This is a genomic window from Streptomyces sp. NPDC002004, assembly GCF_053593975.1.
In genome coordinates this window covers 194,049-306,306 of record NZ_JBSFDP010000001.1, presented here as the reverse complement: position 1 = coordinate 306,306, position 112,258 = coordinate 194,049, and the positions used below count along the sequence as shown (strand labels likewise).

Here is a 112,258-nt window from a genome sequence, read left to right as displayed (position 1 = left end):
GGGACAGTGCCCAGGTCACTCACCCGCTCCTGACGACCGGTGCGGCAGGATGGGGCCATGAGCGTAGTCAAGATCAACGTACTGACTGTCCCCGCCGAGCAGCGGGAGGTCCTGGAGAAGCGGTTCGCCTCCCGTGCGCACACGGTGGAGAGCTCGGACGGCTTCGAGTGGTTCGAACTTCTCCGTCCGGTCGAAGGCACCGACCAGTACCTCGTGTACACCCGGTGGCGCGACGAGGCCTCCTTCCAGGCCTGGATGGAGGGCCCCATGAAGGCGGCCCACCAGGGCGGCGCCGCAGCGGAGGGCGGCGAGCGCCCCAAGCCGGCGGCGAGCGGGTCCACGCTGTGGTCCTTCGAGGTCGTGCAGCAGGCGGCGCCCAAGAGCAACGGTTAGGGCCAGGCCGCAGGGTCGGTTGTTCCTGACGTCTCTGCTCCGTACCCGTCAGTGCCCCGCGCCTCGCCCGATCCGGGCCGCGGGGCACTGTCGCGTTCAGGATGTCCGAGGTTGTTGATGCTCCGGTCGACCGTGCCGTAACGCCGGTAGTGGCCCTCTTGACGGCCGGTGACCGTCCGGTCCAGCTCGCTGGACGTGCACCGACCGTGTTTCGAGCTCATCGTCGGACTCTGCTCAGAAGATCCACTTGGTGGTTAAGGTGGGGGTCACGGCGGGACACGAGTTCAGCCATGACATCCCGAGCCGCAAGTACGGCAACGTGCCGTACGGTTCCTTCGGTTACAAAGGTGACGTGGACCAAGTGGGCAACCGGCGCCAATCGTTGCGGCAAAGCGAAGCTGGGGTCGGGTACCGCGAAACTCCCGACCGAATCAACCGGTTGGCGCTACTGGTCGACAAGCTCGTGACCGGCCGACCCTGCCATCTGAAGCGGCGGCTCGTCCTGTGCGGTGCCGTCCTGTCCATCGGGCTCGTCGCCGGCTGTACCGGGGGTGCAGGCGCGACGCACGAGCCAACGGACAAGCCCGGCAGAAGTCGCTCGGCGACGCCGACGCCGACACTCGATGAAAAGCGGCTCGGCAGGCAGGCCGAAGAGGCGCTGGGGACTGAAACGGTCGACGACAGCGACCCCCTGTTCGTCGAATCAGGGCTGGAGCGAGTCAGCGACGGAATCCATACGGAGTCGACCACGACGCGAGGAAAGTCTTACGAGCTGGCGGTCGTCTGCACGGGGAGAGGGAAGATCAGTCTTTCGGTGGCTTTGAAGACGCCTGTGCACCGGGTCATGCCCTGCGACGGCGTTCCTGTCTCTCAGCGCATGTCCAACGCACCCGGTGGAGTCAGAATCGACACCGGGGCTACGCCCGGTACAGCCGGAATGATCGCCTGGCGCATCACCAGGGTCACGAAGTAAGGCCTCCTGACTCAAGCACTCCACCATGCGCGGTGGCCGCGGCCTTGGCTGCGCCCGCAAGTGCGCGGCCGACGTTTGCACCGTCCTGCTTCGGCGCCCGCGTCATGGGGGGCCGAAGCAGCGAATAGGTGGCGACACTCAGCGCGCCGAAGTGGCCGGCCAAAGTCGTGGAGCCGACCGAGCCTCGAAGATCACGGCCCCGACGTCGTGCTTTACCGGGCAGCTCAACATGCTCCCGACGCGCCGGAAGCCTACGGGCCGTGATCACTAGCGCCAAAGCAGCTCCCGGCCGAAGTGGCTTCGCCGACCTCGCTCCTTCGCCTGCGGCCATACGGACTGGCGACCGGGTGGACCGGTCGGAGGCTGGATTGCAGGGCCTGTCCGCGGCGCTTAGCGTGATGTCGGGGACTCCCAGGGGCTCTCGGGTGCGGTGCGTGCGGCGGACTTCGCAGGGCATGCGCCCGGGGTCCAGTCCATCGAGGTGATCAATGATGACTGACAGCACACAGACGCTCGTCAAGAATCTCGCCGACACCTTCGGGCATCCGATCCGTCCGCCGACGAGGATGCCGCCACCGGCATTGTTCCTGTCCAGAAGGCCCGCCGAGTTCGTCGGGCGCTGAGAGACGAGGTCACTCATGCCGCAATCCATGCGCGCGCTCGTAGCCGGAATGGTTGGCGAGCCGGCCGATGTCCTGCGGCTGGAATCCCGGCCTGTTCCCACGCCGGAGGCCGGTCAGGCGTTGATCCACGTGAAGGCGACTCCGATTCACGCCAGTGATCTGCACGTGCTGCGTGGCCGCTACGGTTTCTCCCCCGAGTTCCCCACTGTCGGGGGTCACATGGAATGCGTGGGCCGTATTGAGGCCCTGGGCCCGGATACCGAGGGACTGAAGATCGGCGAGCGCGTGGTGGCCGTTGCTGTCCCGGCGGTACCCGGGCCGCATGTGGCCGGTACGTGGCAGGAATACCTTGTTGCCGATGCACGAAGGCTCCTGCCGGTCCCCGACCATCTGAGCGACTCCAGCGCCTGTCAGCTCGCCGTCAACCCGTTGACCGCGCTGCTCCTGGTGACTCGCGAACTCGACGTACAGCCGGGTGAATGGTTGTTGCAGACGGCCGCGGGCTCCACCGTCGGCCGGCTCGTCATTCAGCTGGCCAGGCATCTGGGTATGCGCACGATCAATGTCGTACGGCGGCGCGCTGCCGTCGAGGAGATCAAAGCGCTTGGTGGTGACGAGGTCATTTGCACCGAGGACGAGGACCTGATGCAGCGTGTGGCCGAGATTGCAGGACCGGCCGGCGTGCGCAAGGCCACCGACTGTGTCGCGGGCGACGTGGGTGCCCAGGTGTCCCAGGCATTGGCTCCGGGAGGAGAGGTCGTGGTCTACGGCGCGCTCTCCACCCATCGGCAGACCGACCCGGCAGCGCTGACGATCCCCCTGCAGGCACGCTCGGTCATCTACGAGACCAAAACAGTCCGTGGCTTCTGGCTGAACCGCTGGTTCGGCACTGCCTCAGCTGCGGATGCGCTGCGCGCGCTGACCGAGGTGCGCAGTCTCGTCGCTGATGAAGTGCTGAGCATCCCCCAAGGCCGGCCTTTCCCGCTCGAACGCTTCACTGAAGCCATCTCGTTCGCCGAAGCACCCGCGCACGGCGCCAAACCGCTCTTCGTCTTCGAAGACGGCCGGGACGAAGGCGACAGGTAGGACGCGGCCCGGCCGGTGCCGGCGCGGACAGAGCCCGTAGGGTTGCGTTCATGGTGACTGCGACCGTCCGCGAGTGGAGCGACGAGGAGGGGTGGGGTGTGCTCGACTCCCCCGAGACCCCCGGCGGTTGCTTCGGCCACTTCTCCGACATCCGGGCGACCGGCTTCCGCACACTGTCGCCCGGACAGCAGGTCGACCTCACATGGGAGGCCCCCGGCTTCCAACAGGACGGGTACGACTACCGGGCGGTGGCCATCGTGCCCCGGCGTGCCTGACATCCACGCCTGACGTCAACGACGACGCACGCCCACGGTCCCCGCGGCTCGTGTGCCCTCGCACGCCTCGGTGCTCTCTGCTCGGCTCAGGGCGATGGAGTGAAGCCGTGTCAGTGCCATGGCTCCTCCTCGGCTCCGGAGATGCCGGCGAGCCCCGCTCCGCCATCCGTCCGGGTTTCCGTCCCCTCCATCTGCGTACGCGGCGTTCGACCGTGCGTTGGGCTGCAGCCGGCAGGCCCGAGGGAAAGGCCTCGCCGGGGAACGGGGCGGGTGTGCGGACAGGCGGACGGCCCGGGTGTGTTGCCCGGGCCGTCCGAGGGGTGGCTCTCAGGGGGGAGGATCCTGATTGCCGCAGTGTGGGTCAGCCGCGGTGGCTCGCCCGGGCGACGGCGGGCACGAAGCGGAGGGCGTCCAGGGTGCCCACGCCCGTGGCCATGTCGTAGCCGTCGACGGCCTTGTAGCCCTTGACGCCGGCGTAGCTGTTGTCGGTGCCGTCGTTGACGTCGACGAGGCCGGTCTTCCGGTCGTGGTGGGCGGAGCGCTCGGAGAGCTGGTAGAGCGCCTCGTTGATGTTGCCCACCCGGTGGCCGGCCGCCTGGTCGGCGAGCGCGACGATGCCCGAGAAGAGCGGGGCGGCCTCACTGGTGCCGCCGGTGACGTCCCAGCCGGTGGCGGTCGGGTCGTAGCTGGAGTAGATCCACGCACCGCCGTTGACCGCGGCGGCCATCGATATGTCCGGGGTGCCGCGGCGTGCGCCGACGGTCTTCTTCACGCCGTCCTGGAAGGCCGGGCGGGAGAAGACGTGGGACTTGCCGCCGCCGCCCGCGCCGTTGTCGTTGTAGACGCTCTCCGGCTTCAGACGCTCGCCCTTGTCGTTCAGGTGGAGCTGGGTGCCGCCGATGGACGTGACCAGCGGGTCGGAGGAGGGCCAGGAGTTGACGCGCTTCTTGTAGTAGTGCCGGCCGTCCGCCATGTTGTCGGTGGCGCCGCCGTCACCCGAGGAGGCGAGGACGGTCACGTGCTTCCGCTTCGCGGCCTGGAAGGCGTACCGCAGCTTCTTGATGCTGGAGAAGTCGCCCTGGTCGAAGCCGGGGAAGGTGTTCTCGGTCGCGCCGAAACTCTGGCTGATGACGTCGCCGACCCCGTGGTCGATCAGGTGCTTCTCGGCGTCCATCATCTCCGGGAGGCCGGTGGTGCCCTCGGTCTCGGAGACGGCCGTCTCCACCAGGACGATCTTGGCGTCGGGTGCCACGGCGTGCGCCATCTCGACGTCCAGGGTCGTCTCGCCGGCCCAGCCGGTCATGTCCTCGTTCTTGGGGTCGAAGACGGGCACGTTGCCCCACTTGACCACGTTGACCTTGGTGCTGGGCAGGCCGAACTGCTTGCTGTACACGTCGAGGTCGTGCTGGACCGTGGGGGAGCCGAACGAGTCGACGATGACGATGGTGCGCCCCTTGCCCGTGATGCCCTTCCGGTACAGCGCGTTGAGGTTGTACGCGGTGCGGTACTGGAGCGGGTTGTAGCAGGCGATCTTCCACTTGGCCTGGCACTGCTCGATGGAGAGCGGGCTCGCCACGCCGTGGACCAGGGTGTGCCCGGCGACGGCCGGCACCGCCTTGGTGTGCGGGACGGCGGCGTGTGCGGCGGTGGTGAAGCCGGTCAGTGGAGCGGCGGCCAGCGCGGCGACGACGAGGGCGGCGGTGGCGGCCATGGACGTCGCGACGCCCTGCCCGGTACGGGCTATGCGCATGAATATCCCCCTGAGTGGTTCGGAGTCGCATGAAGTGGTCTCCGGCATCCCATCGAGTGAGTCATGCGCAGAACAAGGTCGTTGAACTGTCGATATCGAACTCTTTACCGAAACCGCACCTCGCGGCCCGAACGGTCCCCCTGGGGCGGCGCATTCACGGTGCGAGGGCGGAGGCCCGCGCGGGACGGGTCCGATGGGCGAGGAGACCCCATCGGCGACCGTGATTCCCCGCGGGACGGCCGCGCGGCGAGCGGCCCGGCGCCGAGGCCGCGTGGGATTCTGGACGTCGGCCACCGACGAGGTCGGCCGAGCCCCCGCGCACCTCAGGGCGGACGACTCATGGACACGCTGCATCTGCTGCTCAACGCGGTCACCGTGATCTTCATCGTGGCCACGATGTTCGCCGCCGGACTCGGAGCGACCCTGTCGTCGCTGCGCGCGGTCTTCACCAACCTCCCGCTGCTCCTGCTGGCCCTCGTGGCCAACCTCGTGGTCATCCCCCTGCTCGGCTGGGGCATCGCCGCGCTGCTCGGCCTGCCGACCGCGTCCTTCGTCGCCCTGGTGCTGGTCGCGGCATCGCCGGGCGGGCCGTTCGGAGCCAAGCTGGCCATGGTGCAGAAGGGCGACGTGGTCGCGGGGGCGGCGATGCAGGTGCTGCTCGCCGCCATCGGCAGCCTCACCTTCGGCCCGACCGCCAACGGCATCTTCACGGCGGCCCGGATCGGCGGAGGCGTCTCCCTGGACGTGGCCACGCTGGTGCGTACGGTCGCCGTCCTTCAGCTCGTGCCGTTCGCCGTCGGCTTCGTACTGCGCCGGTGGGCACCGGCGACGGCGCGGTCGTGGCACCCCGGGGCGACCAAGGTCTCGAACGTGACGTTCCTGATCGTGCTGGCGGGCATGCTGCTGGGCAACTGGCGTGACGTCGTGGCGCTGTTCGGCTCGCTCTCCCTCCTCGCCGGGTTCCTCTTCTCGGCCGCGGCATTCGGCGTGGGCACGCTGCTGGCAACGGGGTCCCGGGTGCGCCGCACCACGATGGGCGGCGTCGCGGCGGTCCGCAACGCAGGGCCCGCGCTGGCCGCGATCGGCATCGCCTTCAGTGACCAGCCCGCCGTCCTCGGCGCGCTGGCCGCCCTCCTCATGAGCGGCCTGGCAGCGGCCCTGCCGATCGCCGCTGTGCTGGGCGGCCGGCGGGCCACCGCCCCGGACGGCGACGGGACCCACTGACCGGGCGCACCCGTGCGGCACCGTCCGGCGGGACGGCCCGCCGCCCGCGTCACCCGCCGTCGCCGCGGGGCGGCCGGGCGAGGGCGTCAGGGTGTGGCGCGGCGGATGCCGGTGAGGGACCAGACCCTCGCGATGCGGCCCTCGGCGTCGACCGCGAAGAAGTCGATGCCGCTCTTCTCCACGGTGCGGCCCCCGTCGTCCGGGTCCGGAAAGGTCACGTACCAGCGTGACGCCACCTGGCCGCTCGTCGGGTCGGTGAGCGGGGTGCCGTCGACGAAGTAGCGCACACCGGGGAGCTTCGCCCGGTGGGCGGTGATGAAGTCGACGATGGCGGCCGGGCCGTGGATCGCGTCGGTGACGGCGGGGTCGGTGCTGCCGTTCCCGAACCAGATGGAGAAGTCCGGGGCCAGGAACGCCTCCGGTGCCGTCAAGTCGCCGTTCCACAGCTCCGTCCAGCGTTCGAAGAGTGCGCCGCCGGTCGGCGGGGTGGCAGGAAGCGGCGGGGTGGATGCGGTGGGCGTGGTGGATGTCATGACGGGTGCCTTTCGTCGTCGGAGGCACCACCGTGCCCGGCGCCGGCGACAACGTCCTGTCGGTGTTTACGGATTCCGTGTCCGGCGCGGTCGGTCCTTCGAGGCCGACACGGACCCCGCGGTGCGGCTGCGGACGGACCGGTCCTCGAATCCGACGCGGACCGGTCCACGATGCCGACGTGGACCGGTCGACGATGCCCGATGCGGCCCGGTCTACGACGCCGACGCGATCCCGGTGAGCGGTACCGCGTACCGGCCGAAGGACTCCGTGTCGAGCCGGCCGAGGTCCAACGGCCGTTCCGGGGCGCGCTCGTCGAGCACGGCGGCGTCGCGGATCCTGTCGAGCCGGAAGCACCGCTCGGCCGCGCGCAGCCGGCACCAGGCCACCAGGTACCAGTGCGTGTCGCCGCCGAGGAACCCGAGCGGCTCGACGTCCCGTCCGGTGACGTCCCCGGACACGTCGGCGTACTCCAGGCGGAGCACCCTGCGCGCGGCGAGTGCCTCGCGCACGGGATCCGGAACCGCGGGGACGGGCCGCCGGGGCGGTCCCGCGACCGGCACCAGCAGCCGGACCCGGCCCGCCAGTTCGGCCGCGGCCGCGCGCTCGCGCCCCGGCATGACGGACAGCACCTTGCGCAGGGCGCTGTGCGCATCGGCCGCGAACGGGGTGTCCCCGAGGGCGCTCAGCCCCGCGGCCAGCGCGGTCGCCTCGGCCGGGGTGAGGGTCAGCGGCGGCAGGGTCTGCTCCTTGTCCAGGACGTAGCCGCCGGTCCGGCCGGGTTCCGCGTAGATGGGGACGCCGGACTGCTGCAACGCGGCCAGGTCGCGTTCGACGGTGCGGGTGCTCACCTCGAACCGCTCGGCCAGGCGTCGGACGCTGCGGGGGCGCGGGGAGGCCGCACGGAGCTCCTCCACGAGGGCGTACAGCCGGTCGGTGCGGTTCATGCCTCATAGTGTCCGGGAACTCCCCCGCCCCAGGGGCCGCTCGGTGGGCACCCTGAAATCCGTTTGCGTGCAGGGTGCTTCGTGCGCCGACAATGACCGGCATGACCCGCACCCCGACGGGGACGTCGCACGCCGCCTCCTGGACCGTCGCCCCCGAGCCGTTCGACTCACCGGCCGCCACGACGCTGTGGCGGGAGTACTACACGGAGGTCAGCGACCGCTGGTACCAGCTGTACGAGGGGCACGCGACGGACCCGGAGGAGCTGGAGCGGGAGATCGCCGCCGACCCGGGGACGTATCTCGCGCCGCCCACGGGTGTGCTGCTCGTCGCCCGGTACGGCGACGAGCCCGCCGGGATGGCGGGGGTGCGGCTCGTCGACGCGACGACGGGTGAGCTCAAGCGCGTCTTCGTCCGGGAGGGATGGCGCGGCAAGGGCTGTGGTTCGGTGCTGCTGGCGGCGGTCGAGGACGCGGCCCGTGCGCTGGGCGCCGGGCGGCTCGTCCTGGACACCCGCAGCGACCTGGTGGAGGCCCGTGCGCTGTATGCGCGGCACGGGTACGAGGAGACGCGGGCGCACAACGACCAGCCGTACGCCGAGCACTGGTTCACGAAGCGGCTCACGACGTGACGCCGGGCCCGGCGGCCACGGGTCCGGTACCGCCCCGCCGGTCACCGCGTGGCACCCAGCCCTCCGGTCGCGGCGTGACACCCGGCCGCCCGCCGGTCACTGCGTGACGCCCACCGCGCAGGTCACGGCCTGACGTCGGGCCCGTGGGCGATCGGGCCGTGCAGGCCCGCGGTCGTGGGGACGAAGGAGCCGTCGCCCGGCCGCTCCGCATCGGACCCGCACAGCTCCCCGCTCAGCTCCTCGACGAGCTGGGTCAGATCGGTGGGGCGGTCGGGTCCCCACCAGTCGCCGAGCATCTCGGCCAGGGACTCCTCACGGGCCTTGGCCAGCCGCGCGGCGACCGCGCGCCCCGCCTCCGTGAGCACCAGCGGCAGTCCGTCGCGCACCGCGAGCCGCCGCTCCTCGAGCTGGCGGGCGGCCGCCGAGACGACGTGCAGCGGCACGGTGCTGCGCTCGGCGAGCAGGGCGGGCTCGACGGATCCGTAGCGGTTGATGCGCAGCAGCAGCCAGGCCGACGCGGGCAGCAGATCGACGCCCGCCCGTTCGATGATCTTCTCGTGCACGGCCTTGCGGCCCTCACGGGTGCCGAGCACGGACAGGGCGCGCGCGCATTCGTCGTACGAGGACCGCTGGACCGGGTTGCTGGCCAGGGTCTCGGTGGTGTCGGGTGCGGTCACCGAGCCGCGCAGCGGGTCCTCGCGCAGGAACCAGGCGAGGACGAAGCCGACGAACGCGACCGGTGCCGCGTACAGGAACACGTCCGTGATGGAGGACGAGAACGCGTGCAGGGCAGCGGGCCGCAGCCCCGGCGGCAGCTGGGCGATGCCACGGGGGTCCGCCTTGAGCGCGTCGGGGCCGGCTCCGGGCGGCAGTGCGACACCGTGGAACGCCGCCGTGAGCTTCTCGCCGAGCCGGCTGGCGAAGATCGTGCCGAAGATGGCGACGCCGAAGGACGCGCCGATGGAGCGGAAGAAGGTGGCGCCGGAGGTGGCGACGCCCAGGTCGTCGTACGAGACGGCGTTCTGCACGATCAGCACGAGCACCTGCATGACCAGGCCGAGGCCGAGGCCGAAGACGAAGAAGTAGACGCTCATCCGGGCGGTGCTGCTGGTCTCGTCCAGCTGGTGGAGGAGGAGCAGCCCGACGACGGTGACGGCCGTGCCCGCGATGGGGAACACCTTCCAGCGGCCCGTGCGGCTGACGATCTGGCCGGACCCGGTGGACGAGAGCAGCATGCCGAAGACCATCGGCAGCATGTGCACCCCGGACATCGTCGGCGACACCCCGTGGACGACCTGGAGGAACGTCGGCAGATAGGTCAGCGCCCCGAACATCGCGAAGCCGACGATGAAGCTGATGACGGCGCTCAGCGTGAAGGTGGGGATGCGGAACAGCTTCAGCGGCAGCACCGGCTCCGCGGCCCGCCGCTCGGCGGCCACGAACGCCACGAGCAGGATCGCGCCGAGCACGGCCAGGCCGATGATCTGCGGGGAGTTCCAGGCCCAGGTGGTGCCGCCGAGCGAGGCGATGAGGACCAGACACGTCGCCAGGCACGCGACGAGGAAGGTGCCCAGGTAGTCGATGGTGTGCCGCTCCGCACGCCGCGGGATGCGCAGCGCGACCGCGATGACGGCGAGCGCGACGATGCCGATGGGCAGATTGACGTAGAACACCCAGCGCCAGCTCAGATGCTCCGTGAACAGCCCGCCGAGCAGCGGCCCGAGCACGCTCGTCGCACCGAACACCGCGCCGAACAGCCCCTGGTACCTGCCGCGCTCCCGGGGTGTGACGAGGTCGCCGACGATCGCCATCGACAGCACGATCAGCCCGCCGCCGCCGAGGCCCTGGAGGGCTCGGAAGGCGATGAGCTGCGGCATGTCCTGCGCCATGCCGCACAGCGCCGAGCCGACCAGGAAGATCACGATGGCGGTCTGGAACAGCCTCTTGCGGCCGTACTGGTCGCCGAGCTTGCCCCACAGCGGGGTCGCGGCGGTCGACGCCAGCAGATAGGCGGTGACGACCCAGGACAGGTGCTCCAGGCCGCCGAGGTCGCTGACGATGGTGGGCAGCGCGGTGGACACGATCGTCTGGTCGAGCGCGGCGAGCAGCAGCCCGAGCAGCAGCGCGCCCATCGGGACGAGCACGCCGCGGCGCGTCCGCTCCGGGCCGGCGGCACCCGTCCCGGCCCCGTCGGGCGGCAGGCCGGGGGCCCGCGTGCCGTGCGTGTCCCCCTTGTCCTGCGTGCCCCTCGTCCCGTGCGTGCCCTGTGTGCCCGTCGCGTCGTGCGCGTCGTGCGCGTCCTGCGTCATGGACACCTCCTGCGGAGCCCGGGGTCCGTCCCGCCCGGGGTCATTCTCTATCGTGTCGGGTGTGACCCGTTATGGCCTGTCGGGGTCGGGGGTGGCCGGGGTCCGAACCGGAGCGCCGGAGTCCGGCACGGGGCGGCTCTGCATAATCGCTTGCGCTGGAGTTCTCAGGGGAGGGGCCGGAAAGTGAGTACACAACGGTGTCCCGCATGCGGTGCGGAGCGGGGTCCGGACGGTGAGCCCGTGTGCGACTGCGGGCGGCGCACCGCGGACGCGCCGCGGTACGAGCGGTCGGCCCGGAGCGCCGCGGCGGATTTCGATCCGCTGCGGATACGCCCGTACGTCACGCTGCGGGACGTCGGCGGTCCGGGGACGGACGGTTCCGTGGCGGGGGGCTCGGAGGCGGGGCACGGCTCCGTGGCGGGCGGCTCCGGTGCGGAGCGGGGTCGCGTGCCGGGAAGCCCCGGCGCGGCCCACGGCACCCGACCGGGAACCTCCCCTTCGGCGTACGGTCCCGGCGCCCTGCCCGGGAACGCCCCGCGACCGGGCGACCCGATGCCCGGCGGACATCCGACAGGCGGCCCCCTGGCGGGCGCACATCCGGCGGGCGGTTCCACGGCGGACACCGCCCCGCTGCCGAGACCCGTCGTGGAGAACCCCGCGCCCGCGGAGCCCGCACCGGAGATCGGCGTCCTGTTCCCGGAGGCACCGGGGGCCGGAGACCACGTCGGCACCGGCGCCGACGTCGCCCCGCCGCGCCGGCGCCGACGTGCTCTGCCGGCCGCCGCGGCCGCGACGCTCACGGCCGCCGTCATCGGAGGCGTCGCCCTCGCCACGGACCTGTTCTCCCCCGACAGGCCGACCCATGACACGGCGCTCCCCGACACGGTCACGACGACCCCGGTGACCCCGTTCCCGGCCCCGCCGGCGTCCCCCTCGGCCCGTGGCCAAAGTTCCGCTCCGGCCGTGGCGACGGCCTCGTCGAGTGCAGGCCCGTCCGCGTCGGCGACCGGGCCGACCCCGGCGTCCTCCGGTCCCTCCGCATCGGCCGCCCCGGCCGCAGGCGCCTCGGCCCCGGCGACGACGCCCCCTCCCGCCGGGTCGCTTTCCGCCGCGACCGTCCTGCGCCCCGGCGACCACGGCCCGCAGGTGCGTGAACTCCAGCAGCGGCTCGCCCGGCTGAACCTGTACACCGGCCCGCCGAACGGCAAGTACTCCTCATCGGTCGAGGCGGCCGTCCTCCGCTACCAGCAGGCCAGGGGCATCGACGACGAGCCGGGAGCGTACGGGGCGCCCACACGGCAGGCCCTGGAGGCGGAGACCGGCGGGGCGTAGGCGGCGGTCCTGCCGACCGGTCCCGCCGGTCACCCCGGGCTCGCGGCCGATCGGCAGCACTGATCGGCACCGCTCGCAGGCAGGACTGATCTGCAGGACTGATCGGCAGCGCTGACCGCGCCACTTACCCGCATGGACCGCCCGAGGCCGGTCAGTCCCGCTGCCGCCGGCTGTGCCAGGTCTCGGCGACCGCCTCGGGGTCGTACGGGCGAAGGCGCAGCGGCGGCCCCGGCGGAGGGCGGTGGAGCGCTTCCTCGATACGGGAGTTGATGTCGGCGATGATGCGGCGGGCCGCGTCCTCCGAGGGCGCGGCGTAGGCAGCGGCCAGCGCGTCCTCCGCCTGTTTGCGCAGCGCGAGCGAGGGCGGCAGGTGGGACAGGCCCTCGCGGGCCATCTTCCGCTTGACCCACCACAGCTCGTCGTACGAGGTGTCGGGACCGCCCGGCAGGGGCTTGCCCACACCGGGAAGTCCGGCGAAGTCGCCGCGCTCCTCGGCCTCCCGGATCTGCCGGTCCACCCAGGACTCGAAGCTGACGTCCGGTGGCTTCCGCTCGGTCATGTCCCTATTGTCGCAGAGCCGCCACGGCGTGTTCCGTCCTGTGACATGCTCCGGGCGGGGCCTCGCCCGCTCTGCCCAGGATGCGGCGGCGGCGCGTCAACCACCGCCGGGAGCCGTCGCATTGGCCCCGGCAGCGACAGGGGAATCGGAGGAGCACCCGTGCTCGAACTCACCATGGCCTCGGTGTCCGGGGCGGACGCCGGCGCGACGGCAGGCATGCTCATGGCGGACGCGCCGAGCGACCCGGGTGCCGTGCTGCGCGTGGGCCGGGACCCGGGCGTGTGCCGGCTCGTGACGCCGGACGACTGGCTGTTCGTGTCCCGCTCGCACCTGGAGTTCGTGTGCGGGGCCGACGGGACGTGGAGCGTCACCTGGCTGCGCGGCTCGCACGCCGACCCCTCTTCCGAGGTACGGCTGATCGTCGAAGGGGTCGGGCGGCCGGTCGCCTACGGCGGCACGACGCCGCTGCCGCGCGGCGGCTCCGGTGAGCTCGTCATCCAGGACCGCACCGGGCCGCGCAGCGTGAACGTCGGCTTCTACCACGAGATGTGACGGCGCGTCGGAGTCACGGCGGGGTTCTCGACCGTCCCCGCCGCCACCGCAACAGTCACCGCCACCGCAGCCACCGTCACCGACTCCGCCGTCCCCGTCGTCAGCCCAGGACGCGGGCCAGGGCGAAGCCGTCGTATCCCTTGGCCCCGACCGTCTGCACCGCCGTCCCGTCCAGCTTCGGGTGTTCGGCGATCAGCTCGATCGCCCGGCGGGTGCCGACGACGCTCGGGTCCGTGCTGCCGGCGTCGGTGACCGCGCCGCTGCGTACGACGTTGTCGACGATGATCACACTGCCCGGGCGGGTCAGTTTGACGGACCACTCCAGGTAGTGCGGGTTGTTGGCCTTGTCCGCGTCGATGAAAACCAGGTCGAACGGCTCCGCGCCCTCGGCGACCAGCTTCGCCAGCGTGTCCAGGGCAGGGCCCGTGCGCACCTCGGTGATCTTGTCGAGGCCGGCGCGTGCGATGTTGCGACGCGCCACCTCGGCATGCTTCTCGCTGTATTCCAGCGTCACCAGGCGGCCGTCGGCGGGCAGGGCGCGGCCCAGCCAGATGGTGCTGTAGCCGCCGAGCGTGCCGATCTCCAGGATGCGGCGCGCGCCCTGGATCCGGGCGAGCAGCTGGAGCAGCTTGCCCTGGGCCGGGGCGACGTTGATGTGTGGCAGACCGGCGGCGTCGCTGTCCCGCAGGGCCCCCTCCAGTGCCTCGTCGGCCGGGGCCAGCGAGGAGGTGAAGTAGTCGTCGACGCTCTTCCAGAGCTGCTCGTCGTGCTGGTCGGTCATGCGTGGTGCTGCCTTTCCCCTGCCTATTTAGACCCGCTAAATAGTTTTGCTAAGGAATATAGCCGGGGAAGCGGGGGATCGGCAGGCGATTTCCGGTCCCGGGCGGGTGTCGCCGTGGTGTTCAGCCGAGCGGCGGCGGGGGCTGCACCGGGGCGGGCGGGACCACCGGGCGGCGGGCATGGGCGCGCAGCGCCAGGGCGGTGGCCGCGAGGGCGACGGCCACGACGCCGCCGACCGTCAGCAGCCAGGCCGGAACACCGCCCACGGTCAGCAGCTCGTATTCGTAGACGACCTGGCGGTAGGCCGTGTCGGCGGCCGTGCGTGTGAGGTGGTCGTCGGCGTCGATCCGGGCCGGCTCGGGGAAGTCCTGCGTGAAAGCGGTCAGGAAGTCCGTGCCGGAGGTCAGGCCGGCCAGCGGGCTGTGCGCGCCGGTGACCCGGCCCGCGTACGTGATCCTCGGCGGCGTACCGCCGATCGTGGAACGCGGCTCCATACGGTGCCGGGCCAGCACGTACAGGGACAGGTGCTGTGGGGTGGCGGCCAGTCGGGACAGCCGCATCGGGTAGACGAGGTCGTCGCTGGCGAACTCGATGCGGAGCGGGTCGAGGGTGCCGCCCAGGACGGGTCCGTAAGTGGAGCTGGGCGTGGCGCTGGGTGTGGGCTCGGCTGTCGACCCCGGCGTGGCACCGGAAGTGGATCCCGGCACGGCGCTGGACGTGGGTGCGGGCGTGGCTCCGGGCGTGGCGCTCGACGTGGGCGTGGCTCCGGGCGTGGCGCTCGACGTGGGTGCGGGTGTGGCGCCGGTGGTGGACCCCGTGCCGCTGTGGTCCGCCGGGGCCAGGCGGATCGCCACGTACTCCCAGTGCTCGGCGACGTACGGGCGGAGCGCCTGGTTCAGGGTGTCGGGGAGCTGGAAGCCGTTGGCGTGCAGCCAGCCGCTCAGGGCGTCGGGGTCGGTGGCGGTCAGCCGGGCCACGTCGAACGGCCCGAGGCGCTCACGGCCGACCACGCCCACGGGTGAGCCCGCGCCGTCCATGCCGGGGCGGTCCGCGGCGGAGGAGTCGGACTCCCCGTCGAACGGCCAGTCGCCGTTCTTGGGCCAGAAGTAGTGCCGTGTGCGCTGCTCCGGGGCCGTGGCCTTGTCGAGCTCGTCGAAGAGCGCGGAGTCGCCGAGCTTCACGGTCGCGCGGTGGGGGACCGGCATGACCCACGCGGCCTCGCGAGCGGTGCCGCCCACCGTGAGGCTCATGACGATCTGCTCGCGACGGCCGTCCCAGCGGACCACGGAGGTCTCCCCGGAGACGGACATCCGGGTGCCCTGGCCCGGCACCATGGCGCCGCATCCGCAGGCGTAGGCGGGCGCCATGAGCGCGCCGATCTGAAGAGCGAGCAGTGCCAGGACGACCGTCAGCGCCCTCGTCGTGGCCCACCGTCCGAGCCGTGTCCCCCGCATTGCCCCAACCCCCCGTTGCCGTCGGACAGGGTGACAGACGGCGCGGCGGAAGATTCGGTTCCCCGCCGCGGGGCGGCGAGGTGCGCCGCGGGGTATCCCGTGTCCCTCGCGGGCCGGGGTTCGCGCGCCCGGCCCGTGCCCCGCACGCGCCGTGATGGCGCCGCCCGTCCCGCAGCGGGTCGGGGCCGCTGCGGGCGACCGGGGACGAGCCGGGGAGACACGGCGGCGGGCGGCGCGTGTCCGGCGCCGCCCGCTCCTGCCCGAGGGCGTGTCACTCCGCTTACTCGGCCTCTTGCTCGGCCTCCACCGCCGGAGCGGACCCCGGCAGCGGCCGGCCGGCCGACTCCTTCATGTACCAGACGGCCACCCCGCCGATGACGGCCGCGGCCATCATGTAGTACGCGGGCATCATCAGGTTCCCGGTCGCGCCGATCAGCGCCGTGACCACCAGCGGCGTCGTGCCGCCGAACAGCGACACGGAGACGTTGAAGCCGATGGACAGGGAGCCGTAGCGGACGCGGGTGGGGAACAGGGCCGGGAGGGCCGCCGGCATCGCCGCGGTGAAGCACACCAGCAGCATGCCGAGCGCGCCCATGCCGAGGCCGACCGCGAGCAGGCTGCCCTGGCGGATCAGCAGGATCGCGGGGATGGACAGGGCCAGGAATCCCACGCAGCCCGCGCCGATCACCGGGCGGCGGCCGACGCGGTCGGTCAGCGCGCCGGCGAACGGCTGCACGATCATCATCAGCACCATCACGCCGATCACCACGAGCAGGCCGTGGGTCTCGTCGTACTTCAGCTCGCTGGTGAGATAGCTCGGCATGTAGGACAGCAGCATGTAGTCGGTGACGTTGTAGACCAGCACCAGAGCCATGCAGAGCAGCAGGGTTTTCCACTGGCCCGTCACCATCTCGCGCACCTTCACCTTGGGGCGCGCACGCTCGGCCTTCTCGACCTCGGCGGCGAACGCCGGGGTCTCCTCAAGACGCATCCGCAGATACAGGCCGATGATGCCCATCGGGCCGGCGATCAGGAACGGCACACGCCAGCCCCAGGACAGCAGGTCCTCGGTGGACAGCAGGGCGGTCATCAGCGTGACCAGGCCCGCACCGCCGATGTAGCCGGCGAGGGTGCCGAACTCCAGCCAGCTGCCGAGGAAGCCGCGCCTCCTGTCGGGCGCGTACTCGGCGATGAAGGTCGTCGCACCGGCGTACTCGCCGCCGGTCGAGAAGCCCTGCACCAGCCGGGCCGCGAGCAGCAGGACCGGGGCGCCGATGCCGATCGAGGCGTACGACGGGATCAGACCGATCGCGAAGGTGCCCGCCGCCATCATGATCATGGTGAGGGCGAGGATCTTCTGCCGGCCGATCCGGTCGCCGAGCGGGCCGAAGACCATGCCGCCGAGCGGGCGGACCAGGAACGCGGCCGCGAAGGCGCCGAACGTCGAGAGCAGTTGGGCGGTGGGGCTGCCCGACGGGAAGAAGACCTTGCCGAGCGTGACGGCGATGTAGCTGTAGACACCGAAGTCGAACCACTCCATCGCGTTGCCGAGGGCCGCCGCCCTGACCGCACGCCTGACCAGCGCCGGGTCGACGACGGTGACATCGGTTGAAGTGGCCCGGGACGGGGTCCGGGCCGGGGACGGGGCCGAAGCTGCGACGGATGTAGCGGTCGCCAAGATCTTCTCGCCTGCCTTCGATCGACTACAGGGACACGGTCCGCCCATGCCGGACGGACGAAGGCCGCCCCAGGAGGACGGCCCGAAATCGACCATAGGGGCAGGTAAGGGAAGTGCGGACAGTGCAGGGGTGGGCGCACAGCGTCATGAAACCTGCCATGATCAGGCGAGACGCCCGGGCGGGCGGGCCGTCCCGGCCGGCCCGCCTGTGATCCTTGTCGCGGCGCGCTGTGATCCATGTCGCGCCCCATGGAGGGAACCGCTCCGCCCTCGCTCTCCCCCGATCGAATGACGGGTCACGGCGGCGAGGACGTCAGGTGAAGCGGTGATTGCCTGCGTCTTGTCCCAGGGGCGGTGTGTGCCTCGTAGGGTCCATAGAGTGCGGAGAAACAACGGGACAAGCCGGTCACGAGTGACGTATGGGGTGGGAGGGGCGACGGCACGTGGCGAATGCGGAGCACGGTGGTCCGGGCAGGGGCTTCGGGGCGGGGGCGACCGGCGCGGCGGGCACACGGATCGGAGCGGCCAGAGCGGGTCTGTGGCTGATCGCCGCCGTCCTGGCGGTGCGGCAGGTCGCCGCCGTCCTGCGGCAGCCGCCCCATGAGCGGCTGACCGACCTGGAGACCTGGATCGGGCCCTCGGGCGTGCTCCATGTGAGCGGTTCCCTGTACGACGCCGATCCCGGCACCGGTACGTCCTTCACCGGCACGCCGTTCAGCGGGCTCGTCCTGAAACCGCTTGCCCGGTCCGCCGAGCAGGCACTCGGCTGGGCCTGGACCTTCGGCACGCTGCTGCTCGTCGTCCTGCTCGGCCTGGTCGCCGCGCGGGCCCTGCCCAAGCCCGTCTCGCGCCGGTCGTCGCTGCTCGCGGCACCGGTCGCGATCTGTCTGCTGATGCTGTCGTTGCCCGTGCGCAACACGCTCCACCTGGGCCAGACCAGCATCATCCCGGTCCTGCTCGTCCTGCTCGGCTGCTTCGCCGTGCGCGGGGAACGCGCGAGCGGCGCCCTGGTCGGCGCCGGCGCGGCCCTGCAGCCCGCCGTCCTGCTGTTCGTGCCGCTGCTGTGGTTCACCGGACGCCGGCGCGCCGCCCTGTCCACCGGGGCCACCTTCGCCGCCTGCACCGCGCTCGCCTGGGCGGCGATGCCACGGGACTCCTGGACGTACTGGGTCCACCACCTCGCGGGAGCGGGCCTCGGCGAGCCCGCGGACAGCCTGGCCAACCAGTCGCTGCACGGCGCGCTGCTGCGCCTCGGTCTCACCGGCCCCGTCGAGACAGGGCTCTTCCTCCTGCTGGGCGCCGGCGTCGCGGTGGCCGGACTGCGCCGCGCCGTCCGCTACGCGGGCGACGGGCAACTGCTCCTCGCGGTCGCCGTCACCGGCTGCGTCGCGGTCGTCGTGTCGCCGACGACCTGGCAGCACCAGCTGCTCTGGGTGCTGCTCGCGGTGGTGGGCCGGGCCGGCGTGAAGGCGCGCGACCGGTACGTATGGCCGCTGGCCGTCGTCCTCGTCATGACGCTGCCCGCGAAGATGCTGCTGCCGAACATGCCGGTGGTCTTCCCCGTCCGTGACAACGTCGTCCTGCTCGCGGCGCTCGCCGCTGCCTGCGCCGTGCCGTTCCTCGAGCGCACGTCGCCCTACTACCGCAGACCGGTCCCCACGACGTACGCCGACCCGTCGCCGACCCGCTTCGGCCGGGTCCCGCTCATCCCGTTCTGGCGCCGCGCCCTCAGCAGGTCGAACCTGCTGCTCGAACTCCTGCTGATCCGTGTCTGCTACTCCGCCTACTCCGCCGTGCGGCTCGCCGCCACCGGCGGCCGGGCCACGGCGGAGCGGCACGGGCACCAGGTCCACGCCGTGGAGAGGACGCTCTCCCTCGACATCGAGCACGGCATCAACCACGCGGTGGCGGGGATCGGGTGGCTGAGGGGCTTCTTCGACTTCTACTACGAGTCCTTCCACTTCCTGGTCCCGCTCGCCGTCCTCGGCGTCCTCTACGCCCGCCGTCCCGCCGACTACCGCTGGGCGCGCACCGCCCTCGGGTTCGCGACCATGCTCGGCCTGATCGGCTTCTGGCTCTACCCGCTGGCGCCCCCGCGCCTCATGCCGGACCTCGGGTTCATCGACACCGTGCACGGCGTGCAGGACTTCTCCAAGCCGGACTACGGCGTGATGACGGCCCTGACCAACCAGTACGCGGCCATGCCGTCCCTGCACTTCGGCTGGTCGCTGTGGTGCGGCGTCGTCATCGCCGTCCTCGCCCCGAAGTGGTGGATGAAGGCCCTCGGGCTGCTCCACCCCCTGTTCACGGTCTCCGCGATCATCGCCACCGGCAACCACTGGGTCCTCGACGCGGTGGGCGGGGCGGCCGTGGTGGGGGCTGGCTTCGCGCTGACGTATCTGCTCTGCGGACCACGGGGGGTGGTGGTGGCCACGGCCGAGCGGATCCCCGAGCAGGTCAGCAAGGCCCCGGCCACCTCGGTCGGTACGACGAGCTGATGCGGTAGTCGCCCGCCCTCGGCGCGGCGAGCCGGGTCCATGCGCCCGCGCGTTCCACGCAGGCCCCGCCGGCCCGCAGCCACGGGGAGTAGGCGATGCGCACGGTCACCCGCCCGCGGCGCGGGACGTGCACCACGACGTCTGCGGCGCCGGAGCGCACCACCCTGGCGGGCGCGGTGACCAGCGGTACCGCGTTCTCGACCCGGAACACGCTCCAGTGGGCGTCGTGCCAGGCCGGCTTCAGCCACGCGGGCCCGCGGCGGACGAGGGCCGCCTCCTCCTCGGCGGCCCAGTCCGGTGCGGCGTGCGGCAGTACCACGAGACCGACGCCCCAGTGGTCGAGCCAGTCGCGGTAGGCCTCCGCGGAGAAGGAGCCGTCGTAGAAGAGCGGGCCGCGCTCGACGTCGAGCTGTCGGTTCCACCCGCGGGCCAGGTCGACGTGGGGGGCGAGCGCCGTCGTCTCGCGGTGATTGCGGGCGGGCACCGCCTCGACGCGGGTGCGGCCGGCCCCGAGGCGGTCCAGGGCCGCCACCACCCCGCGGGTGTCGACGGCCCACGCCGGTACGGGAGTCGACATGCGCAGCACGTCGACGGCATGCTGCGACACCCAGTTCAGGGACAGCACCAGGGCGGTCGCGAACGCCGCGCGGCGCACCGGGTGCAGTCCGGACACCAGGCAGACGGCGAGCAGGACCGCCGGTGCGAAGAGCTCGGCCAGCCGCACGACGTTCGAGCCGACCGGCGACTCCACGAGCGCGGTCAGCACGACCCCGGCCGCGTAGACCGCCGCTCCGCCGCGCAGGGCCCGCCACGACCGGGGCGCGAACAGCGCCGTGAGCACGCCGAACAGCAGCGGCTTCCAGATGTCGCCCGTCGCCATCGGCTGGACGCCGCCGAAGGGGAACAGCAGGGTGGCCGCCCCGACGACCAGCACCGGGGGCAGCCCGGCGGCGGCCGCCTTCCCGCGGTCGCCGGCGAGCAGCCACCCGGCCCCCGCGACCAGCAGGAACAGCCCGGCCACGGGACTGGCCAGGGCCGCAAGCGCACTGAGCGCCGCCCCCGCCGGCACCGGCCGGCGGGCCGTCCCGGTCAGCACCGAGCACGCGGCGAGCCCCAGTGCGACACCGAGCGCGAAGGTGGAGCGCCCGGAGGCCACGTCGCACCACAGGCCGAACGCCGCGAGGAGCGCCGGCCAGAGGGGCCTGCGCACCCCGCTGCGGACGAACAGGCCGGCGGCGAGCCAGGTCGCCGCGAGCCCGGCGGCCACCGTCACCGTGCGCACCCCGCACACCGCCATCAGCGCAGGCGCGAGGACGCTGTAGTCGGCGACGTGCACGCCGCCGTACCAGGACAGGTTGTAGGGGGTGCCCGGATGGTGCGCGACGAAGCCGGTCCAGGCCACCTGGGCCGCGAGGTCCCCGCCGCCGGTGGCGAGGAAGACCGCCCACAACGCGTACGCGGGTGCGGCGAGTGCGGTCGCCAGGAGCGGGACGCGGTGGTGCGAACGGAGCGTCCGGCGGAGTGATCGGCGCTCGCCCCGGCGTGTTCGGTCCGCGGACGGTTCGGCTGCGGCGACGGTGGGCGGCACGGGTCCCCGTTTCGTTACGACTGGTCACGCACGTGGTCGTGGCGACGCTAGCCGAGCCCGCGCCCGAGCCACAGGGTTCCGAGGGGCTCGTGCGCGGTGCCGGGGCGGGAGGCGGGGGCGGGGCGTAGGGTGCCGCCCCCGCCTCCCGGGTCATCGAAGGCGCCGTCAGACGGTGCTCACCCGGAGCTCCTTGACGCCGTTCAGCCAGGCGGAGCGCAGACGCCGGGGCGCACCGGTGAGGCGGAGGGTGGGCATCGCGTCGGCGATGGCGTTGAAGATCAGGTTGATCTCCAGGACGGCCAGGGACTTGCCGAGGCAGAAGTGGGGGCCGCCGCCCCCGAAGCCGAGGTGCGGGTTCGGGTCGCGGGTGATGTCGAAGGAGCCGGGGGCGTCGAAGACGTCGGGGTCGTTGTTGGCCGACGAGTAGAAGATGCCCACGCGGTCGCCCTTGCGGACGGTCCTGCCGCCCAGTTCGGTGTCCTGGGTGGCGGTGCGCTGGAAGGCGACCACCGGAGTGGCCCAGCGCACGATCTCCTCGGCGGCCGTCTCCGGGCGTTCCCGCTTGTACAGCTCCCACTGCTCGGGGTGCGTGAGGAAGGCGTGCATGCCGTGCGTGATGGCGTTCCGCGTGGTCTCGTTGCCCGCCACCGACAGGAGGATCACGAAGAAGCCGAACTCGTCGGAGCCGAGACTGCCCTCGTCCTCGGCCGCCACCAGCTGGGAGACGATGTCCTTGGCGGGGCACTCCTTGCGCTGCGCGGCGAGGTTCATCGCGTAGGCGATGAGCTCGGAGGCCGCCTCCACGCCGACCTCCTCGGTGATCGCGTACTCCGGATCGTCGTACGCCGCCATCTTGTTGGACCAGTCGAAGATCTTCGCCCGGTCCTGCTGGGGTATGCCGATGAGCTCGGCGATGGCCTGGAGCGGCAGTTCGACGGCGACGTTCGTGACGAAGTCGAACCCGCCGTCCGGACCGGCGTTGGCCAGTGCCGTCTCGACGATCGCCCGGGCCCGGGCGTGCAGGGCGTCCTCCAGCGAACGGATCGCGCGGGGCGTGAAACCGCGTTGCACGATCTGCCGGACCCGGGTGTGCTCGGGCGGGTCCATGTTCAGCATGATCAGCTTCTGGACCTCGATCTGGTCCCGTTCGATGGTCTCGTTGAAGCGGATGATCGCGGTGTTGAGGTTCGAGGAGAAGAGTTCGGGGTGCGTCGAGACGTACTTGACGTCCGCGTGCCGGGTCACGGCCCAGTAGCCCTCGTCCGGGAAGCCCGAGATGCCGGGCGTCTGGGGTATCCAGCGGACCGGTTCGGTGCGGCGCAGCTCCGCGAACTCGGGGAGCGGTACGCGGTGGTGCAGCAGATCGGGGTCGGTGAAGTCGAACCCCTCGGGCAGTGCTGGGCAGGGCATCGGCAACTCCAGGAGTTCCGGTCCGACGGGACGGGCTGACGGGTGCGGCGGTCCGGCAGGCTGTTGGTCTGACGGGTCATCAGAAGTTGCCGGAAAGGTAGTAACCGGTTCTACAAGTGGCAAGGGCCGTGGCGGGTTCTGTTGCGTGCGGATGGCGTGCGGGGTGCGTGCACGACCCTTGCGCGGTGGGTACGGCACTCAGCAGACTGCTCGCAGAACTAGAACGCGTACTAGTTCTGTCGTGGGTGACCCTCCCCCAGGCTCTCGGCTCGGCCCGAGCAGGGGGACCCCCATCCCCGCGGATGTGGAGGAAGGACGAGTCATGGCCGCTGAACCCGTCATCGTCGAAGCCGTTCGGACGCCCATCGGCAAGCGCGGCGGCGCGCTCGCCAATCTCCACCCCGCCTATCTGCTGGGCGAGACCTACCGCGAGATCCTGGGGCGTACCGGCATCCACGCCGACTGCGTCGAGCAGATCGTCGGCGGTACGGTGACGCACGCGGGCGAGCAGTCCATGAACCCGGCGCGTACGGCCTGGCTCACCATGGGGCTGCCCTACGAGACGGCCGCGACGACCGTGGACTGCCAGTGCGGCTCCTCGCAGCAGGCCTCGCACATGGTGGCCAACATGGTCGCGGCCGGGGTCATCGACGTCGGGATCAGCTGCGGCGTGGAGGCGATGTCGCGCGTACCGCTGGGCTCGGGTTCCAAGCACGGTCCGGGAAAGCCCTGGCCGGACGAGTGGAACGTCGACCTGCCCAACCAGTTCGAGGCCGCCGAGCGCATCGCCCGGCATCGCGGGCTGACCCGCGAGAACGTCGACTCGCTGGGGCTGATCTCGCAGGAGCGGGCCACGGTCGCCTGGGCCGAGGAGCGGTTCAAGCGGGAGACCTTCGCCGTACAGGTGCCGACGACCGAGGAGGAGCAGGCGGCGGGCCAGGGCATGTGGCGGCTCGTCGACCGCGACGAAGGGCTGCGCGACACGTCGATGGAGGCGCTGGCGCGGCTCAAGCCGGTCATGCCGACCGCCGTCCACACCGCGGGCAACTCCTCGCAGATATCCGACGGCGCCGCCGCGATCATGTGGGCGTCCAAGCGGATGGCACGCGCCCTGAAGCTGAAGCCGCGAGCCCGGATCGTCGCCCAGGCCCTCGTCGGCGCCGACCCGCACTACCACCTCGACGGGCCCATCGACGCGACCCGCGCGGTGCTCGGCAAGGCCGGTATGACGCTGAAGGACATCGACATCGTCGAGGTCAACGAGGCCTTCGCCTCGGTGGTGCTGAGCTGGGCCCAGGTCTTCGAGCAGGACCTCGAGAAGGTCAACGTCAACGGCGGCGCCATCGCCCTCGGCCACCCCGTCGGCGCCACGGGTGCCCGGCTGATCACGACCGCCCTGCACGAACTGGAGCGACGCGACAAGGAGTTCGCTCTCATCACCATGTGCGCGGGCGGCGCCCTGGCCACGGGCACGATCATTCAGCGGCTCTAGGGGGCGTCCTGCCGATCACGCCGGGCTCGCGGGGCTTGGCACCCGCATCTGCGGCGTTGTCGTCGGTCGCGGGCGGGACTTCGCGGACACGGCACAGGCCGGACCCCCCCGGGGACGGGGCCTACGGGACGGGTCGGTGCGCCTCGGTCCGTCCCGACGCCACCGGGACCAGCACGGCCGAGGTCAGCGCCGCGAGCAGGAGCGGCAGCCCCAGACCGTGGTGGAGGACCAGCCAGGCCCCGAGGGCTGCGCCCCCGAGCATGGCGAGCGCGGCGGCGGCGCGGCGCGGCGCCCGGGCGCCGTCGCCCCCGGCCGCACGGGAGTCGGCCGCGAGGCCGGTGAGGGTCATCGTGAGCACGGTCGTCGTCAGCTCGGGCACGCCCAGTCTGCGCACCGCCGCGTTGCGCACCCCCATGGCGAAGGCCGTCACGGCGATCAGGGCGTAGACGGTCCCGGCCGCGGCGGGCGACGCGTAGGCCACGAGGGCGCAGGTGCCGACGAGTACGGCCTCGACGGTCAGGACGGTACGCGTCCAGCGGCGCCGCGAGCCCGAGCCGAACCGGCGCCAGGCGCAACCGCCGGCGAACGCCCCGGCCAGGAAGCCGCCGAGCGAGACCAGCGAGTGCGTGGCCTTGAAGCCCGGCGCGCCGGCGGCGGCGAAGCCGAGGACGACCACGTTCCCGGTCATGTTGGCCGTGAACACATGGCCGAGCCCGAGATAGCTCACGGCGTCGATGACCCCGCTGACCACGGTGAGCGCGAGCAGCACCACGGGCAGCGCGAGGCCGCGCGCCTCGGGATCGTCGTGCGGGTCCGTCTCGTCCTGGTGCGGGGCCACGGGACCTCCGGTGCGGATGCGCGAGGGGGACGCCCCATGGTGCTACGGAGCGGTGCGGACCGCGACGGCACCACGCCCGTCGGCCGGCGGGCCCCTCCCGGAACGCCGAAGGCGGCGGCCCCTGTTCGGGGACCGCCGCCTCGGTGTCGCGCCGGAAGGTGTGGGCCGGTCAGTACCAGCCGTTGGCCTGCCAGAAGTTCCACGCCTTGACCGGGCTGCCGTAGCGCGAGTTCATGTAGTCGAGACCCCACTTGATCTGGGTCTTCGGGTTGGTCTTCCAGTCGGCGCCGGCCGAGGCCATCTTCGAGCCGGGCAGGGCCTGGACCAGGCCGTAGGCGCCGGAGGCGGTGTTCGTCGCGGAGGGGTTCCAGCCGCTCTCACGCTCGACGATCTTGCTGAACGCCTGGTACTGCGCGGGGTCCGGAATCATCTCGTGCGCCATCGCCTGGGCCGAAGCGGGGGCCGCGGCCGGGGCCGCGGCGTGAGCCGGGGCGGCGGCGAGGACCATGCCGGTCGTGGCAACGGCCACGGCGGCGGTGGTGAGGGCCTTCTTCGGGTTGGCGATGCGGCGGATGAGGATGGCGGACACAGGCGGACCTTCCGGTCGGGGACAGGAGCGCCGCGGGCACGCCGTGGTCACGGGTGAACCGTGGGGGGCATGCGTCGGCGCCGCGTCCCCGGGGGGCACGTCGGCGCCGTGCGACGTCATCCAGAGAAGCAGGACGGAGGGGTGTCCGCAATGACCCCTTTTACTAGTGGAAGTCGCACGTATCGGACATGTTATTGATGTGAGCTGGCTCTCACTGTGCAGGTCGGAGGGGGTTTTGCCGCGAGCATGCCAGGAGAGTCGATCTACTAGCGGACCTAGGACGGGCCCCCGGGGTGTGGGGCTCCTCACGGGGTCCCGCAGGTTTTCGTCACGGACGGCGCACGGGGCCGCACGACGCGGTCACTGGCGATGTGACGGGCGCCGCACGACCGGTGTGACCCACGCCCCACGCAGGTGCGCCGCGGTGTGACCCACGCCCCACGCAAGGCGGTTGCCGGTGTGACCTACGCCCCACCGGGCCGGGCCGACCGGGTCCCGCCCCGTCGTCAGGCCTCCGTACGCCCCGCGACCGGCGCCGGCCGCGACGGGACCTCGGTGCCGTGCGCCTCCTCGAAGGCGACCGGCGCCTCGAACGCGGCCCGCCGCGTCGCGCGCCGCAGCGCCTTCAGGACGCTGCCGCCGAGGGTCAGCGTCAGCACGACCGTGAGCACGGCCCGCCCCAGGTCCCAGCCCAGCGACGTGGCGAGGCAGTACGCGGCGAACCGCACGAGGTTGTCGTGCAGCGAACCGTGCGGATCGAACGCCACGCTCGACGCCAGCGTGTTCATGAAGGGCCAGCCCGCCAGATTCATCACCGTGCCGTAAGCGAGGGCGGCGACACCCCCGTACCCGGCGAGCATCAGCAGCTCAGCACGGCCGCGCGGCCGGGCTCTCGGCCCCTCCGCGCCGGGCAGCAGACCCGCGCCCAGCGTGAACCAGCCCATCGCCAGCATCTGGAACGGCAGCCAGGGCCCGACACCGCCGGTCAGCAGCGCGGACGCGAACATGGTGACGGACCCCAGGACGAAGCCGAACCCCGGGCCCAGCACCCGCCCGCTCAGCACCATCAGGAAGAACATCGGCTCCAGCCCGGCCGTGCCCGCGCCCAGTGGCCGCAGTGCGGCGCCCGACGCGGCCAGCACCCCCAGCATCGCCACGGCCTTCGGCCCGAGCCCCGCCTCGGAGATGGTCGCCGAGACGACGCCCACGAGCAGGACGAGCAGCGCGGCGAACAGCCATGGGGCGTCCTGGGCGTGTGCGGCGAAGGCCGACGCGGGCGGTGCGAGGAGCGGCCAGCCGAATCCCACGACGCCGACCGCGCTCACCAGGCCGAGGGCGACGACGGAGCGCGGGCCGAGCCGGACGGGCCGAACCCGCGGCGCACGCGAGCCGGGGCGGCTCATGCGTCCGCCCCCGCCAGCGCGGCCCGCACCTGGGCGACGGTCAGCCAGGGCCGCGGCGCCAGCACCTTGGTGACCTGCGGAGCGAAGGACGGGGACGCCACCACGATCCCGGCCGTCGGGCCGTCCGCGACGATCTCCCCGTCGGCCAGGATCACCACACGGTGGGCGAGTTCTGCGGCCAGCTCGACATCGTGCGTGGCCAGCAGGATCGTGTGGCCCGCGGCGGCCAGGTCCCGCAGCACCGTCACCAGGCGGGCCTTGGCCGCGTAGTCGAGGCCCCGGGTCGGCTCGTCGAGCAGCAGCAGCGGCGGACGCGCCGCGAGGACGACGGCCAGCGCCAGGGCGAGCCGCTGGCCCTCCGACAGGTCCCGCGGATGCGTGTCGTCCGGGACGCCCGGCAGCAGCGCGGTCACCAGCTCCCGGCAGGAACCGGGCTCCGCGGCCGCGTCCTCGTCGGCCGCCGTGCACTCCGCGGCGACGGTGTCCGCGTACAGCAGATCGCGCGGCTCCTGCGGTACGAGACCCACCCGGCGTACGAGGTCCCGCGGGCCGGTGCGGTGGGGCACGGCCCCGCCGACGCGCACGCCGCCGGAGGCGGGTTCCACCAGCCCCACGAGTGCGGAGAGCAGCGTGGACTTGCCGGCGCCGTTACGGCCCATCAGCGCGACGATCTCGCCGCCGCCGAGGGTCAGGTCCACATGGCGCAGCGCCTCGACCCGGCCGCGGCGCACCGCGAGACCGTCGACGACGGCGACCGGGGACCCGTCCGAGGCGAGCGCGGCGCCCGGGCGGCGCAGCAGCCGGGACCAGAGACCGGGGGTGCGGGGCGCGTTCCCGGCGTCGGGGGACCGTGTCCCCTTCTCCGGCCGGGGCGCCGCCGTCGCCGCGGGCGGCTCGACCGCCGAGAGACGTTCGCGCAGCGGCTCCGCGCGCCGCCGGGCGTCACGGACCGTCAGGGGGAGCGGGGACCAGCCGGCGAGCCGGCCCAGACCGACGACCGGGGGGTACACCGGCGAGACGGCCATGATGTCGGACGGGGTGCCCAGCACCGGGCGGGCGCCGCGCTCCGGCAGGAGCAGCACCTGGTCCGCGTACTGCACCACGCGCTCCAGCCGGTGCTCGGCCATGAGCACCGTGGTGCCCAGGTCGTGCACCAGGCGCTGGAGCACGGCCAGGACCTCCTCGGCCGCGGCCGGGTCGAGCGCGGACGTCGGCTCGTCCAGGACCAGCACCCGGGGGTGCGGCGTGAGCACCGAGCCGATCGCGACGCGCTGCTGCTGGCCTCCGGACAGCGTCGCGATGGGGCGGTCCCGCAGGTCGGCGAGGCCGAGCAGATCGAGGGTTTCCTCGACGCGCCGGCGCATCACGGCGGGGGCGAGGCCCAGCGACTCCATGCCGTAGGCGAGTTCGTCCTCGACGGTGTCCGTGACGAAGTGCGACAGCGGGTCCTGGCCCACGGTGCCGACGACGTCGGCCAGCTCACGCGGCTTGTGCGTCCGTGTGTCGCGGCCCGCGACGGTGACCCGGCCGCGCAGCGTGCCCCCGGTGAAGTGCGGCACCAGCCCGCTCACCGCCCCGAGCAGCGTGGACTTCCCGGCCCCGGACGGCCCGACGAGCAGCACGAGTTCGCCTTCGGGCACCGCGAAGTCGACCCCCTGGACGGTGGGCTGCACCGCCCCGTCGTAGGTGACGGAGACATCCTCGAAGCGGATCATGAGGACTCCTCGGGGGAGGGAGAGGGCGGTGTACGGCCCCGCACGCGGCGTGCACCGGAGGACGAAGGGGTGGGCGTGGCGGCCGGAGCGGGGCCGGGCGCCGGCCCGGGGGCGGCCGCGGACGTGCGTGCCGGGGGCGGCGCGGGCCGAGCGCGCGACGGCGTCCGGGTGCCGCCGGGGCGGCGCGCGTCCGGGGACGGGGACGTCCGGCCGGACGCCGGTGCCGGGGCCGCCAGCGCCGGGACCAGGCCCAGGGCGATCCCCAGGGCGGGCCACACCGGCAGCGTCGGCGCCGTCAGCGGGACCACACCCGGTTGCAGCGCCCCCGGGTCGTCCGTGCTCGCCCAGATCAGCAGGCCCGCCACCGCGATCCCCGAGCCCGCGACGAGCCAGGCGCGGGCGTCCCACACATCGGGCCGGTAACGGGTGCGCACCGTGCGGCGGCCACCGAGCCAGAGCCCGCCGAGCGCGGCGGCGAGTCCGGCGAGCAGCACCACGGTGCCGTAGCTCGCGCCCTCCGCGGTCAACAGGCCGTACGTGCCGATGCACACGCCGATCAGCCCGCCCAGCGTGAGCACGCCGGTGGCCCGGCGGACCGCCGCCGGGACCGGGGCGGTCCGCCCGTAGCCGCGTGCGTCCATCGCGGCGGCCAGCGCGACCGAGCGCTCCAACGCGCCCTCGAGGACCGGGAGTCCCACCTGGGCCAGCCCGCGCAGCCCCCGGTCCGGCCGCCCGCGCAGCCGCCGCGCCGCGCGCAGCCGCCGCACGTCCTCGATCAGGTGCGGCGCGAAGGTCATGGCGACGACGACCGCGACGCCCGCCTCGTAGAGGGCGCCCGGCAGGGACTTGAGCAGCCGGGCGGGGTGCGCGAGGGCGTTGGCCGCGCCCACGCAGACGAGCAGCGTGGCGAGCTTCAGCCCGTCGTACCACGCGAAGACGAGCCCCTCGGCGGTGACCCGGCCCCCGATCCGTATCCCCTGGGCCCAGTCGGGGAGCGGCACTTCGGGCAGGGTGACGAGGACGTGCGTGCCGGGGATCGGCGAGCCGAGGAGCACGGCGAAGACCAGCCGGATCCCGATCACGGCGAACGCCAGTTTCAGGAAGGCCCCGTAGGACCGTGCCCACGGCGCCGCCGGACGCCGCGCCGCCACCACATATCCGGCGACCCCGATCAGCAGCGCCAGCAGCAGCGGATTGGTGGTCCGCGACGCGGCCGTCCCCAGCCCCAGCGCCCAGACCCACCAGGCGCCCGGGTGCAGGCCGCTGCCGCGGTGTGCGCGGGAGGCCGGACGGCGTATGCGCCCGGAAGCCGTGCGCGGGGACTCGGGGTTCACGGCCGGACCTCAGCCGCGGCGGCGGCGGGACTGCCAGATCGCGGCGCCGCCGAGCAGCGCCACGGCGACCACACCGGCGATCACGCCGAGGGACGGGCCGTGGTGCCCGGACCCCGGCGCCTCGGCTGCCGGAGCGGCGGACGCGGCCGGCTTGCCGTCGCCGGCCGGCTTCGAGCCGGCGATCGCCACCCGCTCGCCGCAGCCGGCCCTCGGGTAGCCCGCGATGGCGCACAGCAGCGCATTGCTGTCGTAGCGCAGGGGCTTGGCCACGGCGGCGAGCGCATCGGCGGTCGTCGCGTCCTCGGCGACCCGGGCGCAGGCCGTACGCGGCTTCGGCGGCGTCTCGCCGTCCGGCGCGTCGCCCGCGGTGCCGAAGTCGAGGACGAGCGCGACCCGCTTGCTGCCGTCCTTGGCGGGGGTGTGGGCGCAGACGGTGGCGAAGTCCGCGGCGCCGCGCGGCTTGGACGCGTCCTTGGAGTCCTCGCTGACCGCGAACCGGAAGCCCTGCACATCGCCGTCGGACGGCCGCTCGGTGGACGGGCCCTGCGTGGCGTACGACCAGGCCGTGCCCTGACGGTCCCAGAAGGACCAGTACCGGTAGCCGGTGGCCCGGGCCTGGCCCGCCGTGCCGAGCACGGCGAGGAGCACGCCGAGGAGCAGTGCGGTCGTGCGGCGGCGCGCGGTCACGACTGACGCTTCCTGGTGCGGCCGCTCAGCAGGAACCCGATGCCGGCACCGGCGACGAGACCGACGCCGACGATCCACCAGATGCCGAGCCCGCCGCCGTTGTCGTCCTTCTTGTCGGCGGCCTTCGTCGCGCTCTCGGCAGCCTGGGGGGCCGGGCCCGTCGCGTTCAGCTGCTTCACCAGGTCGGCGCCGCCGAAGTCGCGCGGGTCGGTGCCGGTCGCGTGCGCGGCGAGGACCAGCTGGGCGTAGGCGGCGGGGCCGCTCTGCTTCGCCCAGGCCGCGGAGTTCTTCTCCAGCCAGGCGAGGGGCTTGTGTGCGGCATCGGTGCGGCCCGCGGCGGCGAGCGCGACGACCGCGTCCGCGGTGTTGCCGTAGTCCGGCTGGTCCTTGGCGCCCGGCATCACGGACATGAGGTGGCCGTTCTTGGCGAGCGTGGCGGCGAGGTAGGCGGCACCGTTGTGCGCGGCCTGCCCGGCGTCCTTCGCCTTGGCGCACTTCGCGGCGGCGGACTTCGTACCGGCACCCGTCGCGAGCCCCTTGCCGAGCGCGCCGACGACGCCGGCCGCGGTCGCGTCGGCGTTGGCGGCCAGCTTGCCCTTCTTGTCCGGCTGGTAGGCGAAGGCGCCGCCGCCGTCCTCGGAGCACGGGATGGAGAGCTTCACGAGCGCGTCGTACGCGGACGGCTCCGGCTTCCCGCCCGCCGCGACGAGCGCGCCGATCACGACGCCCGTGGAGTTGGCGTCCGCGGCGCCGCCCGGCATGTAGCCCCAGCCGCCGTCCTTGACCGCCACGGACTTCAGCCAGGCGACGGCCTTGCCGACCTCGGCGTCGTGCCCGCCCAGCGCCGCGAGGGCCTGGACGGCGGCGGCCGTGGAGTTGGTGTCGACCTGGGTCTTGGCGTCGCAGGGCTTGCCTGTGTCGGCGCGGAACGCGGCGAACGCACCGTTCGCGCACTGCTGTCCGGCCAGCCAGTCGACGGCCTTGGCGGCGGGCCGCACACCGACGGTGTGCTGCGCGAGCAGCGCGAGCGACTGCCGCCACACGCCGTCGAACTTCGGGTCGGAGGTGCCGTACAGGCCGGAGGGGAGGGCCACCGACGGGGATGCGGACGGGGCCTTGCCGTCCGCGAGTGCGGCCGGTGCGGTGGCCGCGCCGATCACGGTGACGGCGGCCAGGACCGCTGCGCTGCGACGAACGTTCATGATCGGCGGGTGCCTCTCCCTGCGGGGAGCCGGGCTGCACGGGCACGGGAGCGCACCGGGCGGCTCCGGCTCCGTATACCTCGACGGTGCCGGCCACCGGCGGTCCCGGTGGCGCGAGCCGGTCACTTCCCGTCCGGGGCATTCCGACTGCGCCGCCCCAAGGGGAGACGGCTAACGGCTGCGGGTCAGTGCCGGATTTCCACCGGCTTCCCCCCGTACGGGCTTGACGACGACGGGCTCACTTTACCGGGGCCATACGCGGGCCCCCGGCCCCCGACCGGAGAGGTGGCTCACACCGCTCGCCGACGTCCGCCGCGCCGAAGGGTGGCTCACACGGCCACGTACGCCACCGGCTCGCTGCCCGCCACCGCCTCCGCGCGGCCCAGCTTCACCAGCCGGCGCAGATGGGACTCGGCCTCCGAGACGGCGATGGTGCGGGAGGGGGGCGGGATGCGCTCCCAGGGGCGGTTCCACTCCATGCGCTCGGCGAGCTGCCACGGGGTGAGCGGTTCGGCGAGCAGCGCCAGCAGACCGGTGAGGCGCCGCTCGTGGTGGGCGAGCAGCGTCCGCACCCGGGCCGCGGCGTCGGTGAACGCGTGCTGGTGGGCCGGCAGCACCTCGGCGGTGCCCAGCCTGCCGACCCGCTCCAGCGAGTCGAGGTAGTCGCCGAGCGGATCGGTGACCTCCTCGGGGCTCGACGGGTCCTCGTAGAGGCCGATGTGCGGAGTGATGCCGGGCAGCAGATGGTCGCCGGAGAAGAGGCGGCCGTGTCCCGGCAGGCCCGCGGGGTGGGCCTCCTCCAGGTGGAGGCAGATGTGACCGGGGGTGTGGCCCGGTGTCCAGATCGCGCGCAGCCTGCGGCCCGGCAGGCCGATGAGCTCACCGGGGACGATCTCGCGGTCGGGCAGCGAGGGGCGCAGGCCCGGGATCGTACGGGGGCGGCCGGATGAGGCGGCGGCGCGCAGCGGCGCGATGTGCTCGTCGGGCGCACCGGAGGCGGCGAGTTTGGCGGCCATGTAGGAGAACCAGCGGCCCGGCGGGTTCTCGCGGGTGCGGTGCACGACGGCGGCGTCGGCCGCGTGCATCGCGATCCAGGCGCCGGAGGCCTCGCGGACCTTGCCGGACAGGCCGTGGTGGTCGGGGTGGTGATGGGTGATCAGCACCCCGTGGATCTCGCCCGGCGATGTGCCGCACGCGGCGAGTCCGTCGGCGAGGGCGTCCCAGGACTCGGGGTCGTCCCAGCCGGTGTCCACGAGGACGGGGCCGGCATCGGTGTCGAGGAGGTGGACCAGGGTGTGGCCCAGGGGGTTGTCGGGGATGGGGACCCGGAGCGAGTGGACGCCTCCGCCGTGGTCGGTCACCTGCGTCATGGGCTCCCCAAGTCGTCGTGGACGTAAGCCGTTTCCGCGCGGCCACCATAGTAGAACTCGTTTCAAAGGTAGCCCGAGTCGACCGTTCGGGATCCGTGGACTCCTGTAACTGGAACTGGTATCAGTTCTGAGACATCGTCAGACGGTTCCCCCGGCTCTTCGGCTTCCCTCCCGAGCCCTCGGCTTCCCTCCGGGCGGCATGGAGGACCGCAGGAACGGGGGGACCTCCATGTGGGAGGCGGTCGGCCATGACCGAGCGGGTGGAACACGGGCAGCTGTTCATCGGCGGGGAGTTGACCGACCCCCTCGGCCGGGATGTCATCGAGGTGGTCTCACCGCACACCGAAGAGGTCATCGGCACCGTGCCGCACGCCGCACCGGGCGACGTCGACCGGGCCGTCGCGGCCGCCCGCCGCGCCTTCGACGAGGGGCCCTGGCCCCGGATGACGCTCGACGAGCGGATCGAGGTCGTCACCCGCATCAAGGACGCGATCGCGGTGCGCCACGAGGAGATCGCCCGGGTCATCTCCTCCGAGAACGGCTCCCCGTACTCCTGGAGCGTCCTCGCGCAGGCGCTCGGCGCGATGATGGTCTGGGACGCGGCGATCACGGTCGCGCGCACCTACCCCTACGAGGAGCGGCGCGACGGCGTCCTCGGCAAACTGCTCGTCCGGCGCGAGCCGGTCGGCGTCGTGGCGGCCGTGGTCCCCTGGAACGTGCCGCAGTTCGTGGCCGCCGCGAAACTCGCGCCCGCGCTGCTCACCGGCTGCACCGTGATCCTCAAGCCGTCCCCCGAGTCGCCGCTGGACGCCTACATCCTGGGCGGGATCGCCCGCGAGGCAGGGCTGCCGGAGGGCGTGCTGTCGATCCTCCCGGCGGACCGCGAGGTCAGCGAGTACCTGGTCGGGCACCCCGGCGTCGACAAGGTCTCCTTCACCGGCTCGGTGGCCGCGGGCAAGCGTGTCATGGAGGTGGCGGCCCGCAACCTCACGCGCGTCACCCTGGAACTGGGCGGCAAGTCGGCCGCGGTGATCCTGCCGGACGCCGACACCGAGGCCGCCGTGCAGGGCATCGTCCCGGCGGCCTGGATGAACAACGGCCAGGCGTGCGTGGCGCAGACCCGCATCCTCGTGCCGCGCTCCCGCTACGACGAGTTCGCCGACGCGTTCGCGGCGGCGGCCTCCGCGCTCGTCGTGGGCGACCCGCTCGACCCGGCGACCCAGGTCGGCCCGCTGGTGGCCGAGCGTCAGCAGAAGCGGTCCCTCGACTACATCCGCATCGGGCAGGAGGAGGGCGCCAAGGTCCTCACCGGCGGTGGCCGCCCCGCCGCGCCGGAGAAGGGCTGGTACGTCGAGCCCACACTCTTCGGGGACGTGGACAACTCCATGCGGATCGCCCGCGAGGAGATCTTCGGCCCGGTCATCTGCCTCCTCCCGTACGGCGACGAGTCCGAGGCCGTCAAGATCGCGAACGACTCCGACTACGGCCTCAGCGGCAGCGTCTGGACCGCCGACGTCGAGCGCGGCATCGACATCGCCCGCCGGGTGCGGACCGGGACGTACTCCGTGAACACCTTCAGTCTCGACATGCTCGGCCCGTTCGGCGGCTACAAGAACTCCGGGCTGGGGCGCGAGTTCGGGCCCGAGGGGTACGGCGAGTACCTGGAGCACAAGATGATCCACCTGCCCGCCGGCCATGAGGGGGCGTGAACATGGGTGACCGCTGGCACGTGGAGGTCGACCGGTCCGTGTGCATCGGCTCCGGTATGTGCGTCAACCACGCACCGAACGGCTTCCGGCTCGACTCCGCCCGCCAGTCGCATCCGGTGGAGCCCGACACGGACGCAGGCGAAGGGGTGCTGGCGGCGGCCGAGGGGTGCCCGGTCGAGGCGATCGTGATCACGCTCCTCGGGTCGGGGGAACCCGTCTTCCCGCCCGAGGAGTAGGCGCGCTCCCGAATCCGCCCGAAGTCGGACACTCGGAGCCGGACAGCCGGACAGCCGGAGACTGACAGCCGGAGCCGGACGCCCGAAGCCGTACACCCGGAGCGGACCCATTGCCGGAGCGGTCGCCGTCACCGGAGCCGACCTCGTCGACGAAGCGGACGCCTTCACCGGAGCGGAAGCCGTCCGCGCCCCGGCGGCGTCCCCGCGGCACACGGGCCGTCGCCCGGGGCCGGGCCCGGCGTCGCTTTCAGGTCGTGTTGGGGTCCGTCAGGTCGATCAGCCGGCACACCGTCTCGATGTCGATCTTCACCTGGGCGATCGAAGCGCGCCCGGACAGCCAGGTGATCAGGGCGGAGTGCCAGGTGTGCTCGATGACCCGGACCGCGGACAGCTGTTCAGGGGTCGGGTCGTCGAGCCCCATGGCGTCCAGGATGATCGCCGTGGTCTGCCGCGAGACCTGGTCGACCTCGGGGCTCACCGACCGGTCGGCGAAGGTCAGCGCGCGCACCATCGCGTCGGCGAGGTGCGGCTCGCGCTGGAGCGCGCGGAAGGCCCGCATCAGTGTCTCGGCGACCCGCTCGGCGGGCCGGTCGCCGGCCGGCGGGCGCTTGCGCAGCGTCGTGTGCATGTGCTGGAGCTGGTCCTGCATCGTGGCCACGAGCAGATGCACCTTGGAGGGGAAGTAGCGGTACAGCGTGCCGAGCGCGACCTGCGAGGACTCCGCGACCTCGCGCATCTGCACGGCGTCGAAACCGCCCCGGCTGGCGAGTTGGGCGCTCGCGTGCAGGATGCGGCGGCGGCGTGCCTCCTGGCGTTCCGTCAGGGGTTGCGCCGCCGGACCGGGGGAGGCGGTTCTCGCCGCCTTGACTTCCGCTGTCATGTGTCCCGTTCCGTGGCAATTGTTCCTATGCGTACGAACGGGGCGTCCGCCCCCGGCGCCCAGCATGCCAGGGCCCCTGTCGTGGCGCGAATCACCTGGTCCGCCCGCTCACAGTGCGACTACCTGCCGGTAGATTCAATGCTCCTCGACGGATCAAGTCTGAAACTTGTTCTAGATTACCGCCCACGCGTAGGCTCGCGTGATCGCCGTGAGAGACCGTGAGAAGGGGGCCCCGGAGTGACCGCTGAGGCCATGGAGGCAGGCCCTCGGACGTCCCGGGGGCCGGGGCACGCTCCCCGGCCGGGCACTCCCGCCGCAGCCGACGGCGATCGTCCGCTGAACATCGCCCTGCTCACGTACAAGGGGAACCCCTTCTGCGGTGGCCAGGGCGTGTACGTACGCCATCTCTCGCGCGAGCTCGCGCGGCTCGGCCACCGCGTCGAGGTCATCGGCTCGCAGCCCTATCCGGTGCTCGACGACGGGCTCGACGGGCTGACGCTCACCGAACTGCCCAGCCTCGACCTGTACCGCCATCCGGACCCCTTCCGCACCCCCAAGCGCGACGAGTACCGCGACTGGGTCGACGCGCTCGAGGTCGGCACGATGTGGACCGGGGGCTTCCCCGAGCCGCTGACCTTCAGCCTGCGGGCCCGGCGCCATCTGCTCGGCCGACGCGGCGAGTTCGACGTCGTGCACGACAACCAGACCCTCGGCTACGGCCTCCTGGGCGACCTCGGGGCGCCGCTGGTCACCACGATCCACCACCCCATCACCGTCGACCGGCAGCTGGAACTGGACGCCGCCCCGAACTGGAAGCGGCGCCTGTCCGTGCGCCGCTGGTACGCCTTCACGCGCATGCAGAAGCGCGTGGCGCGCCGCCTCCCGTCGGTCCTCACCGTCTCCGGTACGTCCCGTCAGGAGATCGTCGACCACCTCGGCGTGCGCGACGACCGCATCCACGTCGTGCACATCGGCGCCGACACCGACCTCTTCTCGCCCGATCCCTCGGTGCCGGAGGTGCCGGGTCGGATCGTGACCACGTCCAGCGCGGACGTGCCGCTCAAGGGGCTCGTCTTCCTCGTCGAGGCACTCGCCAAGGTGCGTACCGAGCACCCCGGCGCCCATCTCGTCGTCGTCGGCAAGCGCGCCGAGGACGGGCCGGTGGCCCAGGCCATCGAGCGCCACGGGCTCGGCCACGCCGTCGAGTTCGTCAAGGGCATCTCCGACGCCGAACTCGTCGACCTGGTGCGCTCCGCCCAGGTCGCCTGTGTGCCGTCGCTGTACGAGGGCTTCTCGCTGCCCGCCGCCGAGGCGATGGCCACCGGGACCCCCCTCGTCGCCACGACGGGCGGCGCCATCCCGGAGGTCGCGGGAGCCGACGGCGAGACCTGCCTCGCGGTGCCGCCCGGCGACGCGGGCGCGCTGGCCGACCGGCTCGGCCGGCTGCTCGGCGACCCGGAGCTGCGCGCGCGGCTCGGCCGGGCCGGCCGTGAGCGGGTGCTGACGAAATTCACCTGGGCGCAGGCCGCGAAGGGCACGGCGGAGCTGTACCGCCGGGCGATGGCCCCCTCCGCGGGTACGCATCTCGGCCGCTCCGCGGCCACGGGTTCTTTGGTTGGGAGCAATCGCTGATGCTGACGGTCGACTTCACCCGATTCCCGCTCGCCCCGGGCGACCGCGTACTCGACCTCGGCTGCGGCGCGGGACGCCACGCCTTCGAGTGCTACCGGCGCGGCGCCCAGGTCGTCGCGCTGGACCAGAACGGCGAGGAGATCCGCGAGGTCGCCAAGTGGTTCGCCGCGATGAAGGAGGCCGGTGAGGCCCCGGCAGGCGCCACCGCCACCGCCATGGAGGGCGACGCCCTCGCCCTGCCCTTCCCCGACGAGTCCTTCGACGTCGTCATCATCTCCGAGGTGATGGAGCACATCCCCGACGACAAGGGTGTGCTCGCCGAGATGGTCCGCGTCCTCAAGCCGGGCGGCCGGATCGCCGTCACCGTCCCGCGCTACGGCCCCGAGAAGGTCTGCTGGGCGCTCAGCGACGCCTACCACGAGGTCGAGGGCGGCCACATCCGCATCTACAAGGCCGACGAACTCCTCGGCAAGATGCGGGAAGCCGGCCTGAAGCCGTACGGCACGCACCACGCCCACGCGCTGCACTCCCCGTACTGGTGGCTCAAGTGCGCGTTCGGCGTCGACAACGACAAGGCGCTGCCGGTCCGCGCGTACCACAAGCTGCTGGTCTGGGACATCATGAAGAAGCCCCTGGCCACGCGGGTCGCCGAGCAGGCGCTGAACCCGCTCATCGGCAAGAGCTTCGTGGCGTACGCGACCAAGCCGCACCTGCCCCCGGTCGACGCATCGGTGGCCGCTTCGTGACGACCCCCCGCACGGAACACCTGGTCCTGCCCGGTGTCCTCACCGCCGCGCAGGCCGCCGCGACCGTCGAAGGCATCCTCGCGGTGCAGCGGCAGGACGGGGCGATCCCGTGGTTCCGCGGACACCATCTCGACCCCTGGGACCACACCGAGGCCGCGATGGCGCTGGACGCCGCCGGGCAGCACGAGGCTGCCGAGCGTGCCTACGACTGGCTGGCCCGGCACCAGAACCCCGACGGGTCCTGGTACGCGGCCTACGTCGACGGCGACCCGGACGACGTCTCCGACGACGGCCGCGAGACCAACTTCTGCGCGTACATCGCCGTCGGTGTGTGGCACCACTACCTCGCCACCGGCGACGAGCACTTCCTCGACCGGATGTGGCCCGCCGTGTACGCGGCCGTCGAGTTCGTGCTCGCGCTGCAGCAGCCCGGAGGCCAGATCGGCTGGAAGCGGGAGGCCGACGGCACGCCCGTCGAGGACGCGCTGCTCACCGGCTCCTCGTCCGTCCACCACGCCCTGCGCTGCGCGCTCGCCATCGCCGAGCAGCGCGAGGAGCCGCAGCCGGACTGGGAGCTGGCGGTGGGCGCGCTGCGGCATGCGATACGCCGTCACCCCGAGCGGTTCCTGGACAAGGACCGCTACTCGATGGACTGGTACTACCCGGTGCTGGGCGGTGCGCTGACCGGGACCGAGGCGCAGGACCGTATCGCTCGGGACTGGGACCGCTTCGTCGTTCCCGGGCTCGGCGTGCGCTGCGTGGTGCCCAACCCCTGGGTGACCGGCGGCGAGTCGGCGGAACTCGCCCTCGCGCTCTGGGCGGTGGGGGAGTCCGACCGCTCCGTGGAGGTGCTCCGGTCCATCCAGCACCTGCGCGACCCGGAGTCCGGCCTGTACTGGACGGGCTACGTCTTCGAGGACAAGGCCATCTGGCCCGAGGAGCTCACCGCGTGGACCGCGGGTTCGGTCCTCCTGGCCGTCGCGGCACTGGGCGGCCACGAGGCCACCTGCGCGGTCTTCGGCGGGGAGCGGCTGCCGTTGGGGCTCGACCCCGAGACCTGCTGCGCCTAGGAAACGCCGCTTCCGTCGTCCGGCCGCAGGGCGGACCGGAGTTCGGCGGCACGGCGCGGCGGACACCGCCTGCGCCTCCCCCGGCGGGGGTGTCGGCGAGGTAGCACGTGTCACGCCAACTCGCCTGGTGCGCGGGCGAGTTGGCCGACGACGCGGCGGCGGAAGTGCGTCGGTGGTTCGCGGCTCGTTCAGCTGGAGTCGGCCCTTCCGCACCCGGCTGTTCTCCCTCGTGCCCGACGATCCTCCCCTCGGGAGAGGCAGGAGGGGCGGCCGGTGTCCGACGCCAGACCATCAGCCATCGAAGAACCGCGTCTGACGACCCGCGCTCCCCGGCGCCGCGGCCACCCGCGCCACGTACTCCTCGCCCTGCCCCTCGCCCTGGTGGGCCTGGCCGCCCTCCTCTCCACGGGCAACGCGCTGCGGCCGTTCCAGCGGATCACGGTCGTCGAGGCCAAGATGGGCTCCAAATCCGACTACTTCAAGGATCCCGAGGTCCAGCGGCTGCTGCTGAAGCACGGCCTTCGGGTGAACATCCACCGGCTCGGCTCCCGCGGGATCGCCGTCCAGTCCCTCACGGGCATGGACGCGGTCTTCCCCTCCGGACAGCCCGCCGCGAAGCTGATCCTGGACCGGCAGAACCGCTCGGTGCGCACGGCCCGGCCCTTTGTCACTCCGCTGGCCCTGGGCACCTTCCGCGACTACGCCGACACCCTCGTGCGCGCGGGGGTGGCCGTTCCGCAGCGGGCCGGAAACGGTGGCGAGACGCTCTACTACGACCTCAGGATGAACGAGTTCCTCAAGCTCATCGAGGCGAGGCGGACCTGGAACCAGATCGGCTACGACCGGACCGGCCACAGCAACGGCGGGCGGGTCATGGTGCGCACGTCGAGCGTCTGCGAGTCCAACTCGGCCGGCACCTACCTCAGCATGCTCGCCTATGTGGATAACGGCTCCGAGGCGCCGGGGACCGAGGGCGGCACGTCGAAGGGGCCGACCGCCGCGGGTGATCCGGTGCTCGACCTCGCGGCGAAGATCAAGCCCCTCATCAATCTGCAGGGCATGGCGGCCGACGAACAGGCCGACAGCTACTTCTCCGGCGAGGGCGAGAGCATCGCACCCGTGTCGCTCATCTACGAGCACCAGTATCTGGCGCACCAGATCGAGTACCGGAAGAAGTACCACAAGCAGGACACACAGCGCGTGCTGCTCTATCCCACGCCCCAGGCACTCACCGAGCCGGAGCTCATCTCCCTCGACGACAGGGGCGACCTGCTCACCGACATCGTCGAGAGCGATCCCGAACTGCGCACGCGCGCCGTCGAGCTGGGGTTCCGGGTCCGGTTCTCCGGCGAGGACGGGACCAGCGAGCAGCTGAACGCCTATCTGCGCGAGCACGGCATCCAGACACCGACACCGAACCCCGACCGGACCAAGGTGGAAGCACCCGAGCTGCCCGCCCTGGAGAAGATCATCGACTACGTCGGCAACTGCCCGCCCGCCCGCAAGGAGACCCCGTGAGGCCACCCCGGCTGCGGGCCCTCACGGTCTGCCTGCTGCTCCTGGCCGCCCTCACGTCCTGCACGGACGGCGGCGGCGACGACATCACCCTGAGGGTGATCGCCAGCCCCGAACTCGCCGATCTGCAACCCCTCCTGGGCGAGCTGAAGGACGACACGGGCGTCGAGCTGAAGGTCGACTACACGGCGACACCCGACCTGCCCGCCCGGCCGGCCGCCTCCGGGCGCCCCGCCTACGACCTGGCCTGGCTCGCCTCGGACCGCTCCTTCCTGCTGCGGCTTCAGGAGGCGGGGAACCGGGCCCAGCGCCCCGAGTCGACCGCCGTCATGCGCTCGCCCGTCGTCGTGGGCCTCACACCGGGCGTCGCGGCCCGGCTGCGGGCCCGTGTGCCGGGCGGGCACCTGTCATGGGCGGACATCGCCGACGCGGCCGCCGACGGAACCGTACGGTTCGGCATGGCGGACCCGCGGCGCAGCGACACCGGACGCGCTGCGCTCGTCGGGGTCGCCACCGCCGCGGCGGGAACCGGCAGTGCGCTGCGCGAACGGGATGTGTCCTGCGACCGGTTGCGGGGCTTCCGCTCCGGCCAGACGCTCACCGCGGACAGTTCGCCCGAGCTGATCGACCGGTATGTGCAGCACCGGAAGGAGGCCGACGGGCTCATCGCCCACGAGTCCGAGCTGCTGTCCCTGAACGCGAGCGGCAGACTCCGCACACCGCTGGAGATCGTCTACCCCGAGGACGGCATGGTGCTGTCCGACTTCCCGCTGATGCTGCTCAACCCGGCACGCCACGACGCGTACCGCACCGTGGCGGACTGGCTGCTGCGCGACGACGTCCAGAGGAAGATCATGGAGCGCACCTGGCGGCGCCCCGTCAGCCCGGACGTCCCCCGGTCCGGTCCGCTCCGGGCCCCGATCGGCAACGCCCTGTCGTATCCCGACCGGCTCTCCATCGTCGAGAAACTGATCGACGACTACGGGGACCCGCGACGGCGGACCGCCGACCGGGTGGTGTTCCTGCTCGACTTCTCCGGGTCGATGCGCGGACGGCGGATCGCGGAGTTGCGGGCCGCGTTCTCGGATCTCAGCGGAGCCGATCCAACCTCCACCGGCAAGTTCGTCCGCTTCTACCGGGGAGAGCGGCTGACGGTGGTGCGGTTCGGCGGCCGGGTGCTCGCCGAGCGCACCCTGACCGTGCGCGACGACGGTGATCTGCGCGCCCTGAACACGTTCGTGGCCCGGGGCGGCTTCGACGGCTCCACCGCCGTGTGGTCGGCGCTCGACCACGGCTACCGCCTGGTGTCGGACGCCGTGCGCGCGGATCGCGGCCGGCCCGTGTCCATCGTGCTGATGACGGACGGCGAGAGCAACGCGGGCATCGGGTACGGCGAGTTCACCCGGCGCCGCCGCGCCCTCGGCCCCGCAGCCCGGTCCGTGCCCACCTTCACAGTCCATTTCGGGGAGGCCGATCCGGTCGCGCTGCGCCGCGCCGCGACCGACACGGGCGGCCGGACGGTCGACGCGAACGCCTCCTCGCTCTCCGACGCGTTCAAGGAGATCCGTGGGTGTCATTGACCGCACATGGTGGGGCCTGTGGTGGCCGTGGATGGCCGTATGGCTGCTGACGGCGGGCAGCGTGGGCGTTCTCGTCCGGTACGCCGCCGTGCGCTCGGGCCGGCGCCGGCGCACCGGCACCCGGCGCACCATCCCGGGTCTCTGCTTCTACCTGCACGCGCAGCGCGTGATGAACCTCTACAAGTCCGGTGGCTTCGTGGCCGCCGTGGAGCAGGAGGTCTCCGACCGGACGACCGTCAGCCGCGGCGGCGGGGTGACCGGCAGGAGCCCGGTCGCCGAGGGCCGGCTGGACGGGAGCGTGGTCAACGAGACGCTCACCACCTATCTGCGGGTGATCACACCCATCACCGTGATCCGGCTGCTCATGGACACGATGCGCAAGGAGGACGTCGTCGTGGAGGCCGATCTGACCACCGGTCGGCTCGTTCCCAACCGCAGTCTCGCCGACAGCATGCGCGAGGAGGGCACCGACCAGGTGGCGCTGTCCACCATCACATCGGAGTTCGTCTCGGTCACCGGCCGTTTCACTGCCCGCGCCACCAGCAGTGGGGATGTCGTGCTGACCGCCCCCTACGGGGAGGGGATGTCGGCCGCCCGGGTCAGGATCACCTGCCTCCAGGCCGGTATCGAGGAGGAGCTCCAGAACGAGGAGTACTACGAAGGGGAGTTCGAGGCCCGCTGTCTGGGCAAGGTGCGCACCTGGAACCCGGAGGCCGGAGAGCTGACCCTGGATGCCGTGGCCATCTTCCGCTAGGACACACTCTGGGCCCTGTCGTCAGACCCCCCCGTCGGCCGTCCCTGGGGCGGGTGGGGGTCTGACGACAGGGCCCAGCGGCCGTCAGTGACGATGGAGACGGTTGGCGACGGCATGCCCGATGAAGAGGTAGACCACCGCTGCGAGGCCGTAGCCCGCGACGACGCGCGCCCAGTTCTCGTCGAAGGTGAACAGGTCGTGCGACCACCCCGCCAGCCAGTTGGCCGCATTGTGTATGAACCTCACCAGGTCGTTGGCGCGGTTCGCCTCCAGCAGGTACATCAGGATCCACAGGCCCAGGATGAAGGCCATGACGTCCGCGACGACGGCGACTATGGTCCCCGCCTGATTCACACCACGTGCGTGTCTCGTAGCCATGCACGTCGGGTAACCGCTGGTAGCGCTTTGAAACCTGGGCGGTACCGAGGGACACCTCCCCCGAATGGCGCAACGACCGGTGCCGGGTGACCCTGCGAAGAGAGAGCCATGGTCTCTTCAGGAAGAGGTGTGCCCATGCTCCCCCCGACTTCCTTGCCCTCCCGCCCGCTGCGGCGGCTCCTGGTGGCCGTCCTGCTCTGCGGGGCGCTGCTCGGCGGTACCACGGCCTGCGGCGGCACGCGCGCCGACAACGGCAACGCCGCGCTGGCGGCCGCCACGACCAGCCCCACCGCCAGTCCGACCGCGGAGAAGCAGAAGTTCGCCAAGACCCGCTTCGTCGCCAACGCCGCGCTCGCCGCCGGGGCGACGTACCAGTGGATCGTGAAGCCCTACCGCGCGGGCAAGTTCAAGAAGGGCGCGCAGGGGCGCAGGTTCGCGCTGGTGAAGGCGGCCCTCGCCGGAGGCTTCGCCTACAACCGGCTGAAGGCCGCGATCCGCAACGCACAGGGCGACCCCACCCTCGCCAGGGCCGTCGCCCCGCTCTCCGCGGGCATCGACGCCCTCAAGGACCTGCCCTCCAAGCTCCGCAGGGGCGACGGCACGGACTCCGTGGTCGGCTCCTACAACGACATCATCAACAAGGTGAAGGACGCGGGCAGCAGTGCGGGAGCCCCGGTCAAGGATCAGGTGCCGTCGCTCTCCCAGCTGTCCTCCGGCTGACCCGTCCGTCGTCGTTCACCTGGAACACCCGCCGCCTACTGGCCGTTCAACTCGGCCAGCACCCGCAGGGTTTCCGGGTCCGGAGCGAGCAGCAGCAGGTCCGTGACGGGACCCTTGCGCCACAACTCCAGGCGTTCGGCGATCCGTTCGCGGGGCCCGACCAGCGAGATCTCGTCCGCGAAGGCGTCGGGAACGGCGAGCACGGCCTCCTCGCGGCGGCCCGCGAGGAACAGCTCCTGGATGCGCCGGGCCTCCTCCTCGTATCCCATGCGCGCCATCAGATCGGCGTGGAAGTTGCGGGCCGCGTGGCCCATGCCGCCGATGTAGAAGCCGAGCATCGCCTTCACCGGCAGCAGCCCTTCGGCCACGTCGTCGCACACCCGGGCCCGCGCCATCGGCGCGACGAGGAACCCGTCGGGCGCATCCACGAGCGAGGCCTCGTACACGCCGGTCCGCAGCGGCGACCAGTACAGCGGAAGCCAGCCGTCGGCGATACGCGTCGTCTGCGCAACGTTCTTGGGGCCCTCCGCGCCGAGGAGGACGGGGAGTTCGGCGCGGAGGGGATGCGTGATCGGCTTCAGCGGCTTGCCGAGCCCCGTCCCGTCCGGCCCCCGGTAGGGGTGGGAGTGGAAGCGGCCGTCCAGCTCGACGGGGGCCTCGCGCCGCAGCACCTGGCGGATCACGTCGACGTACTCCCGGGTCGCGGTGAGCGGCGACTTCGGGAACGGCCGCCCGTACCAGCCCTCCACGACCTGGGGCCCGGACAGCCCGAGCCCCAGCATCATGCGCCCGCCCGACAGATGGTCCAGGGTGAGCGCGTGCATCGCCGTCGTGGTGGGGGAGCGGGCCGCCATCTGCGCCACGGCGGTGCCCAGTTTGATCCGGGAGGTGTGCGCCGCGATCCAGGTCAGCGGCGTGAACGCGTCCGAGCCCCAGGACTCGGCGGTCCACACGGAGTCGTACCCGAGCCGCTCCGCGTCCCTGACCAGGTCGAGCAGGCGCGCGTCCGGCCCGCGCCCCCAGTAGCCGAGTGCGATGCCCAGCCGCATGCCGATCCCTCCAGCCCCGGGGATTTCTGACGTTCCGTCAGGTGACGGGTGCCGGTCGACTGTACGACAACGGCCCCCCGCCCGGAAGGGCGAGGGGCCGTCGTACGCGGTCGTTCGGCGCGGGGCGCGTCAGCCGCGCTGGATGCCCGTGGTGTCCTGGAGCACGCCGCGGCGGCCGTCCTGGGTCTGGGCGACCAGACCGGGACCGCGCTGCTCGACGGCCAGGTACCAGGTGCCCGGAGCCAGTTCGGCGATCGGCGTCGGCGAACCGTCCTCCGCGTACAGCGGACGCGGCACCGGCACGGCGAACCAGAACGGAGAGAAGTCGCCCGACGGGGCACCGCCGGACTGCGGCTGCGCGGGGGCCTGCGGCTGCGCCTGCTGTCCGCCGAAGGCCGGCTGCGGCTGCTGGGCCTGCTGCGGCTGGCCGCCGTACGGCTGCTGCTGCGCGCCCGGGTAACCGTAACCGCCCTGCGGCTGCATGCCGTAGGGCTGCGGGGCCTGCGGCTTCGGGGCGCCGACGAGGGCGACCTTCAGGGCCGGGACCAGCGGCGTCGCCACGGCGGCGGCGGCCAGGACCAGGGCGGCGATCAGGCCGAGGATGGCGCCGGCACCGGCGTCGGGGCCCGAGGAGGAACCGTCGCCGATGTTGTTCAGGCCGCCCGACGGGTCGAAGACGTTGCCGAGGGCGCTCCACGCGGCGAACACGGCCAGCGCGATGCCGAACTGGCCCAGGTCGAGCCCGGCGACCTTGGGCACCTGCGGCAGGCCGCGGGCGACGACGATGAGCGCGGCGGCGAAGATGCCCGCCAGGAACACACTCATCAGGAGCGGAGCGCTCGACCAGGCACTGGGCATGTCCTCACTGCCGAAGACCCCGCTGGCCGAGTAGATGCTGAGAAACGAGGCGATGAACAGCAACACCGCTGCTCCGATCACCACGCCGTCGCCTCGAGTGAGGGAGCGGATGTTCACTTCAGGTCCTTCGTCTGTCGTCTCGTCGTGGGTCGCTGGCGGGCGTCGCTGTCGCGGTTCTGTGCGGGCGGTGACCGGCACCCTGTCGCAGTGGTGTCGCGGGGTGCCGCAGTGCGTGCGCGCGTGCGAAAGCGCGGGGGTGGCCCCCCATCGTACGGGTGACACTATCGTCAGCACGGCACGGGTGTCTGCCGGGATCCGCAGGCCGGGACCTACCCGTGCAGGAAACTCACGATTCCCTCAGAGATCCCTTGCGCCGCCTTCTGCCGCCATGCGCCGCTCGTGAGGAGATCGGCGTCCTTGGGGTCGCGCATGTTGCCGCACTCGATGAACACCTTGGGAACGGTCGACAGGTTCAGGCCGCCGAGGTCCTTGCGCACATCGAGTCCGGTGCCGTTGCCGACGTAGTTGGAGGGCGCCATGCCGGTGGCCGAGACGAAGCGTCCGGCGATGCGCTCGCCCAGGTCGCGCGAGGGGCCGACGATCGGCGCGGTGTCGGCGGCGCCGCCCTTGACCAGGGCGGGCAGGATCACATGGAAGCCGCGGTTGCCGACCGCCGAGCCGTCGGCGTGCACGGAGACGACCGCGTCGGCGTGCGCGTTGTTGCCGATCCGGGCCCGCTCGTCGACGCACGGACCCCAGGGCCGGTCGCCGTCCTGCGTCAGCTTCACGGTCGCGCCCTGCTGTTCGAGGAGCGTACGCAGCCGGTGCGCGACGTCGAGGCTGAACTTGGCTTCGGTGTAACCCCCGTTGGTGGAGGTCCCCGTGGTGTCGCACTCCTTCTTGTTCGTCCCGATGTCGACGGGACGGTTGATCTCGGAGGTGTGCTGGAAGTTGCCGGGGTTGTGGCCGGGGTCGACGACGACGACCTTGCCCTTCAGGGGGCCGGAGGCCGCGGGCGCCGACGACGAGGCGGACCGCCCCGAGCCCGACTTGCCGTCGCCCTTGGCGCGGCCCTTGGAGTCCTTGGCGTCCTTGCCGCCCGACGACGGGGACCCGGCCGGAGCCCGGCTCGCGTCCGTGGTCGCCCCGTGCGCCTGCGGCGACCGTGCGGGTCCGCCGTCGCCCGGCGCGGCCACGGCCTGCCAGACCAGGTAGCCCCCGAGCGCGCCCGTCGCCAGCGCGGCGATCGCGACGGTCAGCGGGCGGCGCAGCGAGCGGCGCGGCGGCCTGGATTCGCCGTCGAAATCGTTGCTGTGGGGGTCCGGACCTACGTACGACACGGATGCGACTCTAACGTCGGGGTCAGCAAGTCGGGCCGGTTCGCCGCAGGACGCGCAGCGTGTCGGTCGCCGAGACCTCGGTGAAGCCGCCGGACTCCAGTGCCCGGAGGTAGACGCGGTACGGAGCCTGGCCCGTGAACTCGTCGACGGGGTCCGGGAATACGTCGTGGATCACCAGCAGTCCGCCCTCGGCGACGTGCGGGGCCCAGCCCTCGTAGTCGGCCCTGGCGTGTTCATCCGTGTGGCCGCCGTCCACGAAGACGAATCCGAGCGGGCTGCCCCACAACTTCGCCACCTGGGGCGAGCGTCCGACGACTGCGACGACGTGGTCCTCCAGACCGGCCTTGCGCAGCGTGCGCCGGAAGGCGGGCAGGGTGTCCATGACACCCACCTCGGGGTCCACGACCTCCGGGTCGTGGTACTCCCAGCCGGGCTGCTGCTCCTCGCTGCCGCGGTGGTGGTCCACCGTGACGGCCGTGACTCCGGCGGCGCGGGCCGCCGCGGCCAGCAGGATGGTGGAGCGGCCGCAGTACGTGCCGACCTCCAGCAGGGGCAGCCCGAGCCCGGCGGCCTCGACGGCCGCCGCGTACAGCGCGAGCCCCTCCCGTACCGGCATGAAGCCCTTCGCGGCCTCGAACGCGGCGAGGACCTGCGGATCGGGCGTCGCACGGAGCTCCGGCTCGGGCGCCGCGAGCTGTTCCGGCTGCGGTACCGCGGACATGGGCTTCCTCCTGGTCGTACGCACGGGTGCGCGCCCCATGCTGCCGTACGCCCGGGCCGTCGGGTGCGGCGGGGGCGTACGGCGTCCTCGGCTCAGCCGCGGGCGGTGCCGGGACCTGCCGGTGCGAGGGCCGGGAGGCGGAGGTCGAGCTCCACCGGGCGGCCGTCGCCCGGGTAGGTCCCGGAGGAGGCGAGCGGGGTGTGACCGGCGGCGGTGGCGGCCAGTACATAGGGTCCGGCGTCGGCCACGGCCAGTGTGTAGCGGCCGTCCGTGCCGGAGAGGGCGGCGCCGGCCTGGCGGCCCCGCCGGTCGATCAGCGTGACCTTGGCGCGGGCGACCGGGGAGCCGACGGCGTCCAGGACGCGACCGCGGAATCCGGCGACGTCGGCGGCGGGCGCGCAGGCGCCATCGCTCGCCCCGTCGGTCGCGGCCTGGGCAGCCGCCCCGTCGGTCGCCGGCTGGGCAGCCGAGCCGACCGTGTCCGCTTCGGCCGCCGTGCCGTCCGTGTCCGCCCCCGCGACCGTGCCGTCCGTGTCCGCCCCGGCTTCCGTGGTCTCGCCGGCCGCCCGCAGGTACGGCTTCGCGGCCCGCTGCTTCGACGGCAGGAACACCGCGAGCAGCACGCCCACGGCCACCGCGGCCGTCGCGATCAGGAAGGAGAGGCGGAAGCCGTGCAGGGTCGGCAGGGTCACGGGCCCGAAGGGACGCGCGGTGTTGGCGAGCACCATGCCGATGACCGCGCTCGACACCGAGGTGCCGATCGACCGCATCAGCGTGTTGAGGCCGTTGGCCGCGCCGGTCTCCGATGGGTCGACGGCGCCGATGATCAGGGCGGGCAGCGACGAGTACGCGAGGCCGATGCCCGCGCCGATGACGACCGACACGACGACGGTCTGCCAGGCCGCGCTCATCATGCCGATCCCCGCGCCGTAGCCGATCCCGATGATCAGCATGCCGATGATCAGGGTGACCTTGGGGCCGTACTTCGCCGACAGACGGGCGTACACCGGAGCCGTGAACATCATCGTCAGGCCCAGCGGGGCCACGCACAGGCCGGCGACGACCATGGACCGGCCGAGGCCGTACCCGGTCGCGGTGGGCAGCTGGAGCAGCTGCGGCAGGACCAGCGAGATCGCGTAGAAGGCGACACCGACCATGATCGAGGCCAGGTTGGTGAGCAGCACCTCGCGGCGTGCCGTCGTGCGCAGGTCCACCAGCGGTGCGGCCGTCCGCAGCTCGAGCACGCCCCAGGCGACCAGCACGACGACCGCCGCGCCGAACAGGCCCAGCGTGTTGCCCGAGCTCCAGCCCCAGTCGCTGCCCTTGGTGATCGGCAGCAGGAGCAGCACCAGGCCGGCGGAGAGGCCGAACGCGCCGAGTACGTCGAACCGACCCTCGGCGCGCATCGAGGACTCCGGTACGACCAGCAGCGTCAGCAGGATCGACAGGGCGCCGAGCCCGGCGGAGAGGAAGAACAGGGCGTGCCAGTCCATGTGCTGGGCGACCAGGGCGGCGACGGGCAGCGCGAGTCCGCCGCCGACGCCGATCGAGGAGCTCATCAGCGCCATCGCCGAGCCGAGCCGCTCACGGGGCAGCTCGTCGCGCATCAGGCCGATGCCGAGCGGGATCGCACCCATGGCGAACCCCTGGAGGGCCCGTCCGGCGATCATCACGAGCAGCTCACTGGTGAACCCGCACACCAGCGAGCCGACGACCATGATCGCGAGACTGGTCAGCAGCATCCGTCGCTTGCCGTACAGGTCGCCGAGGCGGCCCATGATCGGGGTGGCCACCGCACCCGAGAGGAGTGTCGCGGTCAGTACCCAGGTGGCGTTGCTCGGTGCGGCGCCGAGCAGGGTCGGCAGGTCCTTGACGACCGGCACGAGCAGCGTCTGCATGACCGCGACGACGATGCCCGCGAAGGCGAGCACCGGGACGAGGGCGGCGCCGCCGCGGGGCGCGCGCTCCGGGTCGTCGGGAAGGTCGGACAGATCGGGCACGGGAACGGCGGCGCTCGGCTGCGCCGCCGTTCCGGCGTGCTGGTCCGTCGTCGTCTGCTGCATGCGGTCGGCCTCCGGGCGCGGTCGGGGTCGGGGGTCCGGTCGACACCGGACGCAGTCCTGGCTTGCGGCATCGGGGTGCCTGTCGACATCGGATGGATGCCTGTAGAAACCAGGTGGGTGCCCTGGAAAACCTTTTACGGGTGGCCGGTATTCCGGCGGCCGCCGCGCGACCCCGATACTTGACCGATTCATTACGCGCGGCGGGGCGAGGCCCCGTGCGCCCTCGCCGGGTGCGGGCGGCGAGGCTCGTGCCTCCGTGCACCCCGTCCGCGACGGGGCCCGGCGCCGGCCCGGCCCCGCCCGGCCTCCCGCGCCTTCCCCCTTACTGGAACGTGTTCTACTCTGCGCGCCCATGGGCATCGGAATCACGCGGGAACAGCGGGAGTTGGCCGAGGCGGTGCGCGGATGGATCGCGCGTACGGTGCCGCCCGAGGAGGTGCGCAAGCTGCTCGACGCGCCGACCGGTCCGGTCGGCAGGCCGCCCCACTGGGACGGTCTCGCCGAGCAGGGTCTGCTCGCCGTGCACCTCCCCGAGATGTACGGCGGCGGGGGCGGCGACCTCGTCGATCTGGCCGTGGTGGTGGAGGAGGCGGCACGGGCCGTCCTCCCGGGCCCGTACCTGGCGAGCGCCCTGGCCTCCACCGTGCTGGCGCACGCCGGCACCGGCCGGGAATCCGACCCGGGCGTCGGCGGACTCGTACGGGCGCTCGCGTCCGGGGAACGGATCGGCGCGGTCGCCCTGGGCGCGGGCTCCCTCACCGCGGTGGCCGGACCGGACGGCTGTGTGCTCGACGGCACCGCGCCACCGGTGCTCTCCGGTGCGGAGGCGGACCTGCTGATCCTCACCGCCCGGACGGCCCATGGCCCCCTCCTGGCCGCCGTCGACGCGGCGGACCTCACGGTGCGGGCCCACGACAGCGCCGACCCGACCCGGCCCACCGCGGAGGTGACGGCCCACGGCGTCCGCGTCCCGGCGGACCGGGTGCTCGACGTGACCCCCGGCCTCGTCCGCGACCTCGCGGCCGTCCTCCACTCCGCCGACGCCTGCGGAACCGCCGCCCGGGCCCTGCACACCGCGACGGAGTACGCGAAGGTCCGCGAACAGTTCGGCCGGCCGATCGGCCGGTTCCAGGCGGTCAAGCACATGTGCGCGGAGATGCTGGTGAGCCTGGAACAGGCGCGGGCGCTGACCTGGGACGCGGCGCGGACCGCGCGGGCAGTGGCGGACCGGCCTTCCGTGCCGCGGGACGGGCGCCCGGGTCACGCGCCGCGGGACGGGGGACCGCTTGACGCGCCACGGGAGGGGCACCCGCCCGCCGCCCCGACGGACGCGGACCTGCCGCCCGCGCCGGAGGGCGCACGCGGCCTGGTCACCGCGCTCGCCGCCGGAACCGCGATCGAGACGGCCGTCACCTGCGCCAGGCAGTGCATCCAGATCCTCGGCGGGATCGGGTTCACCTGGGAGCACGACGCCCATCTGTATCTGCGCAGGGCACTCGTGGCGCGGCAGCTGCTCGGCCCGGCCGACGGCCACCTCCAGCGGGCCGTGGGCCACGCCGCGTCCGGGGCGCGCCGGGAACTGCGCATGGACGTGCCGGAGGAGGAGGCGGCCCCGTACCGCCGGGCCGCCCGCGAGGTGATCGAGGCCGCCCGTGGCCTCGCCCCCGACGCGGCCCGCCGGGAGCTCGCCGCCACCGGTTACGCGGCCCCGCACCTGCCCCGCCCGCACGGCCTCGGTGCGGGCCCCGTCCAGCAGCTCGTCGTGCAGCAGGAGCTGAGGGCCGCCGGGGTGCGGCTCAGCGACCTCGGCATCGCCACCTGGGTCGTACCGTCCCTGATCGCCTACGGGACACAGGCCCAGCGGGACCGCTATCTGCTCCCCACCCTCCGTGGCGACCTGCTGTGGTGCCAGCTGTTCTCCGAACCCGGAGCCGGCTCCGACCTGGCGTCGCTGCGCACCCGCGCCGAACGGCTCCCCGACGGGCGCTGGCGCATCAACGGCCAGAAGGTGTGGACGTCGGCGGCCCAGTGGGCGGACCACGGCATCCTGCTCGCCCGTACCGACCCGGACGCGCCCAAGCACCGGGGCCTCACCTACTTCGTCGTCGACATGAAGGACCGGAACGGAGCGCCGCCGCCCGGCCTCGACATCCGCCCCCTGAAGGAGATCACCGGCGAATCGCTCTTCAACGAGGTCTACTTCGACGACCTGGTGCTCCCCGCCGACGCGGTCGTGGGCGCCGTCGACGACGGCTGGCGGGTCGCCCGCAACACGCTCGGCGACGAACGCGTCCACATGGCCGACCAGCTGACCTTCGACACGGGTCTCGAATCCCTCATCGCGCGCGCCCAGGACCTCGACGGCACCCGGCGCGCCAGGATCGGGGCGCTGGCGGCCGAGGCCCACGCGCTCGGGTGCATCGCCCTGCGCACGACGACACAGCAGGTCTCGGGCCTGGAGCCGGGCGCGGGAGCCGCCGTGCGCAAACTCCTTCAGACCGCCCACCAGCAGAAGGTCGCGGACCTTGCGCTGGAGCTCCTCGGTCCGGCGGGAGCCGTCCGCGAGGGAGCGGGCGAGCGCGCCCTGCACGGCTTCCTGCTCTCGCGCTGCCTGACCATCGCGGGCGGTACGACCCAGGTCCAGCTGAACGTCGTGGCGGAACGCGTCCTGGGTCTGCCGCGGGACTGAGGCGGGACCGACGCCCCGGTGGGCGGGACGGGCCCGGCCCGCGGCCCGTCGCCGTGGCATTGTCAGGACCCGTGGAACTGCGTCATCTCTCAGGTTTCGTGGCCGTCGCCGAGGAACTGCACTTCGGACGGGCCGCCGAGCGGCTGCACATGGCCCAGTCGCCGCTCAGCCAGCAGATCAAGCTGCTGGAGCGCGACCTCGGGGTCAGGCTCTTCGACCGTACGACCCGCTCCGTACGGCTCACCGCAGCCGGGCGGGCCCTCCTGGAGCCCGCGCGTCACCTGCTCGCCGAGGCCTCCGCGGTCCGTCGCAGCGTGCAGGCGGCCCACCTCGGCGAGGTCGGCCGGGTCACGGTCGGCTTCGGCGGCGCGAGCGGATACTCCGCGCTGCCCGTGCTGACCCGCGCGGTCACCTCGGAGCTGCCCGGTATCGAACTCGTCCTGGAGGGGCAGATCTTCACGGGCGAGGCGCTGGCCCGGATCATGGACGGCTCCCTCGACCTGGGCGTCGCGGCGCTGCCGGTGCGGCGCGGCATCCAGGCCCGTGTCGTCCGCCGGGAACACCTCACCGTCGCCCTCCCCGACAGCCATCCCCTCGCCGACCGGGCCGAGGTGCACATCGCCGACCTGGCGCACGAGCGGATCGTCGGCTTCCCCGTGCAGCGCGGGTCCGCGGTGCGCGAGGCCATGGTGCAGGCCTGCCACGACGCCGGGTTCGCGCCCCGCATCGTCCAGGAGGCCCCCGACTCGTACAACCTGCTCGCCCTGGTCGGTGCCGGCGTCGGCGTGGCCGTCGTCGTCGAGTCGGCCCGCAGCATCCACCTGGAGCACGTGGTCTTCCGTCCCCTCACCGGCGACGACGTCCCGGTCCTTCCGATCGCGCTGGCCTGGCGCGCCGGCAACCGCTCCGCCGCGCTGGCGGCGGTGCTGCGGGTGGCGGAGGAGGTCCTGCCGACCCCGGCCGACTGACGGGACCAGGAGCGATCCTGTCTCACTGACCCCGGTAATCAGTCTTGGACGGCACCCAATCGGGTGGGGCAGAGTGGGCGGTGCCGCGCACCGCCGCGCGGACCGGGAAGCCCTACCGGATCGACGAGCCCTCCCCGAGCCCTCGACGCCGTTCGAGCGGGGAGACCCCAACCGAGGACCGCCTGTGCCCGTTCCCGCCGAACCGCCCGCACCGCCGGGGCCCGCACCGCTCGCCGGCATCCGCGTCGTCGACCTCTCCAAGATCCTCGCCGGGCCGTACGTGACGATGTCGCTCGCCGACCTGGGCGCCGATGTGATCAAGGTCGAGCACCCCGAGGGGGGAGACCCGACGCGCCGCTGGGGCCCGCCCTTCAACGGGCCCGACGCGACGTACTACCTGGCCGCCAACCGCAACAAGCGCTCCGTGACGCTCGACCTCAAGTCGCCCGAGGGCCGGGAGGCCGTGCACCGGATGCTGGCCGGCGCCGATGTGCTCGTGGAGAACTTCCGGCCCGGCAGCTCCCTCGCCCGCGCCTTCGACCACCGCGAGATCAGCGAGCGGTACCCGCGGCTCGTGGTGCTGCACATCTCCGCCTTCGGGGAGACCGGGCCGCTGCGCGACGAGCCCGGGTACGACATGGTGGCGCAGGCCTCGGCCGGGCTGATGTCGCTGACCGGCGAGCCCGACGGGCCGCCGGTGAAGGCCGGGTACGCCATGGGCGACCTCGGCGCCGCCCTGTTCGGCCTCGTGGGGGTCACCGCCGCGCTCGTGGAACGGGAACGGACCGGGCGCGGGCAGTACGTCACGACCTCGCTGTACGAGTCCCAGCTCGCCCTCCACATCAACTGGGCCACCGGCTGGTTCGCCACCGGTGAGCGGCCGTCCCGGCTCGGCTCCGGGCACCCCAGCCTCGTGCCCTACCAGGCCTACCCGGCGGCGGACGGGCACTTCGTCATCGCCGTCGGCAACGACGCCCTGTTCCGGAGACTGTGCGCGGCACTCGGCCACGCCGACTGGGCCGACGACCCGCGGTTCGCCACCAACAGCGCCCGCGTGCACCACCGCACCGCCCTGAACGCGGCCCTGGAGGGCGTCCTCGCCGCCGGCAGCGTCGCCCACTGGTGCGCCCTGCTGAAGGCGGCCGGCGTGCCCGCCACCCCCATCCGTACCCTCGACGAGGTGTACGGCTGCGAGCAGACCGCCGCGCTCGGCATGGTCCAGAAGGTCGACCACCCGGAGGCCGGCCCGCTGGAGCAGGTCGCCTTCCCGGTGAACTTCCGAGGCGAGCGGCCGCCCGTGCGCACCGCGCCGCCCGTGCTCGGGCAGCACAGCCGTGACGTACTCGCCGAACTCGGGTACGCCGACACCGAGATCGACCGTCTGCTGAACCGGCACCCCGAAGACCGGGCAGACGGCGCAGGCGTCGCAGCGGACGCCGGCGACCTCGGCGACCCCGACGACCACGAAGACCCCGACGACCCGCAAGGAGCCTGACCATGGCCAAGCCGTCCTCACTCGACCCCGTCGACCCCCTGGGTCTGGAGCAGCTGCTCACCGACGAGGAGCGAGCGGTGCGCGACACCGTCCGGCAGTACCTGGACGAGCGGGTGCAGCCGCACATCGCCGACTGGTTCGAACGCGGCGAGATGCCCACCCTGCGCGAACTCTCCCGGGACTTCGGCAAGATGGGTCTGCTCGGCATGCACCTGGAGGGCTACGGCTGCGCGGGGATGTCGGCACGGGCCTACGGCGTCGCCTGCCGCGAGCTGGAGGCCTGCGACTCGGGTCTGCGGTCCTTCGTGTCCGTCCAGGGCTCCCTGGCCATGTTCGCGATCCACCACTTCGGCACCGAGGAGCAGAAGAACGAGTGGCTGCCGCGCATGGCGGCGGGCGAGGCCATCGGCTGCTTCGGCCTGACCGAGCCCGACCACGGCTCGGACCCCGCCTCGATGCGCACCCGAGCCCGCCGTGTCGGTGGGGGAGACTGGGTACTCGACGGACGCAAGATGTGGATCACCAACGGGTCGGTGGCCGATGTGGCCGTCGTCTGGGCAGGCACCGAGGACGGCGTCCGCGGCTTCGTCGTGCCCACGAACACGCCCGGCCTCTCGGCGCCCGAGATCAAGCACAAGATGTCGCTGCGGGCCAGTGTGACCAGCGAACTCGTGCTGGACGGCGTGCGGCTGCCCGCGAGCGCGCTGCTGCCCGGAGCCCGCGGCGTATCCGGGCCGCTGACCTGTCTGAACGAGGCGCGGTACGGCATCGTGTGGGGCGTGACGGGCGCGGCCCGTTCGGCCTGGCAGGCCGCCGCGGACTACGCCGCCCAGCGCGAGCAGTTCGGCAGGCCGATCGCCGCCTTCCAGCTCACGCAGGCGAAGCTCGTCGACATGGCCCTGGAGCTTCACAAGGCCACGCTGACCGCGCTGCACCTGGCCGCGCTCAAGGACGGCCCGGACGGCGTCCACCCGGCGCAGATCAGCTTCGGCAAGCTGAACAACGTGCGCGAGGCCATCGAGATCTGCCGCACCGCCCGCACGATCCTCGGCGCCAACGGCATCTCGCTGGAGTACCCGGTGATCCGGCACATGAACAACCTGGAGTCCGTCCTCACCTACGAGGGCACCTCCGAGATGCACACGCTGGCCCTCGGCCAGGCGCTCACCGGGCACGCGGCCTTCCGCTGACCCCGTCCTCTTCCTCCCTGCGGCGCCTCCTGTCACTATCTGACGCATCGTCAGATAGCGGCAGGAGGCCGGGAGACCATGAAGGCGTACATCGTCGGCGTCGGGATGACGAAGTTCGAGAAGCCCGAGACCCGCGACTGGCAGTACTGGGACATGGTGCGGGAGGCGGGCGGCAGGGCGCTCGCCGATGCCGGGGTCGCATACGAGGACGTGGAGCAGGTGCCCGTCGGCTACTGCTTCCAGGCCTCGACCGCGGGCCAGCGCGCGGTCTACGAACTGGGCCTGACCGGTGTCCCCGTCTACAACGTCAACAACAACTGCGCCACCGGCTCGACCGCCCTGATGCTGGCCCGGCAGTTCGTCGAGGGCGGCGGGAGCGACTGCGTCCTCGCCGTGGGCTTCGAGAAGATGGCACGGGGAGCGCTCGGCGGCGGGGCCGGCGGCGGCGACTTCAGCACGTCGCCCGTGGCCCGGCACTACGGCGTCATGGCCGCCCGGCACGGCTTCGAGGCGTCCCCGCCCACGGCGCAGATCTTCGGCGACGCGGCCCGCGAGCACATGGAGCGGTACGGCACGACCGCGGCCCAGCTCGCGGCGGTCGGTGCCAAGAACCACCGGCACTCGGTGCACAACCCCGACGCCCAGTTCCAGGACCCGTACACGGTCGACGAGATCCTCGCGGCGAAGACCGTCCACCGGCCGCTCACCAAGCTCCAGTGCTCACCGACATCGGACGGCGCCGCCGCTGCCGTGGTCGTCTCGGAGCGGTTCGTGGCCGAGCGGGGCCTGGCGGCGAAGGCCGTGGAGATCGCCGCGCAGGCGATGACGACCGACACCGAGGAGTCGTTCACCTCCGGCTCCTGCATCGACGTCGTGGGGCAGCCGATGTCACGCGAGGCGGCCCGCCGGGTGTACGAGGCGTCCGGGCTCGGCATCGAGGACGTCGACGTCGTCGAGCTCCACGACTGCTTCTCCATCAACGAACTGCTGACCTACGAGGCGCTCGGCATGTGTGCGCCGGGCGAGTCGGGCAAGCTCGTCGAGTCCGGCGCGACGACCTACGGCGGCCGCTGGGTGGTGAACCCGTCCGGGGGTCTCATCTCCAAGGGGCACCCTCTCGGCGCCACCGGTATCGCCCAGGCCGCCGAACTGACCTGGCAGCTGCGCGGCGAGGCCGGGGCCCGTCAGGTCGAGGGCGCGCGGACCGGACTCGCGCACAACATCGGGCTCGGCGGCGCGGCGGTGGTGACGCTGCTGCGCAGGGCGGCGTGATCCCGGCCACGATGCGCCGGATGAGGTGACGCCCGGCCGCGGTGCTCCTGACCGCGGTGCGCCGGCACGGCCGGGTGCGGCGGGATCGCCGGTGGCCGGAACGTGTGCACGGCGCAGGCACGGCAGGCGAAATACCGATGCAGAGGGCACCGAACGGTTGAGAGTATGACGGCCATGCTGCAGAGCCCGTCGCACGTCCGCGCCGTCCGCCGCACCGCCGCACCCACCTGGCTCGTGGTGGCCGCCGCCTGCGCCGGACAGTTCCTCGTCGTCCTCGACGTGTCCGTCGTCAATGTGGCGCTGCCGTCCATGCGGACCGACCTGGGCCTGAGCGCGACCGGTCTGCAATGGGTCGTCAACGCGTACTCGATCGCCTTCGCCGGATTCATGCTGCTGGGCGGCCGTGCGGGCGACCTGTACGGGCGCAAGCGCATGTTCCTCATAGGACTCGGCCTGTTCACGCTCGCCTCGCTCACCGGCGGGCTCGCCCAGGAGGGCTGGCAGCTCCTCGCCGCACGCGCCGCACAGGGCCTGGGCGCCGCGGTGCTCGCCCCGTCGACCCTGACCATCCTCACCTCGGCGGTGCCGGAAGGGGCGGCCCGCGCGCGGGCCATCGCCACCTGGACCGCGGTCGGCGCGGGGGGCGGCGCCGCGGGTGGACTGGTCGGCGGCGCCCTGACCGACGGCCTGTCCTGGCGCTGGGTACTCCTGATCAACGTTCCGGTGGGCGCCCTCGTCCTGGCCGGTGCCGCCAGCTGGGTCCCCGAGAGCCGGGCCGGCGGGGGACGCCGGCTCGACCTGCCGGGCGCGGTGCTCGTCACGGCAGGCGCCGCGACCCTCGCCTACGGCATCGTGCAGACCGAGGCCGAGGGCTGGACCGCGGCTGCGACCCTGCTGCCACTGGCCGCGGGAGCGCTTCTGCTGCTGGCGTTCCTCGCCGTGGAGGCGCGTACCGGGGCGCCGCTGATGCCGCTGAAGCTGTTCCGTCTGCGGTCGGTCGCGGCGGCCAACGCGGCGATGTTCGTGTGCGGCGGCGGCATGTTCTCGATGTGGTTCTTCATGACGCTGTACGCGCAGAACGTGCTCGGCTACACCCCGCTCGAAGCCGGTCTCGCCCTCATCCCCAGCTCCCTCGCGGTCGTCGTCGGCTCCAAGCTCGCCCCGCGCCTGATGCGGCCGCTCGGCGCGCGGAACGTCGCCACGGGCGGCACCCTGGTCGCCGCCGTCGGCTTCGCCTGGCAGTCCACGATGGACGCCCACGGCCCGTACGTCACGGGGATCATGCTGCCGGGCATCCTCATGATGCTCGGCGCCGGACTCGCCGCGACGCCGCTCGCCTCGCTCGCCACCTCGGGGGCCGCGCCCGGCGACGCGGGTCTCGTCTCCGGCCTCGTCAACACCTCCCGCACCCTCGGAGGCGCCCTCGGCCTCGCGGTCCTGTCCACCGCGGCCGCGGCCCGCAGTCACGGCGGAACGGACCCGCTGTCCCTGACCGCCGGATACGCGACGGCGTTCCGGTGGGGGGCGGGGATCCTGCTCGGCGGTGTGCTGCTGATGGCGGTGTGGCTGCCGCGCGCCGCACGGCCCGCACGGACGGGTGCCTGACGGGAGGCAACGGTTCGCGGCCCTCGTGGACTCCTCAATGCAGGGAGGTATTCATGGGGGAGCAAAAGCAGGACCTGGACGACGAGTTCCGGGCGTTCGTCGTGAGCCGCTGGTCCCAGCTGTTGCGCACGGCGTTTCTGCTCACGGGGGAACAGCACGCCGCGGAGGACCTGGTGCAGTCCTCGCTGGAGCGCGTGTACGTGTCCTGGCGGAAGGTCAGCGCCGCCGGTGATCCGGACGCCTATGTGCGACGCATCGTGATCAACGCCCATGCGCGCAGACACCGCAGAAAACTCAAGGAGTTCCTGTGGGCCCAGGACGCGCCGCCGATGCCCGAGGGGCCGGAGCGGGGCGACCGCATCGCGCAGGCCGACGACCGGGCCGCGCTGCTGCGCGCACTGGCCCAACTTCCGGCGCGCCAGCGGGAAGCGGTGGTGCTGCGCTACTGGGAGGACCTGAGCGAGAGGCAGACCGCCGAGGCCATGGGGTGCTCGGTGGGCGCCGTGAAGAGCAGCGCGGCGAAGGGGATCGCGAAGCTGCGTGCCATACCCGCGCTGACCGGGATGGTCGCGAGCCGAGGGGAGAAGTGAGGCGGATGACCGGGGAACAGGACATGGCACACCACGACATCGCCGTCCGGCTCGCGGAGGCGGCCGACGAGGTCGAGGTGGGCATAGCCCCCTATCAGGCGGTGCTGCGCGGCGGACGGCGGCGCAGGGCGCGTCGCTGGGCGCTGGGAGCGGTCGGGGCCGTACTGATCACGGGCGCCGCGGGATCGCTGGCGCTGACCGCGGCGGACGGCCACCAGCGGTCCCAGGTCACCACGGACCGGCGGTCGGTCCAGGAGCGGCATGTGTACATCCCGCAGCGCACGACGATCACCGAGGTCTACGACGAGGAAACGGGGACGAATGCGGAAGTGTCCGTCGAGGTCTGGGGCGCGCCCCAGGACGCGGCCGAGGCGCGCGAGCAGCAGAGGCGGATGACCGGGTACGGCGTGTGGGACGAGCGCAGCGGAGAGCCCGAACCGGCCCGTGGCAGAAGCTGGTTCGCCGTGGTCGCCATCGCCGCCGACGGCCGCATGGGCGTGCCGGTCTGGGGCTTCCAGGACAAGACGGGCGCCGCCGACGGCCTGGGCTTCGAGGGGTACGGGATCAAGGTCGGGGGGACCGATCTGACCGTGGGGCACGTGGGGCCGCGGGTGAAGCGCGTCGTCTTCGAGTACCAGGACGGCACGCGCGAGCCCGAGTTGGCCAAGGTGGCCGGCGCCGATGAGCGCTGGTTCGCGGAGGACGACAATCGGAAGGGCTTCACCGGGAAGTTGCGGCGCATCCGCGTCTACGACGCCGAGGAGAAGGGAGTCACGGTCCGGGCCCACTGAGCCGATGGCGAGCGCCCGGGCGGCTCACGGCCGCCTGCGCGGCGTCGCGGGCTCGCGCGACGAGACCCGGTGCTACCGGCCCCTCGCCCTCATGGTCTCCCTGCGCCCCGTCGCGGCCGTCCGCTGCGGCTCACGGCCACCCCGCCTCCCGTCACAGCCACCCGCGCTGCCGGGCTTCCCGTACCGCCTCCATGCGGTTGCGGGTGCCGGTCTTGCCGATCGCGGAGGAGAGGTAGTTGCGGACCGTCGACTCGGAGAGATGGAGCCTGCCGGCGATGTCGGCGACCGTGGCGCCGTCCACCGCCGCCTTGAGCACATCGCACTCGCGGGGCGTCAGCGGGCTCGGGCCGGCGCTGAGGGCCGCGGCCGCGAGGGCCGGGTCGATCACCGTCTCCCCGGAGAGGACCCGGCGGATCGCGGCCGCCAGGTCCTCCACGGGACCGTCCTTGACGAGGAACCCGCCCGCCCCGGCCTCCATGGCGCGGCGCAGATACCCGGGCCGGCCGAAGGTGGTGAGGATCAGCACCCGGCAGCCGGGATACTCGTCGCGCAGTTCCGCCGCCGCGTCGAGGCCGCTGCGGCCCGGGAGTTCGATGTCGAGGAGCGCGACGTCCGGCCGTGTGTCCAGCGCGGTGGGCACGATCGCGTCCCCCGTCGCGACCTGCGCCACGACCTCGATGTCCTCCTCCAGACCGAGCAGCAGGGCGAGGGCACCACGCATCATGCCCTGGTCCTCGGCGAGCAGGACTCTGATCATGCGGTTCGCTCCGTCTCCAGTACGTCGGCCGTCTCCATGGGGAGTTCGGCGGTCACCAGGAACCCGCCGCGGGGCGACGGGCCCGCCTCCAGGGAGCCGCCGGCCGCCGCGAGGCGTTCGGCGAGTCCCTTGAGACCGGTACCGCCGACACCGTGGACGGACGGAACGGAGGATACGCCGCGGCCGTTGTCCGAGACTGTGAGCCGGACGCGCTCCGCGCCGCCGGTGACGGTGATCTCGCAGCGGTCCGCGCTGCCGCCGTGCCGCACCGCGTTGGTGACCGCCTCCCGGACCACCCAGCCGAGCAGCGCCTCCGTCCGGGAGGAGAGCGGGGGCCCCGACTGGCGGACCACGGGCTCCATAAGGGCGGCGGTGAGGGCGGAGCGGGCCCGGTCCAGCTCGGTCGCGAGGCTGCCCTCGCGGTAGCCGGTGACCGCCTCCCGTATCTCGGTGAGGGCCTGGCGGCCCACGGACTCGATGTCGCCGATCTGGCCGAGGGCCGCGGCCAGGTCGCGGTCGGCGAGCCGGCGCGCGGCCTCCGACTTCACCACGATGACCGACAGGGTGTGGCCGAGCAGATCGTGCAGGTCCCGCGAGAAGCGCAGCCGCTCCTCCGCGACGGCGCGGCGCGCCAGCTCCTCACGGGCGGCGCGCAGTTCGCGCACCGCCTCGGACAGGCTGAGGATCGAGGCGGTCACCATCCCGGAGATGAAGGTCCCGTAAGCCACCCCGATGGAGTCCCAGCCGTCGCGCCACCCCGAGATCACCCCGGCGACGACGCTCAGGGCGCTGATCGCGATGCCGAGCTCCCGCTTGCCGCGCAGCACCGCTCCCACGGCGAGGGCCAGCAGCGGGAAGAACGCCACCCAGCTGTCGCCGTAGCCGCCGGCGAGACCGCAGGTGATCACGAACATGACGACGAGCACCCACCGGGTGGACGGCGCCTCGCGCTTCGCCCGGTCGAAGCAGCGGAAGGTGATCGTGATGTACAGCGAGTTGAAGGCGAGCAGGCCGAGGGCGCCGACCCAGGGGTTCGGGGTCTTGCCCTGGACGATGTTGGCAACGGCGCCCATGCCCATGAGGAGCCACGGCAGCATGGCGTAGCCGTTCGGCGGGCCCAGCTCCTGAGGCAGTTCCCCGGACTTGCGGCACGCCTGCCTTTCCGCTTTCTGCCTCTTCCAGTCGGCCTTCCACGCGGCCCGTGCCGCGGCGTGCTGCCTGATGGTGGTCGTGATCTTCCCGGACATCGTCGTGGTCTCCCCCTGTGCCGTGCGCCGTCACACGGTCCGTGCGGCGCGGCGGTACGAGACCACAGCGTACGAGCCGAAGAGCAGCAGCCATCCGGTGATCAGCGCGACGGTGCCGGCGCCCGGTGCGCCGCCCTCCGCCACGGCCTGGCCCAGGGCGGCGAAGCCGTGCGTGGGCGTGTAGTCGGAGATCGTGTGCAACCAGTGCGGGAAGAGCTGCGCCGGGAACCACAGGCCGCCGAGCACGGCGAGGCCCAGGTTGCAGGCCACGTTCACCACGCCGGTGGTCTGTGCGGTCAGCCGGTAGCCGTTGCCGAGGCCGAGCAGCGTGAACGGCAGCGCGCCGAGCCACAGCGCCAGCGTCAGGGCCGCCCACTGCCAGCCGTCCAGGCGCACCCCGTTGACCAGGGCGCCCGCGGCCAGCACCGCGACGACCGCCGGGAGCACCGTCACCGAACCGGCCAGGGCGCGGCCCACGACGACTGTGCGCGGAGCGATGGGGGTGATCCGCAGCTGCCGCAGCCAGCCGATCGACTTGTCCTCCGCGACCCCCGTCCCCGTGCCGAGCGCCGCACCCAGCGCACCGTAGGCGGCCATGCCGACCATCGACGCGGTCTTCCACTCCCCGGCCGAGCCGCCGCCGAGGTTCGTGAACAGCAGGTACATCAGCACCGGCATGCCGATGCCGAAGACCACGAAGCCGGTGTCGCGAAGGGTGCGGCGGATCTCCAGCCGGATGTAGTCGTACATCACGCGTTCTCCAGTTCGGTGCCGGAGGCGCCGGAAGCGCCGGAAGTGCCGGGGGCGGGGGAAGTGCGGGGGGCGGCGGTTGCGCCGGAAGCGCCGGAAGGCCCGGCGGCGGGCGAAGTCAGGGCCAGGAAGGCGTCGTCGAGGGAGGCCGGGGCGACCTCCAGACGGCGTATCGCGCCCAGCCGGGCCAGCGCGATCACCGTGGCGTCCGAGTCCTCGGTGCGCAGCCGGGCCCGGTCCCCGCGCACCTCGACCGCCACCACGCCCGGCAGCAGCGTCAGCCCCTCGGTCGGGTGGCCCGCCAGGTCGAAGGAGACCAGGCTGCCGCCCGCCGACCGGCGCAGTTCCTCGCCGGTGCCGTCGGCGACGATCCGGCCGTGGTCGATGACCACGATCCGGTCGGCGTGGTCGTCGGCCTCCTCCAGGTAGTGCGTGGAGAACAGCACGGTGTGCCCGCGCCGTGCGTACGCGCGCATCGACGCCCAGAACGCGTGCCGGGCCTCCACGTCGAGTGCGGCGGTCGGCTCGTCGAGCACCAGCAGCGACGGGTCGCCGGCCAGCGCCACCGCGAACCGCACCCGCTGGGCCTGGCCGCCGGAGAGCCGGTCGACGCGCCGGTCGCCCAGGTCCGGGATGCCCGCGAGTTCCAGCGCCTCCGCGACCGGCATGGGGTTCGGGTAGCGGCCGGCGACGAAGGCCACCAGTTCGCGGACCGTGATCCGCGGTACCGCCCGGCCCTCCTGGAGCATCGCCCCGACATGTCCGGCCCGCACGGCGTGCTCCGGATCGCCGCCGAACAGCCGCACCGACCCGGAGTCGGGTGTGTCGAGTCCGAGCAGCAGCGAGATGGTGGTGGACTTGCCGGCGCCGTTGCGGCCCAGCAGGGCGACGGTCTCGCCGCGCTCGATGTCCAGGTCGATGCCGTCGATGGCGCGCACGTCGCCGAAGGACTTGACGGCCCCCGTGAAGGACACGGCCCGCTGTCCGGCGGCGCCCGTGTCGGATGTCTTCGTCATGGTCACGACGATAGGAGCGGCCGGGGTGCGCCGGGCAGATGCGGTTGTACGGACCCGGGCAGGACAAATGTCCCGGGTGCAGATAACTGACACGGTGTCAGGTGCCTTCACAAGTGCCGTGCGCTGGGCTATACATGGGGGCGCCGGGCAGGACTGGAACGCGTTCTAGCTGGACACCCCTGGAAGCAGCCGGTCGTGCCGGCCCGACGACGACCTCGGTGCGGCCGACGGTGCGGACGGCCGCGCCGAGGTCTTCCCACCCGAAGAAGCGGAGCCCCATGCCCATCGACGCCGCCAGGGCCGTCGCGGCCGAGCCGCGTGCCACCGAGATCTCCTGGGACCACAAGGACATCCAGCTCTACCACCTGGGTCTGGGCGCCGGTGCGAATCCGGACCGGAGCAGCCCGGCCACGGACCCCGACGAGCTGCGCTACACCCTGGAGTCGAAGCTGCACGTGCTCCCGAGCTTCGCCACCGTCGCGGGCGCCGGGATGGGCGTCGTCGGTGGCCTCTCCGCCCCCGGCATCGAGGTGAACCTCGCCCACGTCCTGCACGGCGGCCAGCGGATCGAACTGCACCGGCCCATCCCGGTCCGCGGTACGGCGGTCTCCACCTCCCGTGTCGCGGCCGTGTACGACAAGGGCAAGGCGGCCGTCCTGGTACTGCGTTCCGAGGTCGCCGACGACGCCGGGCCGCTGTGGACGAGCGACGCCGAGATCTTCGTGCGCGGCGAGGGCGGCTGGGGCGGCGACCGCGGCCCCTCCACACGTCTCGAGGTGCCCGCCCGCGAACCGGACCGCACCGTCGAACGTCCCGTCCGCGAGGACCAGGCCCTGCTCTACCGGCTCTCCGGAGACTGGAACCCGCTGCACGCGGACCCCGAGTTCGCCAAGCTCGCCGGATTCGAGCGGCCGATCCTGCACGGGCTGTGCACCTACGGCATGACGCTCAAGGCCGTCGTCGACACGGTGCTCGGCGGCGACGTCACCCGCGTCCGCTCGTACACCACCCGCTTCACCGGCGTGGTCTTCCCGGGCGAGACCCTGCGCATCCGGATGTGGACCGAGACGCCGGGCCGCGTCCAGGTGACGGTCGGCGCCGCGGACCGGGACGACGCGCCGGTCCTCGCCGACACCGTGATCGAGCACGACTGACCCGACGCACCGCTCAGCCCACACCGTCGTACGAAGGAGCCGCGAGCATGCGCGCAGCCGTACTGCACGAGATTGGCCAGGACAAGCTCGACGTACTCGACGACGTGGAGGCGGTGGGCTTCGGCCCGGGCAAGGTACGGATCCGGATCCGGGCCACCGGGCTGTGCCACTCCGACCTCTCCGCGATGAGCGGGGTGCTGCCGCAGCCCGCGCCGTTCGTGCCCGGACACGAGGGCGCGGGTGAGATCGTCGACGTCGGCGACGGCGTCACGGGCGTCAAGCCCGGCGACCGGGTGCTGGTGTGCTGGCTGCCGGCCGACGGCACCTGCCCCGCCTGTCTGCGCGGCCAGAGCGAACTGTGCCTGGCCGGCTTCATGAACGCGGGCGTGCCCAACTTCCGGCGCTCCGGCGGCGGTTCCTCCGAGGTCTTCGGCTTCGCGGGGACCGGCACCTTCGCCGAGGAACTCGTCGTCGACGCCGGCTGCGCCGTCCCGATCCCCGACGACGTGCCCTTCGACATCGCCGCCCTCATCGGCTGCGGCGTCACCACCGGGCTCGGCGCCGCCGTCAACACCGCCGATGTGGAGGCCGGTTCGTCGGTCGCCGTCATCGGCTGCGGCGGCGTCGGCATCTCGGCGATCCAGGGCGCACGCCTCAAGGGCGCCGCGCAGATCGTTGCCGTCGACCCGGTGGAGTCCCGGCGCGAGGCGGCGCTGAGGTTCGGCGCCACCGAGGCCGTCGCACCGGACGCGCTCGGCGACGCCAAACAGCGCATCACCGGCGGCGAGGGCTTCGACTACGTCTTCGAGGTGGTCGGCAGGTCCGCGACCGCCCGCACCGCCTACGAGACGACGCGGCGCGGCGGCACCCTGTGCGTCGTCGGCGCGGGCGCCCTCGACGACTTCCTCCAGCTCAACATGTTCGAGCTGTTCTTCGACGAGAAGCGGATCCTGCCGTCCCTGTACGGCGGCGGCGATGTGCGGCGCTCCTACGAGCGGACCATCGCCCTGTGGCGGGCCGGCCGCATCGACCTGGAGAACCTGATCACCCACCGGGTGCAGCTCGCCGAGATCAACGACGCGCTGGACCAGATGCGCACCGGCGTCGCGCTGCGCACGTGCATCGAGATCTGAGAGGACTCCGACCCAGATGTCACTGCCACTCGAGGGGCTGTCCGCGATCGTCACCGGCGCGGGCCGGGGCCTCGGCCGCGCCGAGGCGCTGGAACTGGCCCGGCTCGGCGCGAGCGTCGTCGTCAACGACTACGGGCGGCCCGGCCGCGACGGCTCGGGCGAGGCGTCGGCGGGTCCCGCCGAGGAGGTCGCCGCCGGGATACGGGCCGCGGGCGGCACAGCCGTCGCGCACACCGGCGACGTCGCCGACTTCACGCAGGCCCACGGCCTGGTCGAGCTCGCGGTCCGGGAGTTCGGCAAGCTGGACATCCTCGTGAACAACGCGGGCATCCTGCGCGACCGCATGGTGTTCTCGATGTCCGAGGACGAATGGGACTCCGTGATCCGTGTCCACCTCAAGGGACACTTCAACACGACGCACTTCGCGTCCGTGCACTGGCGCGAGCGGTCCAAGGCGGCGGGCGGCCCGGTGTACGGGCGGATCGTCAACACCTCGTCCGAGGCCTTCCTGGCCGGCTCGGCCGGACAGCCCAACTACGCGGCGGCCAAGGGCGGCATCGTCGGCCTGACCACGTCCACCGCACTGGCCCTGGGCAAGTACGGTGTGACGGCGAACGCGATCTGCCCGCGTGCCCGTACCCGGATGACCGAGGACGTCTTCGCCGGCTTCGCCGAGCCGGGCGAGGGCGAGCTGGACCCGCTGGCGCCGGAGCACGTCGCCCCGCTGGTCGGCTATCTGGCCTCCCCGGCGGCGGCGAACGTCAACGGTCAGCTCCTCGTCGTCCACGGCGGGATGGTCGCCGTCATGGAGCGCCCGAGGGTGGCCGCGAAGTTCGACTCCAAACAGGACGCCTTCACCTACGACGAACTGGACGCTCTCCTCGGCCCGCACTACGCGGACCGTCCACGCAACGAGACGTTCGCGGCGGCGGAGGTACTGGGCCTCAAACGCGTCTAGGGCGGGGGCCGTTCGGTCGTACGGCCCCGTCGCCGCCGCTCCGGTGCCGGGAACCGGGCCTGAAACCCGGGCCCCGGCGCCGGAGGGCAGCGCGATGCGGCGGCTCAGGCCGCGTCGGCCGTGTCGCCCCCCGGCCTGCGGTGCCGCCCGCGCGGCGCCGCCTCCTCGTCGTGTGCCGACACGGGCCCCCGGTGCTTCCCGTGCCCCTCGGCCCCCGCACCCCCGTGCGTCTCGGCCGCCGACTCCATTCCACTGCGTGTTTCAGCCATCGGAAAAACGTCACCCCGTCAGAGATCTTTCAGTGCAGCCCGGCCACTCTAACGGCCCATTCACCGGCCCGTGAGCGGTGCCTGCTGCAGCGGAACGGGACGCGCGGCGACCGGTTCGGGAGGAGTGCGGAGTTCCGGTGAAGACCCGGCGGAGGACAGCCGCGCGACCCCGCACGGCACCTCCCGCGTCGCGTACGGCAGACACAGCTCGCCGCCCGCCGTCCACAGCCCCGCGCCCGTCAACCACCCCTCGGGCGCGGCAAGCTGACGCACCTGTCCGCCGACCGGCCGCCAGATGCCGAGCCGGCTGCCCGCGGGCCCGTCCAGACGCAGCCCCACGGCACAGCTCTCCGGTGTGAGCATCTGCCGCGGCTGCACCGCGAAGGGAGTCACCGCGCAGTCCGGCAGCCGCAGCGACTCCGGGAAGCGGACCGGCAGTGTGCTGCCCAGGACGCCCCAGCCGAGCCGCTCGTGCCCGGGCGACGGGGCGTCCGAGCGGATCAGCAGCAATCCGCTGTCGGCGTCCGCGAGCAGCAGCCGGTCCACGCTGTCCTCGGTGATCTCCAGCAGCGGCGACACCTCGCCGCCACGGGCCAGGTCGACCACGACCGTCTTGGCGCGCCCGTCCAACTCCCGGTCGAGCGCGAGCAGCCGCCCCGCCCGGTCCAGCCACACACCGCCGGAACAGCGCCCGGGGATCTCGGCGACGCACACGGGACCGCCGCCGCCGTTCGTCACCAGCCACACGGCGCCGGACCGCTCCCCGACGGCCAGGGCGTAGGCGGCCGCACCGCATCCGGGCACCGGCGGCAGCAGCGTCACCGTGTCGTACCCGGCGCCCTCCACGGCCCCGAGCGGGAGTTCACCCGTGCCCGGCCCCGTCGGATAGATCAGTGAGAAGTGGTGCCGCCCGTCCGCCTCCCGGTGGATGAGCACCCGCCCGTCCGGCAGCGGCAGCACCTCGCTGCCCGGCCGCTCCGGCTGGTTGCCCGGCAGCGGCACCGCATAGGGCTCGGGCCCGTTCAGCGTCCAGCGCTCCGGGAACCAGCACCCGTCGCGGTGGGCGAGCCGCGCGGCGTACGACCCGTCGGCGGCGATCACGCAGCCGGGCCGCACCGCCCCGGGGCGGGCCCCGCTCCCGACGCCGTCGCCGGCCGTGGACCCGCGTGGCGCCCCGGACCCGTGGTCCGTGGCGGTTGTCTCGTCGATGCCGCCGTCCGGGCGTGCGCCGTAGTCCCCGTCAGCGCCCTCGTCCGCAGCAGTGCCCTCGATCACACAGGCCGTCATCGCTCGGTCACCTCCGGCGACGAAGCTAGTTTTCGTACCCGGTGGCGTGGCACCGGCGACGGCCTCTTCACGCATAAGGATGGTGATGAACCGATTCACCTGAGGTGACGTGCATACATGTGCTGAGCCGGTGCCCCCATGGCCGGTCCACGGCCGGCACCGCGGAGGCGGGGAGCGACTGGTCACGCCGGTGTGAAGGAAAGGTAGCCTTTTCCCGTGCCCCGTCTGTCTGAAGTCATCGCCGCGCTCGACGCGCTCTGGCCCCGTGAGAGGGCCGAGTCCTGGGACGCGGTGGGGACGGTCTGCGGCGACCCCGATGCCGAGGTGACCCGGGTCCTGTTCGCGGTCGACCCCGTGCAGGAGATCGCCGACGAGGCGGTGAAGCTCGGCGCGCAGCTGCTGGTCACCCACCATCCGCTCTATCTGCGCGGTACGACGACCGTGGCGGCGTCGACGTTCAAGGGCCGTGTGGTCCACACGCTGATCAGGAACGACGTCGCCCTGCACGTCGCGCACACCAACGCCGACCGCGCCGACCCCGGAGTGTCGGACGCCCTCGCCGGCGCCCTCGACCTGCGCGTGGTGCGCCCTCTGGTCCCCGATCCGTCCGACCCGGAGGGACGCCGGGGCCTCGGCCGGGTCTGCGAGCTGGACCGTCCGATGACCGTGCGCGAGCTCGCCGCACGGGCCGCCGAGCGGCTGCCGGCCACCGCGCAGGGCATCCGCGTCGCGGGCGACCCCGACGCGCTCGTGCGCAGTGTCGCCGTCAGCGGCGGCTCCGGCGACAGCCTCTTCGACGACGTCCGTGCCGCCGGCGTCGACGCGTTCCTCACCGCGGACCTGCGCCACCACCCGGCGTCCGAGGCTCGCGAGCAGAGCCCCCTGGCGCTGCTCGACGCGGCGCACTGGGCCACCGAGTGGCCGTGGTGCGAGCTGGCCGCCGCCCAGCTCGACGAGATCTCCGACCGGCACGGATGGGGACTGCGCGTCCACGTCTCGAAGACGGTCACGGACCCCTGGACCGCCCACGCGGCGTCCGCATCCTCCTCCCCCGAGCTCTCGGCCACGCCCGAGCAGGGGGTACCCGCATCTTCCGATCCCTTTGGAGCCCCCAACTGAACGCCGCGCCCGCCGACCAGATCCGACTCCTCGACGTCCAGGCCCTGGACGTACGCCTCCAGCAGCTGGCGCACAAGCGGAAGTCGTTGCCCGAGCACGCCGAGATCGAGTCGCTGACCAAGGACCTCACCCAGCTGCGCGACCTGCTCGTCGCCGCGCAGACCGAGGAGGGCGACTGCGCCCGCGAGCAGACCAAGGCCGAGCAGGACGTCGACCAGGTGCGCCAGCGCGCGGCCCGCGACCAGCAGCGCCTCGACTCCGGCGCCGTCACCTCGCCCAAGGACCTGGAGAACCTCCAGCACGAGATCACCTCACTCGCCAAGCGCCAGGGCGACCTGGAGGACGTGGTGCTGGAGGTCATGGAGCGCCGCGAGTCCGCCCAGGAGCGGGTGGCCGAGCTGACAGAGCGTGTCTCCTCCGTGCAGTCGAAGATCGACGACGCGACCGGGCGGCGTGACGCGGCCTTCCAGGAGATCGACGGCGAGGCGGACTCCGTGACGAAGGAGCGCGGGGTCGTCGCCGCCTCCGTGCCCGCGGACCTGCTGAAGCTCTACGACAAGCTGCGTGAGCAGCAGGGCGGCATCGGTGCGGCCAAGCTGTACCAGCGCACCTGCCAGGGCTGCCGCCAGGAGCTGGCGATCACCGAGCTCGCCGAGGTGCGGGCCGCGGCGCCCGACACGGTCCTGCGGTGCGAGAACTGCCGCCGCATCCTGGTGCGCACCTCCGAGTCCGGCCTCTGAGGAGTTTCAGGGGTGCGGGAGTTCATCGTCGAGGCCGACGGCGGGTCCCGGGGCAATCCGGGGCCCGCGGGCTACGGCGCCGTGGTGATCGACGCGGCGACGGGGGAGACCCTGGCCGAGACCGCCGAGTTCATCGGCGTCGCCACCAACAACGTCGCCGAGTACCGGGGGCTCGTGGCCGGGCTGCGTGCGGCCCGCGCCCTCGACCCGGACGCGAGCGTCAGGGTCCGTATGGACTCCAAGCTCGTCGTCGAGCAGATGTCCGGCCGCTGGAAGATCAAGCACCCGGACATGAAGCCCCTGGCGGCGGAGGCCGGGTCCGTCCTCCCGCCCGGGAGGGTCACCTACGAGTGGATTCCGCGCGAGCGGAACAAGCACGCGGACCGGCTGGCCAACGAGGCGATGGATGCGGGGCGGCGGGGCGAGCAGTGGTCGCCGTCGGCGTCCACCGCGGAACTCGACGCAGCGGCCGACGGGCGCGGCGCGGGTGCGGTGCCGGTCCCGGCCGCTCCGCCGGGTGATGCGGCCGCCGGGGCGGCAAGGGCCCGGGCGGCGCTCGCCGGCACCCGGACGCGGCGCGAGGCGGCGGAGACATCGGCTGCGGAGACGGCGGCCGCGGAGGCGACGCGTGTCGGGACGCCCGCTGCGGAGGCTTTCGGCGCCGGAACGTCCGGTGCCGGAGCTTCCGGTGCGGAGGCTTCCGGCGCGGGGGCTTCCGGCGCCGGTGAGGCGAAGGCCGAGGCGGACCGGCGGGCGGCGCGGCGCGTCGCACAGCCCGACCTCGGTACCCCGGCGACGTTCGTCCTGCTGCGCCACGGCGAGACCAGGCTGACGCCGGAGAAGCGATTCTCGGGCAGCACCGGCACCGATCCGGCCCTGTCCGACGTGGGACGCCGCCAGGCCGACCGGGTCGCCGCCGCGCTCGCGGCGCGCGGCACCATCGGGGCCGTCGTGACGTCCCCGATGCGCCGGTGCCGGGAGACGGCCCAGGTCGTCGCGGCCCGTCTCGGCCTGGACGTCACCGTCGAAGAGGGCCTGCGCGAAACGGACTTCGGTGCCTGGGAGGGGCTGACCTTCGCGGAGGTCCGCGCACGCCATCCGGAGGACCTCGACGCCTGGCTCGCCTCGGCCAAGGCGGCGCCGACGGGCGGCGGTGAAAGCTTCGCCACGGTCGCCCGCCGGGTCGCCGCGGCCCGCGACAGGCTCGCTGCGGCGTACGCGGGCCGTACGGTCCTGCTGGTCACCCATGTCACGCCGATCAAGACCCTGGTGCGGCTGGCCCTCGGAGCGCCGCCCGAGTCCATGTTCCGGATGGAGATCTCGGCCGCCTCGCTCACCGCCCTGGCGTACTACACCGACGGCAACGCGTCGCTGCGCCTCCTCAACGACACGTCCCACCTGCGCTGACCGGGACCACCCGGCGGGTGGGCGCCCCCTCGCCGGGGCGGCTCCTCGCCGGGGCGGCCGGGAGTCGGGCGACGGGCCTACGGCCGCAGTGCCGCCGCCTCGCGCGCCAGGGCCTCGATCCGGCCCCAGTCCCCGGCTGCGACCGCCGTACCGGGCACCATCCACGAGCCGCCCACGCAGCCCACGTTGCCCAGGGCGAGATAGGCGGGCGCCGACGCGATGCCGATGCCGCCGGTCGGGCAGAACCGAGCCTGCGGCAGAGGCCCGGCCAGCGACATCAGATACCCCGTGCCGCCCGCCGCCTCCGCCGGGAAGAACTTCATCTCGCGCACCCCGCGCTCCAGCAGCGCGACCACCTCCGACGTGGTCGACACCCCCGGCAGGAAGGGCAGCCCGGACGTCTTCATCGCGTCGAGCAGCTGCTCCGTCCACCCCGGGCTCACCAGGAAGCGCGCGCCTGCGGCCACCGCGTCGGACACGTCCCGGGGCGAGACGACCGTGCCCGCGCCGACCACCGCGTCCGGCACCCCGTCGGCGATCGCCCGGACCGCGTCGAGCGCGGCGGGTGTCCGCAAGGTCACCTCGATCGCGCACAGCCCGCCCGCCACCAGTGCCCGCGCCAGCGGCACGGCGTCGGCGACGTCCTGGACGACGACCACGGGGACGACGGGGGCGAGATCCAGGACGGAGGGCACGGGGGAGGGGGACGCAACCGGCACCGGTGACGCGGCCGGGGACGGCGCGGACGAAGGCAGGGGCGAGGTCATGCGCTCATCCTGCCGCGATCCGCGCAGCATGCGCAAAAGGCGTTGCACATGTTGCAACGTGATGATGGGTTCGCGCACGGCCCGCCTCGACGCGGACGCCGGACGCCGGACGAAGGCGCAGACGCGGACACCGGCACCCCGCACTCGGCACCGACCCCGGCACCGCGTGCCCGGGCGCCGGAGCCTTGCGGGCGCGTCTGCGGACCTCGCGTCAGCGAACTCGCGTCAGTGGATCTCCGTCACCACCACGTCCAGCGCCCAGGCCTTCCCCGGCTTCGCGGGCGCCTCGGCCTCCACGACGTACCCGAGGTCGCGCAGCGCCTCGACCAGCTGGGCCGGGTCCTTCGGCGCGGCGCCCGTCGTCAGCAGACTGCGTACGATCCGCCCCTTGGTCGCCTTGTTGAAGTGGCTGACCACCGACCGCTTCTCGACCCCGTCGACCACCTGCGCGTGCAGCACCCGGACGGTCGCCGTGCGGGCGGCCACCTCGCCCTTCGGCTTCCACGCCGCCGCGTACGCCGAGGACCGGAGGTCCAGGACCAGTCCGTCGGCCGCCGCCTCGGGCAGCACCTGCGCCATCGTCGGCCGCCAGTACGCGCCCAGCGCCCCCAGCCCCGGCAGCTTCACGCCCATCGAGCAGCGGTACGTCGGAATGCGGTCCCCGGTGCGGACCGCGCCCCACAGCCCCGAGAAGACCAGCAGCGAGCGCCCGGCCCGCCGCTTCGCCGCCGCGTCCAGCGACGCCAGGTCCAGCGCGTCGTACAGCACCCCGGTGTAGATCTCCCCGGCCCGGCGGGTCCCCGCGGTCCACAGCTCCGCGTTCTTCGCGACCTCGCCCCGCAGCCCCTCGCTCAGACCGAGCACCTCACGGGCCTTGTCCTCGTCCCCGGAGCACAGTTCGACGAGCTCCTGCACCACGGCCCGCCGCGCCTCGTTCAGACCCGGCAGCGACAGCCCCTCGAGCTGCACCGGAGCCCCGTTCCCGGACGAGGCCTTGCCTTCGGACGGCGGCAACAACACGAGCACGATGCGGTTCTCCTTGATAGCGACGGAGGGGGTGCGGCCCCGCGCCAGATTACGGGCTCCGCACGGCCCGGCTGCCACCGCCGGCGGCGGACGGACCCCCGGGCGCACGGCGTGCCGCGCCGGCCGCACCGCCATACGCTCAGCACATGCACCGCCACGTGCACGTGACAGCGACCCCCGAGGCCCCCTTGCGCACCGTTCTGCGAAGCCTCCGCACACAACTCGGCGTACCCGAGGCCTTTCCGCCCGCGGTGACCGCCGAGGCGGAACGCACTGCACGCGACCCCCGCCTCCCGAAGCACGACGCGACCGACGTCCCCTTCTGCACGATCGACCCGCCCGCGTCCAGGGACCTCGACCAGGCGATGCACCTGTCCCGCCGCCCCGAGGGCGGCTACCGCGTCCGCTACGCCATCGCCGACGTCGCCGCGTTCGTCGACCCGGGGGCCGCCGTGGACACCGAGGCGCACCGGCGGGTCACCACGCTGTACTTCCCCGACGAGCCCGTCCCGCTGCACCCCGCCGTGCTCGGCGAGGGCGCGGCGAGCCTGCTGCCCGGCCAGACCCGCCCCTCGGTGCTGTGGACCGTCGACCTCGACGCGGACGGCCGCGCCGTCGCCACAGACGTACGCCGCGCCCTCGTCCGCAGCCGCGCACGGCTCGACTACGCGGGGGTCCAGCGCGAACTCGACACCGGCACCGCGGAGGAGCCCCTCGCCCTGCTCGCCGAGATCGGCAAGCTCCGCGAGCAGCTGGAGGTCGAGCGGGGCGGTATCTCCCTCAACGTCCCCGAGCAGGAGGTCGTCGAGCACGGTCACGGCTATGCGCTCGCGTACCGTGCCCCGCTGCCCGCGTACGCCTGGAACGGGCAGATCTCCCTGCTCACCGGGATGGCCGCCGCCCGCGTCATGATCGACTCCGGCACGGGTGTGCTGCGCACCCTGCCCGCCGCGCCCGACGGTGCGGTGGGCCGTCTGCGCCTCACCGCCAAGGCGCTGCACATCGACTGGCCGCACCACGTGCCCTACGCCACGCTCATCCGCTCGCTGGACCCCGGGCAGCCGCGGCACGCCGCCTTCCTCCAGGAGTGCACGGCCCTGCTGCGCGGCGCCGGCTACACCGTCTTCCGGGACGGCGCCGTTCCCGTGCACGCCGTGCACGCCGCCGTCGCCGCGCCCTACACCCACTGCACGGCGCCCCTGCGCCGCCTCGTCGACCGGTACGCGGCCGAGCTGTGCCTCGCTGCCGTCGCCGGGACACGGCCTCCGGACTGGGTGCTCGCCGCCCTGGACGGCCTGCCGCGGGAGATGGCCGACGGCACCCGCCGGGCCAACACCGTCGAGCGCGCTTGCGTCGACGTCGTCGAGGCCGCCGTGCTGGAGAACCGCGTCGGCGAGGTCTTCGACGCCTGCGTGGTCGACGTCGAGCAGGACGAACCCACCAAGGGCACCGTCCAGCTCGACACCCCGGCCGTGGTGGCCGCCGTCGAGAGCCCCGAAGCGCCCCTGCCTCTCGGCGAACGCCTCCGGGTCCGGCTCACCCGGGCGAGCCCCGGCTCGGCGAAGGTCCTGTTCGAGCCCGCGTGAGCGCCAGGACCAGCTGCTCCGGATCGTCCGCGTGCAGCCGTACGAGCCGCACGTCGGCCGACCGGCGCCCCAGCAGGGGGACGTACCCCACCGGCTCCGCGAGTTCGACGGTGACCGACGTCTGCGCACCCACCGGAAGGTTCAGCTCGCCGTCACGCGGCTCGTGCGTCGAGCGGGTCTCCCGCCGCACGGCGGCGATCCGGTCGAGCGGCACCGTGAGGTCGACGCGGGCGCCGTCCCGTATCCGCAGCGCAGCGGGCCCGAGCACATGCGGCCGGGTCACCGAGGCGGCGTACAGCCCCACGACCAGCAGCACGGTGTAGACGTCGAGGACCAGCACCACACCGTGCAGCACCGGCAGGCCGCGCAGCAGCACGGACATCCCGAAGGTCTCGACGAGACACACCACGGTCAGCCCGGCCATCACGGCGCCCTGACCTCGCGCGTACCCGAAGGCCCGCTCCCGGCCCCGCACCCCGTGCCTGCGCCCGGCCAGCCACAGCCCGAGACTGACGAGCACCCTCGTCTCGTGCGCCGCCAGCGCCCGTACGGTCCTCATCGGCCGTCCCGCTCGGCGACCATCCGGATCGCCCGCCGCACCGCCTCCGCCTGGGCGGGCGCGAAGTCGGCGAACAAGGCGCTGAGGAAGGCGTCGTCGGCGGCCGGCTCGGGCGCCCGGTCCGTGAGCAGGCCCTCGGGCAGGCAGTCCGCGAGCGCACGCGCGGCCTCGTCCACGCGCGGATCGTCCGCCCGGGCGTCCGCGAGCGCGTCGAGGCGGGCGTACACGTCGTGCGCGCGTTCCGCCGCTCCCGGGGCCGACGCCGTGTCGCGCAGGGCGCCCATCAGCCGGTCCCGGTCCTCCGGAGCGGCGGTCGTCTCGATCAGGGCGAGCAGCTCCCGGTCCTTCGCCGCCATCGGCGACGCCGGCCCCGTCCGTCCGACGTCCGCGCGGTCCAACTCGCGCAGCAGCGAACCCAGTTCCGGGGACACGGGCGCATCGGCGGGCAGCCGCCCCGCCTCCGCGTCGTCCAGCAGCTCCCGCAGCCGTGCCCGCCGCTCCCGGATCGCGGCCTCCTGCCGCGCCAGGTCCTGGTCCAGCTCGGCCAGCACCTCCGCCAGCTCCCTCCCCGACTCTCGGCCCCGCTCGAGCGGGGGCACCCCCGTGCGCTCGTCCGCCAGCACGTCCCGCACCTCGGCGAGTCCGAGCCCCAGCTCCGTCAGCCGGCGTATCCGGGCCAGCACGACCGCGTGCCGCAGCGTGTAGACGCGGTAGCCGTTGGGCCGCCGTTCCGGCTCCGGGAGCAGTCCCAGATGGTGGTAGTGCCGCACGGCCCGCGTCGTGACACCGACGGCCGCGGCGATCTCTCCGATCCGCATGGGGCCAGTACAGACCCTGCCGTTGCGTGAAGGTCAAGCCGCCTGCCGCCGCCCGCCCGCAAGGCGTTCGCCGTGCGCCACCCGCCGCGCCCGGCGAACCCTGACGGGGCCCCTGGTCGTGTGCCACGATCGAGGGAACCACTCTCGATCTCACGGACAGGTGATCCACCGATGTCCCAGTCTGGCGGGCGACCGAAGGAGGGGCGTGACATGACTGCCATGGCTCACGAACCGCTCACGCGGGAAGAGGTCCTGCTGGAGGGGTTTCTCGCCCTTGACACTCCGGAGGGTTTCCGGGCGGAGCTGATCGAGGGGGAGATCGTCGTGACGCCGCCGCCGGACGGGGACCACGAGGACTACATCGAGCTGGTCCTGAACCAGGTGTACAGGTGTTCTCGGACAGACATGCAATTCTCCGGGAACAAGGGCCTGAAGGTGGAGAGCGAGGGCGGCTCCCCCACGAATCACGTGATCCCGGACGGCACGTTCGCCCCCCGGAGGCTCCGGCTCTACCGGTCCGCGGATCCCTGGATGCCCTGCGAGGGCGTCGCCCTGGTCGTCGAGGTCACGTCCACCAGGCCGCAGGCCGACCGCGAGAGCAAGCGCCGTTGTTATGCCCGCGGCGCCATTCCGCTGTACCTGCTCGTGGACCGGGAGGCCTCATCGGTGACGCTGTTCAGCGACCCGGAGCGGGGGGACTACCGGCAGCACACCACGATCCCCTTCGGGAAGATTCTCGCCCTGCCAGAGCCCTTTGGTTTCGAGCTGGACACGGGCGACTTCCTCTGAGGCCCCGCCCCGCCGCGCCCGGCACCGCGGCTCGGGGATGGAATCCGGCCGCGCAGGCGTTCTCCGGTCATGGGTACGGCGGTGGGTGGTGGGAAGCGAGCCGCGGCGGGGCGCGAGCTTGCGATATGGACGCGGACGCCGCTCGGCGCGGGGCAGTCGCTCGATCTGCTGACGGCACGCTTCGACCAGCACGTCTACGCCCCGCACGCCCACGACGAGTACACGATCGGCGTCTGTGTCGGAGGCTCCGAGATCATCGACTACCGGGGCGGACGGCTGGAGGTCGGACCCGGCTCCATCGTCGTGCTCGACCCGGGCGAGATCCACACCGGTGGCCCGGGCACGGCCGACGGGTACGCCTACCGGGCCCTGTACCCCGCGCCGGCCCTGCTCGCGGAAGGCGCCGCGGAACTGCCGCACTTCCCCGAGCCGGTGCTCGACGACCCCGAACTCGCCGCCGCCATCCGCGCCGCGCACACGGAACTCAGCGCCCGGCCCCTCGACCCGCTGGAGGCCGAGTCGCGGCTGCCGTGGCTGATCACCGCGCTCGCCCGGCGCCACGGCCGCGCGCGACCGGCCCGGGACGTGTTTCCCGGCGCCCACGGCATCGCCCGCGCCGTGCGCGACCGGCTCGCCGACGAACTGCTCGCCCCGCCCTCCCTCACCGTGCTGGCCGGTGACTTCGGGCTCTCCCGCTACCAGCTGCTCCGCGTCTTCCGCGACACCATGGGCATGCCGCCGTACGCCTGGCTCGCCCAGTACCGGGTCACCCGGGCCCGGGCGCTGCTCGACGCGGGCTGCCGCCCCGCAGAGGTCGCGGGCCTCGTCGGCTTCGCCGACCAGGCGCATCTGACGCGCTGGTTCCGCCGAGTGCTGGGGGTGACCCCGGCCGCGTACGGCAGGAGCATCCGCGACAGCGCGCGCAGCGGCGCAGTCCGCAACGACGTTCAAGACATTGAGCGGTGAACCTTCCGACACTGCCGGTATGACTGCACGTGGCTGGCTGCTGTTCGCCCTGATGAGTGTCATCTGGGGCATCCCCTACCTGATGATCAAAGTCGCGGTCGGGGGCATGCCCCCGACCGGGGTGGTGTTTGTGCGCTGTGCGCTCGGCGCCGTACTGCTCCTGCCCTTCGCCATGCGCCAGGGCGGCCTCGGCCGGGTCCTGCGCACCCACTGGCGTCCGATGCTCGCCTTCGCCTGCCTGGAGATCCTCGGTCCGTGGTGGACGCTCACCGACGCCGAACGCCATCTCTCCAGCTCCACGTCCGGCCTGCTCATCGCGGCCGTGCCGATCATCGGCCTGGTCGCCTCGCGCGGCTTCGGCGGCCACTTCGGTACGCCGGAACACCTCGGGATACGCCGCCTTGCAGGCCTCGGCCTGGGGCTCGCCGGAGTCGCCGTCCTCACCGTCCCGCACCTGTCCGGCGGCGACGCCTGGTCGCTGGCCGAGGTGCTGCTGACGGCCCTCGGCTACGCCATCGCCCCGCTGGTCGTCGCCCGCCACCTCAAGCAGGTGCCGACGCTTCAGCTGATCGCCCCCTGCCTGGCCCTCGCGGCACTCGTGTACGCCCCCGTGGCCGCCGCCACCTGGCCGGCGACCCCGCCGTCGGCCGCCGTCTGGGCGTCCCTGGCGGGTCTGGGCGCCGTCTGCACCGCCCTTGCCTTCGTCGTCTTCCTCGAACTGATCCGCGAGGCCGGACCCACCCGCGCGGTCGTCTTCACCTACGTCAACCCGGCGGTGGCGGTGGCAGCGGGCGCCGCCCTCCTCGGCGAACCGCTCACCCCCGGCGTCCTCACCGCCTTCGCGCTGATCCTCGCCGGTTCGGTCCTGGCCACGGGCACCGTGGCCACGGGGCACCGGGCACGCCGGGTAACATGGTCGCCACGGCAGACGAGCCGGGCGGACGGCCGCGTGGAGGCCCCCCTCACCGGGGACCTTCCCGAGGAACGTCCGGGCTCCACAGGGCAGGGTGGTGGCTAACGGCCACCCGGGGTGACCCGCGGGACAGTGCCACAGAAAGCAGACCGCCGGGGATCTCGGTCCTCGGTAAGGGTGAAACGGTGGTGTAAGAGACCACCAGCGCCTGGGGTGACCCAGGCGGCTAGGTAAACCCCACCCGGAGCAAGGTCAAGAAGGGGCCGCCGTGAAAAGCGGCTCTGCGCGGATGTTCGAGGGCTGCCCGCCCGAGTCCGCGGGTAGACCGCACGAGACCGGCGGCAACGCCGGTCCTAGATGGATGGCCGTCGCCGTGGGGCCCGCGAGGACCCCACGGAACAGAACCCGGCGTACAGCCCGACTCGTCTGCCGCCACTTGCGGCTTTGCCTCGGAAAGGGTCTCCGATCCACATCGGAGACCCCTTCCGGCCTTTCAACCGGCTACCGAAGGGCACGGGCTGAAGCAGGCATGATCTGGACCTACTGCGAGCAGTGGAACCGCCTTGCCGAGACACCTCTGAACCCGCTCACCCCCGAGCGGGCTCAGGTCAGGCATGCGGTCGGCGAGTTGTACACCGCTGTCGCATCCCCTGATGAGCACTCGGCCCCGGTGCTGCGGGTGGAAATGCGACTGGAGACCGGTTACGCCTCGGTCGTCTTCATGGACGGACGCGGTCGCGACTCCCTCGACCACACCTTCACCCTCATCGACGGATCTCTTTTCCTGGAGACGGCAACCTCGTACGACTACGGCGATACGCAGGAGCGAGGCGGATACGCAGACGTGGAGCGCATGGAGTCCTACGAGTTCACCACTGACGGAATCATTCGTCGCACGGTGGAAGTCGACGGCGAGGAATCCACGGAGAGCCGCCACGGCATCGATGTCGCCGGCAACTGGGAGTCCGTTCCGCGTTTCGGCGCCTACGATGCATTGATCCGCCGCGACCGCGCCTGATCCGGAGCCGGCGAAGTCGCTTCTCCCCGCGCTCGCTTGGCGCCGGTCGGCCGGACCGTCCGTTCCCGGGGGTCGACGATGCGGCAGGCCCGCCCGCTCAGGAGCAGGCCCTGAGGAATTCGATGAGTGCCGCGTTCACCTCGTCCGGGCGTTCCTGCTGGGTCCAGTGTCCGCAGCCGGCCAGTTCGAGGGGCTTGCGCCACAGGCTGGGCATCAGATCGGGGAGTTTCGCGATGAGTTCGGGTGTGCCGGGGAAGGCGGGGACGAGGTCGCGGTCGCCGTACATGTACAGGGCGGGCCGGGTGACCACGGCGCCGTGCCACGGAGCGGTCAGTTCCCAGTTGCGGTCGAGGTTGCGGTACCAGTTGAGACCCCCGGTGAAACCCTGGGAAAAGCTCTCGGTGAGCGCGTCGAGGTCGTCCTCCGTGAACCACTCCGGCAGTACGTCGGGGTCCGGCATGGAATCGAGCCAGCCGTGCCCGGGTTCGACCAGGGGCTGCATGACCTCGCCGGTCCGAGACGCGGAGCCGGAGGCCGAGTAGAAGAACTTCCGCAGGGTGGTCCGGACGTCCCTGGCGAACTCCGCGTCGGCGACACCGGGGCGGTTGAAGTAGTTCCAGTAGAAGCGGCCGCCGAACCTCTTGTCCATGGCGGCCAGCGGAGGCTCCGTCCCCCGGAAGGGGGGCGGCACGCTCAGCCCGGCCACCCCGCGCACCATGTCGGGTCGCAGCAGCGCGGTGTGCCAGGCGACCGGCGCGCCCCAGTCGTGCCCGACGACGTACGCCTGCTCCTCGCCCAGCGTCCGGATCAGTCCGACGACGTCGCCGACCAGGTGGAAGATGGTGTACGCGTCGACGGCGTCGGGATGGTCGCTGCGTCCGTATCCACGCTGGTCGGGGGCGACCACTCGGAAGCCGGCATCGGCCAGCGGGCCGAACTGCCGGTTCCAGGAGTGCCACGACTCAGGGAAGCCGTGCAGGAGCACCACCAGGGGGCCCTCGCCCTGTTCGGCGATGTGCAGCCGGACCCCGTTCACGTCAACCATCCGATGATCAACCATGTGCATGAGCGTACGTCCTGTGATCTTCGGGTGCCTGTGGCGCTGCGCTCGGTGGCGGACGCTCGGATGCTGCCCGAGCCGCTATGCCTGGCCGGTCTCGAAGCGGGCGACCTTGCCGCCCTCCACCGTGAAGTCCCACTTGGTGCGCATCTCGCCCCAGGTGTCGTTGCGGTAGCTCACGAGCAAGGACAGACCGCCGGCCGACTCCTTGTCGATGTCCATATGGGCGCGGGAGGCGAAGATCTCCTGTTCGGTCCAGTTGTCGAGGTCGCGCTCGGATCCGTCGTCGGACATGGTCGCGCCCGGCGCGAGCGTCGCCCTGAAGGCGTCGCGGTCGTGCGCGTTGACGGCGGTGACGAAGGCGCGGACGGTGGGTTCGCTGAGCCGGGACACCTGGATGGACATCGTCTGAGCACTCTCCTCGCGGGGGACGGGCCTGGGCAGCAGGCTCACACCCGGCGGGCGCTCCCGCCACTCGTCCGCCGGGCCGCCGGGACGGGGGCCTCTGTGGCTTGGTGCCTGCCCCGCCCCCGTCGTCCGAGGCGCCGAGGGGTCCCGGTCCCGCCGCGCCCGGGCCCGTGGGGGCGGGTCCGCCGCCGCTCCGCCACCCGAACGGCCGCGCGGGCCGCGTGGCCGGGTGCGCACCGGTGCGACGGTGGACCGAGAGGAGCCCGGCGACGCGAGGAGAAGCGACGTGACCTGTTTCGACCGACGTGATCTGGGGCTGCTGCTGCTCCGGCTGGGAACGGGCGGTGTCCTGGCCGCGCACGGCGCGCAGAAGCTGTTCGGCTGGTTCGGGGGCGGCGGCATCGAGGGCACCGGGGCCTTCATGGAGTCCGTCGGCTACCGGCCGGGCAAGGCGAGCGCGGTAGCCGCGGGACTGGCGGAGGCGGGCGGCGGAGCCCTGCTGGCCCTGGGGCTCGCCACCCCCGCGGCCGGTGCCGCCGCCGCGGGTGCGATGGGCGGCGCCGCCGCGGTGCACGCTCCGCAGGGCTTCTTCAGCCAGGGCGGCGGCTACGAGTACGCGGCGTACCTCGGCCTGGCGGCGGCGGGCCTCGCCGTCACCGGCCCCGGGCGGTACTCCCTGGACCACGCCCTCGGACACACCACCAACCAGGGCTGGATGGTACCGGCCGCCTTCGCCGTCACCGCGGCGGTCACGCTGATGGTGGTGGGGGAGCGGACGAAGAAGGTCCGGGTGCAGCACGCGGCCGACGAGGGCGGCGAGTTGCCGATGGCGGACGACTGACCGCCCGGCGGCCCGAAGGTACGGGTACGGGGGCGTGGGAGGCTGCTCCCATGGACGACCGCGCAGTGCCGGAAGTGAACTCCGCAGCGCCGGAGGTGCACTCCGCAGCGCCGGAAACGAAGTCCGCAGCTCCTGACGCGGGCCCCGGAGACCCTGTCGCAGACTTCGGGGCCCTTGACGCGGAGGGCGGAGCCCTTGACTCGGACCCCGCCGTCCCGGGCCACGACCCCGCCGTCCCGGGCCGTGACCCCGGGGGCGACCTCTGGCGCACCGTCGAGCGACTGCTCGCCCGGCTCGACGCGCACAACAGGTTCGGCCCCCGGGAGGCCCTGCTCCTGCGGATGCTGAAGCTGTCCGAGGAGGTCGGCGAGGTCGCTCAGGCCGTGATCGGCGCGACCGGGCAGAACCCCCGCAAGGGGGCCACCCACTCGTGGGACGACGTGCAGGCGGAGCTCTGCGACGTGATCATCACGGCGATGGTGGCCCTGCGCACGCTGACCCCGGATGCGGAGCGGGTCTTCGCCGCCCGTCTCGCCCGCGTCGCGACCCGCCTGCTGCCCTCCCAGGGCGTCCCGGAGCAGGGCCAGGACGTCACGGCGCAGGGATCCGCACCGCAGCCCCGCCCACCCGCACCCGCTGGTCCCCCTCCCGCAGGGTCACCGTCAGGACGCCGGGGCGGCCCATGTCCTCGCCCTGGTGCAGGGTGAGTTCGGCCGCGGCGGGCACGAGGCCGAGCTCGCGCGCGTACGCACCGAAGGCGGCGGCCGCCGCGCCCGTCGCCGGGTCCTCGACCACGCCGCCCACCGGGAACGGATCGCGGACGTGGAAGGTGAACTCCGATGCACGGTGGACGAGTTGCACGGTGGTGAGGTCGAGGCGGTGCATCAGCGCTTCGAGGCGCGGGAAGTCGTACGCGAGGTCGGCGAGGCGCGCACGGGTGGCGGCGCCGATCACGAGGTGGCGAGCGCCCGCGTAGGCGATGCGCGGCGGCAGCGCCGGGTCGAGGTCGTCCGCGGGCCAGTCGAGCGCGGCCAGGGCCTCAGCGAGGTCCCCGTCGGAGACGTCCTCGACGTGCGGCTCGACGCTGGTGAGCGTCGCCCGGAGCACTCCGTCGACCGTGTCCACGGTGACCGGCACGGTGCCCGCGCGCGTTGCGAACACGTACGGCCCGGTGCCGTGCCGCTCGGCCAGCGCCACCGCCGTGGCCACCGTCGCATGGCCGCAGAACGGCACCTCGGCCTTCGGGCTGAAGTAGCGGACGGTGAAGCCGCGGCCGGGCTCGGCGTCGAGCCCGGCTGGGGGCGGGGTCAGGAACGCGGACTCGCTGTAGCCGAGTTCCGCGGCGATCGCCGTCATGGCGGCGGCGTCGAGTCCGGATGCATCGAGGACGATCCCGGCAGGGTTTCCGCCCGCGGGATCGGTGGTGAAGGCCGTGTAGCGCAGTACGTCGGCCGTGTGGCGCTGTTCATCTCCAGAGGCACTCATAGTGCAGGGCAACCGCTCCGCGGCCCAAGGCATTCCCGCGTCCCAAGCGGGGCCACCCCCACCCGTCGCCGCGGAACGGCTGCCCACCCCCTGGAAATTGGCTTCAGGGCCTCAGTGGCCGTTCTCGGGTCCGGGGCCGCGGGTCGTGCGGGAGCGGGTGTCGGGCAGCGTGCCGTCGGGCTCGACCGGCCGGGCCTGCGTCGACGCGGGTGCCGTGGCCATGGGTGAGGCCGGCGGGACGGCGACGATGAGCGCGGACGGGCCCACGGAACGTATGCGCAACACGTGCTCCAAGTGTGAAGGTCCAATGGAGAGATGCCGAGCATAAGGGAGCTAACGGGCCGAACAGGTCCGGAATTTGAGCATCCGATTGTGGAGATTCCGCTCCGCGTGCAACGCACCGCTCACCGGCACCGTCGGGAACCGCCCCGGCGTACGGCCGCACCCCGGCGCGAGCCCCGCTCCCGGTCCCGCCCGCCTCGGGCCCGTACCGCTCCCGGCCCGCCTCGGGCCCGCCCCCGTCCCGGCCGCGTACCGGGCCCGCCCCGTACCGCGCCCGCGGCGCCCCATGCCCCCGTACCGCGCCCGCGGCCCTTCCCCCTCCCGCTCTCCGCGCCGGGGCTCCGTCCCGCCCCGCCCCGCCCCCTCAGCCCCGCCCGATGTACGGCATCGTCGTCGCCATCACCGTCGCGAACTGCACATTCGCCTCGAGCGGGAGTTCCGCCATGTGCCGTACCGTCCGCGCCACGTCGGCCACGTCCATCACCGGCTCGACCGCGAGCTCGCCGTTCGCCTGGAGGACCCCGGTGCGCATGCGCGCTGTCATGACGGTCGCGGCATTGCCGATGTCGATCTGGCCGCAGGCGATGCGGTAGGGGCGGCCGTCCAGGGACAACGACTTGGTCAGGCCCGTCATGGCGTGCTTGGTCGTGGTGTACGCCACCGAGTGCGGGCGCGGGACATGCGCGGAGATGGAGCCGTTGTTGATGATCCGCCCGCCTTGCGGGTCCTGCTCCTTCATCTGCCGGAACGCCGCCTGCGCGCAGAGGAACGCACCGTTCAGGTTGGTGTCGACGACATGCCGCCACGCGTCGTACGACAGTTCCTCCACCGGGACGCCGCCCGGTCCGAACGTACCCGCGTTGTTGAAGAGCAGATCGAGGCGGCCGAACCGCTCGCGGACCGTGGCGAACAGCGCGGCCACGTCGTCCGGGCGCGACACGTCGGTGGGCACCCGGACGGCCTTCCCGCCCGTGGCCAGTGCCGCCGTCTCCGCCAGGGCCTCCTCGCGCCGTCCGGCCAGCGCCACCGACCAGCCCTCGCGCAGCAGTTCCACGGCGACGGCGCGGCCGATGCCGGAGCCCGCGCCGGTGACGATCGCGATCTTCGATTGCACGTCGTTCATGGGCCCGCAGAGTACGGGAGGGACGGGCCGGCGGAGCTCACCGTCCACCATGCGGCGGGCCTCCCGGCCGGCCCGGCCGAGCTGAGAACATGGACGCCGGACCGACGAGCAGGGAGGGGAGCATGCCCGAGCGCGAGCCGAGCACGCAACGGCGCGAGGACGACCACCCGGACGGCACAGAAGGCACGGACGGCATACCGGAGGCGGGGCGTGCCTCCCGCGCGCTCCGCCGCACCGGCATCCTCGTCACCCTCGCGCTCGGCGGCCTCACCGCCGTACCGCCCCTGTCCATGGACATGTACCTCCCGGCGCTCCCGGAGGTGACCTCCTCGCTGCACGCGCCCGCCGCGACCGTGCAGCTCACCCTCGCCGGCTGCCTCGCCGGCATGGCGCTCGGCCAGCTCGTCGTCGGCCCGATGAGCGACAAGTGGGGCCGCAGACGGCCGTTGCTCATCGGACTGCTCGTCTACGTCGCCGCCACCGCCGCCTGTGCCTTCGCGCCGAACGTCGCACTGCTCATCGCCTTCCGCCTCGCGCAGGGCCTCGCGGGCGCCGCGGGCATCGTCATCGCCCGCGCCGTCGTCCGCGATCTGTACGACGGCGTGGCCATGGCGCGGTTCTTCTCCACCCTCATGCTGATCTCGGGCACCGCGCCGATCGTCGCTCCGCTCATCGGCGGACAGGTGCTCCGCTTCACCGACTGGCGGGGCGTGTTCTACGTCCTCACCGCCGTCGGCACCCTCCTCACCACGCTCGTCTGGTTCCGGCTCCCCGAGACGCTGGAACCCGCACGCAGGCACGCGGGAGGCGTGGGTGAGGCGCTGCGCACCATGCGCGGGCTGCTCGGCGACCGCGCCTTCAGCGGGTACATGATCGCGGGCGGCTTCGCGTTCGCCGCGCTGTTCGCGTACATCTCGGCCTCGCCGTTCGTCATCCAGGACATCTACGGGGCCTCGCCGCAGACCTTCTCGCTGCTCTTCGGCCTCAACTCGGTCGGCCTGGTCACCGTGGGCCAGATCAACGGCAAGGTGCTCGCCGGCCGGGTCAGCCTCGACAAGGCGCTCGGGGCGGGCCTCGCCGTGATCACGCTCGCCGCGGCCGCGCTCCTGCTCATGACGAGCGGCGTCCTCGGCGACGTCGGGCTCGCCCCCGTCGCCGCCGCGCTGTTCGTGCTGATGTCCGCGATGGGCCTCGTCATGCCCAACACCAACACCCTCGCGCTGCTGCGCGCCGAACACGCCGCCGGTTCCGCGTCCGCGCTCATCGGTACCTCCGCCTTCCTGATCGGCGCGGTCGCCTCGCCGCTCGTCGGCGTCGCGGGCGAGCACACCGCCGTCCCGATGGCCGTCGTCCAGCTGGCCTCCGCACTGGTCGCCGTCGGATGCTTCGTGGGACTGTGCCGTCCGCTGCGCCCGCGTCCCCCGCACGTACGGCCGCAGCGGGCAGAGCATGCACCGGACGACGAGGAGGTGGCGGGCTGAGCACCGCACGACTGCGCACCGGCACCCCGGAGCGCGCCGGGCTCGACCCCGACGCGCTCGCCCGGCTCGTCGACGGGGTGCGCGCCCTGCCCGAGGGACCGCGGCCCTGGTGCGCGGGCACGGTGGTCGTCGCCGGGCGCGGGCCGGTGATCGCCGTCGAGGAGGCGGCGGGCTGGGCCGTCCGGTACGCCGCGTACGACCCGCACGTCGAGGCGGGCGTCGAGCTGCCGCGCGCCCGGTGGGTGCCGATGGGTACGGACACCCCTGTCGACCTCGCCTCGCTCACCAAGCTCTTCACGACCATCGCGGCGGTGCAGCAGCTGGAGCGCGGCACGCTCGGCATCGACGCGCGGATCGCCGCGTACGCGCCCGAGCTGACCGGCGCCGCCGCCCACGGCACCACCGTGCGGCAGCTGCTGACGCACACGTCCGGGCTGCGGCCCGAACTCCCGCTGTACGCACTGCCGGACCGGGCGGCGCGGCAGGCCGCGCTGTTCGCGGAGCCCCCCTCGTCGCCGCCCGGCGCCTACCGCTACTCCGACCTGAACATGCTGCTGCTCCAGCACGTTCTGGAGCGGATCACCCGGCGGACGCTGGACGTCCTGGTCCGGGACGGGATCACCCGGCCGCTCGGAATGACGGACACCGGGTTCGGACCGTGCCCCGGGGCCGCGGCGACCGAGGACCAGCGGCGGCCCTGGGCCAAGGCGGACCGGGGGATGCTGCGGGGGGACGTCCACGACGAGAACGCGTGGGCGCTCGGCGGGGTCGCGGGCCATGCCGGACTCTTCTCGACCGCACGGGACCTCGCGGTCCTCTGCCGTGCCCTGCTGTCCGGCGGTGCCTACGGGCCCGCCCGGATCCTGGGCTCCGACTACGTCGACCTGATGCTGACCGCACCCGGACTGGGCTTCGCGCTCGACCAGCCCTGGTTCATGGGCGAGCTCGCCGGGCGCGGCGCGGCGGGCCACACGGGGTTCACGGGCACGTCCCTGGTCCTCGACCGGGCCACCGACACGTTCCTGGTGCTGCTCGCGAACACGGTCCACCCCGTCCGCCGGGGGCCGGACAACGGGCCGCGGGCCGCGGCGGCGACCTGGCTGGCACGCGCCGCGGGGTGACCCGGCCAGGGGGTGCCGTCGCCCCGGGGCACCTCCCGGGTTCCTGAGGAACCGGGGGCACCGGGCCTCTGCAGGCGCGGGGCAGGCCCTGGAGAGACGGGGCAGCCGGGCCCTGGAAGCACGGGCCAGCCGGGCCCAGGAAGCACGGGGCGGGCTCCTGGGGCACCGGGGAGGAAGGACCGCCCGTGGCGGGGCGGGCCGCGCGTCCGTGCCGCGGTGGGTGCGGGCCCGGCGGGGGCGGCGGGGGGCTGCCGGACGGAGCCTAGAATCACGGGGTGAACGACCCCGTGCCCTCCGCCGAAACCCTGCGCGCCGCGCTCGACGCGCTGCTGGACGGGCTCCCGCCCTCGCAGGCAGCGCAGGCCGTCGCGCGTCTCATCGAGAACTACCGCGGCCGCACCCCGACCGACGCCCCCGTCCTGCGGGACCGCTCCGACGTAGCCGCCTACGCCGCCTACCGGATGCCCGCGACCTTCGAAGCGGTGCGCGCGGCCCTCGCCGCCCTCGCGGACGCGGCCCCCGAGACCTGGACGCCCGAGAGCCATGTGGACGTCGGCGGCGGCACGGGCGCCGCGACCTGGGCGGTCGCCGCGACCTGGCCCCGGCCCCGCCCGGTGACCGTCCTCGACTGGGCCGAGCCGGCCCTCGCACTCGGCCGCGAGCTGGCCGCCGCCAACCCGGTGCTGCACGGCACCACCGAGTGGCGCCGCACCCGTATCGGCGCGACGCTCGGCATCGACGCCACCGACCTCGTGACCGTCAGCTACGTGCTCGGCGAACTCACCGAGAACGACCGGCACGTGGTGGTGGACGCCGCGGCCCGTGCCGCCCGGGCGGTGGTGATCGTCGAACCGGGCACCCCCGACGGCTACGCCCGCATCATCGAGGCCCGGCAGCGGCTCGTGGACGCCGGTTTCCACATCGCCGCCCCGTGCCCGCACGATGCGGCGTGCCCCATCGTGCCCGGCACCGACTGGTGCCACTTCTCGGCGCGGGTGAGCCGCTCGTCGCTGCACCGGCAGGTCAAGGGCGGCTCCCTCGCGTACGAGGACGAGAAGTTCAGCTATGTGGCGGCGACCAGGTTCCCCGTCGGGCCCGCCACCTCCCGGGTCGTGCGGCGGCCCCAGATCCGCAAGGGGCAGGTACTCCTCGACCTGTGCACGGCCGACGAGGTGCTCCGCCGGGACACGGTGACCAAGCGGCACGGGGCGCTCTACCGCGCGGCCCGGGACGCGGACTGGGGCGACGCCTGGCCGCCGCCCGCCGAGTGAGGGCTACAGCCGCAGCTCCTGGGTGCAGCACTTCACGCTGCCGCCGCCCTTGAGTAGTTCGGAGAGGTCCATGCCGATCGGCTCGAAGCCGCGCTCCCGCAGCGGCGCGAACAGCCCGAGCGCCGCCTGCGGCACCAGCACATGCAGGCCGTCGGAGACGGAGTTCAGGCCGAAGGCGCTCGCGTCCCTCTCCTCGACGACCAGAGCGTCGGGGAACAGCCGGCGCAGCACGGCCTGGCTGCCCGGCGAGAACGCGCCCGGGTAGTACATGACGTGGTCCGCCGCGTCGTCGAGGACGGCGAGGGCCGTGTCCAGGTGGTAGTAGCGGGGGTCCACGAGGTCGAGGCCGATCACGGGCCGGCCGAAGTACTCCTGTGCCTCACCGTGCGACAGGGGACTCGCCCGGAAGCCGCGCCCGGCCAGGATGTACGACGCGGTGACCGCGAAGTCGCCCTCGCCCTCGTTGACGTGGACCGGCTCGTGCACGTCGTCGAAGCCCTGGGAGCGGAACCACTGCGCATGGGCCTCGGCCTCGGCCGTGCGTTCCGCGAAGGCGAACCGGGCGAGCAGCACCCGTCCGTCGACCACGGTCGCACCGTTGGCCGCGAACACCATGTCGGGCAGCGACTCGCGGGGCTCGAGCACGTCGACGGTGTGGCCGAGCGAGCGGTAGCGGTCACGCAGGTCCTCCCACTGGGCGAGGGCGAGCGGGACGTCGACCGGTTTCGCGGGATCCATCCAGGGGTTGATGGAGTACGTGACCTTGAAGTGCGCCGGTGGGCACATGAGATAACGCCGGGGTGTGGCGTGACGTCGGGGCAATGAGGTCTCCTCACAACCGCAGGGTCTGCTGCTGCGCCTGCTGCGGGCAGCTGATGCCCATGGTGCGGTCTCCGAGGCCCCTGCGCTGTGCACCGAACGGGTGATTGTGCAGACGTTCATTCTGTGCAATGGGCGCGTCGCCGCCCGGTCTTCCGGACGTCATGTCACCCCGGGCCCGTGGTTCCCGGCCAACGGGCCGGGTCCGAGACGGCACGTCTCGACTCGTACCACTGTTAGATTCGAGCCATGGCCTCGAACACCGACTCGTCGACTCCGTCGAAACCAGCCCCCGACGCCGCGCGCCGCAGCCAGCGCTCGCGACGCGCCATCTACGAAGCCGCCCTCGCCCTCGTCGGCGAGGCGGGCTACGCACGGACCACCATCGAGGGCATCGCCGCCCGCGCCGGTGTCGGCAAGCAGACCATCTACCGCTGGTGGCCGTCGAAGGCCGATGTGCTCCTCGAGGCCTTCCTCGACCGCGGGGAGCAGGCCGCCGCGGCCGCGGGCGGGACGAGCGGCGCGTACCCCTTCCCCGACACCGGGGATCTGGAGGCCGACCTGAAGTTCGTGCTGCGGGCCACCGTCGACGAACTTCTCGACCCCGCCTTCGATGCCCCCGCCCGCGCCCTGGCCGCCGAGGGCCTGATCGACGCCCGGCTCGGCGCCGAGTTCGTCGCCCAGCTCCTCGAACCACAGCTCCAGTTGTACGTCGAGCGGCTCCGCTCCGCCCAGCGCGCCGGCGAGGTGCGCGCCGACATCGACCCGCGCATCGCGCTGGAGCTCTTCGTGTCACCGCTCGCCCAGCGCTGGCTCCAGCGGACCGGCCCCCTGAGTCACGCCTACGCCGACACCCTCGTCGAGTACGCCCTGCACGGCCTCACCCCGCGCTGAGCACCCGCGCCCTGCCCGCGCCGAGCCCCCAAGCCCCGCCCCGCACCGAGCCCTTGCGCGCATCACTCCCGCCGGGCCGGGAGGGCGTCATCCCGAGCCCGGTCCCGCGCGCACCGGCGTACGGGCGAGCAGCCCCGGCGCGTCCGACAGGACCCCGTCGCAGCCCAGCCGCAGCACACGGTCGCGTTCCGCCGGGGTGTTCACCGTGTGCGCCCAGACGTGCGGGACGCCCGAGCGGACGGCGCGTACGAGATCGGCGTCCCTGGCCCGATGGTCCACGTCGAGGACGGTCACGAAGGACGCCCAGCGCTCGGGCCGGTCCGTCCGCAGCTGTTCGTCCGACCGCCACAGCTGGGCGAGCAGGCCCAGCCGGTGCGCCTGCTCGGCGACCTCGGGGCGGTTGGAGTTCACCAGCACGGAACGCGTCAGCCCGCGTTCCCCGATCATCCCGGCCAGGGTGTCCAGGCTCGCCGGGTCCTTCGCCTCCAGGGTCAGCACGGTGCGGCCGCCGAAGCGGTCCAGGACCTCGGCGACCGTCGCCGGGCGCTCGGCGGCCCAGTGGCCCGGCAGTGCCTCGTCCGGACGCAGCCGCACCGCGCGCCACTCGTCGGCCGTGAGGTCCTTCACCGGCCCCGTGGAGTACGTCGTGCGGTCCAGATCCGCGTCGTGCATGACCACGACCGTGCCGTCGCGCAGCATCCGCGTGTCGAAGTCGAGCACCTGCGCCGTCCCGCGCCGGAAGGCGGCCGTCAGCCCGGACATGCTGTTCTCGGGCACCTCCAGGGCGCCGCCGCGGTGGGCCGTGTACACGACGCGGGGGAGTGACGCCATCGTCAGCGGGCTGCCGCCCCACTCGAGCGGGAGCGGCACGCCGGCCGGCGCGGTGAGGGTCAGTGACAGCAGCCCCGTCAGCACACTCCTTGTGACCATGAGGCCCACCGTAGGCGGGCAAATCGGGACATGCCCCCTGATGTCATCCGGAGGAAGCATCGTCCGGAGCACCCCGGATGGGGGCTCCGGCCACCCGGCGCGCAGGATGGTGCCACCATGGACGGCACAGCACGGCACAGGACAGCACGGCACTAGGGCGAGGTGAGGGGAGAGATGGGCACTGAGTTCGGTCGCCGGTCCGGCGGACAGGGCAGGATTTCCCAGTGGCTGCGTGGTCGCCGTCCGAAGGGCGCGACGGACGACGGCGGCCGGGAGGACCTGTTGCTGGCCGCTGCACAGGCCGGTCTGCCGCTCGCGCCCGCCGCACACCCGGTCGGCTACCGGTGTTCGTGCGAACGGATCGGCTGCCCCACGCCCGCCCGGCATCCGCTCTCCTTCGCCTGGCAGACCCAGGCCACGACCGACCGTGCGCAGATCGAGCGGTGGTCCCGGGAGCAGCCCGACGCCAACTTCATCACCGCCACCGGGATGACCCACGACGTCCTCGACGTCCCCGTCGATGCGGGGCGCGAGGCGCTGCGACGGCTGCTCGAGGCCGGTGTCGAGGTGGGGCCCGTCGCCGAGAGCGTTCCGGAGGGCGGGGACGGGCGGATGCTCTTCTTCACGCTCACCCGGGGGACGCCGGAGGACGAGGACGAGTGGTGGCCGTGCGAACTCGACTGCCACCCGGAGACGATGGACGAGCACCCCGGGCTGCGGTGGCACTGCCGGGGTTCGTACGTGCTGATGCCGCCCGCCCGGCTGGCCGGTGACTCCGGACAGGTCACCTGGGTCCGCGGACCGGAGCATCCGCTTCCCGAACCCCTGACCCTCCTCGAGGTACTGACGGACTGCCTGACCGAGGCCACGGCCGACGTCGTGCCGTAGCCCCGCGCCCGGCTCCTGGGAGGGCGCCGCGGGCCCTGCGCGGGGCCGCTATTCGCCCACCGCCCCCGTGAGGCCCTGGATCCGGTTCAGGAACTCCACCCGGTGGTCGGCGGCCGTTTGCTCCGGGTCCAGGACCGCCTGGTTGGAGACCCGCTCCAGGGTGACGGACTGCTTGGCGTCGCCCGTCATCAGAGCCTTGACGTCGGGGCTTATGTTCAGGTTCAGGCCCTTGGCGGCCGTCTGCTTCTCGTAGTGGTGGGTGGCGAAGAAGACGAGGGCGCCGCCGTCGGTCGTGCGCAGCCCCACGGGCGCGTACGCGCCGCCGGACAGGGGCTGGTCGATGTACTGCGTGGACAGTCCGGGGCGGGTCGCGTTCTTCTTGCGCTGGGCGCGCCACTGCGAGGTGTGCTGTCCGGGGGCGAAGGCGTCACCGCCGTCCGCCAGATACCTCGCGTAGCCCGGGCTGAGGTCCCTGGGCGCGACCGCCAGAGCCGTGGAGTCCGGCGACACGGGCCGGGCCCAGCCCTTCCCGTCCTCGGCGAAGGACGGCACCTTGGCGGGCGGGACGATCGTCAGATAGGTCGCCTCCCACACCGCGTCGGGGCCGCTGCGGGTGAAGACGACGAGCCAGCGGTCGGGGTGCTTCGGGTCGGCGTTCCGGTTCGACTCGGTGTCGGCCAGGAAGAACTTGGGCCAGCCGGCCATCCTGGGGACCGTGAACTTCGCGTCCGTCAGCACCAGGGGCGAGAAGTCGGGATTGCCACCCGGGTTGCCGGCGTGCTTGGCCTTCAGGCCGGCCTGGTTGATGTCGCCCAGCGCACCGTCGACCCGGCTCGCGTCGAGGGCGGGGTCGAAGGCCTTGTCGGCCTTGTTGTAGGCGGTGGTGAAGCTCTTGAGGGCACGGGCGGCCTCGGTCCTGGTCGCCGCCGGGATCACCTCCCGCTCCCCGTGCACCGTCACACACCCGCTCGCCGTCGCGGCGAGTACCGTCACCGTCGCCGCCGCGGGAACGCGCCGGCCCAGCCTGCGAAGCCTGCTCATCGGGTCCCTTCACCTTCCCCTTCCCGGAGGCGAAACCTTACCGGGGCCGGGAAGCCGCGGAACGACGGGATGACGAACGGCGCCCGGCCGGCCGCCCCGCCGTGGTACGGGGTGGCCGGCCGGGCGCCGGGTGGTGCGGTTCAGACTTCCTCGCGGACCGGGGAAGCCGGCTGCGACGCCGGCTTCTTGGGGCCGAAGCCGACGGAGGAGAGGAACAGCGCGAGCGTCGGGATCAGGTACAGCGCCCACACCGTCACCTGCACGACGGTCGGGTCGGGCTGGAAGTTGAACACGCCCTTCAGCAGCGTCCCGTACCAGCTGTCCGGCGCGATGGTCGCGCTGATGTCGAAGGCCTTGTCGGCGAGGCCGCCGATGAACCCGGCCTCCTGCAGGTCGTGGAAGCCGTACGCGAGGACGCCCGCCGCCACGACGACCAGCATGCCGCCGGTCCAGGTGAAGAACTTCGCCAGGTTGATGCGCAGCGCGCCGCGGTAGAACAGCCAGCCGAGGACGACCGCCGTCAGCAGACCGAGGATCACGCCGATCAGCGGGCCGTGCGTGCCGTCGTTCGAGGCGCGCACCGACGCCCACACGAACAGCGCCGTCTCCAGGCCCTCACGGCCGACCGCGAGGAACGCCGTGGCGACCAGCGCGCCCGTGCCCATCGCCAGCGCCGCGTCGAGCCTGCCCTGCAGCTCCGACTTCAGATGACGGGCGGTGCGCCGCATCCAGAAGACCATCCAGGTGACCAGGACGACCGCGATGATCGACAGGGAGCCGCCGAGGCCCTCCTGCGCCTGGAACGTCAGCTCCTGCGAGCCGAAGGTGAGCGCGAAGCCGAAGCCGAGCGCCAGCACGACGGCGATGCCGATGCCGATCCAGATGGGGCGCAGGGCGTCCTTGCGCTCCGTCTTCACCAGATAGGCGATCAGGATGCAGACGACGAGACTGGCCTCGAGGCCCTCGCGCAGACCGATCAGATAGTTCCCGAACACGTCTCAGGCCTCCTTGGAGAACAGCGCCCGGCCCCACCAGTCGCCCTTGTCGCGGACACCGGGAGGGACGGCGAAGACGGCGGAACTCACGTGCTGGATGTACTCGTTGAGGGCATCGTGGCGCGACAGGCTCTGCTGAAGCGGGATGAAGCCCTTGCGGACGTCACGCTGGTAGGCGAGGAAGAACAGTCCCGCCTCCAGCCGGCCGAGTCCGTCTGTGCCGTCCGTGAAGGAGTAGCCGCGGCGCAGGATCGTCACACCGTTGTTGGAGTCCGGGTGGGCGAGCCGGACGTGCGCGTCCGGCTTCATCGCCTTCAGGAACGGCTTGTCGTGCTCCTTCGCCTTGCCGACCGGGGCTCCCTCGCCCTTGTCGCGGCCGAACACGTCCTCCTGCTCCTGGAGCGAGGTGCGGTCCCAGGTCTCGATGTTCATACGGATACGCCGTGCGACCAGGTACGAGCCGCCGGTCATCCAGGACGACTTGGCGCCGGTGTCCTTGTCGCCGACCCACACGAACTTGTCGAGGCGGTCCGTCTCGGTGCCCGCGATGTTGCGGGTGCCGTCCTTGAAGCCCATCAGGTTGCGCGGGGTCTGCGCGTCCGGCGTGGTCGACGAGGTCTTGCCGAAGCCGAGCTGCGACCAGCGGATGGCGACCTTGCCGAAGCCGATCCGGGCGAGGTTGCGGACCGCGTGCACCGCGACCTGCGGGTCGTCCGCGCACGCCTGGATGCACAGGTCGCCGTCGCTGCGCGCCTTGTCGAGGTTGTCGCCGGGGAAGTGCGGCAGGTCGACCAGTGCCTCCGGGCGCCGCTCGTGCAGCCCGAACTTGTCGAACAGGGAGGGGCCGAAGCCGATCGTGAGCGTCAGCCGGGACGGCTTGAGGCCCAGCGCCTCGCCGGTGTCGTCCGGCGGGGCCTCGGCGAGCCCGCCGTACGCGCCCTCGCCGACCGTGTGGCCCTGCGTCATCCGGGCCGCCGCGGCGGTCCAGTCCTTCAGCAGCTGCACGAACTCGTCGCGGTCCTCGGTCTTCACGTCGAACGCGGCGAAGTGCAGCCGGTCCTGGACCGGCGTCGCGATACCGGCCTGGTGCGCGCCGTGGAACGGCACCGCGGCGCCGGTGTCCGCGACGGGCACCGCGTCGTCGCCGCCGCGCGTGGCGGCCATCGCACCGCCCGCCGCGGCGGCACCGAGCGCGAGTCCCGCGCCGCCCCAGCCCAGCAGCGAGCGCCGCGAAGGCGTCTGCTGCGCACTGTCCTGCTCGCCCGACTCCGCCGAGGCGTCCCGGATCGTGTCCGTCATGGTCGATCGGCCCTCCCGCTCTGCTCGGCTGCTGTTACTTGCTGACGACGGCGGCGGCGAGCTTCGACAGCGGCTCGGCGAGCGCGTTCACCGCGTCCGAGAGCTGCTTGCGGTCCGCCTTGCCGACCTTGTCGTACGAGGTGAAGTCGTAGGAGTTCTTGTCCTTGCGGTACTTGTCGAGCAGCGTGTTCAGCGAAGCGAACTGCTTGTCGAGCTCCTTGGTGAGCGCCGGGTCGTTCTCGGCGGCGACCGGCTTCAGCAGCTCGTACGACTTCTGCGCGCCCTCGACGTTGGCCTTGAAGTCGACCAGGTCGGTGTGGGAGTAGCGCTCCTCCTCGCCGGTGACCTTGCCGGTGGCGACCTCGTCGAGGAGCTCCTTGGCGCCGTTGGCCATCGAGGTCGGGCTGATCTCGGCGGTGCCGACGCGCTTCTGCCAGTCGGTCAGGTCCTTGACCAGCTGGTCGGCGAGGTCCTTCTCCCGCTGGCCGATCTTCTTGTCCTGCCAGAGCGACTTCTCCAGGCGGTGCCAGCCCGTCCAGTCCGTCTTCGGGTCCTGGCCGCTCGCCAGGCCGTCCTCGCGGACGTCGACCTTCGGGTCGATGTCGCCGAACGACTCCGCGACCGGCTCGGTGCGCTCCCAGCCGATGCGCGAGGGGGCGTACTGCTTCTTCGCGGCCTCGAGGTCGCCCTTCTTGACGGCGTCGGCGAAGGCCTTCGCCTCGGGCAGCGTCCGGTCGGCCTGCTCCTGGGCGTACTTGCGGTACTCGGCGACGGCCTTGTCCAGGCGCGGGTCGCGCTTGGCGGCCTTGCCGCCGGTCACGGTGACCTTCTGGCGGATGCCGTTGCCCTTCATACCGGGCTTGCAGGCGATCTCGTACGAGCCCGCCTTCACCTCGGCCGTGAGGTTCTGCGTCGTGCCCGGGCCGATGTTCTCGCGCTCGGCGACGATGCGGTCGTCCGGGAAGAGGATGTACACCTCGGTGACCTTGGAGCCCTTGTTCTCGACCGCGAGCTCGACGTGCCCGGCCGGGAACTGCTTCTTGGACACCTTGCACGTGTCGTCCGAGGCCGTCACCTTGACGACGTGGTCCCCGGAGGCTTTCCCGTCGGTCTTCTCCGCGCAACCGGTGACGGCGGTCAGAGCCGCCGCGGTGGCGGCGGCGGTGACGACGGAGAGTCGGACGGCTCGCATAGGGGCTCCAATGACGGGATTGCGCGGCGCCTCGTTCCAGTGAGGCAGGCCTAAGTTATCTGAGGCTTACCTGACTACTGCCCACGGGTCCAGTGATTCAGCTCTCATCGACGCTGTATGAGCGCGCGCAGATCACGCCAGCCCCATGAAGGAGTCATGCAGAGGTCAAGGGAGAGTCAAGGGCGGTGAGTGGATGCGCGGGCGGTGGCCGCTCCTGTTCAATGCCGGAGTGACTGATTACGACCTCCTGCGCGTCTTCTGCGGGCCCGGCGGCCGGGACGGGAACGAGCTCGCCGTCGTACGGAACGGGGCCACCGTCCCCGCCCAAGAGGACCGCCAGGCGCTGGCCGGAAAGCTCGGCTACAGCGAGACCGTCTTCGTCGACGACCCCGAGCGCGGCGTCATCGACATCTACACGCCGTCCCTGCGGCTGCCCTTCGCCGGACACCCGTGCGTCGGGGTGGCCTGGCTGCTGGACGTGCCCGAGCTGGTCACCCCGGCCGGGCCCGTCGGCACCCGGCTCGACGGCGAGTTCAGCTGGATCGAGGCGCGGCCCGAGTGGGCGCCCGCGCGCACGCTGCGGCGGTACGCCTCGGCCGCCGAGGTCGACGCGCTGCCCGTGCCGCCGCCCGGCGAGTGGGTGTACGCCTGGGCATGGGAGGACGAGGCCGCGGGGCGCGTACGGGCCCGCGCCTTTCCCGGGCGCGACGACAACATCGCCGAGGACGAGGCCACCGGGGCCGCGGCCCTGCTCCTCACGGCGGAGCTGGGCCGGGCGCTCAACATCACCCAGGGCAGGGGATCGCAGATCCTCACGGCGCCGGGGCCCGGAGGGTGGATCGAGGTGGGCGGCCGGGTCAGGCTGGAGTCGGCCGTACCCGGCTTCCCCCGCACTTGAGGCGCGGGGCGGGCGGGAGCCCCGCTTCGATCACGCGGTCAGCGGGAACTCGGCGCCGAGCGCCTGGAACACCGCGGTGTTGAACGCGAACGCCCGCTTGCACTCGGCGACGATCCGCTGCTTCTCCAGGTCGTCCACGGCGACCGCGTCGAGCAGGGCGCGGTACTCCCGCTTGAACGCGGCGGGGTTGCCGATGCCCTCGAAGACGTAGAAGCGCACCCCGTCCCCCTTGCGGGCGAAGCCCCAGGCCCTCTCCGCGCGGTCGCGGATGATCTGGCCGCCGGAGAGGTCGCCCAGATAGCGCGTGTAGTGGTGGGCCACATAGCCGCCGGACCAGCCCTGTGCGCACGCGGCGACGCGGTCCGCGTACGCCCGGGTCGCCGGGAGCGGGTCGGCCTCCTCGCGCCAGCGGGGACCCCGCAGATGTGCGAGGTCCCGCTCCAGTTCGCCCACCCGCATCAGCTCGGGCCGTATGAAGGGCCCCGCCAGAGGATCGTCGCGCAGCCCGTCCGCGCCGTCCTCCAGGGCGCGGTACACGAACCACAGCTGCTCGGTGTACCGCGCGTACGCGTCCACGCCGAGCCGGCCCCCGAGCAGGTCTCCCATGAACGACGAGGCCTCCGCCTCGGTGTGCTGTGCGTGCGACGCGGTGCGGATGACCGCCGAGAACGGCGCACTCTCCATGGCTGCTGACCCTCCACCCGAGTTTCCCGACATGGTGTCGGTAAAGACGCTACCCCGAAATCCCTGCCCGGACCCCGCGGCCCCATGTGGCACGGGGAGGCGGGGGAGGGCTTCCGGCCACGCGCGCGGAGCATGTCCGCGAAGGGCCGCCGGACGATCACCGCGCGGCCCGGACGCCAGGTCGGGGCCCGGTGGACGCGCCCGGCCCCGGATACGACGCACCCGCCCGGCCCCGTGCGGGGCCGGGCGGGCGCGGAAGGTGAGGGCGGGCCCGGGTGGCCGCCCTACGGCAGGGTCAGGATGTCCGCCCCGGCGGTCGTGACCACGAGGGTGTGCTCGAACTGGGCCGTGCGACGGCGGTCCTTGGTGACCACCGTCCAGCCGTCGTCCCACATGTCGTACTCATGGGTCCCGAGCGTGAGCATCGGCTCGATCGTGAACGTCATCCCCGGCTGCATCACGGTCGTCGCGTGCGGGCTGTCGTAGTGCGGGACGATCAGCCCCGAGTGGAACGACGAGTTGATGCCGTGCCCGGTGAAGTCACGGACCACGCCGTATCCGAACCGCTTGGCGTACGACTCGATGACCCGCCCGATGACGTTGATCTGGCGGCCCGGCTTCACGGCCTTGATCGCCCGGTTCAGCGCCTCGCGGGTCCGCTCCACGAGCAGCCGGCTCTCGTCGTCGACGTCCCCGACGAGATACGTCGCGTTGTTGTCGCCGTGGACCCCGCCGATGTACGCGGTCACGTCGAGGTTGACGATGTCGCCGTCACGCAGCACCGTCGAGTCGGGGATGCCGTGGCAGATCACCTCGTTGACCGAGGTGCACAGGGACTTGGGGAAGCCGCGGTAGCCGAGCGTCGAGGGGTAGGCCCCGTGGTCGCACATGTAGGCGTGGGCCACCCGGTCCAGCTCGTCCGTGGTCACGCCCGGGGCGATGATCTTCGCCGCCTCGGCCATGGCCTGTGCGGCGATGCGGCCGGCGATCCGCATCCGCTCGATCGTTTCGGCGTCCTGGACCTCTGGTCCCGCGTAGGGCGTGGGCGCGGGCTTGCCCACGTATTCGGGGCGCGCGATGTTTCCGGGCACGGGACGGGTGGGGGACAGCTCCCCTGGTACGAGCAGTGACTGGCCAGACATGCCAGCGAGTGTAGCCAGCGACCATGGGGCAGGATGGCCGCGTAGGCCGAGGAGGAGGAGCCGGTCATGGCCCTGTTCAAGAAGCGGACCGAGGGAAAGCCGGGCGAGTGGTACTACTGCCTGGAGCACAAGAAGGTCGAAGAGGGGCCGGAGTGTCCCGCGAAGGACCGGTTCGGTCCGTACGCGTCGCCCGAGGAGGCGGCGCACGCGATGGAGAAGGCCGAGGAGCGCAACCTCCAGTGGGAGACCGACCCGCGCTGGCACGACGCGTCCGGTGAGTCCGACGCCGACTGACCCGGCACGCCCACCCGTCCGGCCGTCCGCCGGGCCCGTCGGCCCGGCGTGATCCGTACGGCACCCCCGAGGTGCGGTCCGCAGCCCGGCTGCGGTCCGCACCTCGTCGGTCCGGGAGCCCCCCGCCGGTCCGGAGCGTTCACCACCTGGCCGGCGGCGGGGACGTCAGATGGTCCGCGAGCCGGTACAGCCGGTCGCGGAGGCGGTGTCCCACCCGCGGGGACGGCAGGGAGTTCTCGCCGGCGGCCGCGCCGACCAGGTGCTGGACGGTGTCCAGGTCCAGGTCCTGGGTGTCCGGGACCGCCAGAGCCTCATGGGACATGGCGTGCAGTTCGCGGTCCCCCGCGTCGAGGGCGAGCACCGTCGCGCCGGCCCGCCGTGCGTCGTACACCCGCTCCAGGAGCGCCGCCCCCGGTGCGTCGGGCGCGACGACGAGCAGGGTCTCACCGCGGCGCACCGCCTCGAGCCGGCCGAGGCCCACCGCGAGATGCCCCGGCGGCAATCCGCACGGCACCCGGTGCCTGACCAGTGTCGGGGACAGTTCCGGGGTCCCCGACCACGCGGCCTCGTCCACCAGATGGGCGGCGAGATGCCAGGGCTCGTACTCCGCCGTACCCACCAGCAGCAGCCCGCCCCCGTGCGGCACCACCGACGAGCGCAGCGCCCCGGCGAACCGGCGCGTCGCGCCCAGCCACTCCGTTCCGGCGAGAACCTCACGCAACAGTGCGACCCGTACGGCGTCCATGGCCTGCATCCTGCCAGGGCGGCCGACTCGTCAGGCGGAGTTCGCCGGGAATTCCACCGACGTGGGCAGAGCGCTTTCCCGCGGGGAACCCGCCGTGCGACGAGCCTTGACGGTGACCAAGCGGCTCCCTAGGGTCACGACAGGACAAAGGACGTCCTACGTCCACCGAGAGGTTGGGCCGCCATGCCGAGCGAGGTGTCCGTGCCGTTCCGGTCGGGACGCGAGGGGTACGCCGGCTTCCGCATCCCCGCCGTGGTGGTCACCGCCGCCGGCACCCTGCTCGCCTTCTGCGAGGGCCGCGTCGGCTCCCGCGACGACTTCGGCGACATCGACATCGTCCTCAAGCGCTCCACCGACGGCGGGCGCACCTGGGGCCCCCTCCGGGTCGTCGCCCGGAACGGCCACGACCTGGCCGGCAACCCCGCCCCCGTCGTCCTCGACACCGGCCGCGTCCTCCTGGTCCACATCCGCAACGCCGCCTCCGCCACCGAGGACGACATCCGGCGCGGCAAGGTCCCCGCCCCGCTCGGCCGGCGCGTGTGGATCCAGCACAGCGACGACGACGGAGGCACCTGGTCGAGCGCGCGCGAGATCACCGCGAGCACCAGGAAACCCGGCTGGCGGTGGTACGCCACCACGCCCGGCCACGCCCTCCAGCTCGGCGGCGGCCGGGTCGTCGTGCCCGCCAACCACTCCTTGCCGCCCGCCGCGGGCGACGACGGCACCGAGGGCCGGTACAACGGCGGCCACTGCCTGCTGTCCGACGACCGCGGCGCGACCTGGCGCATCGGATACGTCGACGACAACACCGACGGCTACATCAACGCCAACGAGACCACTGCCGCCGAACTCCCCGACGGGCGCGTCTACTTCAACACACGCAACGACTCGCCCTCGCCCGGAACCCGCGCCGACGCCCACTCCCGCGACGGCGGCAGCACCCTCGTCGGAGCGTTCCGGCCGCAGGCCGGGCTCGTCGGCCCCGTCGTCCAGGGCAGCCTGCTCCAGCTGCGCGACCCGGACGTGCTGCTGTTCTCCGGCCCCGCCGACCCCGGCTTCCGCGCCCTGATGACCATCCGCGCCTCCGGCGACGGCGGCACCACCTGGCGCACCGCCCACACCGTCGACGGACTGCCCGCCGCCTACTCCGACCTCGTGCGCGTCGACGACACGACCGTGGGACTGCTCTACGAGACGGGCGACTTCAGCGCGTACGAGACGATCACCTTCCGCCGGACACCCGTGGAGGAACTGGCATGAGCCGCATCGCACGCCCCGACGGCCCGCACGGACCGAACCGCAGAACCGTCCTCGGCTCGGCCGCCGCCGTCGCCGCCGGGCTCGGCCTCGCCGGATGCGGCGACAGCGGGGACGGCGGCGGCACGAAGCCCGCCGGCCGCAGGAAGGGCGAGAAGATCACGCTCACCTTCTGGTCCTGGGTACCGGGGATGGAGAAGACCGTCGACCTGTGGAACGGCAGGAACCCGGACGTCCAGGTCAAGCTGGAGAAGGTGTCCGCGGTCAACGGCGCGCAGTACGCGAAGATGCACGCCGCCATAAAGGCGGGCAATCCGCCGGACCTCGGCCAGATCGAGTACGCGGTCGTGCCCAGCTTCCTGCTCGACCGGGGGCTCGCCGACCTCACCGACTACGGCGCGGCGGACGCCAAGGGCAAGTTCGAGGGCTGGCTGTGGCAGCAGTCCGTGTTCGGCGACGCCGTGTACGCCGTCCCCCAGGACTCCGGCCCGATGGGCCTCTTCGTCCGGCAGGACCTCTTCGACAAGTGGGACGTCACGACGCCGACGACCTGGGACGAGTACGAGGCGGCCGCGAAGGTGATCCGCGCGAAGGGCGCCTGGATCGAGACGTTCTCACCGACCAACGGCAACCGCTTCGCCGGCTACGCCTGGCAGGCCGGGGCGCGCTGGTTCCGCACCGAGGGGGACCGCTGGATCGTCTCCATCGACGACGAACCCACCCGGAAGGTCGCCGACTACTGGGAGAACCTGGTCCGCAGCAAGCTGATCAAGACCATTCCGGACCGGCAGAACGAGTGGTACAAGGACCTCCAGAGCGGGCAGATCACCTCCTGGATCGGGGCCAGCTGGGGCGACGCCCTCATCCAGGGCAACGCCCCGAGGACCGCGGGGAAGTGGCGTGTCGCCGCCCTGCCGCAGTGGACGAAGGGCGGCAATGCCAGCGCCAACTGGGGCGGCTCCACCACCGCCGTGTTCGCCAAGTCCAAGTACCCGCAGGACGCCATGGACTTCGCCGTCTGGCTCAACTCCGACCCGGCGTCCGTCAAGCTGCTGATCGAGGGCGGCTACGGCTTCCCCAGTGCCCCGGGCGCCTACCGGCCCGCCGAACTGGAGAGCCGCAAGGACTTCTTCGGCGGTCAGGACTACAGCGACGTCTTCCGGAAGTCCGCCGCCGCCGTCGACACCAGCTGGAAGTGGGGCCCCGCGACGGACGTCCTCTACCAGCAGCTCGGCGACGCCTTCACCGCGGCGATCGCCGGCAGGGGCAGCTTCCGCGACGTCCTGAAGAAGGTGCAGCGGCAGACCGTCGCCGATCTGAAGGACAAGGGGCTGAAGGCGGAGGCGGGGTGAGCGGTACCACCACCAGGTACGCCGAGCCCGCGCAGGTCCGCCCGGTCCCGGTCGCCGGACGGCGCAGGGCCGGCTCCCGTGCCCGCCGTGACACCCGCACGGCGGCGGCCTTCCTGCTGCCGTTCCTCGCGCTCTTCGCGCTCTGCTTCGTCGCGCCCATCGGCTACGCGGTGTACGAGTCGCTGCTGAGGTCCGAACGGTCGGGGCCGCTCGGGCTCGGCGGGGCGCACGAGGTCTACGCGGGACTCGCGAACTACACGCACGCCCTGCACGACGAGCAGTTCCTGTCCGGGTTCGGGCGGGTACTGCTGTTCGGGGTGGTGCAGATCCCCGTGATGATCTGCCTCGCCACCGCGCTCGCCCTGCTCCTGGAGGCCGCGAGCGCCCGCTGGGTCGGCTTCTTCCGCACGGCGTACTTCCTGCCGTACGGGATCCCGGGCGTGATCGCCTCGATCCTGTGGGGATTCCTCTACGTCCCCGGGATCAGCCCCTTCGTGAAGATGGCCCAATCGGCGGGCTGGCACATCGACTTCCTCGGCCCGCACACCGTGCTGTGGTCCATCGCCAACATCGTCACCTGGCAGTACACCGGCTACAACATGCTCGTTCTGGTCGCCCAGCTGAAGGCCGTCCCCGAGGAGCTGTACGAGGCCGCGCGCATCGACGGCGCGAACGCCTGGCAGGTCGCCCGGCACATCAAGCTCCCGCTGATCAGGCCCGCGCTGGTCCTCACCGCCGTGTTCAGCATCATCGGCACGCTCCAGCTCTTCGCCGAACCGATGGTGCTGCGGCCGCTCACCAACACCATCGACTCCGGCTACACGCCCAACCTGCACGCCTACAACCAGGCCTTCACCGGGAACAACCAGCACCTCGCCGCCGCGGAGGCGGTCCTGCTTGCACTGGTCGCCTGCGTGCTCAGCTTCGGGTTCCTGCGGCTCACCGGACGCAAGGACCCGGGGGGCGGGGGTGCGGGCCCGTGAGCGGCACACCGGCGACCCGGCCTCCCGTCCGGTACCGGATCATCACCGTCTCGCTGCTGTCCGTCGCAGCGCTCTACTTCCTGGTGCCCGTGTACTGGCTGGCGGTGTCGGCCACCAAGAACACCCCCGACCTCTTCGGCACGTTCGGCTTCTGGTTCGCCCATCCGCACCCGCTCACCTACCTGCACGACGTCCTGACCCACCAGGACGGCATCTTCCTGCGGTGGTTCGCGAACTCCCTCGTCTACGCGGGTGTGGGCGCCGTCGCCGCCACCCTGCTGTCGGCCGCCGCCGGGTACGCCCTCGCCAAGTTCCCCTTCCCCGGCCGGAACGCGGTCCTCAACCTGGTCCTGGCGGGGGTGCTGATCCCGGCCACCGCACTGGCCCTGCCGCTCTACTTCCTGTTCAGCGGACTGGGCCTCGCCGACACCTACTGGGCGGTGCTGGTGCCGAGCACGGTGAGCCCGTTCGGGGTGTACCTGTGCCGGATCTACGCCGCCGCCGCCGTCCCCGACGCGCTGCTGGAGGCCGCCCGGCTGGACGGTGCGGGGGAGGGGCGCATCTTCGGCGGCCTGGTGCTGCGGCTGATGTCGCCCGCGCTCGTCACGGTCTTCCTGTTCCAGTTCGTGCACATCTGGAACAACTTCTTCCTGCCGCTCGTGATGCTCGACGACTCCGATCTCTATCCGCTCCAGCTCGGTCTCACCCAGTGGCTCGGCTACGCGGACCGGCAGCCCGTGCTCTACCAGTACACGGTCGGCGGCGCCCTGCTGTCGGTCCTGCCGCTGATGGTGCTGATGGGCGTGCTCCAGAAGTACTGGAGGGAGGGCCTCGCGGACGGCAGCCTCAAGGCGTGATGCTCCCCGACGCCGACGTGATCTCCCCGCCGGAGCAGCGCGTAAGGTCGCCGTATGACTACTTCCTCTTCCGGCAGCGTGCAGTCCGGCGGCGGGCAGAAGCCCCCCGCCAAGGACCCCTGGGAGCTGCCCGATGTGTCCGGGCTGGTCGTCGGCGTGCTCGGCGGTACCGGTGACCAGGGCCGCGGGCTCGCCCACCGGCTGGCCAGGGCCGGCCAGAAGGTGATCGTCGGCTCGCGCGCCGCCGAGCGGGCGCACACCGCCGCCGAGGAACTGGGCTACGGGGTCGAGGGCGCCGAGAACGCCGAGTGCGCACGGCGCAGCGATGTCGTGATCATCGCCGTGCCGTGGGAGGGGCACGCCAAGACCCTGGAGGCGCTGCGCGAGGACCTCGCCGGGAAGATCGTCGTGGACTGCGTCAACCCGCTCGGGTTCGACAAGAAGGGCGCCTACGCGATCAAGCCCGAGGAGGGCAGCGCCGCCGAGCAGGCTGCCGCCCTGCTGCCGGACTCGCGCGTCACCGCCGCGTTCCACCACCTGTCCGCCGTGCTGCTCCAGGACGAGTCGATCGACGAGATCGACACCGATGTGATGGTGCTGGGCGAGAGCCGCGCCGACACGGATGTGGTGCAGGCGCTCGCCGCCCGCATCCCCGGCATGCGCGGCGTCTACGCGGGGCGGCTGCGCAACGCCCACCAGGTCGAGTCCCTGGTCGCCAACCTGATCTCGGTGAACCGCCGGTACAAGGCCCACGCGGGCCTGAGGGTCACGGACGTCTGACGAGTGCGGGGGGCCCGCGGGGCCGAGGACGCGGTGAACGGGCGCCCCGGGCCCGAGGGGTGCGGAGGCGCTGAACGAGGTGCCCGGGCGACCCCGGGCCCGCCCGGCGCGCACACCGGCCCCCGGCCGTGTGCCGGCCCGCTGAGGGCATGGGGGACACTGGTGCCACGCAGTGTCCCCCGACAGGAGCCGACCCCATGCCCCGCCTCGCCCTCTACGCCCTCGCCGTCTGCGCGCTCGCCGTCGCCGCGGCCGTCGTCTCCTTCGCCCAGGGCAGCTGGCTCGGTGTCGTCTGGGTCCTGCTGGCGGGCGTGTCGTCCAACATGTGCTGGTACTACCTGCGCCGCGCCAAGGTGCAGCGCGAGGCGTCGACGCCCGGCGCCTGACCCGGCCGCTACGGAGTGAGCTGCGGGATCTGCGGGGTGCCCTGCCAGAACCTGTACAGCTGCTGGCCCCAGTAGGTGTCCCACTCGGTGACGCCCAGCGCCCGCAGCAGTGCGTGCACCACATCGAAGAACGCGACGTTGATCCCCGGGATCCACAGCACCGCGAACACGGCCAGCAGCCCGAAGGGCGCGAACGGCTCCACCTGGCGGCGGATCTTGTACGACAGCCACGGCTCGATCACGCCGTACCCGTCCAGGCCGGGCACGGGCAGGAAGTTCAGGATCGCCGCCGTCACCTGGAGCAGCGCCAGGAACCCCAGGGCGTACCGGAAGGTGTCCGGGACCCCCGACAGGGCGTGCAGCCAGAACGGGGCCGTGCACACCACGGCGAACAGCACGTTCGTCAGCGGGCCGGCCGCGGAGATCAGGCTGTGCCGCCAACGGCCCTTGATCCGGCTGCGCTCGATGAACACCGCACCGCCCGGCAGGCCGATCCCGCCCATGATCACGAACAGGACGGGCAGGACGATGCTCAGCAGGGCGTGTGTGTAGGCGAGCGGATTGAGCGTGAGATAACCCTTCGCGCCGATCGAGATGTCGCCGCTGTGCAGCGCGGTGCGCGCATGCGCGTACTCGTGCAGACACAGCGAGACGACCCACGCGCCCGTCACGAACAGGAACACCGCGAACCCCGGCTGCTCCGCGAAGTCGGTCCATGCCGCCCAGCCGGCGACCGCCGTGACGGCCACGATCCCCAGGAAGACGGGACTGATCCTGCGGTCACTGCGCCGGACGGCGGCGGTAGAGGTCATGGGGCGGGGCTCCTGGTCCTCGGATGGCTGCGGGCACGGGCGGCTCGAACGTACCCGTTTCCCGGCCGTCCGTCGCCACCGCTGTGCCCGGCGGTCTCTGCGGAAAACGTCTCGCGGCACGCCCCGAGTTCCGGCGAAGCTGGACCCATGGTGCTGTGGAACGTTTTCTACGCCGACTGGCAGATGGAGTGCTGCGGCACGCCCTTCGCCGTCGGCGACGAGGTGTCCTGGCCGCTGCTCCTGCTCCGGCCGGACGATCTGCCGGACGCGGCGGCCTGGCGGCCGGAGTTCAGCGAGATCGAGGGGCCGGTGGAGACGCGTGACTCGATGCCCGTCGTCCAGGTGCCCGGGGGACCGGTGGTCGCCCTGCAGGCCGCCCCGTACGGGGACGACGGGCCCGGGTCCGCGACGGTCGTGCGCCGGGGCCTGCTCTCCGTCGAACGCCACGGCGCCGAGTGGCCGCCCACCGTCGGCCGGGTCCGCACCATCCACATCGTGACCCAGGTCTACGCCGAGACCCGTCCGGGCTCCCGCTCCTACGAGCCGGTCCCCGGCGAGCGCCGGCTCCGCCCCGCCGAGGCGTGCCCGAAGTGGTTCGGCGGGGCCACGGCCGTCGAACCGCGCGGGAGGAAGAACCCCGGCAGCGGTCACCACCGGAGCGACACGGGGGTACTGGTGCAGCTGGAGGTGCCGGGCGACGCCCGCTGACCGGCCTCCGCGGGAACGCCCGGCACCACCCTCCGCGGCCCGGCGGGAGCACAGGCGACAATGAACCCCGTGCGCTACCGCATCCTGGGGACGACCCAAGCACTCCGCCCCGACGGCACGGCCGTCCCCGTGGGCGGAGTACGTCTGCGTACGCTCCTCACCGTGCTGGCGCTGCGCCCCGGCCGCACCGTGCCCGTCCGCACCCTCGTCGACGAGGTGTGGGGGCCCGAGCCCCCCGCCGACGCCCCCGGCGCCCTGCAGGCCCTGGTCGGCCGGCTCCGCAGAGCCCTCGGCGCGGACGCCGTCGCCTCGGTGGACGGCGGCTACCGCCTCTGCGCGGCCACCGACGACGTCGACGCCCACCGCTTCGAACGGCTCGCCGCGGAGGGCACCCGGGCCCTCGCCGACGGCGACCCGGCGAAGGCGGCGGCCGTCCTGGACGACGCACTCTCCCTCTGGCACGGCCCGGCACTGGCCGACCTCCCCGACGACACCGCGGAGGCGACCCGTTGGGAGGCGCGCCGCCATGACGCGCACCGCACCCGACTCACCGCCGCGCTCGCCCTCGGCGAGGCCGACCAGGCCCTGCCGGAACTCACCGCCCTGTGCGACGCGCACCCCCTCGACGAGTCCCTCCAGGCCCTGCGCCTGCGCGCCCTGTGCGCCACGGGGCGTCCCGCGGAAGCGCTGGCCGCCTACGACGACGTACGCCGGAACCTGGCCGACCGCCTGGGCGCCGACCCCGGGGCCGAACTCCGGTCGCTGCACGCCTGGTTGCTGGCCTCCGGGACGCACCCGGCGGAGGGGCGCCGGGCGCCCGAGGCCGTCACCGCCGTCCCGGCGCCTGCTGTTCCGGCGTCCGCCGCCCCCGCACTCGGCAACCTCCGGGCCCGGCTCACCTCCTTCGTCGGCCGCGAGGACGATCTGCACGTCCTGCACGACGACCTCGGGCGGACCCGGCTCGTCACGCTGCTGGGCCCCGGCGGCGCCGGAAAGACACGGCTGTCGCAGGAGGCCGCGGAGAGCGTCGCCTCGGCGATGCCGGACGGCGTGTGGTTCGCCGAACTCGCCCCCGTCGACGACCCGGACGCCGTGCCCGAGGCCGTCCTCACCGCGGTCGGCGCACGCGAGACCGTGCTGCGCGGCGCCGGCGCCGAGGAACTGCGGGCGGTCTCCGACCGGCACGGCGACGACCCCCTCGTGCGGCTCACCGAGCACTGCGGCAGGCGGCGCATGCTGCTCGTGCTGGACAACTGCGAGCATGTGATCGGGGCCGCCGCGGCCCTGGCCGAGGAACTGCTCGCCCGGTGCCCCGGCGTGACCGTCCTGGCGACCAGCCGGGAACCCCTCGGCGTACCCGGGGAGTTGCTGCGGCCCGTCGAACCGCTTCCGGAGCCCGTGGCCGTGCGGCTGTTCCAGGAGCGCGGCGCCGCCGCACGCGCCGGGTTCAGCGCGGACGACGACGCGGACGCCGCCGCCGAGATCTGCCGCAGGCTCGACGGGCTGCCGCTCGCCATCGAGCTGGCGGCCGCCCGGCTGCGCGTCCTGTCGCCCCGTCAGATCGCCGACCGGCTCGACGACCGGTTCCGTCTGCTGACCAACGGCGCACGGACCGTACTGCCCCGGCAGCAGACCCTGCGGGCCGTCGTCGACTGGTCCTGGGACCTGCTCGACGAGCCGGAGCGCCTGGTGCTGCGCCGGCTGTCCGTCTTCGCGGGCGGCTGCGACCTGGCCGCCGCCGAGGCCGTGTGCGGCCCGGACACGCTGCTCCCGCTGGGCTCCCTGGTCGACAAGTCCCTGGTCGTGGCGGCGCCCGCCGCCGACGGCACGATGCGCTACCGGCTCCTGGAGACCGTCGCCGAATACGCCCGCGAACGCCTCACCGAGGCCGGCGACCGGCCCGGCGCCGAGCGCGCCCATCTCGTCCACTACCGCGAACTCGCCCGCACCACCGACCCCGAGCTCCGCGGCCCCGGCCAGCGCGCCGCGATCGACACGCTGGAGACCGAGTACGAGAACCTGCGTACCGCGCTGCGCCGCGCCGTCGCCGCCCGCGACGAACAGGAGGCGCTGAGCCTCGTGCTGTCGCTGTGCTGGTACTGGCAGATCCGCGACCTGCGCACCGAGGCCCGTCACTGGTCCGGTGAGGCCGCGGCGCTCGGCCCCGACCCCTTCGCTCCGCCGGTCGCCCCTGCGCCGCCCCTGTACGCGCGCTGCACGGACGCCCCGCCGCCGATGGATCCCGACCTGCTCGACGAGGCCCGGCGGGGCGTCCACCTCGTCCAGCTCTCCTGCATGGACATGGAGCTGCACGCGTGGGAGACGCCCGAGGCGAAGGCGCGGCTGCGCGGGATCTCCGCCGCGTACCGGCCGGGGATGCCCCAGACCTGCCGGTCGCCGGGCAGCCTGTGGTTCTTCGCGGTGATGCTGACCGGCGACATCGACGCCCTGCGCGAGCTCGTCGACGCGACGGTGCGCGCCTGCCGGGAGCTGGGCTACACCTGGGAACTGGCCGCGGCGCTCCAGATGCGGGCCAACATCCTCGCCAACCGCAGCGACTGGGCGGGCGACGCGTCCCGTGACGCCGACGAGTCCCTCGACCTGTTCACCCGCATCGGCGACGCATGGGGCACGGCCGAAGCGCTCTCCGCGCGTGGCGAGGCCCACGAGCGCCGCGGCGACTACCGGCTCGCCGCGCGCGACTACCGTCTCGCGATCGACGACGCCGAACGGCTCGGCGCGCACGCCCAGGTCGCCGTGCTGCGCGCCCGCCTCGCCGCCGTCATGATCGAGTCGGGGGAGGCCACGGAGGGCGAGGCGATGCTGCGGGAGATCGTCGAGGACAGCCGCACCATGACGAACGAGGCGATGCCCGCCGC

103 protein-coding genes, 1 other RNA gene, 2 pseudogenes and 1 riboswitch (1 of these 107 running past the window's edge) are annotated in these 112,258 nt (G+C 72.8%); of the genes and pseudogenes, 57 read left to right on the top strand and 49 right to left on the bottom strand.

What is annotated here, in order from left to right:
* Nucleotides 1–57 precede the first annotated feature (57 nt).
* The 5 genes from ACWCP6_RS01315 (at nt 58) to ACWCP6_RS01295 (ending at nt 3,350) form a co-directional block, all read left to right on the top strand.
* Nucleotides 58–393: an antibiotic biosynthesis monooxygenase family protein gene (locus ACWCP6_RS01315; protein ID WP_450930239.1), complete on the top strand. Its 336-nt coding sequence runs from the start codon at nt 58–60 to the stop codon at nt 391–393.
* A 247-nt stretch (nt 394–640) separates the two neighbouring features.
* A complete protein-coding gene (locus ACWCP6_RS01310; RefSeq protein ID WP_450930238.1) occupies nt 641–1,366 on the top strand; it encodes a hypothetical protein in 726 nt (241 codons plus the stop codon).
* Between the two features lie 491 nt (nt 1,367–1,857).
* Entirely contained in the window at nt 1,858–1,989 is a 132-nt protein-coding gene (locus ACWCP6_RS01305; RefSeq protein WP_450930237.1) for a hypothetical protein, read from the top strand.
* A 15-nt stretch (nt 1,990–2,004) separates the two neighbouring features.
* Entirely contained in the window at nt 2,005–3,075 is a 1,071-nt protein-coding gene (locus tag ACWCP6_RS01300) for a zinc-dependent alcohol dehydrogenase family protein (RefSeq protein ID WP_450930236.1), read from the top strand.
* Nucleotides 3,076–3,125: 50 nt separating this feature from the next.
* Complete coding sequence (locus tag ACWCP6_RS01295) at nt 3,126–3,350, top strand: cold-shock protein (RefSeq protein ID WP_450930235.1); 225 nt, start codon at nt 3,126–3,128, stop codon at nt 3,348–3,350.
* 361 nt (nt 3,351–3,711) lie between these two features.
* Here the strand turns inward: ACWCP6_RS01295 and ACWCP6_RS01290 are convergent, their stop codons facing one another.
* On the bottom strand, nt 3,712–5,100 hold the full coding sequence (locus ACWCP6_RS01290) for a S53 family peptidase (protein WP_450930234.1): 1,389 nt from the start codon (nt 5,098–5,100) through the stop codon (nt 3,712–3,714).
* Between the two features lie 339 nt (nt 5,101–5,439).
* Between ACWCP6_RS01290 and ACWCP6_RS01285 the strand changes: the two genes are divergently transcribed.
* The gene (locus ACWCP6_RS01285) at nt 5,440–6,324 is read left to right on the top strand and encodes a bile acid:sodium symporter family protein (RefSeq protein WP_450930233.1); all 885 of its coding nucleotides are present in this window, start codon (nt 5,440–5,442) and stop codon (nt 6,322–6,324) included.
* A gap of 86 nt (nt 6,325–6,410) precedes the next feature.
* Here the strand turns inward: ACWCP6_RS01285 and ACWCP6_RS01280 are convergent, their stop codons facing one another.
* Entirely contained in the window at nt 6,411–6,857 is a 447-nt protein-coding gene (locus ACWCP6_RS01280; protein ID WP_450930232.1) for a nuclear transport factor 2 family protein, read from the bottom strand.
* Nucleotides 6,858–7,070: 213 nt separating this feature from the next.
* Nucleotides 7,071–7,802 carry a helix-turn-helix transcriptional regulator gene (locus ACWCP6_RS01275; protein ID WP_450930231.1) on the bottom strand — a complete coding sequence of 244 codons (732 nt, stop codon included), beginning with the start codon at nt 7,800–7,802 and terminating at the stop codon, nt 7,071–7,073.
* Nucleotides 7,803–7,903: 101 nt separating this feature from the next.
* On the opposite strand from ACWCP6_RS01275, the gene ACWCP6_RS01270 reads away from it, so the two are divergent.
* Nucleotides 7,904–8,431 (top strand): GNAT family N-acetyltransferase, encoded by a 528-nt coding sequence (locus ACWCP6_RS01270; protein ID WP_450930230.1) that lies wholly within the window; start codon nt 7,904–7,906, stop codon nt 8,429–8,431.
* 122 nt (nt 8,432–8,553) lie between these two features.
* On the opposite strand, the gene ACWCP6_RS01265 is transcribed toward ACWCP6_RS01270, so the two are convergent.
* Nucleotides 8,554–10,563 carry a DHA2 family efflux MFS transporter permease subunit gene (locus ACWCP6_RS01265; protein WP_450930538.1) on the bottom strand — a complete coding sequence of 670 codons (2,010 nt, stop codon included), beginning with the start codon at nt 10,561–10,563 and terminating at the stop codon, nt 8,554–8,556.
* A gap of 417 nt (nt 10,564–10,980) precedes the next feature.
* Here ACWCP6_RS01265 and ACWCP6_RS01260 point away from each other — a divergent pair, with 417 nt between their 5' ends.
* Nucleotides 10,981–12,072, top strand: coding sequence for a peptidoglycan-binding protein (locus tag ACWCP6_RS01260; RefSeq protein ID WP_450930229.1), 1,092 nt, complete (start codon nt 10,981–10,983; stop codon nt 12,070–12,072).
* A gap of 151 nt (nt 12,073–12,223) precedes the next feature.
* On the opposite strand, the gene ACWCP6_RS01255 is transcribed toward ACWCP6_RS01260, so the two are convergent.
* The gene (locus ACWCP6_RS01255; protein ID WP_450930228.1) at nt 12,224–12,631 is read right to left on the bottom strand and encodes a DnaJ family domain-containing protein; all 408 of its coding nucleotides are present in this window, start codon (nt 12,629–12,631) and stop codon (nt 12,224–12,226) included.
* Between the two features lie 159 nt (nt 12,632–12,790).
* Here ACWCP6_RS01255 and ACWCP6_RS01250 point away from each other — a divergent pair, with 159 nt between their 5' ends.
* Nucleotides 12,791–13,183, top strand: a complete 393-nt coding sequence (locus tag ACWCP6_RS01250; RefSeq protein ID WP_450930227.1) for a hypothetical protein — start codon at nt 12,791–12,793, stop codon at nt 13,181–13,183.
* A gap of 100 nt (nt 13,184–13,283) precedes the next feature.
* Here the strand turns inward: ACWCP6_RS01250 and ACWCP6_RS01245 are convergent, their stop codons facing one another.
* From ACWCP6_RS01245 to proP, 3 genes are all read right to left on the bottom strand, one after another.
* Nucleotides 13,284–13,964: an O-methyltransferase gene (locus ACWCP6_RS01245; RefSeq protein WP_450930226.1), complete on the bottom strand. Its 681-nt coding sequence runs from the start codon at nt 13,962–13,964 to the stop codon at nt 13,284–13,286.
* 121 nt (nt 13,965–14,085) lie between these two features.
* Nucleotides 14,086–15,417 (bottom strand): DUF2330 domain-containing protein, encoded by a 1,332-nt coding sequence (locus ACWCP6_RS01240; RefSeq protein ID WP_450930225.1) that lies wholly within the window; start codon nt 15,415–15,417, stop codon nt 14,086–14,088.
* Nucleotides 15,418–15,697: 280 nt separating this feature from the next.
* Nucleotides 15,698–17,143 (bottom strand): glycine betaine/L-proline transporter ProP, encoded by a 1,446-nt coding sequence (gene proP, locus ACWCP6_RS01235; protein WP_450930537.1) that lies wholly within the window; start codon nt 17,141–17,143, stop codon nt 15,698–15,700.
* Between the two features lie 395 nt (nt 17,144–17,538).
* On the opposite strand from proP, the gene ACWCP6_RS01230 reads away from it, so the two are divergent.
* Nucleotides 17,539–19,593 carry a bifunctional glycosyltransferase 87/phosphatase PAP2 family protein gene (locus ACWCP6_RS01230; RefSeq protein WP_450930224.1) on the top strand — a complete coding sequence of 685 codons (2,055 nt, stop codon included), beginning with the start codon at nt 17,539–17,541 and terminating at the stop codon, nt 19,591–19,593.
* Here ACWCP6_RS01230 and ACWCP6_RS01225 read toward each other — a convergent pair.
* Both ACWCP6_RS01225 and ACWCP6_RS01220 read right to left on the bottom strand, forming a co-directional pair.
* Nucleotides 19,553–21,181, bottom strand: a complete 1,629-nt coding sequence (locus tag ACWCP6_RS01225) for a hypothetical protein (protein WP_450930223.1) — start codon at nt 21,179–21,181, stop codon at nt 19,553–19,555. The two genes, ACWCP6_RS01230 and ACWCP6_RS01225, sit on opposite strands and share 41 nt — an antisense overlap.
* Nucleotides 21,182–21,346: 165 nt before the next feature.
* Nucleotides 21,347–22,591 (bottom strand): cytochrome P450, encoded by a 1,245-nt coding sequence (locus ACWCP6_RS01220; protein WP_450930222.1) that lies wholly within the window; start codon nt 22,589–22,591, stop codon nt 21,347–21,349.
* 322 nt (nt 22,592–22,913) lie between these two features.
* Between ACWCP6_RS01220 and ACWCP6_RS01215 the strand changes: the two genes are divergently transcribed.
* Nucleotides 22,914–24,083 carry a steroid 3-ketoacyl-CoA thiolase gene (locus tag ACWCP6_RS01215; protein ID WP_450930221.1) on the top strand — a complete coding sequence of 390 codons (1,170 nt, stop codon included), beginning with the start codon at nt 22,914–22,916 and terminating at the stop codon, nt 24,081–24,083.
* Nucleotides 24,084–24,204: 121 nt separating this feature from the next.
* Here ACWCP6_RS01215 and ACWCP6_RS01210 read toward each other — a convergent pair whose 3' ends face one another.
* The 8 genes from ACWCP6_RS01210 to ACWCP6_RS01175 all read right to left on the bottom strand — a co-directional run bounded on the left by ACWCP6_RS01210 (nt 24,205) and on the right by ACWCP6_RS01175 (nt 33,221).
* A complete protein-coding gene (locus tag ACWCP6_RS01210) occupies nt 24,205–24,921 on the bottom strand; it encodes a YoaK family protein (RefSeq protein ID WP_450930220.1) in 717 nt (238 codons plus the stop codon).
* Between the two features lie 169 nt (nt 24,922–25,090).
* Nucleotides 25,091–25,510, bottom strand: coding sequence for an aggregation-promoting factor C-terminal-like domain-containing protein (locus ACWCP6_RS01205; protein WP_450930219.1), 420 nt, complete (start codon nt 25,508–25,510; stop codon nt 25,091–25,093).
* Between the two features lie 506 nt (nt 25,511–26,016).
* Nucleotides 26,017–26,913 carry an ECF transporter S component gene (locus tag ACWCP6_RS01200; protein ID WP_450930218.1) on the bottom strand — a complete coding sequence of 299 codons (897 nt, stop codon included), beginning with the start codon at nt 26,911–26,913 and terminating at the stop codon, nt 26,017–26,019.
* Nucleotides 26,910–28,628 (bottom strand): ABC transporter ATP-binding protein, encoded by a 1,719-nt coding sequence (locus tag ACWCP6_RS01195; protein WP_450930217.1) that lies wholly within the window; start codon nt 28,626–28,628, stop codon nt 26,910–26,912. The genes ACWCP6_RS01200 and ACWCP6_RS01195 overlap by 4 nt, the downstream gene beginning before the upstream one ends.
* The gene (locus ACWCP6_RS01190) at nt 28,625–29,962 is read right to left on the bottom strand and encodes an energy-coupling factor transporter transmembrane component T (protein WP_450930216.1); all 1,338 of its coding nucleotides are present in this window, start codon (nt 29,960–29,962) and stop codon (nt 28,625–28,627) included. Before ACWCP6_RS01190 ends, ACWCP6_RS01195 begins: the two co-directional genes overlap by 4 nt.
* Nucleotides 29,963–29,971: 9 nt before the next feature.
* Nucleotides 29,972–30,649 (bottom strand): SCO2322 family protein, encoded by a 678-nt coding sequence (locus tag ACWCP6_RS01185; protein WP_450930215.1) that lies wholly within the window; start codon nt 30,647–30,649, stop codon nt 29,972–29,974.
* Complete coding sequence (locus ACWCP6_RS01180; protein ID WP_450930214.1) at nt 30,646–31,851, bottom strand: prenyltransferase/squalene oxidase repeat-containing protein; 1,206 nt, start codon at nt 31,849–31,851, stop codon at nt 30,646–30,648. Before ACWCP6_RS01180 ends, ACWCP6_RS01185 begins: the two co-directional genes overlap by 4 nt.
* A gap of 136 nt (nt 31,852–31,987) precedes the next feature.
* A riboswitch (cobalamin riboswitch) is annotated at nt 31,988–32,064 on the bottom strand.
* A 116-nt stretch (nt 32,065–32,180) separates the two neighbouring features.
* A complete protein-coding gene (locus ACWCP6_RS01175; protein WP_450930213.1) occupies nt 32,181–33,221 on the bottom strand; it encodes an MBL fold metallo-hydrolase in 1,041 nt (346 codons plus the stop codon).
* A 248-nt stretch (nt 33,222–33,469) separates the two neighbouring features.
* Here ACWCP6_RS01175 and ACWCP6_RS01170 point away from each other — a divergent pair, with 248 nt between their 5' ends.
* A complete protein-coding gene (locus tag ACWCP6_RS01170; protein ID WP_450930212.1) occupies nt 33,470–34,930 on the top strand; it encodes an aldehyde dehydrogenase in 1,461 nt (486 codons plus the stop codon).
* A gap of 2 nt (nt 34,931–34,932) precedes the next feature.
* The gene (locus ACWCP6_RS01165; protein WP_450930211.1) at nt 34,933–35,166 is read left to right on the top strand and encodes a ferredoxin; all 234 of its coding nucleotides are present in this window, start codon (nt 34,933–34,935) and stop codon (nt 35,164–35,166) included.
* Nucleotides 35,167–35,413: 247 nt separating this feature from the next.
* Here the strand turns inward: ACWCP6_RS01165 and ACWCP6_RS01160 are convergent, their stop codons facing one another.
* On the bottom strand, nt 35,414–36,046 hold the full coding sequence (locus ACWCP6_RS01160) for a TetR family transcriptional regulator (protein ID WP_450930210.1): 633 nt from the start codon (nt 36,044–36,046) through the stop codon (nt 35,414–35,416).
* A gap of 237 nt (nt 36,047–36,283) precedes the next feature.
* On the opposite strand from ACWCP6_RS01160, the gene ACWCP6_RS01155 reads away from it, so the two are divergent.
* The 6 genes from ACWCP6_RS01155 (at nt 36,284) to ACWCP6_RS01130 (ending at nt 43,343) form a co-directional block, all read left to right on the top strand.
* Nucleotides 36,284–37,678 carry a glycosyltransferase family 4 protein gene (locus ACWCP6_RS01155; RefSeq protein WP_450930209.1) on the top strand — a complete coding sequence of 465 codons (1,395 nt, stop codon included), beginning with the start codon at nt 36,284–36,286 and terminating at the stop codon, nt 37,676–37,678.
* Nucleotides 37,678–38,424, top strand: coding sequence for a class I SAM-dependent methyltransferase (locus ACWCP6_RS01150; RefSeq protein WP_450930208.1), 747 nt, complete (start codon nt 37,678–37,680; stop codon nt 38,422–38,424). Before ACWCP6_RS01155 ends, ACWCP6_RS01150 begins: the two co-directional genes overlap by 1 nt.
* Complete coding sequence (locus ACWCP6_RS01145) at nt 38,421–39,494, top strand: prenyltransferase (RefSeq protein ID WP_450930207.1); 1,074 nt, start codon at nt 38,421–38,423, stop codon at nt 39,492–39,494. The genes ACWCP6_RS01150 and ACWCP6_RS01145 overlap by 4 nt, the downstream gene beginning before the upstream one ends.
* Nucleotides 39,495–39,767: 273 nt before the next feature.
* Nucleotides 39,768–41,012: a hypothetical protein gene (locus ACWCP6_RS01140; protein ID WP_450930206.1), complete on the top strand. Its 1,245-nt coding sequence runs from the start codon at nt 39,768–39,770 to the stop codon at nt 41,010–41,012.
* A complete protein-coding gene (locus ACWCP6_RS01135) occupies nt 41,009–42,589 on the top strand; it encodes a substrate-binding domain-containing protein (protein ID WP_450930205.1) in 1,581 nt (526 codons plus the stop codon). Before ACWCP6_RS01140 ends, ACWCP6_RS01135 begins: the two co-directional genes overlap by 4 nt.
* Nucleotides 42,576–43,343, top strand: a complete 768-nt coding sequence (locus tag ACWCP6_RS01130) for a hypothetical protein (RefSeq protein ID WP_450930204.1) — start codon at nt 42,576–42,578, stop codon at nt 43,341–43,343. The genes ACWCP6_RS01135 and ACWCP6_RS01130 overlap by 14 nt, the downstream gene beginning before the upstream one ends.
* Before the next feature lie 84 nt (nt 43,344–43,427).
* Here ACWCP6_RS01130 and ACWCP6_RS01125 read toward each other — a convergent pair whose 3' ends face one another.
* Entirely contained in the window at nt 43,428–43,721 is a 294-nt protein-coding gene (locus tag ACWCP6_RS01125; RefSeq protein WP_450930203.1) for a hypothetical protein, read from the bottom strand.
* Between the two features lie 135 nt (nt 43,722–43,856).
* Here ACWCP6_RS01125 and ACWCP6_RS01120 point away from each other — a divergent pair, with 135 nt between their 5' ends.
* Nucleotides 43,857–44,441, top strand: a complete 585-nt coding sequence (locus ACWCP6_RS01120) for a hypothetical protein (protein ID WP_450930202.1) — start codon at nt 43,857–43,859, stop codon at nt 44,439–44,441.
* 35 nt (nt 44,442–44,476) lie between these two features.
* On the opposite strand, the gene ACWCP6_RS01115 is transcribed toward ACWCP6_RS01120, so the two are convergent.
* The 5 genes from ACWCP6_RS01115 to ACWCP6_RS01095 form a co-directional block, all read right to left on the bottom strand.
* On the bottom strand, nt 44,477–45,490 hold the full coding sequence (locus ACWCP6_RS01115; protein ID WP_450930201.1) for an LLM class F420-dependent oxidoreductase: 1,014 nt from the start codon (nt 45,488–45,490) through the stop codon (nt 44,477–44,479).
* Between the two features lie 129 nt (nt 45,491–45,619).
* The gene (locus tag ACWCP6_RS01110) at nt 45,620–46,465 is read right to left on the bottom strand and encodes a hypothetical protein (protein ID WP_450930200.1); all 846 of its coding nucleotides are present in this window, start codon (nt 46,463–46,465) and stop codon (nt 45,620–45,622) included.
* A 212-nt stretch (nt 46,466–46,677) separates the two neighbouring features.
* The gene (locus ACWCP6_RS01105) at nt 46,678–47,688 is read right to left on the bottom strand and encodes an N-acetylmuramoyl-L-alanine amidase (protein ID WP_450930199.1); all 1,011 of its coding nucleotides are present in this window, start codon (nt 47,686–47,688) and stop codon (nt 46,678–46,680) included.
* A gap of 22 nt (nt 47,689–47,710) precedes the next feature.
* Nucleotides 47,711–48,409, bottom strand: coding sequence for a class I SAM-dependent methyltransferase (locus tag ACWCP6_RS01100; RefSeq protein WP_450930198.1), 699 nt, complete (start codon nt 48,407–48,409; stop codon nt 47,711–47,713).
* A gap of 92 nt (nt 48,410–48,501) precedes the next feature.
* Nucleotides 48,502–50,472, bottom strand: coding sequence for an MFS transporter (locus tag ACWCP6_RS01095; RefSeq protein WP_450930197.1), 1,971 nt, complete (start codon nt 50,470–50,472; stop codon nt 48,502–48,504).
* Between the two features lie 352 nt (nt 50,473–50,824).
* Between ACWCP6_RS01095 and ACWCP6_RS01090 the strand changes: the two genes are divergently transcribed.
* The 8 genes from ACWCP6_RS01090 to ACWCP6_RS01055 all read left to right on the top strand — a co-directional run bounded on the left by ACWCP6_RS01090 (nt 50,825) and on the right by ACWCP6_RS01055 (nt 61,072).
* Nucleotides 50,825–53,161, top strand: a complete 2,337-nt coding sequence (locus ACWCP6_RS01090) for an acyl-CoA dehydrogenase (RefSeq protein ID WP_450930196.1) — start codon at nt 50,825–50,827, stop codon at nt 53,159–53,161.
* A 71-nt stretch (nt 53,162–53,232) separates the two neighbouring features.
* Nucleotides 53,233–54,129, top strand: a complete 897-nt coding sequence (locus tag ACWCP6_RS01085) for a LysR substrate-binding domain-containing protein (RefSeq protein WP_450930195.1) — start codon at nt 53,233–53,235, stop codon at nt 54,127–54,129.
* 184 nt (nt 54,130–54,313) lie between these two features.
* Nucleotides 54,314–55,624 (top strand): CaiB/BaiF CoA transferase family protein, encoded by a 1,311-nt coding sequence (locus ACWCP6_RS01080; RefSeq protein ID WP_450930194.1) that lies wholly within the window; start codon nt 54,314–54,316, stop codon nt 55,622–55,624.
* 2 nt (nt 55,625–55,626) lie between these two features.
* Nucleotides 55,627–56,814 (top strand): acyl-CoA dehydrogenase family protein, encoded by a 1,188-nt coding sequence (locus ACWCP6_RS01075; protein WP_450930193.1) that lies wholly within the window; start codon nt 55,627–55,629, stop codon nt 56,812–56,814.
* A 78-nt stretch (nt 56,815–56,892) separates the two neighbouring features.
* A complete protein-coding gene (locus ACWCP6_RS01070; RefSeq protein WP_450930192.1) occupies nt 56,893–58,086 on the top strand; it encodes a lipid-transfer protein in 1,194 nt (397 codons plus the stop codon).
* A gap of 165 nt (nt 58,087–58,251) precedes the next feature.
* Nucleotides 58,252–59,691 carry an MFS transporter gene (locus ACWCP6_RS01065; protein WP_450930191.1) on the top strand — a complete coding sequence of 480 codons (1,440 nt, stop codon included), beginning with the start codon at nt 58,252–58,254 and terminating at the stop codon, nt 59,689–59,691.
* Nucleotides 59,692–59,744: 53 nt separating this feature from the next.
* Complete coding sequence (locus ACWCP6_RS01060) at nt 59,745–60,281, top strand: SigE family RNA polymerase sigma factor (RefSeq protein ID WP_450930190.1); 537 nt, start codon at nt 59,745–59,747, stop codon at nt 60,279–60,281.
* Between the two features lie 5 nt (nt 60,282–60,286).
* On the top strand, nt 60,287–61,072 hold the full coding sequence (locus ACWCP6_RS01055) for a hypothetical protein (RefSeq protein ID WP_450930189.1): 786 nt from the start codon (nt 60,287–60,289) through the stop codon (nt 61,070–61,072).
* A 151-nt stretch (nt 61,073–61,223) separates the two neighbouring features.
* Here the strand turns inward: ACWCP6_RS01055 and ACWCP6_RS01050 are convergent, their stop codons facing one another.
* From ACWCP6_RS01050 to ACWCP6_RS01035, 4 genes are read right to left on the bottom strand one after another with little or no spacing between them, the layout of a single operon-like run.
* The gene (locus ACWCP6_RS01050) at nt 61,224–61,829 is read right to left on the bottom strand and encodes a response regulator (RefSeq protein WP_450930188.1); all 606 of its coding nucleotides are present in this window, start codon (nt 61,827–61,829) and stop codon (nt 61,224–61,226) included.
* Nucleotides 61,826–63,076, bottom strand: coding sequence for a sensor histidine kinase (locus ACWCP6_RS01045; protein WP_450930187.1), 1,251 nt, complete (start codon nt 63,074–63,076; stop codon nt 61,826–61,828). The genes ACWCP6_RS01050 and ACWCP6_RS01045 overlap by 4 nt, the downstream gene beginning before the upstream one ends.
* A gap of 30 nt (nt 63,077–63,106) precedes the next feature.
* Nucleotides 63,107–63,826 carry an ABC transporter permease gene (locus tag ACWCP6_RS01040; RefSeq protein WP_450930186.1) on the bottom strand — a complete coding sequence of 240 codons (720 nt, stop codon included), beginning with the start codon at nt 63,824–63,826 and terminating at the stop codon, nt 63,107–63,109.
* Nucleotides 63,826–64,842, bottom strand: coding sequence for an ABC transporter ATP-binding protein (locus tag ACWCP6_RS01035; RefSeq protein WP_450930185.1), 1,017 nt, complete (start codon nt 64,840–64,842; stop codon nt 63,826–63,828). The genes ACWCP6_RS01040 and ACWCP6_RS01035 overlap by 1 nt, the downstream gene beginning before the upstream one ends.
* Before the next feature lie 278 nt (nt 64,843–65,120).
* Here ACWCP6_RS01035 and ACWCP6_RS01030 point away from each other — a divergent pair, with 278 nt between their 5' ends.
* From ACWCP6_RS01030 to ACWCP6_RS01020, 3 genes are read left to right on the top strand one after another with little or no spacing between them, the layout of a single operon-like run.
* Entirely contained in the window at nt 65,121–65,996 is an 876-nt protein-coding gene (locus ACWCP6_RS01030; RefSeq protein WP_450930184.1) for a MaoC/PaaZ C-terminal domain-containing protein, read from the top strand.
* Between the two features lie 47 nt (nt 65,997–66,043).
* A complete protein-coding gene (locus ACWCP6_RS01025; RefSeq protein ID WP_450930183.1) occupies nt 66,044–67,129 on the top strand; it encodes a Zn-dependent alcohol dehydrogenase in 1,086 nt (361 codons plus the stop codon).
* Nucleotides 67,130–67,145: 16 nt separating this feature from the next.
* Nucleotides 67,146–68,087, top strand: a complete 942-nt coding sequence (locus tag ACWCP6_RS01020) for a 3-oxoacyl-ACP reductase (RefSeq protein ID WP_450930182.1) — start codon at nt 67,146–67,148, stop codon at nt 68,085–68,087.
* A 329-nt stretch (nt 68,088–68,416) separates the two neighbouring features.
* On the opposite strand, the gene ACWCP6_RS01015 is transcribed toward ACWCP6_RS01020, so the two are convergent.
* Nucleotides 68,417–69,643, bottom strand: coding sequence for a hypothetical protein (locus ACWCP6_RS01015; protein WP_450930181.1), 1,227 nt, complete (start codon nt 69,641–69,643; stop codon nt 68,417–68,419).
* 216 nt (nt 69,644–69,859) lie between these two features.
* Between ACWCP6_RS01015 and ACWCP6_RS01010 the strand changes: the two genes are divergently transcribed.
* From ACWCP6_RS01010 to ACWCP6_RS01000, 3 genes are read left to right on the top strand one after another with little or no spacing between them, the layout of a single operon-like run.
* Nucleotides 69,860–70,762 (top strand): Nif3-like dinuclear metal center hexameric protein, encoded by a 903-nt coding sequence (locus tag ACWCP6_RS01010; protein WP_450930180.1) that lies wholly within the window; start codon nt 69,860–69,862, stop codon nt 70,760–70,762.
* Entirely contained in the window at nt 70,759–71,502 is a 744-nt protein-coding gene (locus ACWCP6_RS01005; RefSeq protein ID WP_450930536.1) for a zinc ribbon domain-containing protein, read from the top strand. Before ACWCP6_RS01010 ends, ACWCP6_RS01005 begins: the two co-directional genes overlap by 4 nt.
* 12 nt (nt 71,503–71,514) lie before the next feature.
* On the top strand, nt 71,515–72,909 hold the full coding sequence (locus ACWCP6_RS01000; RefSeq protein ID WP_450930179.1) for a bifunctional RNase H/acid phosphatase: 1,395 nt from the start codon (nt 71,515–71,517) through the stop codon (nt 72,907–72,909).
* A gap of 77 nt (nt 72,910–72,986) precedes the next feature.
* Here ACWCP6_RS01000 and eda read toward each other — a convergent pair whose 3' ends face one another.
* The gene (gene eda / locus ACWCP6_RS00995; RefSeq protein WP_450930178.1) at nt 72,987–73,676 is read right to left on the bottom strand and encodes a bifunctional 4-hydroxy-2-oxoglutarate aldolase/2-dehydro-3-deoxy-phosphogluconate aldolase; all 690 of its coding nucleotides are present in this window, start codon (nt 73,674–73,676) and stop codon (nt 72,987–72,989) included.
* 225 nt (nt 73,677–73,901) lie between these two features.
* Nucleotides 73,902–74,702 carry a peroxide stress protein YaaA gene (gene yaaA / locus ACWCP6_RS00990; RefSeq protein ID WP_450930177.1) on the bottom strand — a complete coding sequence of 267 codons (801 nt, stop codon included), beginning with the start codon at nt 74,700–74,702 and terminating at the stop codon, nt 73,902–73,904.
* 146 nt (nt 74,703–74,848) lie between these two features.
* On the opposite strand from yaaA, the gene ACWCP6_RS00985 reads away from it, so the two are divergent.
* On the top strand, nt 74,849–76,288 hold the full coding sequence (locus ACWCP6_RS00985; RefSeq protein WP_450930176.1) for an RNB domain-containing ribonuclease: 1,440 nt from the start codon (nt 74,849–74,851) through the stop codon (nt 76,286–76,288).
* On the opposite strand, the gene ACWCP6_RS00980 is transcribed toward ACWCP6_RS00985, so the two are convergent.
* Nucleotides 76,239–76,847, bottom strand: a complete 609-nt coding sequence (locus ACWCP6_RS00980) for a hypothetical protein (protein WP_450930175.1) — start codon at nt 76,845–76,847, stop codon at nt 76,239–76,241. The genes ACWCP6_RS00985 and ACWCP6_RS00980 overlap by 50 nt on opposite strands.
* Nucleotides 76,844–77,665, bottom strand: a complete 822-nt coding sequence (locus ACWCP6_RS00975) for a MerR family transcriptional regulator (RefSeq protein WP_450930174.1) — start codon at nt 77,663–77,665, stop codon at nt 76,844–76,846. Before ACWCP6_RS00975 ends, ACWCP6_RS00980 begins: the two co-directional genes overlap by 4 nt.
* A 219-nt stretch (nt 77,666–77,884) precedes the next feature.
* Between ACWCP6_RS00975 and ACWCP6_RS00970 the strand changes: the two genes are divergently transcribed.
* The 5 genes and pseudogenes from ACWCP6_RS00970 to ACWCP6_RS00950 all read left to right on the top strand — a co-directional run bounded on the left by ACWCP6_RS00970 (nt 77,885) and on the right by ACWCP6_RS00950 (nt 81,351).
* Nucleotides 77,885–78,454, top strand: a complete 570-nt coding sequence (locus tag ACWCP6_RS00970) for a Uma2 family endonuclease (RefSeq protein WP_450930535.1) — start codon at nt 77,885–77,887, stop codon at nt 78,452–78,454.
* A gap of 69 nt (nt 78,455–78,523) precedes the next feature.
* Entirely contained in the window at nt 78,524–79,420 is an 897-nt protein-coding gene (locus ACWCP6_RS00965) for an AraC family transcriptional regulator (protein ID WP_450930173.1), read from the top strand.
* A 19-nt stretch (nt 79,421–79,439) separates the two neighbouring features.
* A pseudogene (locus ACWCP6_RS00960) lies at nt 79,440–80,279 on the top strand (DMT family transporter); the annotation flags it as partial.
* 70 nt (nt 80,280–80,349) lie between these two features.
* Nucleotides 80,350–80,762, top strand: an RNA gene (gene rnpB / locus ACWCP6_RS00955) — RNase P RNA component class A.
* Nucleotides 80,763–80,862: 100 nt separating this feature from the next.
* On the top strand, nt 80,863–81,351 hold the full coding sequence (locus ACWCP6_RS00950; RefSeq protein WP_450930172.1) for a hypothetical protein: 489 nt from the start codon (nt 80,863–80,865) through the stop codon (nt 81,349–81,351).
* A 97-nt stretch (nt 81,352–81,448) separates the two neighbouring features.
* Here the strand turns inward: ACWCP6_RS00950 and ACWCP6_RS00945 are convergent, their stop codons facing one another.
* Both ACWCP6_RS00945 and ACWCP6_RS00940 read right to left on the bottom strand, forming a co-directional pair.
* A complete protein-coding gene (locus ACWCP6_RS00945; RefSeq protein WP_450930534.1) occupies nt 81,449–82,396 on the bottom strand; it encodes an alpha/beta fold hydrolase in 948 nt (315 codons plus the stop codon).
* 96 nt (nt 82,397–82,492) lie between these two features.
* Nucleotides 82,493–82,816, bottom strand: a complete 324-nt coding sequence (locus ACWCP6_RS00940; protein WP_450930171.1) for a nuclear transport factor 2 family protein — start codon at nt 82,814–82,816, stop codon at nt 82,493–82,495.
* 289 nt (nt 82,817–83,105) lie between these two features.
* On the opposite strand from ACWCP6_RS00940, the gene ACWCP6_RS00935 reads away from it, so the two are divergent.
* Together ACWCP6_RS00935 and ACWCP6_RS00930 are read left to right on the top strand one after the other, a co-directional pair.
* Entirely contained in the window at nt 83,106–83,660 is a 555-nt protein-coding gene (locus ACWCP6_RS00935) for a DoxX family membrane protein (RefSeq protein ID WP_450930170.1), read from the top strand.
* A 281-nt stretch (nt 83,661–83,941) separates the two neighbouring features.
* Nucleotides 83,942–84,217, top strand: a pseudogene (locus ACWCP6_RS00930) (MazG-like family protein); the annotation flags it as partial.
* Between the two features lie 34 nt (nt 84,218–84,251).
* Here ACWCP6_RS00930 and ACWCP6_RS00925 read toward each other — a convergent pair.
* The 3 genes from ACWCP6_RS00925 to ACWCP6_RS00915 all read right to left on the bottom strand — a co-directional run bounded on the left by ACWCP6_RS00925 (nt 84,252) and on the right by ACWCP6_RS00915 (nt 86,550).
* Nucleotides 84,252–85,145 (bottom strand): PhzF family phenazine biosynthesis isomerase, encoded by an 894-nt coding sequence (locus ACWCP6_RS00925; protein WP_450930169.1) that lies wholly within the window; start codon nt 85,143–85,145, stop codon nt 84,252–84,254.
* 111 nt (nt 85,146–85,256) lie between these two features.
* Entirely contained in the window at nt 85,257–85,430 is a 174-nt protein-coding gene (locus ACWCP6_RS00920; RefSeq protein ID WP_450930168.1) for a hypothetical protein, read from the bottom strand.
* A 361-nt stretch (nt 85,431–85,791) separates the two neighbouring features.
* Nucleotides 85,792–86,550: an SDR family oxidoreductase gene (locus tag ACWCP6_RS00915; protein WP_450930167.1), complete on the bottom strand. Its 759-nt coding sequence runs from the start codon at nt 86,548–86,550 to the stop codon at nt 85,792–85,794.
* Nucleotides 86,551–86,672: 122 nt separating this feature from the next.
* On the opposite strand from ACWCP6_RS00915, the gene ACWCP6_RS00910 reads away from it, so the two are divergent.
* From ACWCP6_RS00910 to ACWCP6_RS00900, 3 genes are all read left to right on the top strand, one after another.
* Nucleotides 86,673–88,031: a multidrug effflux MFS transporter gene (locus ACWCP6_RS00910; RefSeq protein WP_450930166.1), complete on the top strand. Its 1,359-nt coding sequence runs from the start codon at nt 86,673–86,675 to the stop codon at nt 88,029–88,031.
* Nucleotides 87,947–89,152, top strand: a complete 1,206-nt coding sequence (locus ACWCP6_RS00905; RefSeq protein WP_450930165.1) for a serine hydrolase domain-containing protein — start codon at nt 87,947–87,949, stop codon at nt 89,150–89,152. Before ACWCP6_RS00910 ends, ACWCP6_RS00905 begins: the two co-directional genes overlap by 85 nt.
* A gap of 275 nt (nt 89,153–89,427) precedes the next feature.
* Nucleotides 89,428–90,423: a small ribosomal subunit Rsm22 family protein gene (locus ACWCP6_RS00900; RefSeq protein WP_450930164.1), complete on the top strand. Its 996-nt coding sequence runs from the start codon at nt 89,428–89,430 to the stop codon at nt 90,421–90,423.
* 3 nt (nt 90,424–90,426) lie between these two features.
* On the opposite strand, the gene ddaH is transcribed toward ACWCP6_RS00900, so the two are convergent.
* Nucleotides 90,427–91,245, bottom strand: coding sequence for a dimethylargininase (gene ddaH / locus ACWCP6_RS00895; RefSeq protein ID WP_450930163.1), 819 nt, complete (start codon nt 91,243–91,245; stop codon nt 90,427–90,429).
* Between the two features lie 246 nt (nt 91,246–91,491).
* Between ddaH and ACWCP6_RS00890 the strand changes: the two genes are divergently transcribed.
* Nucleotides 91,492–92,136, top strand: a complete 645-nt coding sequence (locus ACWCP6_RS00890) for a TetR/AcrR family transcriptional regulator (protein ID WP_450930162.1) — start codon at nt 91,492–91,494, stop codon at nt 92,134–92,136.
* 87 nt (nt 92,137–92,223) lie between these two features.
* Here the strand turns inward: ACWCP6_RS00890 and ACWCP6_RS00885 are convergent, their stop codons facing one another.
* A complete protein-coding gene (locus ACWCP6_RS00885) occupies nt 92,224–93,066 on the bottom strand; it encodes a glycerophosphodiester phosphodiesterase (RefSeq protein WP_450930161.1) in 843 nt (280 codons plus the stop codon).
* Between the two features lie 174 nt (nt 93,067–93,240).
* Here ACWCP6_RS00885 and ACWCP6_RS00880 point away from each other — a divergent pair, with 174 nt between their 5' ends.
* On the top strand, nt 93,241–93,954 hold the full coding sequence (locus ACWCP6_RS00880) for a bifunctional DNA primase/polymerase (protein ID WP_450930160.1): 714 nt from the start codon (nt 93,241–93,243) through the stop codon (nt 93,952–93,954).
* A 48-nt stretch (nt 93,955–94,002) separates the two neighbouring features.
* Here ACWCP6_RS00880 and ACWCP6_RS00875 read toward each other — a convergent pair whose 3' ends face one another.
* From ACWCP6_RS00875 to efeO, 4 genes are all read right to left on the bottom strand, one after another.
* Nucleotides 94,003–94,995 (bottom strand): hypothetical protein, encoded by a 993-nt coding sequence (locus ACWCP6_RS00875; protein ID WP_450930159.1) that lies wholly within the window; start codon nt 94,993–94,995, stop codon nt 94,003–94,005.
* A gap of 140 nt (nt 94,996–95,135) precedes the next feature.
* Nucleotides 95,136–95,990 (bottom strand): iron uptake transporter permease EfeU, encoded by an 855-nt coding sequence (gene efeU, locus ACWCP6_RS00870; RefSeq protein WP_450930158.1) that lies wholly within the window; start codon nt 95,988–95,990, stop codon nt 95,136–95,138.
* Between the two features lie 3 nt (nt 95,991–95,993).
* Nucleotides 95,994–97,289, bottom strand: coding sequence for an iron uptake transporter deferrochelatase/peroxidase subunit (gene efeB / locus ACWCP6_RS00865; protein ID WP_450930157.1), 1,296 nt, complete (start codon nt 97,287–97,289; stop codon nt 95,994–95,996).
* A gap of 34 nt (nt 97,290–97,323) precedes the next feature.
* Nucleotides 97,324–98,481 (bottom strand): iron uptake system protein EfeO, encoded by a 1,158-nt coding sequence (gene efeO, locus ACWCP6_RS00860; RefSeq protein WP_450930156.1) that lies wholly within the window; start codon nt 98,479–98,481, stop codon nt 97,324–97,326.
* Nucleotides 98,482–98,710: 229 nt separating this feature from the next.
* On the opposite strand from efeO, the gene ACWCP6_RS00855 reads away from it, so the two are divergent.
* Nucleotides 98,711–99,379 (top strand): PhzF family phenazine biosynthesis protein, encoded by a 669-nt coding sequence (locus tag ACWCP6_RS00855; protein ID WP_450930155.1) that lies wholly within the window; start codon nt 98,711–98,713, stop codon nt 99,377–99,379.
* Between the two features lie 30 nt (nt 99,380–99,409).
* Here the strand turns inward: ACWCP6_RS00855 and ACWCP6_RS00850 are convergent, their stop codons facing one another.
* Complete coding sequence (locus ACWCP6_RS00850) at nt 99,410–100,063, bottom strand: biliverdin-producing heme oxygenase (RefSeq protein WP_450930154.1); 654 nt, start codon at nt 100,061–100,063, stop codon at nt 99,410–99,412.
* Nucleotides 100,064–100,347: 284 nt separating this feature from the next.
* Complete coding sequence (map, locus tag ACWCP6_RS00845) at nt 100,348–101,205, bottom strand: type I methionyl aminopeptidase (protein ID WP_450930153.1); 858 nt, start codon at nt 101,203–101,205, stop codon at nt 100,348–100,350.
* 66 nt (nt 101,206–101,271) lie between these two features.
* Between map and ACWCP6_RS00840 the strand changes: the two genes are divergently transcribed.
* Entirely contained in the window at nt 101,272–101,499 is a 228-nt protein-coding gene (locus ACWCP6_RS00840) for a hypothetical protein (RefSeq protein ID WP_450930152.1), read from the top strand.
* A gap of 139 nt (nt 101,500–101,638) precedes the next feature.
* On the opposite strand, the gene ACWCP6_RS00835 is transcribed toward ACWCP6_RS00840, so the two are convergent.
* Nucleotides 101,639–102,244, bottom strand: coding sequence for a hypothetical protein (locus tag ACWCP6_RS00835; RefSeq protein ID WP_450930151.1), 606 nt, complete (start codon nt 102,242–102,244; stop codon nt 101,639–101,641).
* Between the two features lie 183 nt (nt 102,245–102,427).
* On the opposite strand from ACWCP6_RS00835, the gene ACWCP6_RS00830 reads away from it, so the two are divergent.
* The 6 genes from ACWCP6_RS00830 (at nt 102,428) to ACWCP6_RS00805 (ending at nt 107,859) form a co-directional block, all read left to right on the top strand.
* Entirely contained in the window at nt 102,428–103,504 is a 1,077-nt protein-coding gene (locus tag ACWCP6_RS00830) for a sialidase family protein (RefSeq protein ID WP_450930150.1), read from the top strand.
* Complete coding sequence (locus ACWCP6_RS00825; RefSeq protein ID WP_450930149.1) at nt 103,501–104,853, top strand: ABC transporter substrate-binding protein; 1,353 nt, start codon at nt 103,501–103,503, stop codon at nt 104,851–104,853. The genes ACWCP6_RS00830 and ACWCP6_RS00825 overlap by 4 nt, the downstream gene beginning before the upstream one ends.
* Nucleotides 104,850–105,836, top strand: a complete 987-nt coding sequence (locus tag ACWCP6_RS00820) for a carbohydrate ABC transporter permease (protein WP_450930148.1) — start codon at nt 104,850–104,852, stop codon at nt 105,834–105,836. Before ACWCP6_RS00825 ends, ACWCP6_RS00820 begins: the two co-directional genes overlap by 4 nt.
* Complete coding sequence (locus tag ACWCP6_RS00815; protein WP_450930147.1) at nt 105,833–106,693, top strand: carbohydrate ABC transporter permease; 861 nt, start codon at nt 105,833–105,835, stop codon at nt 106,691–106,693. Before ACWCP6_RS00820 ends, ACWCP6_RS00815 begins: the two co-directional genes overlap by 4 nt.
* 54 nt (nt 106,694–106,747) lie before the next feature.
* Nucleotides 106,748–107,473 carry an NADPH-dependent F420 reductase gene (gene npdG / locus ACWCP6_RS00810; protein ID WP_450930146.1) on the top strand — a complete coding sequence of 242 codons (726 nt, stop codon included), beginning with the start codon at nt 106,748–106,750 and terminating at the stop codon, nt 107,471–107,473.
* Between the two features lie 197 nt (nt 107,474–107,670).
* Nucleotides 107,671–107,859: a hypothetical protein gene (locus tag ACWCP6_RS00805; RefSeq protein WP_450930145.1), complete on the top strand. Its 189-nt coding sequence runs from the start codon at nt 107,671–107,673 to the stop codon at nt 107,857–107,859.
* Nucleotides 107,860–107,867: 8 nt separating this feature from the next.
* Here the strand turns inward: ACWCP6_RS00805 and ACWCP6_RS00800 are convergent, their stop codons facing one another.
* On the bottom strand, nt 107,868–108,671 hold the full coding sequence (locus ACWCP6_RS00800) for a site-2 protease family protein (protein ID WP_450930144.1): 804 nt from the start codon (nt 108,669–108,671) through the stop codon (nt 107,868–107,870).
* A gap of 147 nt (nt 108,672–108,818) precedes the next feature.
* Between ACWCP6_RS00800 and ACWCP6_RS00795 the strand changes: the two genes are divergently transcribed.
* Together ACWCP6_RS00795 and ACWCP6_RS00790 are read left to right on the top strand one after the other, a co-directional pair.
* Nucleotides 108,819–109,379 (top strand): DUF6578 domain-containing protein, encoded by a 561-nt coding sequence (locus ACWCP6_RS00795; RefSeq protein ID WP_450930143.1) that lies wholly within the window; start codon nt 108,819–108,821, stop codon nt 109,377–109,379.
* Nucleotides 109,380–109,439: 60 nt separating this feature from the next.
* Nucleotides 109,440–112,258, top strand: partial view of an AfsR/SARP family transcriptional regulator gene (locus ACWCP6_RS00790; protein ID WP_450930142.1) — the 5' portion only. Its footprint extends 493 nt past the window's final position; only the first 2,819 of its 3,312 coding nucleotides appear in the window; its start codon is at nt 109,440–109,442; the stop codon falls past the right edge of the window.

Excerpts from the sequence above, each read along its gene's own strand:
- ACWCP6_RS01315 (WP_450930239.1), top strand. The coding sequence starts at position 58 with ATGAGCGTAGTCAAGATCAACGTACTGACTGTCCCCGCCGAGCAGCGG.
- ACWCP6_RS01305 (WP_450930237.1), top strand. The coding sequence starts at position 1,858 with ATGACTGACAGCACACAGACGCTCGTCAAGAATCTCGCCGACACCTTC.
- ACWCP6_RS01300 (WP_450930236.1), top strand. The coding sequence starts at position 2,005 with ATGCCGCAATCCATGCGCGCGCTCGTAGCCGGAATGGTTGGCGAGCCG.
- ACWCP6_RS01295 (WP_450930235.1), top strand. The coding sequence starts at position 3,126 with ATGGTGACTGCGACCGTCCGCGAGTGGAGCGACGAGGAGGGGTGGGGT.
- ACWCP6_RS01290 (WP_450930234.1), bottom strand. The coding sequence starts at position 5,100 with ATGCGCATAGCCCGTACCGGGCAGGGCGTCGCGACGTCCATGGCCGCC.
- ACWCP6_RS01285 (WP_450930233.1), top strand. The coding sequence starts at position 5,440 with ATGGACACGCTGCATCTGCTGCTCAACGCGGTCACCGTGATCTTCATC.
- ACWCP6_RS01280 (WP_450930232.1), bottom strand. The coding sequence starts at position 6,857 with ATGACATCCACCACGCCCACCGCATCCACCCCGCCGCTTCCTGCCACC.
- ACWCP6_RS01275 (WP_450930231.1), bottom strand. The coding sequence starts at position 7,802 with ATGAACCGCACCGACCGGCTGTACGCCCTCGTGGAGGAGCTCCGTGCG.
- ACWCP6_RS01270 (WP_450930230.1), top strand. The coding sequence starts at position 7,904 with ATGACCCGCACCCCGACGGGGACGTCGCACGCCGCCTCCTGGACCGTC.
- ACWCP6_RS01265 (WP_450930538.1), bottom strand. The coding sequence starts at position 10,563 with ATGGGCGCGCTGCTGCTCGGGCTGCTGCTCGCCGCGCTCGACCAGACG.
- ACWCP6_RS01255 (WP_450930228.1), bottom strand. The coding sequence starts at position 12,631 with ATGACCGAGCGGAAGCCACCGGACGTCAGCTTCGAGTCCTGGGTGGAC.
- ACWCP6_RS01245 (WP_450930226.1), bottom strand. The coding sequence starts at position 13,964 with ATGACCGACCAGCACGACGAGCAGCTCTGGAAGAGCGTCGACGACTAC.
- ACWCP6_RS01240 (WP_450930225.1), bottom strand. The coding sequence starts at position 15,417 with ATGCGGGGGACACGGCTCGGACGGTGGGCCACGACGAGGGCGCTGACG.
- proP (WP_450930537.1), bottom strand. The coding sequence starts at position 17,143 with ATGGGCGGACCGTGTCCCTGTAGTCGATCGAAGGCAGGCGAGAAGATC.
- ACWCP6_RS01220 (WP_450930222.1), bottom strand. The coding sequence starts at position 22,591 with ATGCCCTGCCCAGCACTGCCCGAGGGGTTCGACTTCACCGACCCCGAT.
- ACWCP6_RS01215 (WP_450930221.1), top strand. The coding sequence starts at position 22,914 with ATGGCCGCTGAACCCGTCATCGTCGAAGCCGTTCGGACGCCCATCGGC.
- ACWCP6_RS01200 (WP_450930218.1), bottom strand. The coding sequence starts at position 26,913 with ATGAGCCGCCCCGGCTCGCGTGCGCCGCGGGTTCGGCCCGTCCGGCTC.
- ACWCP6_RS01195 (WP_450930217.1), bottom strand. The coding sequence starts at position 28,628 with ATGATCCGCTTCGAGGATGTCTCCGTCACCTACGACGGGGCGGTGCAG.
- ACWCP6_RS01180 (WP_450930214.1), bottom strand. The coding sequence starts at position 31,851 with ATGAACGTTCGTCGCAGCGCAGCGGTCCTGGCCGCCGTCACCGTGATC.
- ACWCP6_RS01175 (WP_450930213.1), bottom strand. The coding sequence starts at position 33,221 with ATGACGCAGGTGACCGACCACGGCGGAGGCGTCCACTCGCTCCGGGTC.
- ACWCP6_RS01170 (WP_450930212.1), top strand. The coding sequence starts at position 33,470 with ATGACCGAGCGGGTGGAACACGGGCAGCTGTTCATCGGCGGGGAGTTG.
- ACWCP6_RS01165 (WP_450930211.1), top strand. The coding sequence starts at position 34,933 with ATGGGTGACCGCTGGCACGTGGAGGTCGACCGGTCCGTGTGCATCGGC.
- ACWCP6_RS01160 (WP_450930210.1), bottom strand. The coding sequence starts at position 36,046 with ATGACAGCGGAAGTCAAGGCGGCGAGAACCGCCTCCCCCGGTCCGGCG.
- ACWCP6_RS01150 (WP_450930208.1), top strand. The coding sequence starts at position 37,678 with ATGCTGACGGTCGACTTCACCCGATTCCCGCTCGCCCCGGGCGACCGC.
- ACWCP6_RS01125 (WP_450930203.1), bottom strand. The coding sequence starts at position 43,721 with ATGGCTACGAGACACGCACGTGGTGTGAATCAGGCGGGGACCATAGTC.
- ACWCP6_RS01120 (WP_450930202.1), top strand. The coding sequence starts at position 43,857 with ATGCTCCCCCCGACTTCCTTGCCCTCCCGCCCGCTGCGGCGGCTCCTG.
- ACWCP6_RS01115 (WP_450930201.1), bottom strand. The coding sequence starts at position 45,490 with ATGCGGCTGGGCATCGCACTCGGCTACTGGGGGCGCGGGCCGGACGCG.
- ACWCP6_RS01100 (WP_450930198.1), bottom strand. The coding sequence starts at position 48,409 with ATGTCCGCGGTACCGCAGCCGGAACAGCTCGCGGCGCCCGAGCCGGAG.
- ACWCP6_RS01095 (WP_450930197.1), bottom strand. The coding sequence starts at position 50,472 with ATGCAGCAGACGACGACGGACCAGCACGCCGGAACGGCGGCGCAGCCG.
- ACWCP6_RS01090 (WP_450930196.1), top strand. The coding sequence starts at position 50,825 with ATGGGCATCGGAATCACGCGGGAACAGCGGGAGTTGGCCGAGGCGGTG.
- ACWCP6_RS01075 (WP_450930193.1), top strand. The coding sequence starts at position 55,627 with ATGGCCAAGCCGTCCTCACTCGACCCCGTCGACCCCCTGGGTCTGGAG.
- ACWCP6_RS01070 (WP_450930192.1), top strand. The coding sequence starts at position 56,893 with ATGAAGGCGTACATCGTCGGCGTCGGGATGACGAAGTTCGAGAAGCCC.
- ACWCP6_RS01065 (WP_450930191.1), top strand. The coding sequence starts at position 58,252 with ATGACGGCCATGCTGCAGAGCCCGTCGCACGTCCGCGCCGTCCGCCGC.
- ACWCP6_RS01060 (WP_450930190.1), top strand. The coding sequence starts at position 59,745 with ATGGGGGAGCAAAAGCAGGACCTGGACGACGAGTTCCGGGCGTTCGTC.
- ACWCP6_RS01055 (WP_450930189.1), top strand. The coding sequence starts at position 60,287 with ATGACCGGGGAACAGGACATGGCACACCACGACATCGCCGTCCGGCTC.
- ACWCP6_RS01050 (WP_450930188.1), bottom strand. The coding sequence starts at position 61,829 with ATGATCAGAGTCCTGCTCGCCGAGGACCAGGGCATGATGCGTGGTGCC.
- ACWCP6_RS01045 (WP_450930187.1), bottom strand. The coding sequence starts at position 63,076 with ATGTCCGGGAAGATCACGACCACCATCAGGCAGCACGCCGCGGCACGG.
- ACWCP6_RS01040 (WP_450930186.1), bottom strand. The coding sequence starts at position 63,826 with ATGTACGACTACATCCGGCTGGAGATCCGCCGCACCCTTCGCGACACC.
- ACWCP6_RS01035 (WP_450930185.1), bottom strand. The coding sequence starts at position 64,842 with ATGACGAAGACATCCGACACGGGCGCCGCCGGACAGCGGGCCGTGTCC.
- ACWCP6_RS01030 (WP_450930184.1), top strand. The coding sequence starts at position 65,121 with ATGCCCATCGACGCCGCCAGGGCCGTCGCGGCCGAGCCGCGTGCCACC.
- ACWCP6_RS01025 (WP_450930183.1), top strand. The coding sequence starts at position 66,044 with ATGCGCGCAGCCGTACTGCACGAGATTGGCCAGGACAAGCTCGACGTA.
- ACWCP6_RS01020 (WP_450930182.1), top strand. The coding sequence starts at position 67,146 with ATGTCACTGCCACTCGAGGGGCTGTCCGCGATCGTCACCGGCGCGGGC.
- ACWCP6_RS01015 (WP_450930181.1), bottom strand. The coding sequence starts at position 69,643 with ATGACGGCCTGTGTGATCGAGGGCACTGCTGCGGACGAGGGCGCTGAC.
- eda (WP_450930178.1), bottom strand. The coding sequence starts at position 73,676 with ATGACCTCGCCCCTGCCTTCGTCCGCGCCGTCCCCGGCCGCGTCACCG.
- ACWCP6_RS00985 (WP_450930176.1), top strand. The coding sequence starts at position 74,849 with ATGCACCGCCACGTGCACGTGACAGCGACCCCCGAGGCCCCCTTGCGC.
- ACWCP6_RS00980 (WP_450930175.1), bottom strand. The coding sequence starts at position 76,847 with ATGAGGACCGTACGGGCGCTGGCGGCGCACGAGACGAGGGTGCTCGTC.
- ACWCP6_RS00975 (WP_450930174.1), bottom strand. The coding sequence starts at position 77,665 with ATGCGGATCGGAGAGATCGCCGCGGCCGTCGGTGTCACGACGCGGGCC.
- ACWCP6_RS00970 (WP_450930535.1), top strand. The coding sequence starts at position 77,885 with ATGGCTCACGAACCGCTCACGCGGGAAGAGGTCCTGCTGGAGGGGTTT.
- ACWCP6_RS00965 (WP_450930173.1), top strand. The coding sequence starts at position 78,524 with ATGGGTACGGCGGTGGGTGGTGGGAAGCGAGCCGCGGCGGGGCGCGAG.
- ACWCP6_RS00950 (WP_450930172.1), top strand. The coding sequence starts at position 80,863 with ATGATCTGGACCTACTGCGAGCAGTGGAACCGCCTTGCCGAGACACCT.
- ACWCP6_RS00945 (WP_450930534.1), bottom strand. The coding sequence starts at position 82,396 with ATGGTTGACGTGAACGGGGTCCGGCTGCACATCGCCGAACAGGGCGAG.
- ACWCP6_RS00940 (WP_450930171.1), bottom strand. The coding sequence starts at position 82,816 with ATGTCCATCCAGGTGTCCCGGCTCAGCGAACCCACCGTCCGCGCCTTC.
- ACWCP6_RS00925 (WP_450930169.1), bottom strand. The coding sequence starts at position 85,145 with ATGAGTGCCTCTGGAGATGAACAGCGCCACACGGCCGACGTACTGCGC.
- ACWCP6_RS00915 (WP_450930167.1), bottom strand. The coding sequence starts at position 86,550 with ATGAACGACGTGCAATCGAAGATCGCGATCGTCACCGGCGCGGGCTCC.
- ACWCP6_RS00910 (WP_450930166.1), top strand. The coding sequence starts at position 86,673 with ATGCCCGAGCGCGAGCCGAGCACGCAACGGCGCGAGGACGACCACCCG.
- ACWCP6_RS00890 (WP_450930162.1), top strand. The coding sequence starts at position 91,492 with ATGGCCTCGAACACCGACTCGTCGACTCCGTCGAAACCAGCCCCCGAC.
- ACWCP6_RS00885 (WP_450930161.1), bottom strand. The coding sequence starts at position 93,066 with ATGGTCACAAGGAGTGTGCTGACGGGGCTGCTGTCACTGACCCTCACC.
- ACWCP6_RS00880 (WP_450930160.1), top strand. The coding sequence starts at position 93,241 with ATGGGCACTGAGTTCGGTCGCCGGTCCGGCGGACAGGGCAGGATTTCC.
- ACWCP6_RS00875 (WP_450930159.1), bottom strand. The coding sequence starts at position 94,995 with ATGAGCAGGCTTCGCAGGCTGGGCCGGCGCGTTCCCGCGGCGGCGACG.
- efeB (WP_450930157.1), bottom strand. The coding sequence starts at position 97,289 with ATGACGGACACGATCCGGGACGCCTCGGCGGAGTCGGGCGAGCAGGAC.
- efeO (WP_450930156.1), bottom strand. The coding sequence starts at position 98,481 with ATGCGAGCCGTCCGACTCTCCGTCGTCACCGCCGCCGCCACCGCGGCG.
- ACWCP6_RS00850 (WP_450930154.1), bottom strand. The coding sequence starts at position 100,063 with ATGGAGAGTGCGCCGTTCTCGGCGGTCATCCGCACCGCGTCGCACGCA.
- map (WP_450930153.1), bottom strand. The coding sequence starts at position 101,205 with ATGTCTGGCCAGTCACTGCTCGTACCAGGGGAGCTGTCCCCCACCCGT.
- ACWCP6_RS00840 (WP_450930152.1), top strand. The coding sequence starts at position 101,272 with ATGGCCCTGTTCAAGAAGCGGACCGAGGGAAAGCCGGGCGAGTGGTAC.
- ACWCP6_RS00835 (WP_450930151.1), bottom strand. The coding sequence starts at position 102,244 with ATGGACGCCGTACGGGTCGCACTGTTGCGTGAGGTTCTCGCCGGAACG.
- ACWCP6_RS00830 (WP_450930150.1), top strand. The coding sequence starts at position 102,428 with ATGCCGAGCGAGGTGTCCGTGCCGTTCCGGTCGGGACGCGAGGGGTAC.
- ACWCP6_RS00825 (WP_450930149.1), top strand. The coding sequence starts at position 103,501 with ATGAGCCGCATCGCACGCCCCGACGGCCCGCACGGACCGAACCGCAGA.
- npdG (WP_450930146.1), top strand. The coding sequence starts at position 106,748 with ATGACTACTTCCTCTTCCGGCAGCGTGCAGTCCGGCGGCGGGCAGAAG.
- ACWCP6_RS00805 (WP_450930145.1), top strand. The coding sequence starts at position 107,671 with ATGCCCCGCCTCGCCCTCTACGCCCTCGCCGTCTGCGCGCTCGCCGTC.
- ACWCP6_RS00800 (WP_450930144.1), bottom strand. The coding sequence starts at position 108,671 with ATGACCTCTACCGCCGCCGTCCGGCGCAGTGACCGCAGGATCAGTCCC.
- ACWCP6_RS00795 (WP_450930143.1), top strand. The coding sequence starts at position 108,819 with ATGGTGCTGTGGAACGTTTTCTACGCCGACTGGCAGATGGAGTGCTGC.